Here is a 114272-nt window from a genome sequence, read left to right on the forward strand (position 1 = left end):
GGGTGGTTTCCGTGCGGACCGGGACGGCTCGCGTGGCAGGCCCGGTTCCGACCGTGGTCGCGGTGGCGCGCCCGCCGGTGGTTCCCGCGCCCGCTTCGGCAGGACCGGCCGCCGGGACGACGTCCAGACGATCGGCGGTGACCGCGCCGGGGCGTACGGCGAGCGTCGCGCCCCCGCCGGCCGCTCCACCGGCCGCGCTCCGGAGGCGAAGGCCCCGCTGCGGCCCGGCGCGATCGCGAACGACCGGTTCAAGACCGCCCGCCAGCCCAAGCGGGACTCCGACTTCTACGACCGTGACTACGTCGACGAGCGCGACACCACCGAGGTCCCCGACGGCGTCCGGCTGCAGAAGGTCCTCGCCCAGGCGGGCGTCGCCAGCCGCCGGGCCTGCGAGGACATGATCGGCGACGGCAGGGTGACCGTCGACGGCCAGGTGGTCCGCCGCTTCGGCGCCCGGGTCGATCCCGCCAAGCAGGTCATCCACGTCGACGGCAAGCGCCTGCCGACGATGCCCGACCTGGTCTACTTCGCGATCAACAAGCCGATCGGCGTCGTCAGCACCATGTCCGACCCGGACGGCCGCCCCTCGCTGGCCGACTTCGTGGCCGACCGCACCGAGCGCCTGTTCCACGTGGGCCGTCTCGACACCGAGACCGAGGGCCTGATCCTGCTCACCAACGACGGCGAGCTGGCCAACAGGCTCACCCACCCGAGCTACGGCGTGCAGAAGAAGTACTGGGCCAAGGTCCCCGGCCGGATCGAGCGCGATCTCGGCCGCCGGCTGAAGAAGGGCATCGAGCTGGAGGACGGCCTGGCCAAGGCCGACTCCTTCACCCTGGTCCAGGAGCACGGCCAGCAGGCCCTGGTCGAGATCGTGCTGCACGAGGGCCGCAAGCACATCGTCCGCCGCATGCTGGAGGAGGTCGGGCACCCGGTCATCGACCTGGCCCGTATCGAGTTCGGCCCGGTCAAGCTCGGCCGCCTCAAGCCGGGCACCCTCCGTGCGCTGACCCTCACGGAGGTCGGGGAACTCTACGCCGCGGTCGGGCTGTAGCCTTCCCTGACACGCACGTTCAGGACGCGCCGGATCACCCCTCGGGGTGGTCCGGCGTGGGTGGATATGGAGGAACGACGATGGTGCGGGCGATCCGCGGTGCGATTCAGGTCGAGGCGAACGACCGGGACGCGATCCTGTCCGGAGTCACCGAACTGGTCACGGAGGTGATGGGGCGCAACAGGCTCACCACCGAGGACGTGATCAGTGTGATCTTCACGGCCACGCCCGATCTCACCGCCGAGTTTCCCGCCTTGGCCGCCCGCAAGCTTGGTTTCCACGATGTCCCGTTGATCTGCGCTTCCGAGATCGACGTGCCGGGCGCCCTGCCCCGCGTGGTCCGGCTGATGGCCCATGTCGAGGTCGACCGGCCCCGCCAGGAGGTCCAGCACGTCTACCTGCGCGGCGCGGTCGCCCTTCGGGTGGACATCGCCCAGTGAGTCCTTTAGGCATCGTGATCTCGGGGGAGTGGGCGTGAGCGGTCTGGAGAGCGTCCTGGTCGTCGGTACCGGGCTGATCGGCACCTCGATCGCCCTGGCCCTGCGCGAGCAGGGCGTCGCCGTCCACCTGGCGGACCGGGACGAGGGCTCCCTGCGGCTGGCACGCGAACTGGGCGCCGGGGTGGAGTGGGCCGAGGGCGTGCGAGTGGACGTCGCGGTCATCGCGGTTCCGCCCCATGCGGTCGCGGGGCGGCTCGCCGCCCTCCAGAAGGAGGGCGCGGCCCGTTTCTACACGGACGTGGCCAGCGTCAAGGCCCTTCCGCTCAGAGAGGCCGCGAGCCTCGGCTGCGACCTGACGAGCTACGTCGCCGGACACCCGCTCGCCGGCCGTGAGCGCTCCGGGCCCGCCGCGGCGCGGGCCGACATCTTCCTCGGGCGCCCGTGGGCGCTCTGCCCGACCGAGGAGACCTCGCCCGACGCGGTGGAGGCCATGTACGGCCTCGTCAAGCTCTGCGGCGGCGAGGCGGTCAGGGTCGGCGCCGAGGAGCACGACAGGGCCGTCGCGATCGTCTCGCACGCCCCGCATGTGACCGCCTCCGCGGTGGCCGCCCGTCTCGCGGACGCGCCGGCCACCGCGCTCGGCCTGGCCGGGCCGGGGGTGCGCGACGTCACCCGCATCGCGGCGGGCGACCCGAGGCTGTGGACCGGGATCCTGTCGGGCAACGCGCTGCCGGTGGCCGAGGTGCTGGAGGCGGTGGCGGCCGACCTGGCCGCCGCGGCCGCCGCGCTCAGGGAGGCCGCCGATCCCGGGGCCATGGCCCGCGTCACCGAACTGCTGCACCGAGGCGTCACGGGCACCGGCAGGATCCCCGGCAAGCACGGAGGCCCCGCGCGCGCCTATGCGACGGTCCAGGTCATCATCGGTGACCGCCCCGGCGAGCTGGCCCGGCTGTTCCAGGTGGCCAAGGAGGCGGGCGTCAACATCGAGGACGTCCGGCTTGAGCACGCCCCCGGCCTGCCGCTGGGCGCCGCCGATCTCTCGGTGCAGCCGGAGGCGGTGCCGAGGCTGTCCGAGGCCCTGCGCGCGCACGGCTGGCACCTGCCGTAGGCGCCCGACGCTCCCCGTACGGGGAGCGTCGTGATCGTCTGGGGCGGTTCTCCGCGGGGTCGTTCGCTCGATGCGCTCCGTGCGCGGACCTTGTGATCGTCTGGTTCGCATGCCGTTTTCGGCGTCTGGGACGGCTTTCCGCGCGGGCCACCTCCCGCGGTGGCCCGCTCGCTCGATGCGCGGTTCCCGCCCGGCTCCCGGTAGCCTCGTACGGACAACTGAAGCGGGCTGCAAGGGAGAAGGCGTCGTGACCGGACTGGTCGTCGCCATGGACGGTCCTTCGGGATCGGGCAAGTCGAGCGCGTCACGAGGGGTGGCGCGGGCGCTGGGGCTGCGTTATCTCGATACCGGGGCGATGTACCGGGCGATCACCTGGTGGATGCTCCAGCGGGGCGTCGACCTCGCCGACCCCGAGGCGATCGCGGCCAGGGCACTCGACCCGATCCTCACCCTGGGCGCCGACCCCGACGCCCCCACGGTGGCGGTCGACGGTGTCGACGCCGCCGGGCCGATCCGTACCGCCGAGGTCACCGCGGCCGTCTCGGCGGTCAGCGCGGTACCCGAGGTACGGCGCCGCCTGGTGGCCGAGCAGCGTGAGATCATCGGTGCCGGCGGCATCGTCGTCGAGGGCCGTGACATCGGCACGGTGGTGGCGCCCGACGCGGTGGTCAAGATCTACCTGACCGCGAGCGCGGACGCCAGGGCGCTGCGCCGCACGGCGGAGCTCACCGGCACCACGGTGGAGGTACAGCGGGCCGCGATGGCCCGCCGGGACACCCTCGACTCGACCAGGAAAGCCGACCCGCTGGCGAAGGCGGCCGACGCCGTCGAACTCGACACCACGGCGCTGAACCTCGAAGAGGTCGTCGCCGAGATACTGCGTGTGATTAAGGAAAAAGTGTGACCGGGGAATACGACGACGACAACGGCTGGATCGACGCGGAGCTCGCCGATTCAGGGACCGATCACAGCTCTCAGGAGGCGGGGCCGGACACCGCCCCGCAGCCGGTCGTGGCCGTGGTGGGCCGCCCCAACGTGGGCAAGTCCACACTGGTCAACCGGATCATCGGCCGCCGCGAGGCGGTCGTGGAGGACGTGCCGGGGGTGACCCGCGACCGGGTCACCTACGACGCCACCTGGCGCGGGCGCCGGTTCACGGTGGTCGACACCGGTGGTTGGGACCCCGACGCGACCGGCATGGCGCTGAAGATCGCCGAGCAGGCCCAGGTGGCGGCCGAGCTGGCCGATGTGATCCTGTTCGTGGTCGACGCCGTGGTGGGCGTGACCGACGCGGACGAGATCGTCGGCCATGTGCTGCGCGGGTCGGGCAAGCCGGTCATCCTCGCCGCCAACAAGGTCGACAACCAGCAGATGGAGCTGGAGGCCGCCGGGCTCTGGTCTCTCGGCCTCGGCGAGCCGCAGCCGGTCTCCGCGCTGCACGGCCGCTCCAGCGGTGACCTGCTGGACGTGATCCTGGAAAAGCTGCCGGACACGCCCGAGCAGCGGTTCGGCGCCGAACGCGGGCCGCGCAGGGTCGCCCTGGTCGGCAAGCCCAACGTGGGCAAGTCCTCGCTGCTGAACCAGCTCGCCGGCCAGGAGCGGGTGCTCGTCGACCCGATGGCGGGCACCACCCGCGACCCGGTGGACGAACTGGTCGAGCTCGGCGGCAAGACCTGGCGCTTCGTCGACACCGCGGGCATCCGGCGGCGTGACCGCGAGCTCAAGGGCGCCGACTTCTACGCGAGCATGCGTACCAGGGCCGCGCTGGAGCGCTCGGAGATCGCGGTGGTGCTCATCGACGCCAGCGAGGTGCTGACCGAGCAGGACCTGCGGATCATCTCGCTGGTGATCGAGTCCGGCCGGTGCATGGTCGTGGCGTTCAACAAGTGGGACCTGCTGGACTCAGACCGCCGCTACTACCTGGAGAAGGAGATCGACCGCCAGCTCGTCCGGGTGCCGTGGGCGCTGCGGGCCAACATCTCCGCCAAGACCGGTTGGCACGTCGACCGGCTCGTCCCGGCGATCGAGAAGGCGCTCGACTCCTGGTCGACCCGGGTGCCCACCGCCCGCCTCAATGCCTTCCTGACCGACCTGGTCGCGGCCACCCCGCCGCCGGTCCGCAGCGGTAAGCAGCCCAAGATCCTCTTCGCCACCCAGGCGTCGACGGAGCCGCCGAAGTTCGTGCTGTTCACCTCGGGCTTCCTGGAGGAGACCTACCGCCGCTTCATCGAGCGCCGGATCCGCGAGGAGTTCGGCTTCGCCGGATCGCCCATCGAGGTCACCATGAAGATCCGGGAGAAGCGCCAGGTGCAGAAGAAGAAGTAGGGAACCCCCTCACGAACGGCCCGGCCTACGCCGGGCCGTTCGTCGTTGCGGAGCCCTGCCGGGGCACGATGTTCCGTTCCTCGACGAAGGTCGCGAACGCGCGGCTGTCGAGGTGGCCCTTCGGCGTCCTGAGACAATGTGGAGCTGTGTGTCCGATTCCGACGGGGAACGCCGCACTGACAGCGAGAGGCCGGTTCCGCCCTGTTTCCGGTCCTGAACCAGAAGCTGCTCCGCGCTCGCGGAGAGGCTCCCGGCGGTCGCGCGCTGTGCGGAGACGCCTGTCTTACCGTTGTTCGACGAGACGCCACCGGGGATGCGACACGACGTCATTACTCGACGTAGCTGTTCGCTACGTTGGGTGATCCGTGTTATCAAGGGTTTGTTGATCTTTAAGGAGCGTCTCGGGAGGTTCGATGGGACTCGTTGGCGCAGGTCAGGTCCTGGCTCTGGCCGCGACCCTGTTTGTCGTCCCGGCCGTCGGTACGCCGGCGGCGGAGGTCGTGGCCACCGGTGCGCCGGAACGGGGTGGGGGTAGATTCACGGCCGGCCTGGTGGCCCGGCACAGTGGCAAGTGCCTGGACGTGCAGGGCGGCGGGATGGACGACGGGGCCAACATCCAGCAGTGGACCTGTAATGACAAGGGAAATCAGGAGTGGAGCCTGACGGCGACAGGTGGCGGCTACTACACCCTCAAGGCCACGCACAGCGGTAAGTGCATGGACGTGCTGGGCGACAGCTTGAGCATCGGGGCCGGCATCCAGCAGTGGACCTGCCTGATCGGGGCCCGGAACCAGGAGTGGGGGCTGAGCCAGCGGGATGACGGTTACTTCGTCCTGGTGGCCCGGCACAGCGGCAAGTGCCTGCAGGTGATGGACGGCGACATACGTGACGGTGCCCGCATCCGGCAGTGGACCTGTGTCAGAGGGCGGAAGAACCAGGAGTGGCGGCTCGCGTAAGTCGACGGCGCGGACTCGCCTGGGCTTGATGGCTCCAAGAGTGCGTACCCGGGTTGCCTACCTGGCGTAGCCGTTCGTCGCGTTGGGCGCTTCGCGTTATCAAGGGTTTGTTGATCTTCAGGGAGTACCTCGGGGGGCTCGATGAGATTTTTTCACGCCGGTCAGGTGTTCGTCCTGGCGGCGGCTCTGCTCGCGGTCCCGTCAGCCGGGTGGGCGTCGGCCGGCGGGGTCGCCGGTGCGCGGGAGGGGTTTCGGGCCAGGTTCACCGCGATCCTGGTGGCCCGGCACAGCGGCAAGTGCCTGGAGGTACTGGGCTCCGCCGTGGAGGACGGGGCCGACGTCCAGCAGCGGACCTGTGACGGCGGCACCAATCAGATGTGGAACCTGACGGCGACCAACGCCGGTTATTACACCGTTCGGGCCATGCACAGCGGCAAGTGCCTGCATGTGATGGACGGCGACCTGCGCAGTGGAGCCGACATCCGGCAGTGGGCCTGCGTGAGCGGGCGCTACAGCGAGGAGTGGCGGCTCGGTCAGCGGGCCAACGGTTACTTCGTCCTGGTGTCCCGGCACAGTGGCAAGTGCCTGGACATGCAGGGTGGCGGAACGGGAGACGGGACCAACGCCCTGCAGTGGACCTGTGTCAGGGGGCGAGCGAGCCAGGAGTGGCGGCTTGTCTGAGTGGGGTTTCCGCCGGTGATGATGGCCGGCCATTCGGGGACGCGACACGATGTCGATTACTTGACGTAGCTGTTCGTCGCGTTGGGTGATCCGTGTTATCAAGGGTTTGTTGATCTTCAGGGAGTGCCTCGGGGGGCTCGATGAGACTTTTTCACGCCGGTCAGGTGTTCGTCCTGGCGGCGGCTCTGCTCGCGGTCCCGTCGGCCGGGTGGGCGTCGGCCGGCGGGGTCGCCGGTGCGCGGGAGGGGTTTCGGGCCAGGTTCACCGCGATCCTGGTGGCCCGGCACAGCGACAAGTGCCTGGACGTGTTCACTCTGAGTGATGAGCTGAAGTTGGGGACCAGTGTCCAGCAGTGGCCCTGTAGCGACGACCACGATGGTCAGGTGTGGAACCTGACGGCGACCGGCGGCGGTTACTACAACTTCAGGGACGTGGCCAGCGGCCTGTGCATGGAGGTGCTGCCGGCCGACAGGCACAGTGGTGCCGGCCTCCAGTTGTGGACCTGTGTTCCCGGACATCGCAACCAGGAGTGGAAGTTGGTCCAGCGGGACAACGGTTACTTCGCGGTCGTGGTCCGGCACACCGGTATGTGTCTGGACGTACGGAATGCGCTGCTCAGGGATGGGGCCAACGTCCGGCAGGTGACCTGTGTCAGGGGCCGGAAGAACCAGGAGTGGCGGCTCGCCTGAGGCTCCTCACCCGGTCGCGGGGTTCGGCGTCCCGGCCAACGCCGTGCTGTGATGTCAGTGCGGCAACCGGTGCAGGGTGACACCTCGCACCACTCGGTTGACCTCGCCCGAAGGGAACGGGTTGTCAGGCCGGGTTCCTCGGAGCACAGCGGCGTTGAGGCCGATGAGCTGGGCACATACGACGGCGGGCAGGGCCAGCGCCGCGTCCTCGATGTCCTCGACACCGTGGAGCAGCCAGTTCTCCTCGTCCGGCGTGCCGTCGGTCCCGGCTTCGATCGCGATGACACTGCCGGGCGGCATGGTCGAGCGTAGTTCTGCGATGATGTCCAGATCGTACTGGCGGGTGTACGGGTCGTTCGACACGTACACGATCACAACGGTGCGCTCACTCAGCACGGCCTTGGGGCCGTGGCGGAATCCCAGGGCGGAGTCCGAGGTCGTGACGATCGCCCCGCCGGTCAGTTCGAGCGCCTTCAGCGCCGACTCCGCGGCCAGCCCCCTGAGAGCCCCGCTGCCCAGGTAGACGATCCGTTCGGGATCGCGGGCCAGTAGCGCGCCGATGTTCTTGTCGAAGACGCCGTCCTGAGTGATCCGCTCGGCTGCCCGGGCCAGCCGCTCCGCGACACCGGCATAGGCGGTTCCACCGAGGGCGAGCAGGGCGGCGAGCGTCATTCCGGTGAAACTCGATGTCATCGCGAAGCCACGGTCATTGGAGGCGGGCGGCATCAGGAGCACACACGAGGTGGTCCTCCCGGAATGTTCCCGAGCCAGCCGCCCCTCCTCATTGCAGGTGATCACGAGGTGGTGCACATCCGACAGGCACTGCTCGGCGAGTTCGGTGGCCGCGAGGCTCTCCGGGCTGTCCCCGGACCGGGCGAAGGAGACGAGAAGGGTCGGCAGATCCTCGGCGAAGCAGCCTCGCGGGTCGGCGACGATGTCCGTGGTGGACACGGCGTCGGCTCGCCGCCCGAGCCGCCGCGCCAGTGTCGTGGCCAGCACCTGCCCCGCGAAGCCCGAGGTGCCGGCGCCGGTGAGCACCACGCGCAGGTGGTCGCGAGCCACCAGCGGCTGGAGGAATCCGTCGAGCGTGGCCCGGGAGGCGGCGACGATACCGTCGATTTCCCGCCAGATGCCGGGCTGCTGCGTAATCTCACGGACAGTGTCACTGGCCCCGGTGTTGCGAGCCAGGGCGCCGAGAAGGCCGGTCACGAATACTCCTTGTGGTGGGGATCGCACGCGCGATCGTAGTCGCGCAGCACATCGCGGATGTGGTCGATCACCAACGCCCGCGGCTTCGCGGCGAGTTCCCCGCGGCGAACGCGCGCGTACTGATTGGGCAGATAGGCGCTGAGGAGCGATAGCGGAATGTCCCGCGCCGCGAGGTTGCCGAGGAGTCGCTCCTGCGCTTCGGTCACCTCGGGATCCGGCCAGTAGTAGCGCATCCGGTCGCTGTAGCTGTAGCGCCGGGCGAGGCGCCGCTCGGTGTCGTCGCTCGGGTAGTGGCCCTCCCAGTGGTCGGGCTCGGCGAGCATCCGCTGTTCGACGGCCTCGGGCAGCCGGGACCGTTCGCCCACGGGCACCAGTTCGTCCTCGATGGCTGCGAGAGCGAACAGCGCCTCACGGAGCGCGAAGGTCAGCCCGGGACCGACCTTGAGGACGGCCCAGTGGTCCTTGACCAGTGCTGTGAGTGCTTCGGCCAGTTGGTAGTCGGTCGAGTGCGCCTCGAACGCCATGGTGGGCTCCTCGTTGAGGACCGCTCCGAGCTCCGCGGTCCTCTCCGGCCGGTAGTCGATCACCTGCTGATGGTCGAACTCCACGCCCGGCTGGACGACGAGCGCCATGACGCGGGGCCAGACGTCCTCAAGCCCGTGCCCGGCGAACGCCTCGCGGTGACGTTCCAGGGTCGCCCGTGCGGCCTGCGCCGAGGTGGGCATGAGTTCGTTCAGTGTTTCGTGAGCGCCACCGGGCGTCGGCACCTCTGTTCCGATCACGTAGCGGATCCGGGCGGCGCCGCGCTCTCCCGCCGTGTCCTCGGCCACCCGTATCAACCGGGCGGCGCGCTCGGCCACCACGTCGTCAGTGAGCGGCGTGGGGTCGCCCGCGCAGGGGAAGCTGCAGTCCAGGTGGATTTTGGTGAAACCGGCCGTGACGTAGGCGGCGACAAGGGCTTCGGCCCGCTCCATCGCCTGGTCCGGTGGCAGGGCGCGCCACCGGTTGGGGCCAAGGTGGTCACCGCCGAGGATGACGCGGTCCAGTGGTAGACCCTGCTCGGTGGCGATGGCGTACACCAGGTCACGGAAGTCGTCGGGTCGCATGCCCGTGTAACCGCCGTACTGGTCGACCTGGTTGGAGGTCGCCTCCACCAAAACCTGCCTCCCGGTTTCGCGCGCCTGGAGCACAGCCGCCTCGATCACCAGCGGATGCGCCGAACAGACGGAGGTGATGCCCCTGGGCTCACCTGCCTTCTGACGCCGGACCACCTCGTCCAACAAGCTCCACATGATCCGCTCCTGTTCTCGCCCACGTTCCGGGTCGCGGCGCGCTCTTACGGCCGGCGACAAGCCGGAACAGTACTGGTCTGGTTTTTGGTCGTCAATGGCCGGAATCTGGTATGGTTCTGGTATGGCTTACTCGGATACACCCTCCTTCCCCAAAGGCCTGCTGAGCGATGACGCCCTGCCCCGCTACGTCCAGGTCGCCGCACGGCTCTGGGATGACATCTCGGCCCGCGGCGCCAGGGCGGGGGACCGGTTGCCATCGGAACGGAGTCTGGCCACGCGATACGAGGTGTCGCGGGAGACGCTGCGCGCCGCTCTGGCCGAACTGGCGGGCCGGGGCCTGCTCGAGTCCGCCGCGGCCCGCGGCTGGTTCGTCGCCGAAAGCGGCGAGGCTGTCAGGCTGACGGGTGGGCACACGGTGGAGGGGTTCGCCGACTACGCCCTGAAGCACGGCCTGGCCGTCCGCAGCCAAGTGCTGGAATCGGGAACCAGGCCGGCGACCGTGGATGAGGCCGAGACGCTGCGCATCGGTCCGGGCGCCGCGCTGTTCGAGATGCGGCGACTGCGTTTCCTCGACGACCTCGTCGTCGTACTGGAGCACAACCGGGTGCCTTTGACGCTCTGTCCCGCGCTGGCCGACACCGACTTCACCGCCGCGTCGCTCTACGCGACCCTGCGAGGCGCCGATCCGGCGCAGCTCCCCCGGGTCGCGGACTACTCGGTGGAGGCCCGGCAGCCCGAGGCTCGGGAGCGGGATCTGCTGGAGATCAAGGATGGGACTCCGGTGCTGGTCGCCGAGCAGCTCTCCTTCAATCAGGACGGGCGGCCGCTCGAACTGACGGTGCAGGTCTACCGAGGGGACCGCTACCGCTTCCGGGCTTCCATCACCGACTGACAGTGAGCGGGTGGCTATGGGGAGGAGCACCCAGGGGCAGGGGGCGCCGCCAGGCCCGTGAGGTACGGTCGGTAGCTCTCTCACCGACCAGGAGAATGTCGTGCGCATCGCCATCGCCGGACTGGCCACCAGCCACCCCTACACCGACGCCCGCACCCTCGCCTCCCGCGCCGACCTCATCGTGTGGGAGGAGGACCAGGCCCGGCTGGCCCGTTTCACGGAGGAACACCCCGCGGCCGAGGTCGCCGACGGGCTGGACGATCTGCTCGCCGCTCGCCCCGACGGGGTGGTGCTGACCGTGCCCAACCCGGGGGTGGCTCCCGCGCTCGCCCGGGTGCTGGCGGCGGACCTGCCGTGCTTCGTCAACAAGCCGGCCGCCGCGACCGCCGCCCAGCTCGCTGCCGTCGACGTGGTGGCCTCCTCGCGGCCCGAGCTGGTGCTGTCCACCTCGGTGCTGCGTTTCGCGCCCGCCTTCACCGCCCTGGTGGCCGAGGACCTCGGGGAGGTGCTCTCGGTGCGGGCCACCGTACGGCACGACGTGGGCCTCTGGGCGGGCGGCCACAACCCGTGGCAGGACGACCCGGCCGTGGGCGGCGGCACGATGGTGACGATGGGCGTGCACGGCGTGGAGCTGCTGGTCGCCCTTCTCGGTCCCGCCGTAAGGCTGGCCGGGGCGGCGGCCGCCACCCGCTCCTACCCCGCGCTGAAGTCGGAGGACATCGGCATCATGGCGCTGGCCTGGGAGAACGGCGCGGTCGGCGCCGTGGAGGTCATCGGGGTCACCGACGAGGAGTCTTACACGGTAAGCGTCCACACGCGCGCCGGCACCCGCGAGGTCGTGGTGGAGCCTGGCGCCGACCCCCTCTCCGGCCTGGGCTACCGGGGCACCGTGGAGGCGTTTCTGGCCATGGTGGGCGGTGCCCCGAGCCCGGTGCCCTGGGAGCAGACCAGGGCCGTACTCGGCATGCTGGTGTCCGCCCGCGAGGCCTGCGCCTAGCTGGGATCCCGTCCGCCCGGCACGCCGGGCGGACGTTGACAGCCTAACTCTCTCCCAGTTACGGTCTGGACCGTAAATGAGAGTGAGGAGTTCCGCGTGCGGACCATCGCAGAGCTGGAAGAACGCCTGTCACGCCCCCGTGACGGGCTGGTCGAGGATCTGGGCAAGCTCGACGGCGACATCATGGTGCTCGGCGCCGGAGGCAAGCTCGGCCCCAGCCTCGTCCGCCTGGCGCTGAACGGGGTCAGGGCGGCCGGGGGCGGCAGGCGCGTCATCGCGGTGTCGCGTTTCTCCGAGCCCGGCCTGGCGCAGGCGCTCAGCGACGAGGGCGCCACGGTCGTGGCGGCCGACATCGCCGACGAGAACGCGCTGCGGGAGCTGCCCGACGTGCCCAACGTGGTCTTCCTCGTCGGTGCCAAGTTCGGCACCCAGGGGCGCGAGCACGCCACCTGGTTCACCAACGCCTACCTGCCCGGTCGCGTGGCCGACCGGTTCGCGGGCAGCAGGATCGCCGCGCTGTCGACGGGCAACGTCTACCCGCTCGTTCCGATCGCCTCCGGTGGTTCCACCGAGGACTCGCCCACCGGGCCGGTCGGCGACTACGCCATGAGCTGCCTGGGCCGTGAGCGTGTGCTCACTCATTTCGCCGAGGAGCGCGGCACGCCGACGGCGCTGATCCGGCTCAACTACGCCGTCGAGATGCGCTACGGCGTGCTGGTCGACCTCGCGCAGAAGATCGTCGCCGGACAGGCCATAGACGTGACCACCGGCCAGGCGAACGTGGTCTGGCAGGGCTACGCCAACGAGGTGACGCTTCGCTCGCTGCTGCTGGCCTCCGTTCCGCCGTACGTGCTCAACGTGACCGGACCCGAGCTGGTCTCGGTACGGCAGGTCGCAGGCGACCTCGGCCGCCTGCTGGGCAGGGAGCCGGTCTTCGTCGGCGAGGAGGCCTCCACGGCGCTGTTGTCCAACGCCGCGCGCTGCCACGGTCTGTTCGGCTACCCCGATCTCACGCTTGCCGAACTGGTCGAGCACACCGCCCGCTGGGTGGGTGACGGAGGGGCGCTGTTGGGCAAGCCCACCAAGTTCGAGCGCCGTGACGGCGCGTTCTGACCGCATCGGCGAGAGTGAAAGGGGAACGTACGTGCTCAGCACGGCACCTGAGAGACATGGTTCCGTCCACGACCTGTTCCGCAAGGGCATAGTCATCCCGGCGCACCCGCTGGCGCTGACCGAGGACCGGCGGCTCGACGAGCGGCGGCAGCGGGCGCTGACCCGCTACTACGTCGAGGCCGGGGCGGGCGGTCTGGCCGTCGGGGTGCACACCACCCAGTTCGCGATCCACGGCACGGGCCTGCTGCCTCCCGTGCTGGAGCTGGCCGCCGAGACCGCCCGTGGCTACGAGCGCGAGGTGGTGCTGGTGGCGGGCGCGACCGGGAGCACCGCGCAGGCGGTGGCGGAGGCGGAGCTGGCGGCCTCGCTCGGTTACCACATGGTGCTGCTGAGCCCGTATCGCGAGCTGGACGAGGATCAGCTCATCGAGCGGACCCGCGCGGTGGGGGAGGTGTTGCCGGTGATCGGCTTCTACCTGCAGCCCGCCGTCGGCGGCCGGGCGCTGACCCGCGACTATTGGACGCGTCTGGCCTCGATCGAAGCGGTCGTCGGCATCAAGGTCGCCCCGTTCAACCGTTACCGGACGCTGGACGTGCTCCATGGCGTGGTGAGGGCCGGACGCACCCGTCAGGTGGCGCTCTACACCGGCAACGACGACCACATCCTGTCGGACCTGATCACCTCGCATCGCGTCGTCGTGGACGGCGAGGAGGTCGACGTCGAGTTCGTCGGTGGTCTCCTCGGCCAGTGGGCGGTGTGGGTGAAGCGGGCGGTCGAGCTGCTCGACGAGGCACGGCGCGCCCGTGGCGGCGACGACGCCGCCGTACGCAGGCTGCTCACCCTCGATGGGCACCTGACCGACGCCAACGCCGCCATCTTCGACGCCGAGCACGGCTTCCGCGGCTGCATCCCCGGTATCCACGAGGTTCTGCGTCGCCAGGGTCTGCTGGCCGGGCGCTGGTGCCTGGATCCGGAGGAGGAGCTCTCCTCCGGGCAGCTCGCCGAGATCGACCGGATCTGGGCGGCCTATCCGTGGCTACGCGACGACGAGTTCGTCGCCGAGGGCTTGGACCGGTGGCTGCGCTAAAGGGTCAGGCGGTAGAGCGTCAGCGGGCGGCCGCTGGAGCCGCTGGAAAGGTTACCGGTGCGTTCGGCCAGCCCGGCCAGCTCCAGGCGGTGCAGCATCCGGCGGGCCGTGCGCTGCTGCACCGCGAGCCGCTCGGCGATCTCGCGGGTGGTCAGTGGCTGATCGCCCACCGTCGCCCGCGCCTCCAGCAGCTTCTCCAGCGTCGCCACCGACAGGCCCACCCGGCGGGCCAGGAGCGGCAGGTTCGTATCTCTGGCCGGGGGCGGGGCGACCGACTCCAGCACGACGTCGGTGTCGGCCCGCAGCGACAACACCGCGGCCACGTCGCCGATGCGCCGGGCCCTGGCCAGCGCCCTGCGGGCCAGGCTCTCGGCCTCGGCGGCGCTGCGGCCCAGGCCGAACCCGGCCCGCACGACCCGGCTGTAGGCGGCCAGCCGCGACAGCATCGGCAGGGAGGAGAAGCCGCCCGTCGCGTCGTGCAGCGGGCCGCGGGTGGTGACCAGCAGGTGGACGCCGCCCCGGAAGGCCGCGAGCGTGCCGCCGAGCGCGGTCGCCTCGCGCAGCAGGCCCTCCTCGCCGTCGAGCTCGATCAGGCCCAGCGCGATCTGCGCGTCCTCCTGCGCCTGGCCCTCCGCCGACAGCAGGAGCCGGCGCAGGGCGATGCGGACCGAGTGCGTCGACGGCACCAGGCGCAGCACCGGGAGTTTGCCGCGCAACGCGTCGTGCACCGAGCTGAGGCAGGTGATCACGGTGTGCTCGCCGCCGCGGCGGTGGAAGGCGATGGCCGACCGCGAGGTCAGGCCGCTGCGCCAGGGGAGCACCCGCAGTTCGTCGGTGGGCAGGCCGGCCTCGGCGAACGTGGCGGCCACGTCGGCGCTCGACAGGGTGTCGATGGACAGACGTGTGACGTCGTGGCCCTGGTGCTGGAGCCGTACGAGGGCGCTGAGCAGGGTCGCGCCCGAGTAGTCGACGAACGCGGTGGGACGCGTGAGGACATCGGCCTCTTGCGCGAGCATGTACGGCACGACGCCGGTGAACAGCCAGCCCTCCACCGCGCCGGCGTGCGCCTCGACGATCGTGGGCGCCTGCGACTCGTGGTCGTAGTCGAGCCGCAGCGTGCTCACACCCGGTTGTTCCTCACAGATGGCCGCCACATCGTCGACCAGGTCGTGGGGGCCGACCACCCCGATGAGGATCCCCACTGAGACCTCCTGGCTAAATTACGGTCAAGACCGCTATTACTTTATCTGGTGCGAGGTGTTGCGTGACTCCGAAATTCCCCAGCGCCGCGGAAGCGGCCGGCAGGACACTCGGCGACGAGGAGGTGGCCGCCGCCGAGCGGGTGATCCGCTCGGGGATGCTCAACTCCGTCTGGGGCACCGAGACCAGGGCGCTCGAACGCGAGATGGCCGAGCTGTGCGGCGCCCGGCACGCCGTGGCGTGCAGCTCGGGCACCGCTGCCCTGCATCTCGCGGTCGTGGCGGCCGCTCCGAACCCGGCCGACGAGATCATAACGACGCCCATGACCGACTTCGGAACCGTGGCCCCCATCCTGGCGCAGAACGCGATCCCTGTCTTCGCGGACGTCGATCCGCTGTCCGGGAATCTCGATCCGGCCGCGGTGCGGGCCGCGATCACCCCGCGCACCAGGGCGATCATGGCGGTGCACCTCTTCGGTGCGCCCGCCGCCGTGGACGAGTTGCGGACGATCGCCGACGAGCACGGGATCATGCTGATCGAGGACTGCGCGCAGGCGTGGCTGGGCGAGCTGCCCGGCGGCCGGCCGGTGGGCGCCGCCGGCGAGATCGGCTGCTTCAGCCTGCAGCAGTGGAAGCACGTCACCTGCGGCGACGGCGGTCTCGTGGTCACCGACGACGACGCGCTGGCCCGGACGATGCGGCTGTTCTCCGACAAGGGCTGGGACCGGGCCGACGGGCGGCACCATCTGAGCTTCGGGCTCAACTACCGGATGACCGAGCTGCAGGCCGCGGTGGCCCGCGCGCAGCTGGCCAAACTGCCGGGCGTGGTGGCCGCCCGGCGGCACTGGGCCATGCGGTTGCTGCGGGAGCTGGCGGGGCTGCCGGGCCTCGCTCTGCCCGATCCGCGCGGGCACGCGTGGTGGTACTTCCCGGTCGTGCTGCCGGGCGGAGGAGCGCCGGAGCTCGCCGCCAGGCTGGCCGCCGACGGGATTCCGGCCCGGTCCGGGTATCTTGCCGAGCCGCTCAACCGGGCACCGCTGTGGGACGGGCCGATGTACGGTACGTCCAGGTTTCCGCTGTCGGCGCCGCCGGCCGCCTGCCCCGAGGCGGACCGCCTGGTCGGCGAGACGTTGCTGATCGTGGACCTGAACGAGAACTACACCGCCGACCATGTCGCGGCGATCGGCGATGGATTCCGTCGTTACGTTCAGATGTCGGGCATTGACCCTTCATAAGGGTGGTCGCTACATTTCGGTCTGGACCGGTATTGCCAATAAACCGGTGTTTCCAATGAAAGGAAGGCCTGATGAGGAAGGTCGCACTCGCCGGCCTCGCGGCCGCCCTGGGAGTCGCGCTCACCGGATGCGGCGGCTCCGGCTCAGGGTCGGACAAGAACACGGTGACAGTCTGGATGTACCCCGTGATCGGGGATCAGGCCAAGAACCAGGCGTTCTGGGCCAAGATCGAGAAGGACTTCGAGGCCGAGAACGCCACGATCGATCTCAAGGTCGACCATCAGCCCTGGGAGGGCCGTCAGGAGAAGATCACGACGGCGCTCGCCTCGAAGAAGGGCTTCGACCTGGTCGTGCTCACTCCCGACCAGATCCCGCAGTACGCCGAGCAGGGCGCCCTGGCCCCGGTGGACGACGTGGTGGCCGCCGCCAAGTCCTCCTTCCTGCCCAACGCCCTCACCGCGCTGAGCGTGGCGGGCAAGCTCTACGGCGTGCCGATCTACCAGACCATCACCGCGCCGATCTACAACAAGAAGGCGTTCACCGACGCGGGCGTGACCGAGTTCCCCCAGACCTGGGAGGCGTTCAAGGCCGCCGCGCCCAAGCTCGCCGCCAAGAAGGTCGCGATCCTCGACTACCCCGGCGCCCCCGAGGTCAGCCTGAACCAGAGCTTCTACCCGCTGCTGTGGGGCAACGGCGGCAGCGTGTTCGCCGCCGACGGCAAGAGCGTCGTCTTCAACGGTCCCGAGGGCATCGGGGCCCTGCAGTTCCTGCTCGACCTGCAGAAGCTGGGCGGCCTGCCGGAGAACGCGGCGACCAAGAAGAACGAGATCGAGGGCGGCGCCCTGGCCGGGGGCAAGACGGCCGTCTACCACGCGGCCACCGCGCTGCAGGTCACCCAGCTCGGCGCGGCGATCGGCGAGGACAACGTCGGCGTCGGGCTGCCGCTGGAGAACACGAAGAAGGTCGCGTTCGGCATCCCCGGCGGGCTCGTGCTGGCCAAGCACTCGCCGAACGCCGAGGCCGCCAAGAAGTTCGCCGCCTTCCTGTCCGCGCCGGAGGCCTCGGCGGCGCTGGCCAAGGAGTCGGGCTTCTTCTCCGCGCGTACCGATGTGACCGTGCCCGGCACCTCTCCGGTCGTGCAGGAGTTCGCCAAGTCGCTGGAGTACGCCTTCCCGGGTGACACCCACCCGATGGCCCGTCAGGTGATGGCGCTGATCGCGCCGGAGATCCAGGCGGCCCTGCTCGGCCAGAAGGACGCCAAGACGGCCCTGGACGACGCGGCCAAGGAGGCCAATGCGCTGCTGGCCAACGGCGGCTGATGCGGTTCGCCCCCATCGTGGCGGGGGCCGTTACGTGCGAAAGGCGAGAACCTGATGCGACAGCGCTTGCGGGACCCCATGGCGGGCCTGCTGTTCGTCCTCCCCATGCTGGTGCTCTTCCTGGTCTTCAGGTTCGTGCCCATCCTGGGTGCGGGGGGCATGAGCCTGACCGACCTGAATCTCGGCGGGGAGTGGAACTTCGTCGGCGTCGACAACTACGCCCGGTTGCTCGACGACCCGAAGTTCTGGGACAGCCTGCGGATCACGCTGGTCTATGTCGCGATCTACGTGCCCCTGACCGTCCTCGTCGCGCTCGGCACCGCGCTGCTGCTCAACGCGGTCGTCTTCATGCGCGGCCTGTTCCGGGGCATGCTCTTCCTGCCGTACGTCACCAGCTTCGTGCTGGCGGGTGTGATCTGGCGGTGGATCTACGAGTTCGACGGGATGATCAACGGGCTGCTGGGCAAGTTCGACCTCGGCCCCGTCGGCTTCCTTGAGGAGGCCGCCCTCGTGCTGCCCGCGCTGGCGGTGGTGTCGGTGTGGAAGGGCTTCGGCTACTCCATGCTGATCCTGCTCGCCGGTCTCAAGTCGATCCCGGCCTCCTATCTGGAGGCGGCGACGGTCGACGGGGCCGGGCCGTGGCAGCGGTTCCGCCGGATCACGCTGCCACTGCTCAAGCCCACCCTGTTCTTCGTCGTCATCATCGAGACCATCGGCGCCTTCCAGACGTTCGACACCATCTACGTGATGACCGGCGGCGGGCCCGCCAGGGCGAGCTACACGCTCATCTACGGCCTGTACGACCAGGGCTTCAAATTCTCCAACCTCGGCTACGCGGCCACGATCGGCATCGTGCTCTTCGCGCTGGTGCTCGTCGTGTCGCTGGTCCAGCGCCGCCTGCTCGATCGGGGAAACGCATGACGCTCACCGCCACCCGGCCCGCCACCGCGGTCGTGAAGCCTCCGGTCAAGGCACGGCGCGGGTCCTTCCGATGGCCGCTGTGGGTGCTGCTCGCGCTCGTGTCGGTGATCACGGTCAGCCCGTTCTTCATGATGTTCGTGGTGGCGCTGTCGCCGCCGGGCGAGCCGACCCTGCCCGTCCAGTGGCCGGAGTCGCTGTCCCTGGACACCATCGCGGACCTGCTGTCGTCCTCCGGGTTCGCCGGCTGGACGGTCAACACGGTGATCTACGCGCTGGTGTCCGTGGTGATCACCCTGCTGACCGCGTCGATGGCCGGGTACGCCTTCGCCAAGAAGCGCTTCCCCGGGCGCGACACGATGATGTGGGCGTTCCTCGCGACGCTCATGGTGCCGTCCCAGGCGACGCTGATCCCGATGTTCGTGCTCATCTCCAACCTCGGCGGGGTGGACACCTTCTGGGGACTGATCGTGCCGACGCTGGCCAACTCGCAGGCGGTCTTCCTCATGCGGCAGTTCATCCGTGACCTGCCCGACGAGCTGTTCGAGGCGGCCAAGGTCGACGGGGCCTCCGAGTGGCGCGTCTACTGGCAGATCGTGCTCCCGCTGACCAGGCCGATCCTGGCCACGCTCGGGGTGTTCGTGTTCCTGTGGCACTGGAACGACTTCCTGTGGCCGCTCGTCATGGCGCAGTCGGACGAGATGCGCACGCTCACCGTGGGGCTGGCGTCGATGCGCACGGAGGGGTCGTCGCTGGCCGTGCTGATGGCCTCCGCCACGCTGTCGGTGCTGCCATGCCTGTTGGTGTTCGCGCTCCTGCAGCGGTACCTGGTCAACAGCATCACGATGACCGGACTCAAATAAAGTCTTTTAGATGGATATATCGTCACAGGCCGCGCGGCTGCGGGAGCAGCTGCGCGGCACGCTGCTCGCGGCGGCGGCCACCCCCATGACGGCCTTGGGCGAGGTGGACCTCGACCTGGTGACGGCCTATTTCCGCGGCCTGCTCGCCGACGGTGCCGACGGGCTCGCGGTGCTCGCCCACACCGGCCGCGGCCCCTTCCTGCCCCCGCCGGTGCGGTCCGCCGTGATCGAGTGCGCGGTCTCCCTGGGAGTACCGGTGCTGGTCGGCGTCGGCGGCGCCCCTGATGAGACACGGACGGGCGGAGTCACGGTCACGTTGAGCACGGCGCGACCGGACAGCTCGGCGGCTCCCCGGGACGCGCCCTCGGGTTCGGTGGAGCGGGCCGTCGAGGAGGCGCGAGTCGCCGCCGGGCTCGGGGCCGCCGGCGTGCTGGTGTTCCCCTCCGCCACCGACCGGCTCGCCCTGCACGATGCCGTCTGGCGGGGTGCGGGGCTGCCCATGATCGCCTTCGATCTCTACACGCTGCCCTGCCCGCCCGCCGTACTGAAGGAGATCGTCGGCCACCCCGGGGTGGCGGGACTGAAGGCGGCGCTGCTGTCGGACGCGATGGGATGCCAGGAGGCGATACGGATCACCCGTGAGGCGGGACGGCTGGCGATCACCGGGGAGGACCGGATGTTCGGCCCGTCGCTGCTGTGGGGTGCCGAGGCGGCGCTGGTCGGCCTCGCGGCCGCGCGGGTGGGCGTCACCCGCGACGTGATGCGCGCCTTCGCCGGGAACGACCTGCGGGAGTTCGAGCGGGCGTCTGCGCGGCTCGACCGGCTGGCCGCCGCGACGTTCACCGCGCCGATGGAGGGCTACGTCCAGCGCATGCTGTGGCTGGCCGCCGCTGAGGGGCGCGTTCCGCGCTCGCACGCCTTCGACCTGTACGGCCCGGCGACGGAGGAGACCGTCCTCGCCGAGGTCTGACCCACCCCGCGCCCGGGCCGGTCAGCCGAGCGGAAGGCGGAAGAGGGCGGCGGCGTTGCGCCAGGCCAGGCGGTCGGCCGCGTCGCCGGTCAGTCCCGCCGCCGCCACGGAGCCGAAGGCGGAGGCCGGGTCGATGAGCGTGGAGTCGGTGCCGAACAGCAGCTGTTTCGGGTCCACCGCGGCGGCGACCTCCGCGATGCGCCCGGCGGGGAAGTGCGACCAGCACGGCTCCAGGTAGAGGCGGTCGCAGGCGCGGGCGGCCTCGATGGCGTGCCGGTAGCCGTCCGCGCCCATGTGCCCGGCGATCACGCGCAGGCCCGGGGTGTCGAGACAGACCTGGGCCAGGTCGAGCACGGAGGCGCCCCAGGTGTGCACCAGCGCCGGGACGTCCGCCGCCGCCGCCAGAGCCAGCGCGTCGCGCAGCTGCGGGGAGGTGACGGGGGAACCGGTGTAGTCGGTGTGGATCTTCACGCCGACGAACCGGCCGGTGGGCAGGTAGGTGTTCAGGTCGCGCTCGGCCTCGGCCAGGCGGCGCGGGTTGACGGTCACGTAGCCGTACAGGCGGGCGGGGCCGGACACGGAGTCCAGGTAGGAGGCCAGGACGCGGTTACCCGCCGGGGCGTCGTAGATGACGGCCTCGGTGCCCGACACGATGGCCAGGTCGATCCCGTAGCGGTCCATGGCTCGGATCGTCAGCGCCGAGACGTCCATGGTGAAGAACCACGGACCCCAGTGCGCGTGGACATCTATGATCATGAGGGTTCCCCGAGGAGCAGGCGGCGGGCGTTGCCTCCGGCGACGAGCGCGACCTCGTCGGGCTTCAGGTCGCCGGTGGCCAGGCGGAGCAGGGGAACGAGCGGCTCGTAGTAGGGCGTGCGGGAGCCGAACAGCAGGCGGTCCGCCCCGATCTCGCCGGCGACGGTCTCCAACGCGTCAGGGGAGTTGAGCAGCCGGGTCGAGGTGTGGAAGCCCGGCTCGCCGGCGGCCGCCACGAGGAAGTCACCCAGGTGGTAGAAGTGCGTGTCGAGGAAGACGACCCGCAGGCCGAGACCGGTGAACGGCTGCCAGAATCGGCGCACGTCGCCTCCGGTCAGCACGGTCAGGCCGAGCGCGGCGGCCCGTACGGCGACGTGTCGCACCGAGGGGAAGCCCGCCTCGACGCCCTGCTCGTCGGGGAAGAGCCGGACCGCCCGTACTCCCAGGGCGGCCAGCCGCTCCATCTCGCGCACCGCGCCCAGGGGGTCGCGCAGGTCGAGGGCTCCGACGGGCACGACCGCCGCGCCGCCTGCGGCCGGAAGTGCGGTGCCGCCGGTCGCCGAGGCGAGGGTCTCGTCGTTGCCCGACGCCATGTCGAAGAGCGCGGCACGCAGGCTGGCCACCGCGCCCGCGGTGATGTCGTGGCGGGCCAGGATATGCGGGGCGGGCTCTTGGGGGAGGCCACGGTCGGGGTAGGCGCCGCCGAGCACGTCGGCGTCGAGCGTCACCACCAGGTCGCCGATCAGGCGCCGGGTGTCGAAGGGTGTCATCCGGGCATCCTTCCGTTCGTATACCGGTCATGACCATAATCTTCGAGACCGGTGACCGCAAGGGTGGGAGCGTTGACGGTTTCCGGTTGAACAGGCTGTTCGGGCGAGAGTGTTGACGGCTTCTGCTCACTTGATTACGGTCTGGACCAATATGGTGCAGAAGTGAATTCTCGCAAGGAGTGGTCCCATGCCTCCCAGCCGATCGCTGCGAGCCGTCCTCGTCACCGCCGCCGCGCTACCCGTCCTGCTCGTCCCCTCGATCGCCGCCGCCGCGCAGGGGCCGCCCGCCGAGCAGAGCCCCGCCGTACAGAGCTCGCGGACTCAGGAGGCGCAGTGTGAGGGGACCGGGGTGCAGAGGTTCGGCCCCGCGTCCGTGACCGGCGCCATCGTCGGCGCCGTCACCCATGAGGGGCGCGGATACGTCGTCACCCGCGGCCTGAAGCCGCCCGTGCTCGCCGAGATCGACCTCGCCACCCGCAAGACGCTCCGCTCGGTGCGGCTGCCCGACGCGCCCGCCGCCGGTGAGGCCGAGGGAGCCTGGGCCATGACGGTCGCGGGCGGCAAGATCTATGCCGGCACCTACCCGGTGCCGGACCTGTACAGGTTCGATCCGGCGACGGGCGAGGTCGAGCACCTGGCCTCCTTCGGCGGCAGCGGCGGGTACATCTGGAGCCTGGCAGCCTCCCCCGACGGGAAGATCTATGCCGGGACCTATCCCGACGGCAGGGTCCGCGAGTACGACCCGGCCACCGGCGCGGTACGTGTCTTCGGGGTGCTGGCCGCAGGCGAGCGCTACGTGCGCAGCCTCACCGTCGACGACCATAATGTCTATGCCGGGCTGCTCGACAAGGCCAAGCTGGTCGCGATCGACCGCGCGAGCGGCGCGGTGCGCGAGCTGGCGGCGGGCGGCACCGGGTTCGGCGCGGTCGCCGAGCACGGTGACCGGGTGCTCGGGGCCAGCGGGAACACCCTCTTCGACGTGCGGAAGGACGGCACGGACGCCAGACAGGTCGGCCTCGGCGACCTCACCCTCGACATGATCGGCTTCGCCGGCGACGGCACCGCGTACGTGTCGTCCAGGCCGCGGGGCACGATCTACCGCTATCGCACGGGCGACACCGCGCTCACCGAGGTCGGCACCCCCAGGACCGGCGAGGAGACCCGCCGGTTGGTGCCCGAGGGCGACACGCTGCTCGGCTTCTCCGGCAGCGGCGGCATGTGGACGATGGACGTGCGCACCGGCCAGACCGCGTTCACCGACTTGATCGAGGCGGGCCTGCCGACCGGCTCGGAGCGCCCGCAGTCGATGCTGCTCGACCGTGGCCGGACGCTGTACGTCGGCGGCCATTTCTCCCTCACCATCCGCGACCTGCGCAGCGGCGACCAGCGCCGGATCTGGCTGCCGGGAGAGCCGAAGGACCTGGTCCGCCGCGGCGACAAGATCTACGCCGCGATCTACCCCAGCGGGCAGATCGTCGAGATCGACCGGCGCGACCGCGTCCGCAGCCTCGGCTACCTCGGTCACGGTCAGCAGCGGCCGTGGGACCTGGAGTACGACCCCCGCACCGACAAGCTGCTCGTCGCCTCGGCGCCACTGGGCGCCAACCTGAAGGGGGCACTGTCGGTCGTCGACCCCGACACCGGCAAGATGGACGTCTACCTGGACGTCATCCCCGACCAGAGCCTCATGAGCCTCTCGCTCGACTCCCGCAAGGGCATCGTCTACCTCGGCGGCGACGTGCTCGGCGGCGGCGGCACCCCGCCGGTGAAGACGTCGGCGTCCGTCGCGGCGTTCGACCTGCGCAGCCGCAAGGTGCTCTGGCAGGTGGACCCGGTCGCCGGCTACCGGACCTTCCAGGACATCAAGGTGCACGACGGCGTGCTCTACGGGGTCTACAAGCGCAACGCGAGCTGGTTCGCGATGGACCTGGCCACCCGCACGATCACTCACCAGGGCCCGCTGCCCGGGTACGGCGAGTTGACCGTCCATCGGGGCCGCGTCTTCACCTCCACCTTCTTCGGCGGCGGCAACGTTTACGAACTGGGCACCGAGGCCAAGCTCGTGGCGACCGGTCTGGGAGACGAGTGGTACACCAACCCGCAGCTCCACTTCGAGCACGGCTCCTGGAACGCCTGGGCCCTGGCCGGGCGTGACCTGGCGCTGATCCGGCTCGATCCCCGCTGCCCGACCTTGACGATCCCTCCGGCCTGAGATTCGCCTTCGAAGCAGACCCAGCCAGGTTCACGAGGCCCTCGTGAACCTGGCACAGCCGGATCAGATGAGCGTCATGTCGCGATGGCCCAGATGTTGTCGTCCACAGCCTGTGCTCCCCTGGCCGCGAAGAAGAGCTCCTCCTGCGTGAGCGACTCCTCCCGCCCGGCGCCCGGATCCCAGACCTTGAAGTTCATGGGCATCCATGGGATGTGGCTCGCGTTGGTTGTCTCGAAGCCGCCGTAGCCGTGGATGACGATGTAGTGCCGGACGCTCCCGGACACGTTCGGAGACCAGGGCAACTGGCCAGGCTTGACGAGAACGGCGACCGGCCTGCCCCTCGACAGCGACGTCACAATCGTGTTGAGTCCGATCTCCCTGGCGGTCCCGCTGGGAGGGATGTCGTAGTCCTTGTAGGGGAAGTCCTGAGGCACGCTTGCGTTGAGGCCGAGTTTCATCATCCACGGCATCGTTCCGAGGGCGGTCGTCTCCGAGATATCGGCCAGGCTGGACTGCGAGGGAGCCGAGATGCCCATCGTGGCGATGATCGTCTGCGCCGATCCGGGACCGCACCAGTTCGACTTCTCCTGATACTTGGCGGAGAGAGTCATGTCCAGGGCGCGTACGGGCGTCCTCCACGCGCCGGCGATACCGAAGGTGGCGTCGGCCACCACATAGGGCCGCCTGAGCGCGGTCCATCCGGTCCAGCATGCGCGACTGCCGTTAGTCGTCATCGTCGGGCACGACTGGGGGATGCTGACGCCGTTGCCACCGAACCAGAGCCTCATGTTGACCTGGAAATTGGTGTACGCGCCGGGGTTGATGAAGGAGATGGCCCGCACTTGCGTGCGTGCCGAGTTGAACTCCAGGCACACCTGATAAGCGGTCCCGTTGTAAGTTCTGGAATTGGAACAGGTCCTGTTCCCGGAACTTGTGGGGTACTCCCCCCAGGTGCCGGCCTGCGCGGGGATCGCGGGGACGGTGACGAACGCGAGCACCGTTCCGCTCAGGACCGCGAGTAATGCTCTGATCATTCTTCGCACGAGCCTGCTTCCTTTGTGTCGAGGGCATGGCTGGTCGAGAGGCCCATATCGGTTCAGGCCGAAGTAAGAGAGCGGCTGTCCTCACTCCTGGGGAACGGCAAGCCTGTACAGCCGCTCGTTGATCTTGTAATAGAGATTGCCGAGGCCGTCGGCCGTCAGGCCTTCCATCCCTGGGATCGTCAGCAGCACGGTCAGCACCTTCGTCGACTTGTTGATCTTGAAGATCTGGTCGCCCATCGTGCCGTACACGTGGAGGGGATCCTGGGTCACGGTCAGCAGCACCCCGTCGCGCCAGGCCAGACTGGGCTTACCGGCATAGTCGGGGTCGGGGAACAGCCGTCTGGCCGTGATCGCCGCGGGCCGCGCCGGATCGAGGGTGAACAGTGAGCCGCCCGCCAGGCCCCAAAGCTCACCGTCCACCTCCGCGAGGGCTGTGACGGCCTTGGGTGCCGTCAGCGGGAGCGGATGTGGGTGCACGGCACCGGTGGTGGGGTCGAAGGAGAACAGTGTGGCCGACGCCCCGGGCGCGTAGACGGGGTCGACACCCAGAGCGCCGCGTGTGGAGGTGCCGCCGAACAGCTTGCCTCCCGCGTAGGCCAGCGAGACGACGGACTGGTTCGGCACCACGCAGAGGGTCCGCCCGGCCGTGCCTTCCTTCCAGACGGTGAGGGCGCCGCTGCGTTTGCCGTACTTCGGCACCGTGCCCATGTAGACGGTGCCGTCCGGCCCGCCGGCGAGCGCGTATGGCCGGTCCTGCGGCGGCGGGCCCTTGCCCGGCTCGCAGTCGTTGGCCTTGTCTCCCGCCTCGCCGCCGGTGTACCTGAGCGTGGGCGGCCAGGAACCCGCGGGGTTGTGGCTGTAGAGCTTGGCCGACGGGTAGACGCCCAGGTAGAGCAGGCCGTTGTGGGCCAGCAGGCTGTCGGTCTGGCTGAGCCCATTGAGGGTCGGGGTGTCCGGCCGGCCGTCGTCGCCGTCGCCCCGCAGCGGGTCGTGGACACCGATGCCGCCGGTCAGGTAGCCGCCGGTGTAGATGTCGCCGTCGGGCCCCGCGCCGAGCGCGTTGATCGCGGCGGGCAGGACGGGGGCGCCGGAGACGACCCTGCTACTCCAGTTGCCGCTCACGGGGTCGTACTTGAAGATCCTGGTGCCGTCCGAGGCCGCACCGAGGCCGACCAACGTGCCGTCGGCCCAGGTGTACCCGGTGACGTCGAGTCCGGGCCGGACGGAGGTCGCCCGCACGGACCCGGTGCCCACGTCGTAGGAGTGCAGTAGACCCTCCTTGACGAACCAGACCTTGCCGTCGCGAGCCGGCGAGTGGTGCAGGTCCACGTCGGTGATCGCGGCGTCTGTGACGGCGGCGTGCGAGCCGTCGGCGTTGCGGACGACGCGCAGGACGAGCAGCGTGCGGTCGATCCAGGCGAACAGCCTGTTCCCCGTCCAGGTGAGCCCGCCCACCATGGAGTTGTGCGCATAGGCCGCCGGAAGGAGGCTGTCCACGCGCCCCGTGACGTTGTCGAACCTGGTCAGCGCGGCGTTCGTGCCGGTGCCCAGGTACGTGGCGTTGGCGTCCGGGTCGTGGGCGAGGCTGCGCACGTACTGAGCGCCGGCCGCGATGGGCACGTTGCCGATCGTGGTGAAGGCGCCGTTGTCGTACTTGAAGTAGCGGCCGTCGTTGTAGGTGCCGCCGTACACCTTCCCGCCCGCTCCCGGCTCCAGGTCCCAGATGAACGAGTAACCGCCCTCCGCCCGCCCGAGGTCGGTGACCGTGGACTGGCCGGGGACGTACCGGTAGAGCTTGGAGTTGGGATAGGTGCCGAGGTAGACGCTGCCGTCGGTGGCCGTGGCCGCCGCCCAGCCGCCGACGGTGGGCGTGACCGCGGTGTCGGGAATGGTGATCTTCCGGGTCACCTCCTCGCCGGCCACGTCGATCACGGCGAGCTGTGGGTTGGCGTCGGCGGTGCCGGTGTAGAGGGCGTAGGCGCTGCCGCCCGAGAAGGTGGTGGCGTTGGGCACGCTGCTCTCGATCTGCACGCCCAGATCGGTCAGGTCCCTGGTGATCAGCACCTCGTCCCAGTAGGCGGTGCCCACGTCGGCCACACCCGAGTAGATGAGGGCCGAGACGGTGGCCGTGCCGGTGGGCGCGACGCCCGAGGCCGTGACGCGGTTCCACCGTCTGCCCGTCACCGAGGCGTTCGCGCCGCCGCCGAGAAGACGGCCGGAGGCATCCCTGAAGCGCAGGTACAGATGCGCGGTGCCGCTATCGGCCCAGACCTCGGCGTGCAGTGTGTAGCGAGTCCCCGCCGTGGCGGGCAGGCCCGGCATGCTCTCCCTGCCGTACGCGGCCCCCGGGTCTGTGTCGGCGACGCGCGCAGTGGTGCGCCCGTCCCAGACCACGACGCCGACGCCGCCCGGGCTGTGCGAACCGCTCCATCCGGCCAACCCCTCGTCGAAACCTCCGTTGACGATCCGCAGGTCGGCCGCGGACGCCGACGTGAACGGCACCGCGAGCAGCGCCGCCAGGAACGCCATCGCCACCGCCCCGCGCAGGGCGCGGCTCACGCGCCTGTACCTGTCCTGCGGACAGGCATCGGCCCCGCCAATAGGTCCTCCAGGCGAATCTGCACAGTGCGCCACCTCCACGATGCGTTCATTTGTGTTCAATTTCAGCCACGACCGTAATCTCATATGGCGCCCCCGCTCCCACCGTATGAACCGGCGGGCGCGGGGATCCCCTCACGGCGTGGACGTGTCGGAGCAGGTGATGTAGCCGTAGGACGTGTCCCTCTTGTCGCGATCCGGCAGCAGACTGTCGTTGTCGGCGATGACCGCCAGACCGGCGGTCGTCAGGCGGGTCATCGAACGGGTCAAGTTCTGCTCCCCGGGTTAAGGTCGGCCCGCGGGCGGCGGGCTGAGCATGATCGTTAGTTTGCATACCGTGTCGATTACGGTCAAGGCCCAAATAAATGAAACGGGACCGAGGCGGACCAACATCCAACGCCGGCCGAGCCCCCCTGATTCGGTTCGGGAAGTTCACCTTGACCTACCGGAAACCGGCGTGTGCTCCGCGACACAGGCCCGGCTCGGCCCAGCCGATGCCGCGCGAGTTGGCGACGCGGCCGGTGATCGGCGCGCCAGTGCCGGTGACGGCACGGGTGCGCGGGGTCGCAGTAGACCCGGCCCTGCTCGCCGGGCGGGGAGGCGTCGAGCCTGTCGGCCCACGCGCCCGCGGCGGTGACCTACCCATGCGTGGGACCCGGACTCGCGCTGCCGAACGAGCGGGGCGTCCTGCGGCGGCACGCCCAGCTCGGTGATCCTGCCCAGGGTGTGGGCCTCGGCGGACCCCTGGGGTGCCGGCGCGGCGGATGCCGCGGCGACGATCGCCAATAATTTTCCTATTAGGGTCATGACCGGAAACCTAAAGGACGCTAATCTTTCCGTCGTGGGTCGATTTCGGCAACGACCGAATTGGAAAGACTCATGCGTCTACCCCCTGCCCTGCTTCTCCTCCCTGCTCCCGCCACCCCCGCCCACGCCGCCGTGCTGCCCGGCGGAAAGGTCTGCTCCGTCGTCACGTACGACCGTCCGCGCGCGACCTCGCCCTCGAACCGGGTCGATCTGGGCGGCCACATCTTCGGTACGGCCGGGTCCGCGCCGAGACCTCTTCCCACATCGGAGCGGTGTCCTACGACCCACTCCCATCCATGGTGACCGGAAAGGTTCCCCCACATGATCCACCGTCGTAGATTCCTGCAGCTCACCGCCGTCGCGGGCGGCTCCGCACTGCTGCCCGCCGTCCCCGCCCACGCCCACACCGCCGCCGAAGGCGAGGTGACCGTCCTGGGCCCCGCCAGCGTCACCAGCGCCCTCGGCAACGGCGAGTTCGTCGGCGGCGTGCTCTACGCCGGCACCCGTGGGCTGTCACCCAACGTCGTGGGCGCATACGACCTGGCCCGCGACACGGTGACCGGGCACACCGACATCCCCACGGGCATCGGCGTGTGGGCGATGTGCGCCGTCGGCACCGATGTCTACGTCGGTACCCACGGCCGCTCCGACCTCTACCGGCTCGACACGCTCACCGGCGCGCTGTCCAAAGTGGGCGCCTACAGCCACCCCTACATCTGGAACATGGCCTCCTCACCCGACGGCAAGGTCTACCTGGCGATCTCCGAACCTGGCCGGGTCGTGGAGTACGACCCGGTCACGGGAACGAGCCGCGACCTGGGCGTCATCGTCGAGGGTGAGGCGTACGTGCGGAGCATCGCCGTCGACGCCACCACCGTCTACGCGGGTATCGGCGCGCACGCCCATCTGATCGCGATCGACCGGGCCACGGGTGCCAAGCGCGACATCCTGCCCGCCGAACTGGCCGCCCGCGACTTCGTCGCGAGCCTGACGATCTCCGATACCCACCTCGCGGGCGGTATCTCCTCCAACGGCGAGGTGCTGGTGATGTCGAAGTCGGACCCGTCCGACCACCGCGTGCTCGCCACCGGAGAGAAGTACATTCCCTCGGTCCTGCTGCACGACGGCTATGTCTACTTCACCGGGCGGCCCACCGGCACGCTCTACCGCTGCCGGCTGGACGGCGGCGCGGTGGAGACGCTCGGCGTGGCGCTTCCCGAGGCGGCCACCCACCGGCTCCTCTCGCACGAAGGCCGGGTCTACGGCGTCCAGGACGGCGCGGTCTTCGTCTATGACCCGGCCGACGGCTCGCTCGACTACGTCAACCTCGTCCAGCGGGGGTTCAGGGCCGCGCCGGAACAGCCCATGTCCGTGCACTCCGACGGGCGGCGGGTCTACGTCGGCGGCAAGGGCGGCGCCGACATCCACGACCTGAAGGCGGGCACCAGCACCCGCCTCGGCATCCCCGGCGAGCCCAAGACCGCGCTCACCGTGCGGGACGTCACCTATCTCGGCGTCTACACCCAGGGTCTGCTGTACGCGCACCGGGCCGGCGAGCCGTCGGCCACGTTGCTCGCCAAGACGGGCAACCAGCAGGATCGCCCCCGCGACCTCGCCCACGACGCGCTGACCGGGCTGATCGCGATGACCACCCAGCCCGAGCCCGGCCAGCTCAACGGCGCGCTGTCGCTCTACTCCCTCCGCACGGGGAAGCTGGACACCTACCGGCCGGTCGTCGAGCGGCAGAGCCTGTACGCCGTCACCTGCCGGGCCGGGGTCGCCTACCTCGGCACCAATATCCAGGAGGGCCTCGGACTTCCGCCGGTCACCACGACCGCCCGGCTGGCCGCCTTTGACCTGCGCGCGCGCAGGCTGCTGTGGCAGCTCGAACCCGTGCCGGGTGCGAAGGTCGTCCGGGGCCTGGCGCACACGCCCCTGGCCGTGTACGGCGTGACGGACACCGGGATCATGTTCGAGTACGACCTGTTGCGCCGCAAGGTCACCCGCACCGTGAAGGTCGGTGCGAAGGGGAGCGACCTGCATGTGTCCGGTCTGGTCGCCTACACCACCGACGGTGACGCGATCTACAAGGTCGACCTCGTGACGTTCGCCGTGAAGACCATCGCCTCCGGCCTGGCGGGCGAGTGGTTCGGTGGCGAGCCGAAGCTGGCCCTCGACCCCTCGCGCAAGGCACTCTACGGCGTACGCGGCCGCGACCTGGTCCGGATCGCCGTCACCGGGCGGCGCTGACCACGGCCGGGCCGGTCATCCCCGGGCCGCGAGCACCGTGGCCCGGGGCCTCGCTCACATCGCCGCGCGGGCGGGGGCGTCCAGACAGTCGCTGCGAGCGCTTTTATGCCAGAAAGTTCTGCGATCGGGGTCAGGCATTGGCCGGGGTGGAGAGTAGCCAGGGGAGGGTGAACTCGTCGTCGTGGGTCGCTCCGTCGAGGAAGGCGTGCCATTCGTCGAGGGTGTAGTGGATGGTGGACGTGGGCGGGGTGTCGCTGTCCTGGATCGTGACGCGGTCGCCGTCGAAGCCGATGAGCAGGCGGCCCGCGAAGAGGGCGGGGGTGCCCAGCTTCTGCGGGGCGAGATCGTCGGCGTGTACACGGTCGAGGAAAGCGAGCCAGTCCTCCGGGGTGATGGTGATGGCCGGGCCTTGGGGGGAGGGGTTGTTGGAGTTGTGCAGCCAGACGACGGTGCCGTCGAAGCGGGCTTCGACGCAGTTGCTCTGAGCGCCACTGCGAGCGCTTTTACGCCAAACTCCGCAGGAATGCTGATCGCCAACCATCGTTGAACGTCCTCCCTGGATAAATCATGCCAATTAGAGCGTAACGGCTATCTCCTGCAGGAAAGAGTCTGATTTATCAGGACTCAGGGCAAGGTCGCAGAGGTGGTCGAAAGCTCGGAGATACTGTTCGACGCTGTGTTCGTCTTCGATGTAGGCATCGGTGTTCATCGTCTCGACGTGGGCAACGTCCAGGCTGGGAAGACGCAGGATGGTGAAGGCTCCTGACATTCCAGGATGAGGTTGGCCGGTGAACGGCAGAATCTGCAGGGTGACGTTGGGCCATGCCGCGCACTCGCGTAGATACTCGATCTGATCACGGAAGATCTCCGGGCCGCCGATGGGGTGGCGGAGGGCGGCCTCGCTGATCAGGGCGTGTAGGGTGACCGGCTCCTGCCGCCTGAGGATGGTCTTGCGCGCCGCCCGGACGGCGACGAATTCCCCAAGCTCGGTGGCGCTGCTCAGACCTTGCATGGCGGATACGAACGTTCGGGCATACGCCTCCGTCTGTAGCAGCCCCGGCATCAGGTATGCCTCGTAAGTTCGGATCTCGGTCGCCGTCGATTCGAGCCGTATCAGGTCTACGTACGAAGGCGCCAACGCGTCGCCGTGCTCGACCCACCAACCGCGTCGTTCCTGCTGTATCTCGGCTGCGACGATCATGAGCTTGTCGTGGACGTTCGGGTCGGTGACTCCGTAGGCGGCCAGGATCGGAGGCACGTCGCGCGGAGGGATGCCGACCATGCCGTTTTCGATACGGCTGAGTGAGGCCGTGGAACGTTTGCATTTGTCGGCCGCTATGGCAAGTGAGGGGATTCCCGCCGCCGCTCGAAGTTCTGCCAGTTTCGCGCCGAGCCAGCGCTGTCGAAGTGACGGTATGTCGGTGTTCATTTTCCCTCCCGTAGTGATGAGCCCGATCAAGGCGGGCCGAAAATGGAACTCAGCGTAACTATTTCGCTCAACCAGCTTGCGTGACGGAACCGCGAAGCTCACTGTAGACCTCAGCGATCGGTCACCGAAGGCGATCGATCAAAAGCGATCTGTAATCAAGATTGGGCGGGCTCGGTGCTTGAAGCATCGGGGGCGTCGCTCACGTCGCGGAAGGTGGTGACCGTGTGAGCTGCCGGGTGGTGGCGTACTGCCATGGGGTCGGGCCGTGTCAGGCGGCGATGGAACGTTCCCGGGCCGATCGGCGCCGTGGACGAGGGAAGGGACAGGTATGATCATGAAGCGTTCGCGTGCTCTGATCGTCGGCGGGATCTCCGGGTTGTTCCGGGGCGGGCGTTTCGGCGGTGCGGATCGGAGGTTCTCCGGCCTGGACTGGCAGTTGTTCGCGCTGGACGTGCTGTCCGCCTCCCCGAGTTTCTCCCGCCGGTTCGCGGCCACGGCCTCGCAGGTCAGGCCCGCCCGCACCTTCGTCGCGGACCTGCTGGGGGACGAGCATCCGCGTAGGGACGACGCCGTCCTGCTCACCAGCGAGCTTGCCGGGAACGTGATCCAGCACGCGATCCAGCGGGAGTTCCTCGTCTCGCTGGCGTTCGCCACCGGCGGCGTGCTGGTCGCGGTCCGGGACTGCGGTTCGTCCAGGATCCCGTACCCGAGACAGGCGGAGGAGGAGGCCCCGAGCGGCCGGGGTCTCGCCCTGGTCGACACCCTGGCGGCCCGCTGGGGTTTCCACCGATCCCCCGGGAGCACGAGCGTCTGGTTCCAACTCGCCACGCCCCTGCCCGGCCTGGGCGGAGACGGCTGATCATTCGGGGTTGTTCCCCCGGTTTCGGCTTGTCGCCTCCTGCCTGGCCTGGGCTGGGAGTGGCTGATCATTCGGGGTTGTTGCCGGAGGCATGACCGGCGTCGTAGGGGGTGGTGACGCCCTCGTAGGCGAAGTGGAAGGTCATGCCGAGGGCCGCGTGGCCCAGGTCGTGGCAGTGCGACAGCCAGATGCCCGGATTGTCGGCGCGCAGCGCGACCTCCCAGACCTCTCCGGGGCCGACGTCGAAGGTGTCCATCCACAGCTCTCCGGTGGCGGGTACGCCGTTGCGGGACAGCACGCGGATGTGGTGGCCGTGCGGATGGATGGGGTGGACGTCCCCGCTCCGGTTCGCCACCGTGATCTTCACCAGTTCACCCTCGCGCAGCACCGGGGTGGTGATGCGCGGCCAGACCTCGCCGTTGACCGTGTGGGCCAGGGTGGGGACCCCGTCCAGCATGGCCAGGCCCCGGTCCAGGATCCAGCTGATCTCCCGGTCGAACCGTTCGGGGCGCTTGGACCCGTCGGACCTGCCGGGCTCGGAAAGGCCGTCCGAGTCGTACGTCGCGATGTCCAGCAGGGGGCCGGCGGCCGGTGCCGGGGCGGTGCCCGAGCCGGGGGTGACCAGCAGGCCGAGGTCGGAGCGGCCGTCCACCGAGAGCAGGACGGGCGCGGCGGGCATCGTGAAGGTCAGGTCGTAGCGCCCGCCCGCGGCCAGCTGGACCCGCCGGTCCCCGATCTCGCCGGGCCGTGACAGGTCCCGTCCGTCCACGGCGGCGATCCGGTACGGCGTGCCGCTCAGGCCCAGTGTCCGCCGGACGTTGTCGGTCGCCGTGACGCGGAGCCGGACCGGCGTCCCCGGGGTGACCCTGAGCCGGGCCAGGCCGTCCACCGGGCCTTCGTCGTCGACGGCCACCGTCTGGATGCCGCCGAGCACATGGGTGGAGACGGTGTGGTCCGACACCTTCGTCCCGGTGCCGGTTGAGGAGCCGGAACCGGCCGGTCCGCCCGAGGTGTCCGAGGCACCCGATGGGGACCCGGGGGAGGCCGCCGTTGGAGAGGTGCTCGCGCCTTTGGCCGCCGGGTCGACGACGAGCATGCCGTACAGGCCCATCCGGACCGCCGGGTCCGACAGGTCGTGGCTGTGGTACCAGTAGCTGCCCGGGTCCTCGGCCAGGAAGCGGTAGACGAACTCGCCTCCCGGCTTCACCGCGTCCTGGGTGACGCCCGCGACACCGTCCTCGCCAACGGGGACGTCGTAACCGTGCCAGTGCAGGGTCACCCCGATGTCGGGCATCGCGTTGCGCAGCCGCACCTCGACCAGTTCCCCCTGGCGGACGCGGATGGTGGGACCCGGCACCGTGCCGTCGAACGTCCACGCCTCGACGCGGCGGCCGGAGGCCAGGGTCACGGTCGCGGGCCTGGCGGTGAGGGTGAAGCGCCGTACCTTCGCACCGGTGGCCGGACCGCGCAGGTCCGTCACCGCCCTGGTCGCGGCGGCGGGCCGGACGGTGCTCTGGGCGCCGTCCCGGTGGTGGGCGCCGAGATCCAGCGTCGCGGGTATCCGGCTCGACCACGCCGACAGGCCCGCCCAGACCAGGGCCGCGCACAGCACCGCGATCCCCGCCGTGGTGCTCCACCTCCCGCGCGCCACGGTTCCGGTCGTGGTCTCCGCGTCTCCCGTACGGGAGACGGTACCGAGCAGCTGCCAGGTGATGGTGGCACCGACGGCGACCAGGGCGACGAGGACGCCGGACAGGACCGGAGGGACGGGGTGGGAGACCGTGAGTGCCGCGACGACACCGCCCAGGGCGCCGTACCCGGCGGTCAGCGTGGGCACGGCGGTGGCGGGTGACGGCGAGGGGCGGAACAGCCGGGGGAGGGCGACGACGGCGGTGACCAGCGCGGGGACGCCGACCAGCGGCAGGGCGAGGACGAGCTTGTCGGCGGCGAACCACCACCCCGAACGGCTCAGCGTGACCGCCAGTCCGACGCGCAGGCCGGTGGCGGCCAGTGCCGCCAGGGTCAGGCCGAGGGCGATCAGGCGGGTGCGGTGGTCGCGGCGGGCCATGACCGTGCCGACCCCGGCGCCGAGCCAGAGCGCGGCGACGAGAACGAGCAGAATGCGGTCCAGGGCGAGGAGCTGCGCGGTATTCATGATCTTTCAGGGTGGGTCGAAGAGCCGGAACCGTGAGAGACGGCGCGGCAGTGGGAGGAGCGGACCGGGTGAGGTCAGAACGAGGAGGAGACCAGGTGGGGGGTCCGCCCCCTGGCGTGGGCGGCAGTCGAGGCCAGCGCCCTCGCCTCGCGGAAGATCACCACGGAGGCCCAGAGCAGCACCAGGCCGAGGACCGCGTGGAAGCCGAACACGATGTGGGCGAAGGTGTTGGTCTGCTCCTTGGTGGCGCCGGACAGCTCGACCAGCGGGAAGATCACGAAAAGCTGGCCCAGCACGACCGCCAGCGGGACGAGGCTCAGCCAGATCATCTTGCTGCCGGCGCGGGCCGCCGCGGCGACGATCGCGGTGATCAGGGAGAGCGCCGGGATCACCGCGACCCCGTTGATCGCGTGCGGGGTGATGGCACTGGAGGCACCCGGGCTCGGGGTGGGGCGCTCGAAGGCGCCGAAGGTGGAGAGGTAGAACTGGGCGATCACGGCGAGCAGCAGGAGTGCGGCGGAGCCGAGGAAGACCTTGCGCATGGAACGTTCCTTGAAGTGCAGGTCGGGGGAGGTTGACGATCCAAGGGTCGCCTTCACCACTTGGCAGGCTCTTGCTGTTGTCTGCGCCACCACTTGGGGCCCCTGTGCCGGATCCCGGAACGGTACGGGCAGACTTTGCCGGGTGAAGCGAATCCTCATCATCGGCATCGGTGCCGGTGATCCCGACCATCTCACCCTCCAGGCGGTCAAGGCCATCGCCCGTACCGACGTGTTCTTCGTCCTGGACAAGGGCGAGGCCAAGCACGACCTCGTCCAGTTGCGGCACGACCTCGTCGACGCGCACGCCCGCCCGCCGTACCGGATCGTCGAGGCCGGCGATCCCGAACGGGACCGGACCACTCCGGACTACGCGCCCGCGGTCGAGGACTGGCGCTCGCGCCGCGCCGACGTCTGCGAGCGGTTCATCCGCGACGAGCTCGCCGAGGGGCAGACGGGTGCCTTCCTGGTGTGGGGCGATCCGGGCCTGTACGACAGCACCCTGGCCATCGTCGAGGAGATTCGGCAGCGGGGCTCGGTCCACTTCGAGCACGAGGTGATTCCGGGTGTCAGCAGCGTGTCCGCGCTCACCGCCCGGCACCGGGTCGGCCTGACCCGGGTCGCCCGGCCGGTGCACGTCACCACCGGCCGACGTCTCGCCGAGGAGGGGCCCTCGGCCGACGACGTCGTCGTCATGCTGGACGCGCACTGCGCCTTCGCCGATCTGGGCGCCGACTTCGACATCTACTGGGGTGCCTACGTCGGCACCCCCGACGAGATCCTGGTCGCCGGACCGGTGCCCGAGGTCGCCGACCGCATCCGCGAGCTGCGTGCCGAGGCGCGGGCACGCAAGGGCTGGATCATGGACACCTATCTGCTCCGCCGGGTGTCTCGCTGAGCGTTCGTCGCGGCGGCCCGCACCGGCCGCCGCACGTCCGGCGGGATGAGCTCAGCTCATGGGATGCGCAGGGTGGGACGGCGGGCCCAGGTGGCCCAGCGCCAGAGCCACTCCATGGGGCCCTGGCGATAGCGGCGCAGCCAGAGAGTGGAGAACAGCCACTGGGCCGCCAGGATGACTCCCGCGGCTTGGAACGCGGCCGACGACGACTGGCCGATCGGCAGGCCGAGGACGTGAGCGGCCGCCAGAACGAGGAGTGTGGCGGTCAGGTAATTGGTCAGCGCCATCCGGCCCAGTGGCGCGAAGACGAACCGCAGCGCCGGTCGCAGCGGTGTTCTGAGCAGGACCAGCAGGACGCACACGTATATACCGGCGAGCAGCAGATCGGCCAGGGTGGTCGTGGCAGGCAGGTACGTCGTGGCCCCCACGGCCCGCATGTCGGCCTGTACCCATAGGGCGGCGGCCAGTCCCGCCGCGAAGACCAGGCCCAGCAGGAGCGGCCCTCGGGTGGACCGTTCGATCTTCTCGATCACCCCGTACCGGACCAGTGCCGAGCCCAGCAGGAACAGCCCGGCGATCAGCAGGGGCCCGCCCCCGCTGATCACCGCCCCTGTCACGAACGCGGCGGAGAGGCCGGCCACGGCCCACCGCGGCAGCCAGCTCGAGGGCAGCAGCACCAGCAGGCCGGCGATGGCGTACTTGGTCAGGACTTCGCCCGGCCACAGCAGCATGTGTACGAGGCCGATCGCGAGCAGCGTCAGAAGCCGGCGCAGCAGGGCCAGCCGTGGGCGGGGGGCGCGGTTCGCGGCGGAGTCCAGCAGCAGCGAGAACCCGATGCCGAACAGCAGGGAGAAAATCGGGAGCCCGAGCCAAGGGTCCCAGTCCCCCAGGGGCTGCGCCACGACGGCGGTGCCGCCGTCGGCTATCAACTGGATGTTGGCGAGCAGGATCTCACACAGCGTGAACCCGCGCAGAACGTCGAGCGCGGCGATACGCGCCCGGCCGGGAGAGGTCGTCTGCGGGGTCTCCCATGCCGTCGCCTCGGCGCGGGCGGAGGGGGCACCGGGAGCGCCGGTCGGATCTCCGGGGTTCGGTCCCGGAGCGTGATCTTCATAGGGCATGGGGCCTCATCATGCGGACGCGGCCCGGTACGGACATCGACCACAAGTCGGGTCTCGCGGTCTGCGACCATACTTTCGGCCGATTTCAGCGCAGATGTCAGTCGCTAGATGTCGGCGTGCTTTCAGCGCACGATCTTCTCCTCCGGCCACGCGCTGAGGTACCGACTCACTTGTATTTCGGCAACCCCTCCGTCGCCCGGCTCACCACGCCGGATTCCCATTCGTGCTCGACCAGTTGACCGGTCCGCGGCCCAAGTGGAAGGGCAGCGCCCTGATCGATCCGGCCCGGATCGCGATGGCGGGCCAGTCCATCGGAGGGGCCGCCGCCCCGGAGACCATGTTGAAGGACTCCCGGGTGCGCGCTGGGATCAACATGGACGGCAGCATGTTCCTCCCGATCCCCGGGAGCGGACTGGCGCGACCGTTCATGTTGATGGGCGCCCCCTCGGACGACAGCACCTGGAAACGTGACTGGGAGCACCTGACCGGGTGGAAACGCTGGCTGGTGGTGAAGGGGGCGCTGCACCCGTCCTTCACCGACTACGACATGCTGCTCCAGCAGCTCGGTGTGGATCTCGGCGGCGGCCTGAAGGAAACCCGCTCGATGGACATCACCCGTAAGTACGTCGCCGCCTTCTTCGACCTGCAGCTGCGCGGCAAGCCGCAGCCCCTGCTGGACAAGCCCTCTCCGCGCTACCCCGAGGTCCGATTCTGCGCACCTTCGGCCAGGAACTGCTGATGTTGAACGCCTGCGCTCCAGGCCGATGATCATCCATGGCAGCGGTGTCCGAGTGGTCGTTCAGCCGAGCTGCCGGGTGATCGTCGGGTCGGTGATCGCCGTGTCGTCGGCCAGGAGGTACGCCTTCGAAAGGATCACCGACAGCGTCCCCCCGTCGTCCTCGAACGGCAGGAACACCGATCCGGCCGCGCGCCCGCTCGCCGGGACGACGCACAGGTACGCGTCGTTGGGCTCCATCAGGATGTTCGTCGACCCCAGATGGATCTTGTACGTCCTCAGATCACCCCGTACGAGAAGGAATCTGTCGGTCAGCTCCACCCGGGAGGAGATCTTCAGTTTCGGCAGCAGCCGCGCCAGCACCTCGCGCCGGGTCTTGGCCGTCTCCGTCAGCTCGCCGAAGCCGTGGGAGCGCCAATAGCGTTCGTGGCCGATCAGCGCCTGGTCGTCGCGGGCGACCGAGGCCACGCCCACGGCGAGGTCGGCCTCGCGGAGGATCTCCGACAGCACCAGCGGCGGCAGATCGGCCATCGACGCCGGTCGCCCGTCGCGGTGGAAGGTGATGCTCTCGGTGGCGCACAGCATGGTGGTCTCGGCCCCGGGGGCGGAGACGATGTGCATGGCCCAGCGGGCCTGCCAGCCCGCCAGGTCGCGCACCACCTCGCCCTGGTCGCCGCCGTTCTCGTAGTCCCAGTTGCCGATCGACCGGCCGGTCCAGCCGCGCTGGCCCAGCAGGGTCCGGGCCTGGCCGTAGCGCAGAATGTGGCCGGCGAAACGGTTGGAGAAGGTGCCGGTCCGCTCCTCGGCGGGGGTCAGCAGGTAGAGCTCGCGGAAGACCTGCTTGAACGGCTGGCGTACACCACCTTCGAGAAGACGGTCGCGCCACGCCGCCACCTCGTCGGCGGTCGCGTGGATCGGGTGCCACAGGCCCGCCACGGCGTCGGGGGCGGGGCGGTGGCCGGCCAGTTCCCAGCCGTCGGCGGTCTTGACCGGCAGGGCCGCCGGGCCGCCGGCGATCTGCCAGACCAGGGCGCGGGCGTAGGGGCCGGTGACGGGATGGTCGAGGAAGTACTCGGTCACCTCGCGCCAGTGCCACGTCCGTTCATGGACGATCGCCTGTTCCAGGCGGGACCGCTCGGCCGCCTGCGTCAGCTTGAGCTCCTTCAGGATGGCCCGCAGATCGGACAGCTCCGCGCGCAGATCCTTCGGCAGCGACTTGACGGTCTTGCCGGCGGCGTTCACGTAGCGCAGGGCGGGCACGTCGGCGCACAGCCTGACCCGGTAGTCGCCGATCTTCTCCTCGCGGACGCCGTCGGTGTCCAGGCCGAAGGTGGGGACCGTCCGGTCGAGCAGCTGCTCGCGGGTCAGCCCGTTCTCGTCGGCCACCGCGTCGAGGGCGAGGCTCAGATTCCTCTGTACGGACCTCGCGCGCACCTTCGCCTGGATTCTGGACAGCGGGACGATCACGTCGAGGCCGCCCCTGCGGGCCAGGACGCCGACGGCGGCGTTGGTGACGGGTTCGCAGCGGCACGTGGAGCCCATCCCGTTGCTGCCGGTGCCGCAGGTCATCGCGACGTCGGTGACGAGCGAGGTCACCCAGCGCTCGTCGATGACCTGGCAGGTCCACAGGATGCCGCGCACCACGACGATGGTGTCCTCCTTGAGGAAGACCTTGTCCCGCCACTCCTCGTCGTCATAGCGGACGACCCAGTCTCCGCCCCGGTAGGCCACCAGCCGCGTGAGCAGCTCACGGACCAGCGCGACCGCGCCGGGGGTGAGCATCCGTGCGGCGTTCCTGAGCCACCGGGCGCTGGGTTTGGTCGAGCGTGCGGTGTTCCAGTGGCGGAACAGCGGCAGCACCTCGACCAGGCGCGGGCCGTACTCCTCGGCCAGCATGCGGGCGAAGTGGTCGGTGTCCCCGATCTCGGTCCGGACCACCCCGGCCGGGCCGTGCTCGGCGGGTTCGGTGAGCAGCTCGGTCACCTGCTCGGCCAGGAGCGCCCGCGCGTCCTTCAGCCACGCTCCCGACGTCAGCCAGCGCAGCAGGTCCCGGCGCAGCTGGTAGTCGAACCGGCGGGCCGCCGCGAGCGGGATCCGGAACAGCTCCTCGTAGCGGGTGTGCCCCTGCCGCACCCAGTACTCCGCCCGGCCCATGAGGTGGTGCGCCTCCCGGTAGGTGAAGTCGATGTCGCGCTCGGCCACCGACCGGACCACGCGCAGCACCCGCTCGTCGTAGTCGTGGCCGCCTTCCGGCCCCAGCCAGAGCCTCATCTGCGCGTAGGTGCCGTAGACCCGCCAGTCGACGCCGGGGCCGGGGTCGAGTCCCTGCTCGGTGAGCTCGTCGAACCGCTGGTAGGCGGCCCTCGTGGCCAGGTCCATGTGGTCCCATTTGCCCGCTGACGTCATGACATGGCTCCACTAATGATCGGAAACGCTGGGTGATCATGGGTATCAGCCGGAACCGACAGATTCCCCCTGCCGTGATTCGGACTTGTCTCCACGAAAGCCGCTTCCGCCTCCTCGTCCGATTCGGACCGGGGACGTCATGGCCGCGCACTGACGCGGGTGAGGTATCGGCCCCGAACCTTTTCACGTCGCATCCGCCGGTGCGGTCACAAACCCGGCAGGCCGCACATCCGGGCCATGATGATCGAGATGACGGCGACCGCAACCGTGACCGTGCCTGATCAACGGGCTGAAGCGCCGTCCCGCAGGTTGGACAGCCGCCATCAACCATTCGGTGGATTACGGAGATCCGGCGGAGCGGGGATTCTCGAAACATGGCAGTCATCGAGATCAACGGCTTGCAGAAGAGCTACAGAACACACAAGGCGCTGGACAGCGTCACCCTGACGGTCGAGCGAGGCGAGATCTTCGGCATCCTCGGCCCCAACGGAGCCGGCAAGACCACCGTGGTGGAGTGCGCGTCCGGACTGCGCAAGCCCGACGGCGGCACCCTGCGCGTGCTCGGCATGGACCCGCGGACCCGGCGACATGAGCTGCTCCAGCGCATCGGCGCCCAACTGCAGGAAGCCGCCCTGCCCGACGCCATCAAGGTCGGCGAGGCACTGCGGATGTACGCCTCCTTCTACGACAAGCCTGCCGACTGGCGCGCACTGATGCAGGAATGGGGACTGGCCGAGAAGAAGCGCGCCCGCTTCGCGGGTCTGTCCGGCGGCTGGAAGCAGCGCCTGTTCATCGCGCTGGCCCTGGTCGGCAACCCCGAGGTCGTCTTCCTCGACGAGCTGACCACCGGCCTGGACCCCGCTGCCCGCCGGCTGACCTGGGGACTGATCCGCGACATGCGCGACCGCGGCGTCACCGTCGTGCTGGTCACCCACTTCATGGACGAGGCGGAGGCCCTCTGCGACCGCATCGCCGTAATCGACCAGGGGCGTGTCGTTCACGAGGGCAGCCCCGGCGAGCTCATCGACAGAAGTCACGCCGGCTCCCTTGAGGACGCCTACTTCACACTCATCGAGAGGACCGTGTGATGAAGGGACTCGGCAACGTCATCGCGATCGAACTCAAACTGGCCGTGCGCGATCCGATGGCCGCCTTCTTCGCACTGGCCTTCCCCGCGGTCATCCTGTGGGTGAAGATGCGCAACGGCGGCACACTGCCCGGCGGGCTGCCTGTCATCGACGCCGTCGTCCCGATGCTCAGCGTCTTCGTCGTCGGCCTGGCCTCCCTGGTCGTCCTGCCGGCCACCCTGGCCCAGTACCGCGAACGCCACGTGCTCAAGCGGCTGCGCGCCACCCCGGCCTCTTCCACCATGATCTTCGGCGCCCAGTGGGCCGCGCACATGCTGCTGGCCGTACTCGGCACCGCTCTGCTCACCGTCATCGGCCTGGCCGCCTACGGCCTGAGCGGGCCGGCCAACCTTGCCGACGTCGTCCTCGCCTGGGTCCTCGGCGCCCTCAGCCTCGGTTCCATCGGGCTGCTCATCGGCGCCCTGGTGCCCAGCGGCCGCGCCGCCACGGTGATCGGCCTGGCCGTCTTCTTCCCCATGGTCTTCGTCTCCGGCGCCATGAGCGCCCGCGAGACACTGCCGGAGTCGATGCGCTCCATCGGCGACCTGACCCCCATGGCACCCGCCGTCCAAGCCATCCGCGCCGGCTGGGAAGGCCACCCCGTCTCTCCGCTCACCCTCGCCGTCATGGCCGCGATCTTCATCGTCGCCGGCGGGGCCGCGCTGAAGGCGTTCCGCTGGTGACAGGCACCGAACCCGACGTCTCGCGATGGGACCGCGCCTGGCCGGTCCTGCCGTACCTCTTCATCCTGCTACCGACGGTCTTCGCCCTGCTGCGGGACTGGAGGCTGGACGTGCTGGTCCTGGCGGTGTTCGTCGGAGCCTGGCACTGGTTCATGGTCTCCTCGCGATTCAGCCGGATCGAGCGGCCGGCGGTGGCGATCGTCTACTTCATCGTGATGCTCGCCTTCATCGCGGTGCTGGTCAGGATCGACTCGCTGTTCACGGTGGCCGGTCTGGGCGCGTTCGTCCAGTCCTTCGCCCTGCTGCGCGGGTGGATGGCCTACCTGGGGGTGGCCGCCACAGCCGCCGTGCTGGTCGGCGTCCGCCCCGATCCCCGGCCGCCGAGCGAGATGGTCTTCTCCTTCCTGCTCGCCGTCCTGATCACCTCGACCGTCGGCCTGTTCATCCAGACCATCTCGGAGCAGAGCCGGCAGCGCCAGGAAATGATCGCGCAGCTGAAGGCCGCCGGCACCGAACTGGTCGAGCTGGCGGAGGAGAAGGCGAGACTGCAGGCGCAACTGCTGACCAGCGCCCGCGAGGCGGGCGTGCTCGGCGAGCGCCAGCGGATGGCCAGGGAGATCCACGACACGATCGCCCAAGGGCTGACCGCCATCCTCACCCAGCTCGAAGTCGCCGAGAACGTCATTGAGAACGTGCCTGCCGCCCGCTCCAGACTGAACACCGTACGCACGCTGGCCAGGGACAGTCTCAACGAGGCCCGCCGGTCGGTTCTGGCGATGCGCCCTGCTCCGCTGGAGGAGGCCCAGCTCTCGGCCGCCCTCGAGGACGTCGCGGCCACCTGGTCACAGACGACCGGCATGCCGGTTCCGGTGTCGGTCACCGGCGAGGCCAGACCGCTGCACGCCGAAGTGGAGACGACCCTGCTGCGAGTGGCTCAGGAGGCGCTGGCCAACGTCGGCAAGCACGCCTCTGCCAGCAGGGTCGCCGTTACCCTGTCCTACATGGAGGATGTGGTGGTGCTCGACGTGCGCGACGACGGATCCGGGTTCGACCCCCAGACGGTGAACCTGTCGGTCGCGGGCGGATTCGGGCTCATCGCGATGCGTCAGCGGGTCACCCGGCTGGCCGGTGACTTCGAGATCGAGACCGCTCCCGGCCAGGGAACGGGCGTCTCCGCCACGGTGCCCGCCATCCCCGCCGACCCCGGAAACGTGTGAGGCATGCCGATTCGTATCATCGTCGTGGACGATCACCCGGTCGTCCGCGACGGGCTACGCGAGATCTTCTCCACCGATGAGGCCTTCGAGGTCGTCGGCGAGGCGGCCGACGGGCCGGAGGCTCTCGCCCTGGCGCGGCTGACCGACCCCGATCTCGTGCTCATGGACCTGCGGATGCCGAAGATGAGCGGCACCGAGCTGATCCGCCGGCTGCGCGAGCAGAAACCGGGCATCAACGTGCTGGTCCTGACCACGTTCGACAACGACGCGGACGTGCTGCCCGCCATCGAGCAGGGCGCCACCGGCTACCTGCTCAAGGACACCCCGCGTGTCGAGCTGCTCCGCGCCGCGCAGGCGGCCGCCCGCGGCGAGACGGTGCTGTCCCCCGCCGTGGCCGGGCTGCTCACGCGGAAGGTACGCGCCCCCGAGCGGCAGACGCTGAGCCGGCGGGAGCTCGAAGTGCTCGGGCTGATCGCCCGCGGCGCCACCAATCGCGAGGTCGCCGCGAAGCTGTTCATCACCGAGGCGACGGTCAAGACACACCTGCTGCACATCTTCGCCAAACTCGGGGTGAAGGACCGGGCCGCCGCGGTGGCGGCGGCCTACGAGACCGGGCTGCTCAAGCGGGCTTCAGAGACCTGATCAAGGGCGCCCGGTGCGCCGGTCCTGAGTACCGGTGTCACCATGTGAGCCGTGTCCTGCTGCAGGCGGCCCGCGCGGTGCGTTCCGCCGGAGAGATGGGGGACACCAGACTGGAGCGGCGTCCGCGGTGCCGTGACAGATCACCCCACATTGACGGCCCGCTCTAAAAAAGGTTACATTGCGGACGATTTCGCGGTGGTCCGAGGGAAGTCCGGTGAGAAGCCGGTGCGGTCGCGCCACTGTATCCGGAACGTGAGTTCCGGGAGCCAGGTTACTTGGCCGCCGCGTCCTCACATGTCGGGACGCGTCATCCCCAAGGAGGCTACTCATGCGTGAGCTGTCCGTTTCTCAGCCCGTTCCCCTTTCCCACCTGGCCCGCTGGCTCGTGGCGGTTCCGCTGCTCCTGCTGGTGGCCTACCTGGTCACCTTCGACCAGGGGGTGGTGTCGCAGGCGGGCGACTATCTGCACGAACTCATGCACGACGGGCGCCACCTGCTCGGCGTTCCCTGCCACTAGACGCGCGCCGTGATACGTACCCTGCTGCTCCGCGGCCTGCTCGTCGGGCTGGTCGCCGGGCTGATCGCCGCCGCGTTCGCCTACCTGCTGGGCGAGCCGAACATCGACCAGGCCATCGCGCTCGAAGAGGCCGCCTCCCACGCCCAGAGCGAGGCCGGGCACTCCCACGGGGAGGAGGCACTGGTCAGCCGGTCCGGCCAGCGGGCCGGGCTCTTCCTCGCCCTGGCCCTGTACGGCATGTCCGTGGGGGGTGTCTTCTCCCTCGTCTTCGCCGGGCTGCGCGGCCGGATCGGCCCCCGCTCCGACGCGGTGCTGGCCGCGACGATGGCCGCCACGGCGTTCGTCGCGCTCGTGCTGGTGCCGTTCGTCAAGTACCCGGCCAACCCGCCCGCCGTCGGTGACCCGGACACCATCGGCAGCCGGACCGTGCTCTACCTGGTCCTGGTCGCCATCGGCCTGCTGTCCGTGGCGGTGGGCGTGGCCTGCGCCCGCAAGGTGCCGGCCAGGCCCTGGCTCGCCGGCGTGGCCGGTTTCCTGGTCCCCGTGATCGTCACCCTGCTCGTGCTGCCGACGGTCAACGAGGTGCCCGACGGCTTCCCCGCCCAGCTGCTGTGGGACTTCCGCGTCTCCTCCCTCGGCACCCAACTCGTGCTCTGGTCGGCCATCGGCGTCCTGTACGGCATCGCCGTGCAGCGCGTCGTTCGCCGTGACGCGCTCGCGGCGGCCCCGAACTGAATATTCGGCGGGCCGGACACGTCAACAGGATCTCGCAGAAAGAAACCTCGTGATCGGTGCCTATCCGTTCAGCGCCGTCGTCGGCCTCGACGACCTCAAGCTCGCGCTGATCCTCAACGCGGTCTCGCCACGGGTGGGCGGTGTGCTGGTCCGGGGGGAGAAGGGGACCGCCAAGTCCACGATCGTCCGCGCGCTCGCCGCACAGCTCCCCGGGGTCAAGGTGATCGCCGGCTGCCGCTTCTCCTGCGACCCGGCCGAACCGGATCCGGCCTGCCCCGACGGCCCGCACGGTACGGGCGAGAGCGGTCAGGAGCGTCCGGCCGCGCTGGTGGAGTTGCCCGTCGGCGCGTCGGAGGACCGGCTGGTCGGCGCGCTCGACATCGAGCGCGCGCTCACCGAGGGGGTCCGGGCGTTCGAGCCTGGCCTGCTCGCCGCCGCGCATCGAGGTGTCCTCTACGTCGACGAGGTCAACCTGCTGCACGACCACCTGGTGGACCTGCTGCTCGACGCCGCCGCGCTCGGCACCTGCTTCGTCGAGCGCGAATCGGTCTCGGTACGGCACGCGGCGCGGTTCCTGCTGGTCGGCACGATGAACCCGGAGGAGGGCGAGCTGCGGCCACAGCTCCTGGACCGTTTCGGGCTGACCGTCGAGGTGCGGGCGTCCAGGAATCCGGACGAGCGGGCCGAGGTGGTACGGCGCCGGCTGGCCTTCGACGCCGATCCCGCCTCCTTCGCCGCCGGGTGGGCGGAACAGGAGGCGGCCCTGGCGCGGCGGATCGCCGAGGCCAGGGAGCGGGTCACCAAGGTCGTGCTGCCGGACGCCCGGCTGCGCCAGATCGCGGCGGTGTGCGCCGCCTTCGAGGTGGACGGGCTCCGGGCCGATCTGGTCACGGCCAATGCGGCCGTCGCGCACGCGGCCTGGCGCGGCGGCGCCGAGGTCACGGCCGAGGACGTGCGCGCGGCGGCCCGTCTCTCGCTGCCGCACCGCCGCCGCCGGGACCCGTTCGACGCGCCGGGCCTCGACGAGTCACGGCTCGACGACCTGCTGGCGGAACACGGCGGCGACGAGCCGGACGGTCCGGACGGCGGCCCGGACGGCGGCCCGGGCCGCGGTCCGGGCGGCTCCGGCGGTCCGGGTGATTCGGACGGTCCCGAGGGATCCGCGGACTCCGGGGACGCTCCGGAGAGCGGCTCCGCGGAAGGTTCCGTGCGCGCCGGTTCCGATGAGGGGGACTCGCACGACGACGGGGCCGGCGCCTCCGCTGCTCCAGGTGCCTCCGACGGGAACGGCACCCCGCCGGATCTTCCCGCCGCGGAACCGTACCGGGTGCGCCCCTTCCAGGTCCCCGGGCTGGGCGACGGCGCCTCGGGCCGGCGGTCACGGGCCCGGACCCCCAACGGGCGGACCACCGGATCGCGGGTTCCCGCCGGGCGGCTCCAGCGGCCGCACCTGCCGGCGACGCTCCGCGCCGCCGCGCCGTACCAGCGCGAGCGCGGCCGCAGTGGCCCCGGCCTGCTGGTACGTGACACCGACCTGCGCGAGGCCGTCCGCGAGGGCAAGGAGGGCAACCTGGTGCTCTTCGTGGTGGACGCGAGCGGTTCCATGGCGGCCCGGCAGCGGATGCGCGAGGTCAAGGCGGCCGTGCTCAGCCTGCTGCTCGACGCCTACCAGCGGCGGGACAAGGTCGGGCTGATCACCTTCAGGGGATCCACGGCGGAGTTGGTGCTGCCCCCGACCTCCTCGGTCGAGGTAGGCGCGGCGCGGCTGCGGGAGCTGCCGACCGGCGGTCGCACCCCGCTGGCCGCCGGGCTGCGCCGGGCCGCCGAGGTGCTCAGGGTGGAACGGCTGCGCGACCCGGCCAGAAGGCCGCTGCTCGTGGTGGTCACCGACGGCCGGGCCACCTCGGGGTCCGACGTGGCGGCCTCCGCCGCGCTGCTCGCCGGTACGGCGGCGGTCGTGGTCGACTGCGAGAGCGGTCCGGTACGGCTCGGTCTGGCCCTCGACCTGGCGGCCAGACTGGGCGCGCCCGTCGTACGGCTCGACGCGCCGGCGGCGGGCGGTGGGCTCGGCGGGCTCGGCGGGCTCGTCCGCGACCACAGGACCGACTACCGGAAGGCGGTCTGAGATGCCGCGGGGCAAGCCGGACACGGTGCCCGAGGACGGGCTCACCACGCGCCAGCGCCGCAACCGGCCGCTGCTGATCGTGCACACCGGGCCGGGTAAGGGGAAGTCCACCGCCGCCTTCGGGATGGCGCTGCGCGCGTGGAACCAGGGCTGGCCGGTCGGGGTGTTCCAGTTCGTCAAGTCGGCGAAGTGGCGCATCGGCGAGGAACGGGCGCTCGTGCTGCTCGGCGAGTCCGTCGAGGGCGGCAGCGTGACCTGGCACAAGATGGGCGAGGGCTGGTCGTGGATCCAGCGGCCGGGCAGCGAGGAGGACCACGCCGCCGACGCCCGCGAGGGCTGGGAGCAGATCAGGCGCGACCTGGCCGCGGAGACCTACCGCTTCTACGTGCTCGACGAGTTCACCTACCCGCTGAAATGGGGCTGGCTGGACGTGGACGACGTGGTCGCCACCCTGGCCGCGCGACCGGGCAACCAGCACGTCGTGATCACCGGCAGGGACGCCGACCCGAGGCTGGTCGAGGTCGCCGACCTGGTGACCGAGATGGGCAAGGTCAGGCACCCGATGGACGCCGGGCAGAAGGGCCAGAAGGGCATCGAATGGTAGTGCCGCGACTGGTGATCGCCGCGCCGTCCTCGGGCAGCGGGAAGACCACCGTCGCGACCGGCCTGATGGCGGCGCTGCGCGCGCGGGGCCTGCGCGTATCCCCGCACAAGGTGGGACCCGACTACATCGACCCCGGCTACCACGCACTCGCCACCGGACGCCCCGGCCGCAACCTCGACCCCTGGCTGACCGGTGAGGACCGGGTCGCGCCGCTCCTCCTGCACGGCGCGCGGGACGCCGACATCGCGGTGGTCGAGGGGGTCATGGGCCTGTACGACGGCGCCGGGAGCGGGGACTTCGCCTCCACCGCGCACGTCGCCAGGCTGATCGGTGCGCCGGTGGTCCTCGTGGTGGACGCCGCGCGGCAGGGCAGGTCGGTGGCCGCGCTGGTGCAGGGCTTCGTCTCCTTCGACACCCGGGTCCGGCTGGCCGGGGTGATCCTCAACCGGGTCGGCTCGCCGCGGCACGAGGAGATCTGCCGCGCCGCGCTGGACGAGAGCGGCATCTCGGTACTGGGCGTGATCCCGCGGGTGGACGGGGTGGCGACCCCCTCCCGCCATCTCGGGCTGATCCCGGCGGCCGAGCGCAGCGGGGACGCGGTGGCGGCGGTGGAGCGGATGGGCGCCCTGGTCGCCGGCTCCTGCGACCTCGAAGGACTGGTGGCCCTGGCACGCTCGGCGCCACCGCTGCCCGCGCGCCCCTGGACCCCGTTCCTCTTCCCGGCGGTGACCGGGGCCGGCAGGCGGCCGGTGGTGGCCGTGGCGGGCGGGGCGGCGTTCACCTTCGGGTACGCCGAGCAGGTCGAACTGCTCGCGGCGGCGGGGGCCGAAGTGGTGACCTTCGACCCGCTCAGGGACGAATGCCTCCCCGACAACACCGGGGCGGTCGTCATCGGCGGCGGCTTCCCCGAGATGTACGCGGCGGAGCTGTCCGCCAACGAGCCGCTTCGCCGCCGGGTGGCCGCCTTCGACGGCCCGATCGTCGCCGAGTGCGCCGGGCTGCTCTACCTGGCGCGCGAGCTGGACGGCCATCCCATGTGCGGAAGGCTCGACATCACCGCGACGATGACCGGCGGGCTCACGCTGGGCTACCGCGACGCGGTGGCGACCGCCAAGTCCGTGCTCACCCGCGAGGGCGAGCGCTACCGGGGCCACGAGTTCCACCGCACGGCCACCGATCCCGGGCACGCGACGCCGCCGCTGTTCCGCTGGAGGGGCGCGGCCGACGGTTTCGCCGAGCCCCTGCTGGCCGCCTCCTACCTGCACCTGCACTGGGCCGGCAGCCCCGAGCTGGCCGAACGCCTGGTCGCGGCCATCGGCTGACCCGCCCCCACCCCGGGGCGGGTCAGCGGTCCTCCAGGTCGCCCTCGACGGTGAGGTACGCCTCCCGCAGGGCCGCCATGATCTCGGGGTCGGGGTGCTCCCACATCTTCCGGTCGGCCGCCTCGAGCAGCCGCTCGGCGATGCCGTGCAGCGCCCACGGGTTCGAGGCGGCCATGAACGCCCGGTTCTCCGGGTCCAGGACGTAGACGGCGGCCAGCCTGTCGTACATCCAGTCGGCCAGCACGCCCGTCGTGGCGTCGTAGCCGAACAGGTAGTCCACGGTGGCGGCCAGCTCGAACGCGCCCTTGTACCCGTGCCTGCGCATCGCCGCCAGCCAGTTGGGGTTGACCACCCGGGCACGGAAGACCCGCGCGGTCTCCTCGTGCAGGGTCCTGGTCCGCACCGCGTCCGGGCGGGTGCTGTCGCCCACGTACGCGGCGGGCGCCCGGCCGGTGAGCGCCCGCACGGTGGCGATCATCCCGCCGTGGTACTGGAAGTAGTCGTCGGAGTCGGCGATGTCGTGCTCGCGGGTGTCGACGTTCTTCGCGGCCACCGCGATCCGCCGGTAGGCGCTCTCCATGTCCTGCCGGGCCGGTGCCCCGTCGAGGTCGCGGCCGTAGGCGAAGCCGCCCCAGACCGCGTACACCTCGGCCAGGTCGGCGTCGTCGCGCCAGTTCCCGCTCTCCATCAGCGGCAGCAGGCCCGCACCGTAGGCACCCGGCCGGGAGCCGAAGATCCGCAGGGTGGCCCGCCGCTCGTCGCCGTGCGCGGCCAGGTCGGCGTCGGCGTGCGCCCGCACGTAGTTCTCCTCGGCGGTCTCCGCGAGGCCCGCGACCAGCCGTACCGCGTCGTCCAGCATGGTGACGACGTGCGGGAAGGCGTCCCTGAAGAACCCGCTGATCCGGACGGTCACGTCGATCCTGGGCCGGCCGAGTTCGGCGAGCGGGACCGGTTCGAGGCCGCTGACCCGGCGGGACGCCTCATCCCAGACCGGCCGCACGCCGAGCAGCGCGAGCACCTCCGCCACGTCGTCGCCCGCCGTGCGCATGGCACTGGTGCCCCAGACCGACAGCCCGACGGAGCGCGGCCACTCACCGGTGTCGGAGCGGTACCGCTCCAGCAGGGAGTCGGCCATGGCCTGCCCGGTCTCCCACGCCAGCCTGCTGGGCACCGCCCGGGGATCGACGGAGTAGAAGTTCCGCCCGGTCGGCAGCACGTTGACCAGCCCGCGCAGCGGTGACCCGCTCGGCCCGGCGGGGACGTAACCGCCGTCGAGCGCGTGCAGCACCGCGCCGATCTCGTCCGTGGTCCTGGCGAGCCGGGGCACGATCTCCCCGGCCGCGAACCCGAGCACCTTCTCCACGGCGGCCAGGACCCCGGAGCCGCGGTCACCCCCGCCGGCCAGGACGGACGCGGTGACGGGGGAGACGGCGAACGGATCCCAGCCGCGCTCCTCCATGCCCTCGACGAGGGCGCGGGCCAGCGACTCGGCCTCGTCCACGCTCACCCTCGCGGCGCCGCCGTCCTCGGCCAGGCCGAGGGCCTCACGCAGGCCGGGGAGTGCCTCCTGACCGGCCCAGATCTGGCGGGCGCGGAGCATGGCCAGCACGAGGTCGACGCGGGCCTTCCCCTCGGGGGCGTCGCCGAGCACGTGCAGGCCGTCACGGATCTGGACGTCCTTGACCTCGCAGAGCCATCCGTCGACGTGCAGCAGGAAGTCGTCGAACCCGCTGTCCTGCGGCCGGTCGTCGACGCCCAGGTCGTGGTCGAGCCTGGCGGCCTGGATCAGCGTCCAGATCTGCGCCCGGACGGCGGGCAGCTTGGCCGGGTCCATGGCCGCGATCGAGGCGTGCTCGTCCAGCAGCTGCTCCAGCCGGGCGATGTCGCCGTAGGTCTCCGCACGGGCCATCGGCGGCACCAGATGGTCGACCAGTACGGCGTGCGCCCGCCGCTTGGCCTGCGTGCCCTCACCGGGGTCGTTGACCAGGAACGGGTAGACCAGCGGCAGGTCACCGAGCGCCGCGTCGGGGCCGCAGGAGGCCGACATCCCCGCCGACTTGCCGGGCAGCCACTCCAGGTTGCCGTGCTTGCCGACGTGCACGATCGCGTGCGCGCCGAAGTCGTCGGCCAGCCACCGGTAGGCGGCCAGGTAGTGGTGGCTCGGCGGCAGGTCGGGGTCGTGGTAGATGGCGACCGGGTTCTCCCCGAAGCCGCGCGGCGGCTGGACCATCACCACGAGGTTGCCCGCGCGCAGCGCGGCCAGCACGATCTCGCCGTCCGGATCGCGGCTCCGGTCGACGAACGACTCGCCCGGCGGCGGCCCCCAGTGCGCCTCGACGCCGTGCCGCAGGTCCTCGGGCAGCGTCTCGAACCACGCCCGGTAGCGCGCGGCCGGGATCCGCACCGGGTTCGCGGCCAGTTGCTCCTCGGTGAGCCAGTTCCGGTCCTGGCCGCCCGCCGCGATCAGCGCGTGGATAAGCGCGTCGCCGTCCAGTTCCGCCACGCCGGGGAAACCGTCTCCGAGGTCGTACCCGGCCTCCGTCATGGCCGTGAGCAGCCTGACCACGCTGGCCGGTGTGTCCAGGCCGACCGCGTTGCCGATCCTGGAGTGCTTGGTCGGGTACGCCGACAGCATCACCGCGATCCGCCGTTCCGGTGCCCTGACGTGCCGGAGCAGACCGTGCCGTACCGCGATGCCGGCCACCCGCGAGGCCCGCTCGGGATCGGCCACGTACACGGTCAGACCCTCGTCGTCGACCTCCTTGAAGGAGAACGGCACGGTGATGATCCGCCCGTCGAACTCGGGGATCGCCACCTGGGAGGCCGCGTCGAGCGGGGACAGGCCGTCGTCGTTCTCCCGCCAGGCGTCCCTTCCCGTGGTCAGGCAGAGGCCCTGCAGGATCGGCACGTCCAGCTCGGCGAGCGCGCCGACGTCCCACGCGGAGTCGTCCCCGCCCGCCGAGGCGGTCGCCGGACGGGTGCCCCCGGCGGCGAGCACGGTGACCACCAGGGCGTCCGCGGCCCGGAGCGTGTCGAACAGGCCGGGCTCGGCGCTGCGCAGGGAACCGCAGTAGACGGGCAGGGCCTGGCCGCCCGCCTCCTCGATGGCCAGGCAGAGCGTCTCGACGAAGGCGGTGTTGCCCGCGACGTGGTGCGCGCGGTAGTAGAGCACTCCGATGACGGGGCCCTCGGTGCGTCGCGCGACACGTTCGAGGGGGCCCCAGCCCGGGGTGGGCGCGGGCGGTGCGAAGCCGTACCCGGTGAGCAGCGCCGTGTCGGAGAGGAAGGCGTGCAACTGGGCCAGGTTCGCCGGACCGCCGTGCGCGAGGTAGGCGTGCGCCTCGGCGCAGACCCCGCCGGGCACCGTGGACAGCTCCATCAGCTCGGCGTCGGGGGCCTGTTCGCCACCGAGGATCACGACGGGCCGCCGGTCGGCGAGCAGCGCGTCCAGCCCGTCCTGCCATGCCCGCCGGCCGCCGAGCAGCCGCACGACCACGAGGTCCGTGCCCTCGGTCAGCGCGGGCAGGTCCTCGGCGGACAGCCGCGCCGGGTTGCCGAGCCGGTAGTTCGCGCCGCTCGTCCGCGCGCTGAGCAGGTCGGTGTCGGAGGTCGACAGCAGCAGGACGGCGGGTGGCGCGGGCGGTGCGGCCGATCGTGGGGTGGGCGGCACGGAACGCATGCGGAAGTCCTCCCTCGGGGTCCTCGCCCCGGGTCGTCGTCATCGCGACGGCAGGAGTCTCCTGGCTCCCGGATCAACGCTCACCCCGGCCTTCCCGTCCGTTACCGGACCGTGGCCTTCGGTGGGGTTCGCTCCCCGGTTACAGTGGCGGGACCGCGCCGGTTTCACACCGGCTTCCTCCCTGCGCCGTCGCCTAGGTCACACTATGCCAGGCGGACATCCGTAAAGAAATGGGAGCTACCATCCACTGCGTGTCAATAACCGACCCTCCCGGAAGAAACCGGGCCGACGCGTGTCCCGGAGCGCTCCAGGTGCACGCCGCGGCCGACGGCGGCCTGGCACGGATCAGGATTCCCGGCGGGGCGCTCACGGCGGGTCAGCTCCGCGTGGTCGCCGCCGCCGCCCGGGAGCTCGGATCCGGCGTGATCGAGCTGACCTCCCGGGCGAACCTCCAGGTGCGCGGCCTCCCGCCGCAGGACGGCGAGCCCCTTCCCGCCGTGCGTCCGGCACCCGGCGACGCGCGCGTTCCGGACGACGCTCGGCGGCCTTCCCCGGCATCCGACCTCGCCGTGCGGCTGGCCGCCGCCGGGCTGCTGCCGTCGGCCACGCATGAGCTGGTACGCAACATCGTGGCCTCACCCCTGGCCGGGCGGGCACCCGCGAGCCTGCTCGACGTCCGTCCGCTCGTGTCCCGGCTGGACGGGGAACTCCGCGCCCGGCCCGTGCTCGCCGACCTGCCCGGCCGGTTCCTCTTCGCGCTCGACGACGGCTCGGGCGACATGGCGGCCCTCGGCGCGGACGTCACACTGCTGCCGGTCGAACCGGTGGACGCCTCGGTGGACGACGTCTCCGAGGTGGCGCTGCTGCTCGCCGGTGCCGACCGGGGGCTGCGCGCACCCGTCTCCTCCGCCGTCACCGGCATGCTCGCGGTCGCCGAGGCGTTCCTGGCCGAGCGCGCCGAGCAGGGGTCGGGCGCGTGGCGGCTCGCCGAGCTGACCGACGGTCCAGGACGGGTCTCGGCCCGCGTTCTCGGGACGGAGCCGGCTCTCCGGCTGTCCGCCCCCGCCGTACGACGGGCGCGGACGGCGGGGGGAGGCACGGTCGGGGTCATCGCACAGCGTGACGGAAGATCGGCCCTCACCGTTCTCGCCGCGCTCGGGCGGCTCACGGCGGCCCAGCTGGAGGCGCTCGCCCGGGCGGCCGAGCACGGCGGGGGAGAGGTCCGGGTGACGCCGTGGCGGACGATCGTCGTCCCCGACCTGCCGCCGCGGGAGGTCGACGGCCGGCGGGCGGCGCTCGCGGACGCGGGCCTGGTCGGCGACCCGGCGTCACCGTGGCTGGGCCTGACCGCCTGCGTCGGCCGGCCCGGATGCGCGAAGGCCCTCGCCGACGTCCACGCCGACGTCCACGCGGGTGTGCACGCGAACGGCGGCACCGGCTCCGAGTCCGGTGCGGGCGGTCCTGACGGCGTCCGCCCCCCGCGGAGCCGCACCCGTGCGCTTCCCGTGCACTGGTCGGGCTGCGAGCGGCGATGCGGACGCCCGCGCGGCCAGGTCGTGGACGTGGTCGCGACCGGAGACGGATACCGCGTCGAGGCGGACGGCGTGAGCCGTACGTTCGCCGACGCCGAGCAGACGAGCGCCGCGGTGGCGGCGACCAGAGAGGGAAAGTGATCGACTACATCAGGGACGGAGCGGAGATCTACCGCCGCTCCTTCGCCACCATCCGCGCGGAGACGGACCTCGGCGGCATGCCGCCGGGCGTCGCACAGGTCGCGGTCCGCATGGTGCACGCCTGCGGCATGGTCGACCTCGTCAACGACCTCGCGTGGTCGCCGGGAGTCGTCACGGCGGCGCGCGGGGCGCTGCGCGACGGCGCGCCCGTGCTGTGCGACGCCATGATGGTCGCCTCCGGCGTCACCAGGCGGCGGCTGCCGAAGGCGAACGAGGTGATCTGCACGCTCGGCGACCCGCGGGTGCCGGAGCTGGCGCTGCGGCTGGGCACCACCCGCAGCGCCGCGGCGCTGGAGTTGTGGCGCGACCGGCTCGACGGCGCGGTGGTCGCGATCGGCAACGCGCCGACCGCACTGTTCCGCCTGCTCGAACTGGTCGAGGAGGGTGCCGGACGCCCGGCGGCGGTGCTGGGCGTGCCGGTCGGCTTCATCGGGGCCGCGGAGTCGAAGCTGGCCCTGGCCGAGCACCCGGCCGGACTCGACCACCTGGTGGTGCACGGGCGCAGGGGCGGCAGTGCGATGGCGGCGGCCGCGGTCAACGCGGTCGCGAGTGAGGAGGAGTGAGCGGGTTGAGCGGGGATCTCGGGTGCCGGTGCGGGGTCGGGCTCGCGATGGCGGCGGCTGTCGTCAACGCGGTCGCGGGTGAGGGGGAGTGAGCGGGTTGAGCGAGGGTCTCGGGTGCCTGTACGGGGTCGGGCTGGGGCCGGGAGACCCGGAGCTGGTGACGGTGAAGGCGGCCAGGCTGCTCGGTGCGGCCGACGTGATCGCCTACCACAGCGCCCGGCACGGGCGGAGCATCGCCAGGTCGGTGGCGCTGCCCTACCTGCGGGGAGACCAGGTCGAGGAGGCGCTGATCTACCCGGTGACCACCGAGACCACCGACCACCCCGGCGGATACCAGGGCGCGCTCGACGACTTCTACGCCGACTGCGCCGTGCGGCTGGCCGCGCACCTGGACGCCGGACGCGACGTGGTGGTGCTCTGCGAGGGCGACCCGCTCTTCTACGGCTCCTACATGCACATGCACAAGCGGCTCGCGCACCGGTACCCGACCGAGGTGGTGCCGGGAGTGACCTCGGTCAGCGGGGCCGCCGCGGTGCTCGGCCGCCCGCTGGTCGAACGGGACGAGACGCTGACCGTGCTGCCCGGCACGCTCCCGGCGGACGTGCTGGCCGAGCGGCTGGCCGCCGCAGACTCGGCCGCGGTGCTGAAACTCGGCAGGACCTTCGAGAAGGTCCGCGCCGCCTTCGCCGAGGCCGGTCGTCTCGACGATGCCTGGTACGTCGAGCGGGCCACCACCGGCAAGCAGCGCATCGAGCCGCTGGCGGACGTCGACCCCGAGTCGGTCCCCTACTTCTCCCTCGCGCTGCTGCCCAGCCCGCTCACGCCGTTCTCCGCGAAGGCCGCGGCCGACCGCGAGGAGCAGGCCGGAGACGAGCGGCGCGGCGAGGTCGTCGTGGTGGGACTCGGCCCCGCCGGGCGGCCGTGGCTGACCCCCGAGGCGCAGGACGCCCTCGCCCGGGCCGACGAGCTGATCGGCTACGGCCCCTACCTCGATCGGGTGCCGCCCAACCCGCGCCAGCGCCGCCACCCCACGGACAACCGGGTCGAGGCCGAGCGCGCCGCGCACGCGCTGGGGCTGGCCGCCGCCGGATCGCGGGTGGCCGTGGTCTCCTCGGGTGATCCGGGGGTGTTCGCCATGGCCAGCGCGGTGCTCGAGGTCGCGTCCGAGCCGAGGTTCGCCGATGTCGAGGTACGCGTGCTGCCCGGCCTGACCGCCGCCCAGGCGGTGGCCAGTCGCGCCGGGGCCCCGCTGGGCCACGACTTCTGCGTGCTGTCGCTGTCCGACCTGCTCAAGCCGTGGGAGGTCGTCGCGGACCGGATCACCGCCGCGGCACGGGCCGACCTGGTGCTGGCGATCTACAATCCGGCCTCGCGGAGCCGGACCTGGCAGGTGGCCGCCATGCGCGACCTGCTGCTCGAACACCGTTCCCCGCGCACGCCCGTCGTCATCGGGCGGGATGTCGGCGGCCCGCAGGAGAGCGTGCGCGTCGTGGAACTGGCCGATCTCGACCCCGCCGCGATCGACATGCGCTGCCTGCTGATCGTGGGCTCGTCCACCACCCGGCTCACCGAACGCGGCGGACGGCCCGTCGTCTACACCCCGCGCCGTTACCCGGCCTGAGCCTCCACCCAGGCCGCGGCCGCCTCGGCGGTGTCCGCCAGCGGGACACCGCCGGGAACCGGCGGCCGCCGTACGATGACCACCGGAAGCCCCAGCTCCCGAGCGGCGGCCAGCTTGGCGGTGGTCATCTCGCCGCCGCTGTCCTTGGTCACCAGCACCTCGACGCGGTGCTCGCGCATCAGCTCCAGCTCTCCGCGCAGGGTGTACGGCCCCCGGGAGAGCACGACCACCGTCCGGCCGGGCAGCGGTGGGGTGGGCGGATCGACGGACCTGGCCAGGAACCACAGGTCAAGGCCGGTGAACGCGGCCAGGCTGCGGCGGCCGGTGGTGAGGAAGACCCGCCTCCCCAGCTCGGGCAGCAGGCGGGCGGCGGCCTCAAGCGTGGGCACCCAGCGCCAGTCGTCGTCCGGACCCTGCTGCCAGCCGGGGCGGCGCAGCACCAGCAGCGGCACCCCGGTGCCGGCGGAGGCCGCGACGGCCGAGGCGGTCATCCGCCGGGCGAACGGGTGGGTGGCGTCGACGACCAGGTCGATCGCGTGCTCCCGTAGCCACCCGGCGAGCCCCTCGGGGCCGCCGAATCCACCCTCGCGCACCTCGCCGACCGGGAGCCTGGGGTTGGCGACCCGTCCCGCCAGCGAGGACACCACGTGCAGATCCGCCTGCCCGTCCAGCCGGGCGGCCAGCGCCCTGGCCTCCGCGGTGCCGCCCAGGATCAGCAGGCGTCGCATCGGCCGCTCACCCCCGGCACCTGTCCGCCGAGTAGAGGTGGCTGTCGGGGAACGCCGAGGCCGTCAGCACCCGCCCGACCACGATCACCGCCGTCCGCAGCACCCCGGCGGCCCTGACCCGCTCGGCGATGTCGGCCAGGGTGCCCCGCAGGATCACCTCGTCGTCCCTGCTCGCCCGGGCCACCACCGCCACCGGGCAGTCGGCGCCGTAGGCGGGGAGCAGCTCCGCGACGACCGCCTCGATCCGCTGCACGGCCAGGTGCAGCACCATGGTCGCCCGGCTCGCGCCGAGCGTGGCCAGCTCCTCGCCCTGCGGCATCGGCGTGGCACGCGCGGACGTACGGGTGAGGATGACGGACTGCCCGACTCCCGGCACGGTGAGCTCCCGCTTCAGCGAGGCCGCCGCGGCCGCGAAGGCCGGGACGCCCGGCACCACGTCGTACGGGATGCCGAGCGCGTCCAGCCGCCGCATCTGCTCGGCCATCGCGCTGAAGACGGAGGGGTCGCCCGAGTGCAGCCGGGCGACGTCCAGCCCGGCCGCGTGCGCGCCGGCCATCTCGGCGACGATCTCGTCGAGGGTGAGCCCGGCCGTGTCCACCAGCCGTGCCCCGGGCGGGCAGTCGTCCAGCAGCTCGCGCGGCACCAGCGATCCGGCGTACAGACACACCGGGGACGAGGCGATCACCCGCAGGCCGCGCACCGTGACGAGGTCGGCGGCTCCGGGACCCGCTCCGACGAAACGCACCCTGGCCGTCAAGACTCCTCCTCCTTGACCGGTGACTCTTTGACCGGTGACTCTTTGACCGATGACCAGACGGTCACCGGCATCATCGTCCGCCAGCCGGTGAAGCCGCCGACCGGGGCGGCGCGGCCGACCGCGAGGCGCACCAGGTCCCCGCCGTACCTGCCGTACCAGTCGGCCACCACCGCCTCGGACTCCAGGGTCACCGCGTTGACCACCAGCCTGCCGCCCGGCCTGAGCGCCGCCCAGCAGGTGCTCAGCACCCCGGGGGCCGTCGCGCCGCCGCCGACGAAGACGGCGTCGGGCGTGGCCAGCCCGGCGAGCGCGCCGGGGGCCGCGCCGACGACGATCTCCAGCTCGGGCACTCCCAGTGCGGCGGCGTTGCGCGCGGCCCGCTCCGCCCGGTCCCGGCGGCTCTCCACCGCCACGGCCCGGCACGCGGGATGGCAGCGCATCCACTCGATCGCGATGCTCCCCGCACCCGCGCCGACGTCCCACAGCAGCTCGCCGGGGACGGGCGCGAGGCGGGACAGGGTGACCGCCCGCACCTCGCGCTTGGTCAGCTGCCCGTCGTGCTCGAACGCCTCGTCCGGCAGCCCGGGGACGCGGGGGAGCGGGACGTGTCCCGGGTCAGACATTGCCGAGCACCCGGGTCACCTGGATCTCGATCACGACACGGTCGGGGTTCACCCGGGGGGCGCGGTAGCGCAGCGTGTACCGGCGCTCGGCGTCGGCGACCTCCTCGGGGGTGTCCCGGAGCACCGCACGCCCCTCCAGGGTGGACCAGCGCCGCCCGTCGACCTGGCAGACGGCGGCCGGCGCGCCCGCCGGACCCGCGGCGGCCACCAGCCGGGCCTTGTACGACCCGCGCGAGGTGATGACCCGGGCGATCGCCGTGCCGGCGTCGAGTGTCACCCCGACGGGCACCACGTGCGGCGTCCCGTCGGAGCGGACGGTGGTCAGCGTGCACAGGTGCCGCTCATGCCAGAACGCGTCGAATCCCTCGCCGAGTCCGGCCAGGTCCGGTCGCGTGGCCCCCACAAGCATCACATCATCCCAATGGTCGTCGGTACGTTCGCCCGGTGACGAACCCCCGTCACACCGTCGCGGGGTGCCGCCCCCTCCCGGTGCCGGGCGGGGCACGCCGCACGTCACCCGTGGCGGGGCCAGAGTGTACTTGGAGACGGAGGCGACGGCCGAGGCCAGGGTCCCGAGCGGCACCGGGCCGGGTACCGCGTGGGCGAGGCCGCCGCCCGGATCAGACCGGATCAGACCGGATCAGACCGGGTCGGACGACCCGGACCCGCTCGGCAGCAGCAGCGCGACCAGCACGCCCACCCCGCACAGGGCGGCGGTGATCAGGAAGATCTCGCTGTACTCGGTGTGCAGCGCCGCCCTGACCTTCCCCTCGTACTCGGCGAGCCGGGTGGCGTACACGGCCGGGTCCACGCCGAAGGGCAGCGGTGTGTCCAGGTCCGCGGTGAGGGACTGGAAGCGGTGGAAGCCCCAGGCGGACAGCGCGGCGACACCGAGCAGCATGCCCATCATCCGGGCCACGACCACCGCCGCCGAGGCCACCCCGTGCTGGACGGCGGGGACGGCGCGCAGCACCGCGGAGGAGACCGGTGCGATCACCAGACCCAGACCCAGACCGGCGACGATCAGGTCGGCGTCCATCCGGTACCCGGCCGAGGCGAGGTCCAGTGGCCACTGGCCGATGCGCACGTAGCCGACCGCGGCCAGCGCCAGCCCGATCACCGTCACCGCGCGCTCACCGTACCGGCGGGACGCCAGGCCGCCCACCAGAGCGGCCACCGAGAGCGCGACCAGGAAGCGCGACAGCACCAGGGCGCCGTCCAGGGTGTCCAGGCGCAGCAGGGTCTGGGCCGACAGCTGCACGTCGACCAGGGTGACCAGCAGCGCGGCACCGGTCAGGAAGCTCACTCCGAGCGTGGCGAAGAACGGGCCGCGCAGCACCCCCGCCATGTCGATCAACCGGGTTCTGGCACGCGTCTCCCACGCGACGAACACGGCGCCGGACACGACCCCGCCGACGATCGCCGGCAGGCCCCAGGGCGGGAGGACCGCCTTGCTCGGGTCGGGGTTGTAGAGACCGGCCACGAGCAGGCCGAGCGCGAGCGCCAGCAGCAGCCCGCCGACCACGTCGACGCGGCTGCCGCCGGCGCCGCTCCGGTCACGGCCGGGGGGCGGCACCGACCGATGTACGGCGACCGCGGCCAGGGCCACCAGCGGGATGTTCAGCCAGAAGATCGACCGCCAGCCGCCGAGTTGCACGCCGCCGAACTGGAGGGTGGGCGGGACCAGGGCGGCGAGGGCCGCGCCGTACAGGGGGCCCAGCACGCTGCCGAGCTCCTGGGCCGATCCCACCGCGCCGAGCGCCACCGGACGCTCGTCCTCATCCCACAGATCTCCGATCAGAGCCATGGTGATGGGCAGCAGCGCACCGCCGGCGACCCCCTGCAGGGCCCGTCCGGCGACCAGCCAGGGCACCGTCTCACCCAGCGCGGTGACCACCGAGCCCACCGCGAAGCCCGCCAGGCAGAGCTGGATGAGCGGGCGCCTGCCGTACCGGTCGGAGAGCTGGCCGAGCAGCGGCATGGCCGCGATGTAGCCGAGCAGGAAGCCGGTGACGATCGGGGTGGCCCGCTCCATGTGGTTGAGCGGGACGTCGACGTCCTTGGCGATGTCGACGAGGACCGTGACCACGACGTACGCGTCCAGCGCCGCCAGCAGCACCGCGGTGCCGCCGACGCCGAGAGCGGCCCGTCGCCGGGCCGTCCGGCCACCGTCCTCCGAGACGGCGCGGGTCGCCATCACTGGGCCGGAGCGGTGACCTGGACCGGCACGTCGTAGTCGCCGAAGACCACGATCACCTTGCCGCCGGTCAGTGGCAGATCCGCCTTGAGCAGGCGGCTGGTGGTCTTGTCGATCCAGAGCGTGCCGTCCACGCTCTGCGCGAGGCCGGGCACCATCGTGGCGAGCACCTGCTGGGAGAGCGTCGCCGAGACCCGGTAGGAGTCGACGCCGTTCACCTTCTCGGCCGCCTGGGTCTTCGGGTCCAGCGCGTTGCTCAGCAACTGTACGAGGCCCCTCTCCGGGTTGAGGATGGCGGACGGGTCGTAGATCGCCGCCAGCTGGCTCCGTGACATCTTCTGGAAGCCTCCGGTCACCCCCTTGAAGTGGACGGTCTCCCCGATCAGCACGAAGCTGATCTCCTGGAGGCTGCCCGCCACGTCGATCTGGATGGTGCCGTCCGCGTCGCCGGTCCCGCTGAGGCGGCCGGAGGCCTTCTTGACCGGCACCGCGGGAGTGCCCTCGGTCTCCATGGAGAAGGTCGCCGACTTCACGGCACGTGTCGCCTCCGCGGACTTCTTGACCAGCTCGGCTCCGCTGGGGAGGGCCGTCGTAGCGTCGGAGGCGTTGCCGCCGCTGCAGGCGGTGACCAGGGAGCACGCGGTGAGCACCGCGGCGATGAAGATCCGGCGAGCAGACATGGGCGGATCGTAACGACAGCGTGGTCTAGTAAGGGAGTACGGGCGGTATCGGTTTCGCGTCAGCGAAAGTTTTTGAGGTGCTCCACCACCGGAGCGTAGGCGATTTCCAGCTCGATCAGCTGATCGTCGGTGAGCAGGTCGATGAAATGCCGGCGTACGCCGGCCACATGGTGCGGCGCGACCCTGTTGATGGTGTCCCAGCCGTGCTCGGTGAGGACGGCGAAGGTGCCGCGCCGGTCATCGGCGCAGGTCTCCCTGGCGACCAGCTCGGCCTTCTCCATCCGGGAGATCTGGTGCGACAGCCGGCTGCGGGACTGGATCGTGGCGTCCGCCAGGTCGCTCATCCGCATGCGGTGCCCGGGGGTCTCCGACAGGTTCACCAGGATCTCGTAGTCGTTCACCGAGAGCCCGAAGGGCTGTAGTTCGCGGTCGAGGCGGTGTTCGAGGAGTTTGTGCGCGGCGAGGTGGGCACGCCACGCGCGCTGCTCGACTGACGACAGCCAGCGAGGCGTCTCGTCGTTCACCGGTCGCTCACCACTCTCGTTCCCCGCGCCGGTGACTTCGGCGGGTCCGCCCCCCGGCCGACCACTCCGTTCGCCGGGCGAGGCCTGCTGCAGGGTCATGGATCAGAACCTACCTCAGAAGGCGCCGATCACTCGTGGTAGGCGGCGTCAGCGCGGCCGGAGGGGGTTCTCTCCGTCGTCAATCGCTCTTCTTACTCGGCGACGGTGCCGGGGATGACGTCGGGGACGGCTCGGCGGTCTCGCCGTTCGGGTCGGTGACCAGTTCCTCGGCGGCGCCCATCACCGTGGCCGCGTTCACCTTCCACTGGCCCCCCGTCTTGATCAGGCTCAGCTCCATGTACGTGCCGAGCATGCGCCGGGTCCCGGCCGTGCTCGTGACCTGGGAGTCGACCACCGTGATCGCCTTCGCCCTGCCCTCGCCGACCCCTGAGACGTAGACGCCGCGGATCGAGGCCGAAGAGCTCGCCCGCATCGTGATGATCACGCTTTCGAGCGGGCTGAACGCCTCGTTGTAGGTCTTCTCGAAGTCCTCGCCGGAGATGGCGAAGACCCGGTCGCGGTAGGCCTGCAGGTCGGTGTGGTCGTAGGTCTGCAGGGCCACGGCGAACTCGCCCGCCCGGGTGGACACCGCCCCGCGGTCGGCCTTCTCCCGCGCCAGCCGGTCGGCGGCCGTCCACTGGAGCACCGCGGTGGTCGCGGTCGCCGCGAACAGCATGACCGCGACGGCACCGGCCAGCCTGCCGCGCCACGTGCTGAATCCGCTCTTTTCCCGGTCCGCGGCTCCGTGCTCCCGCTCGGGGTCCGCGTTCGCTCCGGCGGAGGGTCCGGCCTTCGTCTCGTCAGCGGCCTCCTGGCCCTGCTTCTGCTCGGGAACCGGAGCGTCCTCCTCCGCGCTCGTCCCGGTGGAGGGTCCGGCCTCCGTCTCCTCAGCGGATTCCCGGTCCTGGTCCGGAGTGTCCTCGGCGGGGTCGTGCCGGCGCTGTTCCGACGTGCGGGGGGTGGGGGTCAAGGGCTTACTCCTGTTCACGGCGGCGGGAGGCCCGGCCGACGGCGATCCAGCCGAGCACACCGCCGGAGACGACGACCGCGGCGAAGATCGCAACGATGAGGGGGGTCATGTCCTGGGAGGACTCCGGGGTCCGGTCGGCGTCCGCGGCCGGTACCGGCTCCTGGCTCTCCTCGGGCGCCGGCGTCGCGTCGCCTGGTTCGGCGGTCGCTCCGTCCGCCGAGTCGTCGGCGGTTCCTTCGGTGTTCTCGTCGCGGGGAGCCTCCTCGTCCCTTCCGACCGCCACCTTGCTCGCGGGCCCCTTCGGGCAGGTACGGAGCTTGGGAATCGTCGGGGGAGCCAGCGGGTTGCGATACTCCCGCGCGGCCTTGGGGCCGCCGGGGACGCTGAAGATGAACGCGGTCCTGCCGTACAGGCCGCCGGCCTGCCTGTCGCCCACGTCGGCGAGCAGCGCCTGTGCGGTGGGTATGTTGCGGAGCAGGCGGTTGACGTTGTCGGGGGCGGCGCCGCCGAACACCTTGCCGGGTTTGATGCCTCCGGCGGTCAGCACGCAGGAAAGGCCGGGGCGCGCGGTGGTGAGCAGGGTGTTGACCTGCCGGAAGAAGCTCGGTCCGTGGTCGAGGGCGGCGTTCAGCTGTTTGCGGGAGTCGCGGATGGCCTGGGTCACCCCGGCCAGGTCCTGCACCCCCTCGGACAGTTTCTCGCGTCGGCCCGCCAGGGTCCCGGTGAGCCTGGTGAGCTGCACCGACAGCTCGTCCAGCACGTCGGTGTTGTCGGCGAGGGTCGCGGTGAGGTCGTGCGCGTTGTCGACGATCTCCCGGATCGAGGTCGTCCGCCCGTTCAGCCCGGCCGCCAGCTCTCCCACGATGGTCCGGGCGTCCTCGGCCGGCACCGCGTCGAGCAGCTTGCCGATTCCGTCGAACAGTTTCCGGTAGTCGAGCGGCACCGAGGTGCTGGCCAGCGGGATGGTGGCGCCCGCGGCCAGGACGGCGCCCCCACCGGCTCCGCCTTCGGGCGGGGAGATCTCCACGTACGGCTCGCCGACGGCGGACTTACGGCGCACCTCGGCGGTGACGTCCCGGGGCAGTCGCACCCCGCGATCGATGCTCAGCGCGACAACGATCTTGCCGGGGGCCAGCTGCACGCCGCTGATCCGGCCGATCCGCACACCGAGGTAGGCCACGTCGAAGCCCTCCACCAGGCCGGGGGAGGAGAGGAACTCGGCGTTGATCCGGTACGGCCGCTCGACGAGGTCGAGCTTGATGATGGTGGTGAACGCCCACACGGTCATCACGACGCCGAGTACCACGAAGAAGCCGAGGTTGATCCAGATGCGGTTCCTCATCGCGGCGGCCCCAGCAGCAGGCGGAAGTCGTCCACCGAGTTGGGCAGGCGGGGCCGCTCGCTCTTCTTCGGCTCGGACACCAGCAGTCCTTTCAGCCACACGGAGATCAGCAACTGGCCGTTCACCACGAGCGGTGGCTGGTCGAGGAAGCTCTGCACCCGGCTCACCAGCAGCTTCAGGTCCTCCTTGCCGCGTACCGCGGAGGCGGAGACCGCGTCGAGTTCGCGCAGCAGGGTGCGCAGCCGGGCCTCGTGCCTGGGATAGATGGTGTCGTTGGCCTCGCGGGCCAGCGCGGTGAGTTCTTTGAGGGTCTTCTTGATGTGCCTGCGGCCGTGGTTCAGGCGGGTGGTGGCGTCGGCGAGCGTGCCGGGCAGCCGGTCCAGCTCCGCGGTGCCCTTGGCGAGTTCGTCGCCGAGCCTGGCCAGGCCGTCGATGGTACGGGCCAGGTCCTCGCGGGACTGCGCGTAGGCGGTGGTGACCTCGGTGGTCTGCCGCAGGAGCCGGTTGAGGTCCTTGCCCTTGCCGCCGATCCCGGTCGCCGCCGCGTCCAGGACGGCGTTCACGTCCTGGGCGCCGAGCGCGTCGATGAGCGGCCCGGCCCGTTCGGTGACCTGCTCGATGTCGGGCTTGACGGAGGTCACGGCGATGGCCGAGCCGTTCCGCAGGAACGGCCCCGTCGTCATGTCCCGTCCTTCGGGAAGATCCAGTTCGACGTAGTTCTCGCCGAGGATCGAGGTCTTGGCGACGACGGCGCTCGTCCCCTCGGGCACCTGGTTGCCGTCCTCGATGGACATGGTGACCTTCGCCCGGTAGCCCTCCAGCCGGATGTCGGTCACGCTGCCCACCCGCACGTCGGAGACCTGCACGCTGTGCCCGGCGACCAGACTCTGCACGTCGTCGAAGGTCGCGGTCAGGGTGAGCCCGCCGGTCGGCGCGCCCAGGGTCTGCAGGCTGCACGCCGTGCCCAGCCAGAGCACGGCCAGCCCGGCGGCCGGGCGGGTCCACCACCGCCACCGGTCCGCGATCCTTCGTCCCATGCCCGGCGGTGGCGCCGATGGACTCTCGGTCCGATCCCGTACCACCGCGCCCATCAGCGGCCCTTCCCGTTCTTCTGCCAGGGGCAGTTGCTCAGCTCTCCCGGCAGGCAGGGCACCCTGCCCAGGCCCAGGGCCTCGAAGAGCGGGGTCAGCCAGGCCCGGGTCAGGGCGTTGAGCACCACACGGATCTTGAGCACGTGGTTCTTCCTGTCCCACGACAGGATCATGTTGTCGAGGAACTTCCTGGTGCTCCTGATACCTTCGGCCACCGACTCGCTGTTGACCTTGAGGGTCAGCACCAGCTCGGCCAAGTTGGCCACCCCCCTGGGCAGCCGTTCCTGGTACGCCTCGATCAGCACGTCACCGCGCTGCACGAGCTCCGCCAGGCCGGTGATGAAGCGTTTCATCCGCTGCCGCTCGTCGGCGAGGGTGGCACCGGCCTCGGCGAAGGCGTCGATGGTGGTCTTCACCTGCTTCTCACGCCTGTTGAGGTTGGTGGCGATCCGGTTGAGTCCTTTGGCCAGCTCGATCAGCTGCTCGTCCTGCCCGGCGAGGGTGCGGGTCAGTGCGGCGGCGTCGGCGAGCGCGCCGTTGATCTGGGTGCCCCGGCCCCTGACGGTGTCGGCCAGGTTGCCGGCCACATCGCCCATCTTGTCGGTGTCGAGGGCGTCGGTGAGCTTGGTGAACGCCTCCAGGGCGTCGTCGATCTCCACCGGCAGGTCGGTCCGCTCCAGCGGGATCACCGTATTGGGGGCGATCTTCGGTTTGCCGGGCGTCCAGGGCGGGTGGAGCACCACGTTCCGTTCGCCCAGCGTGTTCTGTGCGGCCACGACGGCGTTGACATCGGCGGGCAGCGGTACCTCACCGTCGATCAGCAGGTCCGCCCGGACCCGGTCGCCCTCGACCGTGAGCTTCTGCACGGTTCCCGCGTCCAGGCCCAGCACCTTGACCTTCGCCTGCTCGTACAGCGAGGGCGCCGCGCTGAAGTAGGCGGTCAGCCGGTAGGGGCCGGCCCCGCCCGGCAGCAGCGAACACCCTCCGGTGGAGGCCAGCAGCACTCCTGCGAGCAGCGCCGCGATCCCCCTGCGCGCCGGGGGCCGCGCCGCGGCGCGGGCGCGGTGCGGGCGGCTCGCTCCCTGCTGTCCCTGTGCTGTCAACGGCTGTTCCTGTCCTTGCGGATGGCGGCGAGCACTTCGGGGTCGATCGGTCCCAGCCCGGTGGCGATGGCCTCCACCCACGGCCCGTGACCGCCGGCCGCGGCGAGCCCGGAGAAGGTGGGGCCGACCCAGGCGAGAACCGAGTTGAGGTTCTTGCCGCTGGTGGAGTCGAGGCGGTTACTGATGGCGGTCACGTCGTCGAGCACCGTGATCAGGTCCTTCTCGTGCCGGTTGACCAGGGTGGTGATGCTGCCGACCAGGTCGCTGCCGTCGCCGAGCAGCGACTTCAGCTCGTCACGGCGGAGTCGCAGCTCGTTGAGCATGACCTCGATCGAGTCGATCAGGCGGCCGATCTGCGCGTCCTTCTTCTCCAGCACATCCATGATCTTGTTGCCGTTGTCCAGCAGCCGCCGCAGCTGGGGCTCGCTCTCGCTGATGATCTCCGACAGCTCGCCGATGTTGTCCAGCAGCCTGCTGACCCTGCCCTGGCGGGCGGGCTTGAGCTCCGCCAGCTCGGCCAGCAGCTTGTCGACGGAGTCGGTGTCGAGCCGCTGCGCCAGCCGGGTCGCGTCCTTGAGCGCGTCGGTGATCAGCACGGGGGTGCTCGTCCGGGACATGGGGATCCGGCGTTGCTCCTCGGGCAGCTCGTCCATGTACGGGCGGGTGACCGGCCCGGTGAGCCTGACGTAGCGCCCGCCCAGCAGGTTGGACAGGGCGATCTCGGCCCGGGTCTGCGGGCCGAGCCTGATCCCGTCGTCCACCCTCCAGGTCACCACGACGTGCCCCTGGGAGTAGTCGGCACGGACCCCGGTGACCTTGCCGACCGTCACCCCCGCCACCCGGACGTCGTTGCCGGAACGCAGCCCGGCCGAGTCGGGCAGCACCGCCGACATCGTGTATCCCCCCTCCAGCAGCCCCAGGTTGCCGATGAGGAAGGTGACGGCCAGCACGACGGCGAGGACCGCCATCGAGACCAGGCCGACGAGGGTCCTGTCGCGGTCGCGGAACGACTTGAGCGCCATCAGGGCCCCACCAGAACCCGCCGAAGGTCACCGGTGTCGGACAGCTTGAAGGAGCCGCGCAGCGGCGGAGGGCTCTTCATCGGGTACGGGCAGGGCAGCGGGCCGAGCGCGAAGCAGGGCACGTACGCGGTGACGAAGTCGCCCTGCGCGGTCACCTGGAACGAGCGCCGCATCGGCGGGGGGAGCGTGCCGAGCAGCTTCTCCACACCGCCGATGTTGCGCCGGAAGCCGCCGGTGAACCGGGTCAGACGGCCCACCACCCGGCCGAGCTCCTGGGAGTTCGCGCCGAGCACCCGGTCGCTGACCCTGACCGTGGTGGACAGTTCCACCAGGGCGTCGTCGACCAGTTCGCGGTTACGGGCGAACGCGCCGGTCAGCGCGACCAGGTTGTCGACCAGCTGGGCTATCTGCCGGTCCCTGCGGGCGACGACGTCGGTCACCGTGGCGTAGTCCTCCAGCAGCCCCTGGATGACCTTCTTGCGTTCGGCGATCGTGCCGGTCAGGTCGTCGAGGTTGTCGACCAGCTTGGGGATGTTCTCCTGGTTGCCGTCCAGCGCCTCGCCCGCCGCGGTCAGCAACCGGTTGATCTGCTCGGGGTCGAGGCTGCGGGTGAGCGGGCCCAGGTCGCTGACGAGCTCGCCGATGTCGACCACCGAACTCGTCCGCTCCACGCGGGCGCCGTCGCCGAGCGTCCTGTCCGCGGTGCCCGGCTCCAGGTAGACCACCCGCTGCCCGATCGTGTTGCGCCAGCGGATCGAGGCCGAGCTGTCGGTTGGAACCCGGACGTCCGTCCGTACGTTGAGCGTGACCTCGGCCCGGCCGGCGACCACCTCGATCGTGCCGACCTGCCCGACGGGCGCACCCGCGATCTTCACCTGGTCTCCCTCGTGCAGACCGGAGACGTCGTCGAAGGTGGCGACGAGGCTGTAGGAGTCGCCCACGTTCACCCTGGCGATCTGGCCGCCGATCAGGATGATCAGCGTGCCCGTCACCAGGAGGAAGAGCGCGAACTTGCCCAGTGTCCAGCGGCGCTGAACCTGCTCCGCGGATCCGGCCACGCGTTCACCCGCCCTTCGTGGAGCCGCACGCGCCGACGAAGAGCTCGCACACGTCCGTCGAGATGAAGGTCTCCATCTTGATCTGGGCGGTACCGTTCGGGCCCTGCCCCGAGGCCAGGTCGTTGAGCGCGGAGAGCAGCTGGTTCAGCCCTCGCACACCGTCCCCGACGATGCCGAGCTGCGCGTACAGCAGGGAGGCGAGGCGTTCACCGGAGTTGACGGCGGCTTTGAGGTCGCCGCGGTGCTTGCGCAGACCGTGCGCGCTCAGGTGGGAGAGATCGTCGAACTCCTTGAGCAGGGCGCGTACCTTGTCGGCCCGCTTCAGCAGGTCGGGGGTGATCACGTTGGTGTTCGCGGAGATGGCCACCAGCTCGTCGCCCTTGTCGGCGAGGGACGTGCTGAGGTCCCCGGCGTCGCCGATGAACCGCCGGAAGTCGGCGCGGTGCCGATGGGCCACCCCGATGATCTTCCCGGCGTCGTCGACGATCGCCCGCAGCTGCGGACCCTTGCCGTCCAGGCCCCGGCCAAGGGTGTGCACGATGGTCGTGACGTCCTGCGGGTCGATCGCCTTCAGCCCCTCGTACGCGTCGGTGAGGGAGTCCGACAGGTCGGAGGGGGCCTCGGTCCTGGTGATGACCGCGCCGCTGAGCAGGTAGGGGCCGGAGGTCTCGCCGGAGCCGGGGACGAGGTTGACGAACTTGGGGCCGAAGACCGAGCTCGGCTCGATCGTGGCGGTGACGCTCTGGGGCACCCTGACCCCGGGATCCACATAGATGGCGACCACGGCCTGGCCCTGCCGGTTCAGGGTGACCGAGCTGACCCCGCCCACCGTGATGCCGCGGATCTTGACGGGGGAGTTGGGGTCCAGGCCCTGGCCCGAACGGGTGAACACCGCGCTCAGCCGGGTGCCGCTCACCTCGGCCGCACCCCGCACCACCAGGAGGACGGATCCGGCCAGGACCAGCAGCACGGCGACCGAGATCGCCAGTCTGATCGGCAGCGCCACCTCGCCCCTGGTCGCCATCGGGCTCACCCCGTCAGCTTCAGGCTGCTGCCGCCACCCCAGAACAGGTAGGACAGCAGCAGGTTGAGGAGAATGACCGTGATGATCGACTGCCGGATCGCCCGCCCGGCCGCGACGCCCACGCCGACCGGGCCGCCGGTGGCGTTGAACCCGTAGTAGCAGTGGATGCTGACCACGGCGAACGCGAACACCACCACTTTGACCACGCTGTAGACGATGTCGATCACCGGCAGGCCGAGGTAGAAGTAGTAGTCGTAGACGCCGGGCGACATGCCGAACAGGACGGTGCACATCAGCCGGGTGGCGAAGAAGCTGGCGAACAGCGCGATCATGTAGACCGGGATCAGCGCGATCATCGCGGCCACCACGCGGGTGCAGATGAGGTAGGTGAACGCGTTGATGGCCATCACCTCCAGCGCGTCGATCTCCTCGGAGATCCGCATGGCGCCGAGTTCGGCGGTGAAGGACGAGCCGACCTGGGCCGCGAGCGCGACCGCCGCGATGATCGGGGTGATCTCCCGCACGTTGGCGAAGCTGCCCACCAGCCCGATGAAGGACTCGGCTCCGATCGACTGCAGGCCCTGGTAGCCCTGGAGTCCGACGGTGGCACCGACCGCGAAGGCCATGGTGAACACCACGAAGACCATGCCGCCGCCGATGACCGTCGCGCCGACGCCCACCACCACGTCGCTGACCTGGCGCAGCACGACCTTGGAGAACTTCAGCCGCAGGACGATGTCCCTGACCGAGTAGAAGACGACCTTCCACAGGAAGAGCGGCCAGTCCGACAGCGAGGCCAGCCGGTCCAGGCCGTCGCGGGCCAGCCCGTACGCGCGGACCCCCGCGGTGCGCACCTCCGGTACGGCGGCCATCACATGCTCCTCGGCGGGTAGGCGAGGAAGTAGATCATGGTGATCACGTAGTTGACCGCGAAGACCAGCATGAACGTGACGACCGTCGACTGGTTCACCGCCCGGCCCACGCCGACCGGGCTGGTCTGGCAGGTCATGCCGAAGTAGCACGACATGATGGCCGCGATGAAGCCGAAGATCCAGGCCTTGAGCAGCGTGACCAGCAGGTCGCTGGTGACCAGCAGCGAGACCGCGCCGTCGAAGTAGGCGCCGGGCGTGACGCCCTGGACGATGACGTTGAAGAAGTAGCCGCCGCCCGCCCCGGCCACGATGACCAGCGGTACCAGCAGCACCGCCACCGTGCTCGCCGCCCAGAGCCGGGGGGTGACCAGGCGGTGGATCGGGTTGACCGCCATCACCTCCATGGCGGCCAGTTCGTCACGGATGTTGCGGGCGCCGATGTCGGAGGTCATGGCCGAGCCCCCGGCCCCGGCGATCAGCAGGGCCGAGGCCATCGGGGCGACCTCGCGGACCAGGCCGACGACCACCGCGCCGCCGGTGGCGGAGGAGGCGCCCAGCTGCCAGGCCAGCTGGCCCACCTGCAGGGCGACGGTCGCGCCCAGCGGGAGCGAGACCAGCAGCACGGGCAGGCTCGTGACACGGGCCAGGAACCAGCACTGCTGGACGAACTCCCAGAACCAGGTCCTGACGTCCCAGGTGCGGCGGAAACCCTCAAGGGCGATCACCGACATGTCGCCGACCCGGTCCAGCACGCCGGTCGTCCGGCGGACCAGGTAACCGGTTACCCTCGTCCGTCCGCCGACCGCCATCAACCCGCCGTCCGTTGAGCCATGACCACCTCGGAACTAGCGACTCAGACCATGGATCAGCCACGCTACTGACGGGTATTCCAGTAAGTCGATGCTTCTCAAGTAATTTGATGAAAAGGTATGACCCCCACCTTTCAACTTGTCAGCCCCCCACATTTTCCTCCCGCCTCCCATGGGGACGCGCCCCTACCCGCCCCACGGAAGCCGCCTCACCTACGAGCCCCATGAGGCTGCTTACCTACGGGCCCGTGAGGCCGCGCCGGCGACTGGACTGAGGAGAGCGGGGCCGCGAGGAACGAGCGACCCCGGTCGACGAGGGAAGGAGCCGGGTAAGAGCGGCCGAACCGCGACGCGTTAGCGTCGCCAGTGACTCGCGAGGAACGAACGACCACCCTCGACGAGGGAAGGAGCCGGACAAGAGCGGCCGAACCGCGACGCGTTAGCGTCGCAATTAGCACTGCATCCACTTCTCGATCTCGTCCGGGTGGCGGGGCAGACCGCCTGACATGAGACGGGCGCCGTCGGCCGTGATGACGAGGTCGTCCTCGACGCGCACCCCGATGCCGCGCAGCTCCGGCGGCAGCGTCAGGTCGTCAGGCTGCAGGTAGAGGCCGGGTTCGACGGTCAGCACCTGACCCTCCTCCAGCACGCCGTCCAGATAGACCTCCGCGCGGGCCCTGGCGCAGTCGTGCACGTCCATGCCGAGCATGTGGCCGCTGCTGCACAGCGTGTAGCGGCGGTACAGGCCGCTGTCCGGCTCCATCGCCTCGTCCGCACTGATCTTCAGCACGCCCCAGTCGCGCAGTCCCTCCGCGATGACCCGCATGGCCGCACCGTGGAAGTCGCGGAAGCTCGCACCGGGTCGCAGGACGGCGATCGCCGCCTCCTGGGCCTCGTACACCAGCTCGTAGACCTGGCGCTGGACGGGGGCGAAGCGCCCGGAAAGCGGCAGGGTCCTGGTGATGTCGGCGGTGTAGAGGTGGTCGGTCTCCACGCCCGCGTCGAGGAGGAGCAGCTCGTTCTCGTTCAGCCGCCCGTCGTTGCGGATCCAGTGCAGCACGCACGCGTTCGCGCCGGAGGCCACGATGCTGTCGTAGCCGACCGCGTTGCCCTCCAGGCGGGAGCGTAGGCCGAAGATCCCCTCCAGGTAGCGCTCGCCGCGCCGGTGCCCCAGGGCGGCGGGCAGGGCCCGCACCACGTCCTCGAACCCGCGGGTGGTCGCGTCCACCGCGAACTGCAGCTCCGCGATCTCCCAGTCGTCCTTGATCAGCCGCATCTCGGACAGGAACGTCTCCAGTTCCTCGTCCCCGTCGCCGGGCGCGACTCGCCCGTCCACCGACGCGTCCACCCCGCGCAGCACCCGCGCGGGCCCGCCGAGCACGTCGTCGAGCCTGTCGATCGGCGCGCAGGCGATCTGGTACAGCGCCTCCGCCTCGGCCAGGTCGGGGCGGCGGCCGACCCAGAACTCGCCGTAGCGGCGGTCGCGGTAGAACTCCTGCCCGGCCTGTCCCGGCGCCGACCGCACCGAGCGGGGGCGCAGGAACAGGACGGCCTCCCCGGAGGGCTCGACGACCAGCACGTCGTCGGGTTCCTGGTCGCCGGTGAGGTAGGCGAACGCGCTGTGCGTCCGGAACCGGTAGTCGCTGTCGTTGCTACGCGCCTTGAGCGTGCCGGACGGGACGACCAGCCGCTCGCCGGGGAAGCGGGCGGCGAGCGCGGCACGCCGCTTGGCGGTGTAGGCGGCCTGTGGCAGCGCGGCCAGGTCGTCGCGGTGGGTGTCGGCCCAGCCGGTGTTCATGAACTCGGCGAGGGCGTCGGAGACCGGCAGGTCGTGGCTGCCGGTATTGAGCTTCTGGGTCATCGTGTCCCCGGGCGCGAAGGTCTGTGGTCCCCGCCACGCTAGCCCGGAGCGGGAGCGCCCCGCACCTCCGTCGCGGGAGGTGCGGGGCGCCGCCGTGAACCGCGGATCAGCCCACCGGGACCTGGTAGGTCTTGGCCAGGTCGGAGGTGGCGGCCTCCTTGAAGATCACCGCGCCGCCCAGGGCGTCCTTGTCCGGCTTGGCGACGTACGACAGCAGCGAGGCGGGCTTGTCGAACGTGGTGAAGTCCATGACGGTGCCGAACTCCGCGCCCCAGGCCGACTGGCCGCGGTGCGCGGCGACCACGGCGGCCCGGGTCAGGTCCTTGCCCTCGCAGGCCTTCTTGAGCGCGTCGACGACGATCGCCGCCGCCGAGTAACCGGCGGAGACACCGCTGTCGATGGCCGCGTCCGGATACTTCGCCGCGTAGTCGGCGGCCAGCTTCTTCATGGCCGGCTGGTCGGCGCTGATCGGGGTGCCGGCGGTGATGTAGTAGAAGTCCTTCAGCAGCGCGGGGCCCGCCGGGGTGGGCAGCAGTTGCGGGGAGTAGGCCGAGTTGCTGCCGACGAACGGCACGTCCATGCCCTTGGCGAGCGAGACGCCGACGAGCGAGGCGGTCTGCCTGGGGCCGACGGAGACCAGGACGGCCTTGACGCCCTCGGCCTTGAAGGCGGCGACCTGGGCGCTCATGTCCTGGTCGGTGGCCTTGATCTTCTGCTCCACGAGCTTGAGGCCGAGCTTCTCCGCCGCGTACTTGGAGCCGTTCAGCGCGCTCTCGCCGTAGTCGCCCTCGAAGTACAGGTGGCCGATCTTGTCGCCGGACTTGATGCCCTTCTCCTTGGTGAGGAAGTCCACCCCGTTGATCATGTCGATGTCGTAGGTCGTCCCGGTGACCTGGATGGGCTTGCTGCCGAGCAGCCCGGTCGCCCACGCCTGCGGGATGGTGAGCATGTCGTCGGCCTCGATGCGCTGCTTGACCGCGTTGACCATGGGGGAGCCGACGACGTGGGCGAGGGCCACCACCTTCGGGGAGATCTCGGTGTAGGCCGCGACCGCCTTCTGCACGTCGTAGCCGTGGTCACGGACCAGAGCCTCCAGTTGCCGCCCGCACACGCCCCCCGCCGCGTTCGTCTGCTCGAAGTAGAGCTGTTGTGCCTGGGTCAGGCTCTTGCCGAAGGAGGCGTACGGGCCGGTGAGGTCGGTCATCAGACCGATTGTGATCTTGTCGGTGGTGACGCCGGGGCCGGTCTTCACGCCGTCCCCCCCGACGGCGGAGGGGGCGCCCCCGCTGCCCCCGGTGGCCTTCTCACTGGCGCACGCGGTGACGGCCAGGGCCAGGAGGGCGAGTACCGCGATTCGTCGGACCGGGGTTCTTGGGATTCCCATTGTCAGTTCCTTGTGTCGGGGGAGGGGGTGGGAGAGGGGGAGAGCGGGGTCTTCCTCGCCGTGGGGGCCGGGGTGAGCCGCCGGGTCACGGCGAGGCGCAGGCGCCTGGCGAGGCCGAGCAGCCCGCCGGGCAGGAAGAGGACGATGACGACGACGGCGGCGCCGTACAGGATGCGGGACGCCTCGGCGGGTGAGACCCCGCCCGATCCGGGCTCGGCCACCAGCGGCAGGGCGTCGCTGTAGCGGCTGAGCAGCTGGGGGAGCAGGGAGATGAAGAACGCGCCGATCACCGCGCCCGCGACGGAGCCGAGGCCGCCGATGATGATCATCGCCAGGTAGTCGAGGGAGAGCAGCAGGCCGAAGTAGTCGGGTACGGTGCGCTGGAAGACCAGCGCGATCAGGACCCCGGCCAGCCCTCCGTACATCGACGACAGCACGAACACCCCGGCGCGGTAGCGGGCCACCGGCACGCCCATCACCCCGGCCGCGATCTCGTGGTCGCGGATGGTGTTCATGGCCCGTCCCGGCCGGCCGCGCAGCACCCCGCGGGCGAACAGCGCCGCGCAGGTCAGCACGGCCAGGCCGAGGAACCACAGGCGCTCCAGCGACCCGAACGGCACCTGGGCGATCACCAGTTCGGGGGAGTCGGCGAACACGAATCCGAACAGCTCCATCGGCGGCACCGCCCGCCCGTTGTAGCCGCCCGTCACAGGTTCGGCGTTGAACAGCACGTGCTGGCCGACGAAGATCAGCGCGAGGGTGGCGATGCCGAGGTACGCGCCCTTCAGGCGTCCCGCGATGGGGCTGAACACCCCGCCCGCGACGCCCGCGGTGAGCACCGCGAGCAGTGCCGCGACCGGCGTGGGCAGGCCGAGGCCGCCGAGGGCGTGCGCGCCGCCCTCCGGTTCGGCGGCGAAGTAGACGTAGGCGTACGCGCCGACCGCGAGGAAGAACGCGTGGCCCATGGAGAGCTGGCCGGTGGCACCGGTCAGCAGGTTGAGGCCGATCGCCCCGATCGCCGCCGACATCGCGAAGAGTCCGGCCTGCAGCCAGAAGCCCTCCAGGTAGAACGGTACGGCGACCGCCGCCGCGACCAGCACGACACAGGAGAGGATGACCTTCTTAGACACGTGCCAGCTCCCTCGTCCCGAACAGCCCCGCGGGGCGGATGAGCAGGACCACGATCATCACCAGGAACGGCGCGACGTCGCCGATACCCCGGCCGAGGAAGACCAGGTCGTTCTGGTAGCCGCTCATCATCGCCTCGGTGACACCGATGATCAGCCCGCCGGCCAGTGCCCCGGTGGTGGAGTCGAGGCCGCCGAGGATCGCCGCGGGGAACGCCTTCATCGCCGCGAAGGTGGTGCTGCGATCCAGCCCCGGTGTGGGGAAGACGCACAGGAAGAGCGCGGCGACGGCGGCGAGCGCCCCGGCGACCGCCCAGGCCCCCATCGAGATCCGCCCGCGCCGCACGCCCATCAGCGCGGCGGTCTCGGTGTCCTCCGCGGTGGCGCGCATGGCGATGCCCCAGTTCGTGTACTTGAACGCCAGCAGGAACGCGGAGATCAGGACCGCGGCGACGGCCAGCGCGACGAGCCGGGTCTCGGCGATGCTGACGCCTCCCAGGTGCAGCACCCGGTCGCGCCACGGGTCGCCCAGGGCGAGCACGTCGGTGCCGATCTGCCTGGTGAGCTCGGTGGTCAGCACGATGTCGACACCGATCGTCACGATCGCGAGGACACTGTGCGAGATGACGTTCGCCCTGCGGATGATCAGGAATTCGATCAGGGCGCCCACGACCGCCGCACCGGCGATGCCCAGCAGCAGCGCGGTCCAGAAGCCGATCAGCGGGTGCAGCCTCGCGACCACGAATCCGCCGACCAGCAGCAGCGAGGCGTGGGCGAAGTTCACCACCTCGGTCGCCTTGAAGATGATCACGAAGCCCAGGGCGATCAGCGCGTACACCGCTCCGACGGAGATGCCGTTCACCAGGAGTTCGAGAAAGGTGATCATGAGGTGACCTCCTCGGTCCCGCTCGCGGTCGTGCTCTCGGCCGCCGCGCCCAGGTAGGCGCGGATGACCTCGGGGTCGTTCTGCACCTCGCCGGGCGGGCCGTCCGCGATGCGCCTGCCGAAGTCCAGGACCGTCACCGCGTCGGCGAGCCGCATGACCATCCCCATGTCGTGCTCGACCAGCAGGATCGAGATGCCGAGGCTCTCCCGTACCGCGACGATCAGTTCGGCCATGTCGCGGCGCTCGCCGCCGTTCATGCCGGCGACCGGCTCGTCCAGCAGCAGCAGCAGCGGCTCCATGCACAGTGCCCGGGCCAGTTCCACGCGCTTCTGCACGCCGTACGACAGGAGTCCGACGGGCGTGGCCAGGTGCTCGGAGAGCCCGACGAACGCGGCGATCTCGGTCACCCGCTCGCCGTGCGCGGCTGCCTCGCGCCGGGCCGACGGCAGTCGCAGCCCGGCGGAGAGGAACCCGGCGCGGGTCAGCCGGTGGCGGCCGAGCATCAGGTTATCCCGGACCGACAGCATCGGCGACAGCGCGATGTTCTGGAAGGTGCGCGCCACGCCCAGGGCGGCGATGCGGTGCGGGGCCAGGGCGGTCAGCTCCGCGTCGCCGAACCGCACGCTGCCCGAGGTGGCCCGGTAGACGCCCGACAGGACGTTGAAGCAGGTCGACTTGCCCGCCCCGTTGGGCCCGATCACAGCGTGCACACTGCCGGGCTCGACGGTGAAGCCGACCGCGTCCAGCGCGGTGAGCCCGGCGAAGCGCACCGTCACCTCGCGCACGTCGAGCCGGGGAACGGCGGTGTTCGTGTCGCTCACGCGGACCACCTGGCCAGCACGGGACGGGCGCCGGCCGCGGCCGCGGGCGCGTCCTCGGGTGCGTCCTCGATGCCCAGGTAGCGGCGGCGCACCTCGTCGCTCGCGGCGAGTTCGGCGGCCGGTCCCGACAGGACCACCTCGCCGACCTCCAGCACGTAGGCGTGCGAGGCCAGGGACAGGGCCATGGCGGCGTTCTGCTCCACCAGGAGCACCGTGGTCCCCCCGGCGTTGATCTCGCGAACGGTGTCGGCGATCCGGGAGGCCATCATCGGCGCCAGGCCGAGGGTGGGTTCGTCGAGCAGGAGCATCCTCGGCCTGGCCATCAGCGCGCGGCCGATGGCGAGCATCTGCTGCTCGCCCCCGGACAGCAGCCCCGCGCGCTGCCCGGCGCGCTCGGCGAGCACGGGGAAGAGCGTGAGCACCCGCTCCTTCGCCTCGGCCGCCGACCGCCGGTCGGGCGCGCCGAGGGCGCCGGCCCGCAGGTTCTCCTCCACGGTCATTCGCGCGAAGACCCGGCGGCCCTCGGGTACCTGAACGACGCCGCCGGCCACGACGGCAGAGGTGGTGGCGCCGGATAGCCGCGTCCCGCCGAAGGTGACCTCGCCCGCGGTGATCCCGCCCCGGTGGAACCTGAGGGTGCCCGATATGGCGCGCAGCAGGGTGGACTTCCCCGCGCCGTTGCCGCCGAGCACCGCGACGACCGAACCGCGAGGGACGTCCAGCGAGACACCCCGCAGGGCCAGGACAGGGCCGTAACCCACCGCCAGATCCCTGACGACCAGCCCGGAGTCTCCGGGCGGGCGAGGGTCGTGCACGTCCATGTGTTCCTCCTGTACAGCCGATGAACGCACCCAACCGAGGTGGTTCACCGGCGTCCAGAGGGCCGGGTGAAGTCGGGGCGGGCGCCCATGGCGGACGGGGCACGGTTGTGCGCGAGTACAACGCCGGATCACGAAACAGAACAGAACCTTGTTCCACTGCGGGTCTTGCTGACACGATTCCCAGATGGGGACCCGGCCGGTTACGGACGACGAAGTACGCAGGATCATGCGCCTGGCGGCCCGCCGGCTGCTGCTGAGACTTCCCGAGCTCACCGACGAGCTCGTCGCGAAGATCCGGGACACCGACGAGGCGTACCGCAGGATGGTGCCCACCGACGACCACTGGCAGAGCGTCTACGAGGCGATGCGGGACGGCATCGGCGCCATCCTGCTGCCCCGCCCCGAGCGGCGTGACCTGCCGCAGGCGGAGAAGACCGCCCGGCGCAGGGCGGAGCAGGGCCTGCCCATGGACTCCCTGCTGCGCAGCTACCGGCTCTCCGCGCAGGTGATGTGGGACGGCCTCATCGACGTGGTCACCGAGGAGGAGTCCGACAGCCTGCCGGTCCTGATCCGCAGTGCCACGAAGGTGTGGCACGCCATCGACAGGCAGGCGATCGCCGCCGCCGAGGCCTACCGAAGACGGGAGGCCGAGATGTTCGGCCGCACAGCCGAGCGGGTCCAGGCTCTGCTCGACGCGCTCCTGGAGGACCGGGCGGACGCCGCCCTGGTCCGCAGTGCCGCCGCCGCGCTGGACCTGCCCGAGCTGGGCCGGTACGCCGTCGTCATCACCAGGTTGCCGGGCCGCCACGACCACGGGGACGACGCGCCGCGGCCGACCGCCCTGGGTGCGATGCGGTTGCTGTGGCGGATGCGCCCCGACTACGAGGTGTCGGTGGTGCTGCTGCACGACGCGGACATGGAACACCTGGCCGAGGAGCTGCGCCCGCACGTCACCGGCTGCGCCGGGATCAGTCCGATCGTCGAGGGACTGGCCGAGCTGGGCCGCGCCAGGCGGCTCGCCGAGCTCGCGCTGCGGACGTGCGTGGGCGACGGCCCGGAGATCGCCAGGTTGGAGGACAGGCTGCCCGCCGCCCTGGTGGTCAGCCAGCCCGAGCTCGCGGGCCACCTCAGCGGAGCTGTGCTGCGGCCCATCCTCGCTCTCGACCAGGCGGACAGGGACGTGCTCCTCGGCACCCTGCAGGCGTGGCTGCGCTGCGAGGGTTCGGCCATGCGCGCCGCGGGGCAGCTGTACTGCCACCGCAACACGGTCTTCAACCGCATCCGCCGCATCGAGCAGCTCACCGGCCGTTCCCTGGCGCGCCCGCTCGACATCGTCGAGCTCACCCTGGCCCTCGACGCGGTCCGGCTGCTGCCCGTTACCTGACGGTCACACGTTTTGCCGACTTGGTGGCTTAGCGTGAGAGCCGATTGGGCAGAGGAAAGGGATACCCGCGCCAGGCTGAACCGAGGTGGTGTCAATGCTGATCGGTACGATTCTGCAAGGCAAGGGAACAGAGGTGGCGACCGTACGCCCCGATGCGACGGTCACGGAACTCCTGGCCATCCTGGCCGAGAGGAACATCGGCGCCGTGGTGGTGTCCGAGGACGGCTCCTCCATCGAGGGCATCGTCTCCGAGCGCGACGTGGTACGACGGCTGTACGACCGGGGCGCGCGGGTGCTGGAGGACACGGTGTCGTCCATCATGACGACCGAGGTCCGCACCTGCCCCCCGGACACCGACGTCGACGACCTTCGCCAGACCATGACCACGCACCGCATCCGGCACGTGCCGGTCGTCGACGCCGGTCGGCTGGCCGGGATCGTGAGCATCGGCGACGTGGTCAAGAGCTCCATCGAGGTGCTGGAGACGGAGAAGGCGTACCTGGTCGACTACCTCCACCGCTGAGTGCCTGTTCCCCGAAGTTCCCCTGAAGACCCGATGGGCCCGGCGCGTCGCGCCGGGCCCATCGGTCCGACATCCCCTCCCGCTACTGGACGACTATCTTGTCCACCTCGATGGTCACGCCCTTGACCTGCGGTGTCGACGTTCCCGTCGTCACCTTCCCGGTCCCGGCGCTGACACCCTTGATCTTCATCGTGTAGGTCAGGCTGCCACCCGGGGCGCCGGGCGTGCTGGTCACCCGGAGGTCCTCGGTCGGCGGGCCGGTGATCTGGCCGCCCGCGGTGCCGTCACCGTTCTCGGCCCCCACGGTCAGGCCGTAGCCCGCCGGGGGAGCGCCGGGCAGATTGCCCGGGTCGTAGGTGTAGGTGATGTCCTCGGTCCCGTTCAGCCCGATCCACTGCTGGAACACCTTGGTGTCGGTCGTTCCGTAGAGGTTGACCCGCCACTCGATGACGAGCCAGTCGCTGACGCCGTCGGTCAGCGTCCCGGCGTAGACGCCCGGCGCGCCGGTGCCGTCCAGGTCGGTCCAGTAGGGGGCGAGCACGTTGTTCGGGGTCGAGGGGTCGGGCAGGGTCTGCGGTTCGAACGAGATGTCCGTCGACCCCGAGCTCCCTCCGGCGACGGTGTAGCCGTTGGAGACGATGCCGATCCTGGTGTAGGTCCTGCCCGCGTACTGGAACGCGGGGACGGTGAAGTTGATCGCCTGCTCGTCGCCGATCGGTACCGGTGCGATGCCGAAGGCGTCGAGCGGCAGGTACGGGGCCGGCCCGGTGCCCGGGGCGATGCCCGGCCGGTCCGGCTGCCTGGCCGCGAGGGTGGTCTTCGCCGTCGCGACCTGGGAACCGACCTTGGTGGCGCCGGTCACCGAGTTCAGGCGCAGCTTGGCGTCCAGCGTGCTGACCGCGGTGACCTCGGCGTCCTGGAGCGTGTCGTTCCGCACGCTGACGGTGCAGGTGGACTCGCCGGTGTTACGCGGGATGGTGGCCGGGGCGCAGGTCTGCTCCACCGGGACGGCGCCCTGCTTGCGGACGAACGCGACCGGCAGGTGCAGGTTGCGCGAGCCGCCCACCTGCTTGAGGTTCACCTGGCCGAAGTACTGCCCCTCGGGCAGGTCGGGCGCGGTGATCACCACGCTGAACTTGGCGGTCTTGCCCGCCTTCACGGTGAACAGCGGCGGTAGCACCGAGATGTTGGCGCCGGCCACGGTCGTGCCGGTGGCGGCGAAGGTGAGTGTCTTGTCCGTGACGTTGGTGACCGTCCGCTTGGCGGTGATGAGACCCGGCATGATCGGGGCGTTCACCGACGGCAGGTTCAGGTCGATGCGGTTCAGCGGGTCGTCGGCCGCGGCCAGGAAGTTCGCGCCCGTCTCGTCCAGGGTCAGGCCGGGGTCGCCGGCCTTGGTCAGGTCGATGCGCCCGCCGCCGGTGTCGAACGGGTCGGCCGGGGTGACGCCGTCCTGCTTGGTGACCGAGGTCTTGGCCGTCGTCTCCAGCGCGGACTTCACCTGGCCGGGAGTCCAGTCCGGGTGCAGCGCGAACACCAGGGCCGCGGAGCCCGCGACGTGCGGCGACGACATCGAGGTGCCCGCGATGACCTGGTACAGGTTGTTCTGCGGGCCACCGGCCGGCCCCTCCAGCACCGGCGTCTGCCCGGCCACGATGTGCAGGCCGGGGGCGGTGACGTCAGGCTTGAGGAAGTCGCCGCCGGGGCCGCGCGAGGAGAACGTGGTGATCCTGTCGCTCTGCCAGGTGGCCTTGGTGCCCTGGGTGAACGAGGCGGTCGCGCCGGGGTTGGCCGACAGGAACGTCAGCAGCGCGTCCGTATCGGGCTTGTCGATGTGGACCGTGGGGAGCCAGTGGTTGTCGGTCATCACGTCGAGCGGGCTGGAGTTGTACAGGATCACGCCGGCCGCGCCGCCCTGTTTGACGGTGAAGCTCTTCAGGACCCGGTTGGGACCGCGCTCACAGAGGACGATCTTCCCGGAGAACAGGCCCGGGGGCGCGGGCGTGGTGCACAGCGCGTTGGAGTACGGCGGTGCCGAGGCCCGCACCAGCGGCAGCGCGGAGGGCACGCCCCCCGTGATGGAGGCGCCCTGCAGCGTGGCCGTCGCGCCGCCGGAACCGGACAGCGTGATCGTCGACTGGAAGGTCCTGGGCTGGGTGGAGGCCGCCACCGTGGTCACCCACGGGGCGACGTGGTTGACCGTCGCCGCGCCGGGACCCGCGTTGCCCGCCGAGGCCGAGACGAGCACGCCGGCCGCGTAGGCGTCGAGGAAGGCCAGCTCCACCGGGTCGCTGTAGGGGGAGGTGCCACCCGAGATCGAGAAGTTGATCACGCGGACGCCGTCGAGGATGGCCCGGCCGACCGCCTGGGCGGAGTCGGAGGGGAAGCAGCCCTCGACGCCGCAGACCTTGTAGATCGACACGTGCGCCGCCGGGGCGATGCCGTGGATCGGGCCGCGGCTGATGCCGAGCGGGTTGGCGTCGGCGACCGGACCGCCCGCCGAGGTGGTCGCGGTGTGGGTGCCGTGACCGTTGGAGTCGCGGGCGCTGGTCGGGAAGTACTCGCCGGGGTAGACCGCGTTGTAGGTGTCGAGGAACGGGGCGCCGCCGATGAGCTTCCGGTTGCAGACGAACGGGTCGGCCGCCGGGGTCAGCGGGTTGTCGCCGAAGTTGCAGACGCGCGGGGTGCCGTCCTTGGTCGCCGGTACGGCGGGCAGCGTACCCGGGTCGGCGAACTGGGGGTGCTCGGGCCAGGCGCCGGAGTCGAGGATGCCGACGACGACGCCCTTACCGGAGGAGGAGCTGCCGCCCAGCTTGTTGTAGATCGCGGGTGCCCCGATGAACTCGGGGCTGGAGTCGGTCAGCAGCTGCTCGGGCTTGTCCTCCTGGACGGCGGCCACGCCGGGCAGCTTCAGCACCGCGGCCGCCTTGTTGGCGGGGATGCGCAGCGCGATGCCGCCGTAGACGGTCCGCAGCTTCTGGCCCGCGACGGCGCCCGGCACGTTTCTGGCCAGTTCGGCGAGGAAGGCGTTCTCGACGTCCTCGATGTGTTTCTGGTATTTCTTCGCGTCGCCGCTCTTTATGTCGAGAGCTTTTCCGGTCTTGGCCGGGCTCGTCGCGGGAAGCCCTTCGAGGCCGCCCTGATAGGCGGCGAAGGAGTCGTAGTCGAGCTTGACCATCACGTTGACCGTGGCGCCCGAGGTCGACTTCAGCAGCCCCTCGTCACTGCGGGCGAGCTTGCCGGTGGGGGACTTCGCGCCCTGGACCGGCTCACCCCCGGTCAGGGGGGTCGCCGTCCACTTGGCGGGCGGCGCGGGGGTGGGGGTGGGATCCGCACTCGCGGGCGGCGCCATCGCCGCGACGAGCCCGAGGCCGGCGGCGAGCACAGCCGCGCGTCTGATCCTCGGTAAGTAGGGCTTTCTGGTCAACGAGACCTCCCTGTCGGCACGCATGAACGGCTCACGCGGCAGGGAGGGAGGCTGTCCGTGCGCCCGGGGCGGGGCATGCCGGGGAAGGCCGTGACCCTCCCCGTCGGGTGACACGCGATCGGCCACCGGTAAAGGCGGCCGATCATGACTGGCAGCCTAACTAGAAGCCATTTATTTGCCTAGATCGTGAAATTGACACAATCATCATTGGAATTGGGCAATTTTCATTGCAGACTGCGCCGGGTGTTCTGGTTACCGCCGAGCCGTGGCCCGGCCGCTCCCCGGGCCCGGGGCACTCGTGGCCGGCGGAAGAGCACGACGGTCCACCGTGCGTAGACTGACCCCAGGTGACACGCGGGAGGCCCGGTTGAAGCTCAAGCTTGATCTACACCCCATCTACAACCGGGGCGGGGAGATCGACAAGGCACTACGGGGCATCATCGACGAGGCCATCAGGAAGAAGGCCACCGAGGTCGAGATCATCCCAGGCAAGGGCTCGGGCCAGCTCAAGAAGAAGGTGCTGCGCTTCCTGGAGCAGAAGGAGATCAAGGCCCTCTACCACCGCATCGACAAGGACGCCAAGAACCACGGCCGTCTATTCGTCTACTTCCGCTACAAGTAGCAGGGGTAGCTCTCCGACCTGCGGACACCCACCCCAAAGTCCCGCTGGGCCTGGCTTTCTCATCCGCTGGGTCTCATTGGGCCGCGGGCGGTCCTGGCTGATGTGTCCCTCGTAAGGTGACGTGAATCGCCCGCGAAACACCATTGAGCGGCTGACACTCTGCGGGGCAGCCGGCCTTCCCGCTGCGGATCCGCGTCATGCGTTCGCGGGAGCACCGCTTTTCCTCGCTGATGGACATCCGCCTTTGCGGGGGCGGTGCTCGGAGAGTACGGGCGAAGGCCTCAGCCGCCGACGGTGACCGTTCGGGGTTGACTTGTGGGTTGATTGGCGTGATCGGCTTCTCCGTCACCTGCCGGGACCCTGGGCGCCGGAGGACGCGCACCGCTTCGCCACGCGGCACGGTCTCGGGTTCGAGGCCCGGACGCTGAGCCGCGAGGAGTATCTCGGCCTCACCGCCGACGCCTACCACGCCGTCCCCCGACGTGTTTTCGGAGATTGGCTCGGTCTTGGGGTTTTTGGACTGCTAAAAGCCCATATTTGATGGATCGACGGCGGGCGGGTGGGTGCGGCACCATTATGTGACGCATGACAGCAATGCCCTCTCCGGCGATCGGTGGAGCCTTCGGCAGGGCGCGGATCGCGGCGGGGGTGCCCGAGCGGCGGCCCGATTCCGGCTTGAACGATGTTCCGACGAGTCCAGCGCTGTCATCCGGGTACCCTCACCTTCTTCGAAAGGCTCCTCATGAGCGATATCAAGGCACTTCTCGCCCAGCGTGCCGAACTGGACCGTCTGATCGAGGAACTCCAGTCCGGCGATCTGAAGGAACGCGAGAACACCCTCGGTGACATCCTCGCGGCCGTCGCCAAGTGGGCGACCGGTCAAGGCCACGAGGCACTCAGGAGGGACCTCAAGAACTGGGAGTACGTCACCTTCGCCGGCATCGAGGTCGGCGTCGGTCACGACGGCGGCGAGCGCTGGGGCCTGCCGCCCAACTCGGTCACCGTGATGGACTCCGTCAGCGGGACCGACGTGGAGTTCGGGACCACACCTCCGCCGATCCAGGCGGTCATCGGCCTCCTGGAGGGCCTGCTGGCCACGCGCTAGTCCTGTCTTCACGCATGCCGGTGCGGGAACCTCGGTCCCTCACGCGGAGCCCGGTCGCGCGGCTTGCCGGGACCCTCACGGAGTCCCGGCAAGCCGCGCGACCGGCCCTGGTCTCCCCGGAGGGTGTCCCGCGGCGGGCCGCGGCGAGGTCACGCGTCGGGGGAGGTGGCGGCGGGCGGCGGCGCTGTAGGAAGATCTGCCCAGATCTCATTCCGTGTTGGAGGCGTCATGTCGGTGTTGCGGAACCTGGTGGAGAGCATCCGGAACGGCGGGATCGAGGTGGTCGACCTGACGGCACCGTTGTCGTCGGAGACGCCGATCCTGCGACTGCCCGAGCCGTTCGGCAACACCGTCCCGTTCGCGCTCAAGGAGATCAGCCGCTACGACGACCGCGGCCCCGCCTGGTACTGGAACGACATCGTGACGGGAGAGCACACCGGCACCCATTTCGACGCCCCCGTGCACTGGGTCACCGGAAAGGACGGCGAAGACGTCTCGCAGGTTCCGGTCGACCGGCTGATCGCCCCGGCCGTGGTCCTCGACTTCGCCGCGGAGGCGGCCGGGGACGCGGACTTCCTGCTGGAGATCGCGCACGTCAAGGCGTGGGAGGAGGCCAACGGGCCGTTGCCCGAAGGCGGATGGCTGCTCTACCGCACGGGCTGGGACGCCCGCTCCCAGGACCAGGAGCGCTTCCTGAACGCGAACGAGACGGGCCCGCACACGCCCGGGGTCTCGGTCGAGTGCGCCCGCTGGCTGGCCGAGGAGACCTCGATCGCCGGACTGGGCGTGGAGACCGTGGGCACGGACGCCGGCGCCGCGCACGGCTTCGACCAGGCCTTCCCGTGTCACTCCTTCCTGCTGGGCGCGGGAAAGTACGGGCTGACCCAGCTGCGCAACCTCGACCGGCTCCCGGTGACCGGCGCGGTGGTCGTCACGTCGCCGCTGCCCATCGTGGGAGGCTCCGGCAGCCCGCTGCGGGTGCTGGCACTGGTCGAGAGATGAACGTCGCGGAGGTGGTGGGCCGGACCCTGGCCCGGCTCGGCGTGGACACCGCCTTCGGGGTGGTGGGCAGCGGCAACTTCCACGTGACCAACGCCCTGGTCGCGCACGGCGCGCGTTACGTCGCCGCGCGCCACGAGGGCGGTGCGGCGACCATGGCCGACGCCTACGCGCGTCTCAGCGGCAGGGTCGGCGTGCTCAGCGTCCACCAGGGGCCGGGGCTCACCAACGCGATGACCGGCATCGCCGAGGCCGCCAAGAGCCGTACCCCGCTCATCGTGCTGGCGGGAGAGGCGACGGAGCCCCGCTCCAACTTCTTCGTCGACCAGGCCGCGCTGGCGGAGGCGGTGGGCGCCGTCCCGCTGCGGATCTCCTCGGCGGAGACCGCCGCCGACGACACCGCCGAGGCGTTCCGCGTCGCCGGCGAAGGCCGCCGTACGGTCCTGCTCAACCTCCCGCTGGAGGTCCAGGGCCGGCACGTCCCGGACGTGCCGGGGACCTCGGTCGCGGGAGTGGCGGGTACGGGGACCTCGGGCGGGAGCGGTCCGATGGCCGTACCGGAGACCGGGGAGACCGCCCGGCTGGCGGAGATCCTCGCGGAGGCGCGCCGTCCCGTCTTCGTGGCCGGGCGTGGTGCCCGCGAGGCGCGGCGCGAACTCGAGGAGCTCGCCGAGCGGGCCGGAGCGCTGCTGGCCACCTCCGCCGTGGCCAGGGGACTCTTCCGGGGCAGCCGGTGGGATCTGGACGTCAGCGGTGGTTTCGCCTCGCCGCTCACCGCCGAGCTCATCCGTGACGCCGACGTGCTGGTGGGCTGGGGGTGCGCGCTCAACATGTGGACGATGCGCCACGGCACGCTGATCGGCCGCGACACCACGGTCGTCCAGGTCGACCTGGAGGCCGCCGCGCTCGGCGCCCACCGCCCGGTCCACCTCGGCGTGACGGGTGACGTCGCCCGCGTCGCGCGGGAGGTCACCCGGCTGCTCGGCGACGACACGAGAACCGGTTACCGTTCGGCGGCGCTGGCCACCCGGATCGCCGGGGAGAACCGCTGGCGGGACGTGCCCTACACCGACGAGAGCGGTGGCGGCCGCATCGACCCCAGGACGCTGACGATCGAACTGGACGACCTGCTCCCCGCGGAACGCGTCCTCTCCATCGACTCCGGAAATTTCATGGGATATCCGTCGATGTTCCTCGACGTTCCCGACGAGCGGGGCTTCTGCTTCACGCAGGCGTTCCAGTCGGTCGGTCTCGGCCTGGCCACCGCGATCGGTGCCGCCCTGGCCCAGCCGGGCCGGCTCCCGGTGGCCGCGCTGGGCGACGGCGGCGCGCTGATGGGCGTCGCCGAACTGGAGACCGTCGTGCGGCTCGGTCTTCCGATGGTGATCGTCGTGTACGACGACGACGGCTACGGTGCCGAGGTGCACCACTTCGGGCCGGACGGCCACCCCCTGGACACGGTGACCTTCCCGCCCGTGGACATCGCCGCCATCGCCCGCGGCTTCGGCTGCGAGGCCGTCACGGTGGGGGACAGGTCCGATCTCGCCGGGGTGGCCCGCTGGCTGGACGGAGCCAGGGAGCGGCCCCTGCTGATCCACGCCCACGTCAGCCGCGCGCGGGGTTCGTGGTGGCTGGAGGAGGCGTTCCGGGGACACTGAGCCGCCTCCCTCTCCTCGCGGGTGTGGGAGGGGGGAGCGGCTGAGGTACGGTTCAGCCATGGCTGAGATCGTGTACCCCCCGGTCATCGGGGCGGCGTTGACCCTGTTCCGTGCGCTGGACCTCAAGATTCGCATCGAGGGGGCCGAGCGCATCCCGCGGACCGGCGGAGCCGTGCTGGTCAGCAACCACATCAGCTATCTCGACTTCATCTTCGCCGGTCTGGCCGCGCGCCCCTCGAAGCGCCTGGTGCGTTTCATGGCGAAGAAGGAGGTCTTCGACCACAGGATCTCCGGCCCGCTGATGCGCGGCATGCACCACATCCCGGTCGACCGCGCGGCGGGTGCCGCCGCGTTCGGCGCGGCGCTGAAGGCGCTCAGGGACGGGGAGGTCGTCGGCGTGTTCGCCGAGGCCACGATCAGCCGGTCTTTCACGATCAAGGAGATCAAGAACGGCGCGGTCCGGATGGCCGTCGGCGCCAAGGTGCCGATGATTCCGGTCTCGCTGTGGGGCACCCAGCGGCTGTGGACCAAGGGCCACCCCAAGAAGCTGTTGCAGCGGCACGTGCCGATCACGATCCAGGTCGGTGAGCCCATGCACCCCCAGCGCGGCGACGACTACGACGCCGTCACCGCCGACCTGCGCGGGCGGATGAGCGAGATGCTCGACCAGGTGCAGCGGAACTATCCGGAGATCCCGAAGGGCGTCTGGTGGCAGCCCCGCCACCTCGGCGGCACCGCTCCCACTCCCGAGGAGGCGGAGAAGCTCGACGCCGAGGAGGCGGAGGAGAGGGCGTCCCGACGCGAGTCGTGAGAACCGGTACGCGCGCGTACCGGATGCCGCGCGCCACGCCAATGCCATCGCCTATCACGACAAAGTGTGCGAACCATAAGCATCCTCTACAAGTCATGAGCAGGTAGTTCGCAAGTGGCATACCCCAGCCTGTTCCCATGAGCAACGCATTCGACGACGTGGTGAACGCCTTCCAGCCGGTGCCGACCCCCGGTCCCGGCCGCACACCGGGGCGGGTCGGCATGGCGATCCTGCTCCTCCTCTGGGTGGGGCTGGGAGTGTCGCCCTTCGTGTTCGCGGTCTCCGGCCTCAAGCTCGCGACCGGCTCCATCGGCACCCCCGGCACCCTCACGGTCGTCTCGTGCGAGGAGTTGGGCAGGGGCCGCTACGACTGCAAGGGCAGCTTCGCGCCCGACGGCGGCGGTGCCGCGATCCCGGTCGACGCCTCGCCCGACTCCACGGCCGGTGACGTCAGGCGGGCACAGCTCACCCCCGAGGGCGACCGTGCCGTCGCGACCGGCACCTCGGGCATCCTGGCCGCGCTGACCATGCCGTTCCTCGGTGTCGGGGTGTTCGCCTTCCTGCCGTACGTGCTCCTCTACGTCTTCAAGGTGCGGCGGGGCAGGCGTGCCGCGGTCGTCTTCGGCTCCGTGCTCACCGCGGTCTCGCTCGCCGGTGTCGTCGTCGGCATGGTCGCCGCCTACGCCTGACCGGCCCCTGCCGTCCCTACCTTCCGGTGTCCGCCGATCCGCCCTGCTCGGCACGCCAGACCCACCACGAGTAGGTCAGCGGGACCAGGCTCGCGACGGCCGCCCCGACGAGCACGACCGGGAACAGTGCGGGGAGCGGGAGCAGGAACGCGATGACGAGCAGGACCACGCCGAGACCGGCGAAAAGCCGGCCTGCCAGCCGGTGGGTGAGTCGCCAGGAGCGCTCGCTCTGCATCGTCCAGGGAGTGCGCACCCCCACGGCCCAGTTGCTGCGGGTCTTGGGCAGGTAGTTGCCCAGCACCAGGAAGAGCGCCCCCACCCCGGCGATGACGAACCGGACGACGGGGAGTTCGCCCCCCGTGGCGTTGACGATGCTGACCGTGTGGATGCCGGTGAGCAGGGCGAGCGAGCCGATCCAGGCCGCGGTGTAGGTGTGGGCCGAACTCGCCATGTGCCGCCGACGGGGGAGCAGGCGCGGCAGCACGACGAACATCACGCAGAGCCCCAGCATGATCAGCGGGAGCAGGCCCAGAGCCTCGATCTTGCCCGCGAACCGGTCGGCCTCACCGGAAGGACCCCAGTGCACCGGCAGCAGGGCGTCGTCGGGAATCTGGATCCAGCCCCAGATCGAGACGCCCGCCGAGACGAGCAGTGCGACGGCGCTGCCGATCAGCCCGGGACGCGGGTTCACGGTCCTGTCGTCGGTGATGTTCTCGGTCATCGATGTCCCTCTCATTCGTGGTCGTGGCGGGGGGGCGATGAGGGCTGGACGGGATCGGGTGGCCTGGCGTCTCCGATCTTGAACAGATCGAGCAGCGCGCCCAGGGACTCCTCCAGCAGGGACACGTGCAGGTGGTAGATGATCGAGGTTCCCCTGCGCTCGCCGTATACCAGGCCGGCCTCGCGGAGCAGGCGGAGGTGGCCGGACAGGGTGGGCTTGGAAATGTCGAAATGGTCGGCGATCTCGCCCGCCGACCGGTCGCGCTGCCGTAGCAGCGCGAGAATCCGGCGGCGAGTCGGATGCGCGAGCGCCTCGTAGACCCGGTTCACAGCTTGTTCCCTTTTTAGCTAATGACCGAAATATACCCTATATGGGGTAATTTGCTCACCTTTGCGCCTGGGGGCCCGAGGGGGAGTCATGGTTTGGGGTGGTATGTGAGGATTCCCCTGTTGGGGTCTCGGCGACGCCTTCCCGCGAAGCGCGGTCACGGCCGATTTGTTTGATCCGCGAAATGCCGTGACGACCTGGCGGGATATCCGGATTCAGGTGCTTAGTGGCTGTTCTGTCGGCATGGGTGGGACAGAAGCGGGCAGTCTTCCCCGCGTCCATCGACGGAGGATCACGACCGGGCAGTGGTCCTCGGTCTCGGCGGCAGGCGGAAGCACCCCTTGGACGCCGCCGCTGCTTCCAGATCAAGCCAGATGGAGGACAAGGTGACGCTAACAAACCCTGAAAGGCCCAACGAAGCCCTGTCGAGCGGAGCGGGCGGACCACAGCGGCGCATTTCGCGTCCGCTGGTCTTCGCCACCGCCGTCGTGCTGGCGGCCTCGGGCGGCGTCGGCGTGTCCGCGGCGTCGGCGGCAGCACCAGTGCCCGTCCCGACGGAATCCCCGACGGTGCTCCCGACGGCGTCCCCGACAGCGCCTCCGACGGTGTCCCCGACAGGGTCGCCTACCGCGTCCCCGACAGTGTCCCCGACAGGGGCGGAGACGCCGACTCCCACGCCCACCGCCACCACGGCGCCGCAGGTGCCCCTGATCGCATTCCCCGGCGCGCTGCACGGCGAGTTCGTCCTGCCCGCGGAGGACGGCTGCGGCTTCACGGTGTTCGCCCAGACCGGGGAGGCGATCGCCCTGGCGGAGAACTCGATCACGGTGAGGAGCCAGGACGGCTTCGAGAGGGCGTACGCGATCAACGACTCCACCCGGACCCTCGCGGGCCGGCGGGGCAACGTGGTCAGGCAGGGCGACTGGGTGTCGGTGACCGCCACGACCCAGGGCGAGACGGCGACCGCCGCCTACGTCTTCGACCTGTCGCGGCCCAGTAAGAGGTTCTGGCGCGGTGACAGCTGGTGGCTCCCCCGGCAGTGGCGGCCGGGCGGCGGGTGGCGCACCCCCGACCCCACCCCCTGCCCCACCCCGCCCGTCGAGACCCCCACCGCTCCGCCACTCCCGACGCCCACGGACGCCCCGACGGTACCGACGGACGCTCCGACGACGCCTACGGAGACCCCGGCCGTACCCACCGCGGAGCCGACTCCCACGGTGACGGACACCCCGACCCCCACCCCCTGAGTGTCCGCCGTCGAACTCGCCGGATGAGATCCGGCCCACCGGGCCCGCGGTGTCAGGCGCGCTCAGCCGATGCGGCTGAGCGCGCTCGACCGGACCGGACGCCCACACCTTCGGCCGGAGGTCTCCGGCGATTCGCCGGTGACGGCCAGGTCGCGGCGGCTTTACGCCCCGGTCCGTACACCGGATCATTCTTCCAGCGACGTTAACGGTGGGTAACGATCCCTTGTCGTTGACATGATCTAGATCACGCGGCTACGGTTACATCCCGACCGGTTGGAACTGAAGTCGCGTAGTGGAGAACGCTCCGCGACCCAACGTCTCCGCGGATCACGCGGCAGACGCACACGTCCTTCTCTCTCCCCCAGCGAGTCGTTCTTCAGGAGCGCCATGCGATCTCTTCGGCGTTGTACACGGCAGGTACGTCTACTGTCAGTCCTGTCCATGGCGGTCATCACGTTGACCGCGTGTTCGAGTTCGGCGGGGACCAGTTCCGGTCAGGCGGCCGGCGGTTCCGCCTCCGGCGCGCACCCGCTGAGAGTGGTGCTCCCGGCGGAGCCGGCCACCTTCAACCCGGCGCTCGCGCTCTACAGCACCCTGCGCATCGTGGGTCCGGTATTCGACCCGTTGGTCGGTTTCGACAAGGAGACGCTGGAGCCGAACGACTCCGGCCTGCTCACCTCCTGGGAACGGGTCTCGCCGACCGAGTGGCGATTCAAGGTCCGGGAGGGGGTGAAGTTCCACAATGGCGAGGAGTGGAACGCTACAGCGGCCGCTTTCACCATCGAAAAGTATCGGGACGAGCCGAAAAGCGGTTTCGCCCCGTACTACGTGCGAGTCACGGACGTGAAGGCCGATTCGGACGGCTCCCTGCTGGTGACGACGAACGTTCCCTACATCGCGATGCCGAAGGTGCTGACCACCGCGATGGGCCTGCCGCCGAAGTACTACGCGGAGGTGACCGGAGACAATTTCGGGAACAAGCCGGTCGGCACCGGCCCCTTCGAGTTCGATTCGCTCCAGGCCGGCCAGAAGTTCTCGGTCAAGGCGTTCAAGGGTTACTGGCAGGGGGCGCCCAAGCTGGAGGGGATCACCTACTCGTGGGCCGCGGACGCGTCCACCCGTGCCGCACTGCTGCAGAGCGGTGGCGCCGACCTGGTCTCCGATCTCCCGAACGAGCTCATCGAGGAGGTCGACAGCGCGCCCGGCACCAATGTCCTCTCCGCGCCGTCCCTCTACAAGATGGCGCTCAGCATGAACTCGAATGACGGCACGCTGAAGGATCCGAACCTTCGGAAGGCGGTGCAGGCGGCGATCGACTACGACGCCATCGTCAAGACGCTCTTCGGAGACGTCGGGGCACGGAAGTCGCCCTACTTCATCGGCGACCTGCTTCCGGAGAAGCCGGAGATCGGCTACCAGAAGTACGACCAGGCCAAGGCGAAGGAACTGGTCAGCGCCAGTGGCGGGACGCCCAAGCTCCGGTATCTGTACACGACGGGTTTCTACCCGAAGGACAAGCAGGTCGGCGAGGCGGTCTCGGCGATGCTGGAGGCGGTGGGCTTCCAGGTCGAGCAGGTCCCGATGGAGAACGCCGCGCTCCGCAAGGAGCGCAACACCGGGAACTACTCGATGTACATGGTGCAGAACTTCCCGGTCTTCGCTCACCCGGACTCGTTCATCGCCTTCTTCACCGGGAAGAACGCGGCGGTGAAGTACTGCACCGACCCGGGGGGCTACGACGCTCTCACCGCGGAGGCGCTCTCGGCGAAGGAGCAGGAGGCGAGTGACCAGGTCTACGACCGGGTCGAGAAGAAGGTGCTGGACGAGGACGCCTGCAACGCGGTGCTCTACGACCAGGTGATCTCCTACGGCATGACCGACAAGGTCAAGGGGTTCAAGTCCGCGCTCGACGCGGTCCCCTCGATGTACGACGTCACGCTTGACAGCTGATTAGGGGCACCGGGGGTTCTCCGCCGAAACGGCGGAGGACCCCCGGCGCTTAGCGGCGACCGGCCGGAACCTCTCGCCATGGAGGACCCTCTGCCCATGAATCCCCACACCTCCAGAAAGCTGTCGAGAGCGGATTCGGCCACCGTGCCCAACGGGGAGGTGGCCGCCGAAGGAGATTGGCAAACTCCCGTTCGGGGCCCGGCTGCGGGCGATCCACTGTACGACTTCGTCCCACGATCGACTGATAGATAAGTGATTGATGGGACATATGCCTTCTTGTATAAGAAATGTCTTGACCGTCCAGATCGACTTCACTACGGTGAACATACCGACCGGCCGTTATTCATACCGTGAGTTTGAGATCACCGACCTGAGCCGGAGTGGCGATTCCATGTCCGTCGGGAGGCCGTCGGAAGTCGGTGCCCGCGCTCACCATCGGGTTCTCACCTCCTCGGAGAACCGTTTTCTGTCACAGGCGCTGTCCGTCAAGGGAGGTCCGGATGACTGAGGAACGACGCGTACTCGACGTCGACCGCCTGTCCGTCGTGCACCGCGCTCGGGGCCGCAGAGGCCATCCCGTCGTCGCGGTCGACGACGTCTCGCTCGGCGTCGGCGCCGGCGAGATCGTCGGAGTCGTCGGCGAGTCGGGATCGGGAAAGACCTCGCTGGCGATGGCCGTCGCCGGTCTGGGGAAGATCTCCACCGGTAAGGTCACGGTCTCCGGCGCCGAGGTCGGCAAGCGGCTCTCGCGGAGCGCCAGGGCTGAGATCCAGGTGATCCTGCAGGATCCCCACGGCTCTCTCGACCCCCGCCAGAGCGTGCGTCGTGGGCTGCGGGAGCTACGCGGCATCCATGCCGAGCGGACCGCCTGGGTGACGGACGAGGAACTGCTCGCCAAGGTCGGGTTGACCGCCGACCTGCTCGACAGGCTGCCCCATCAGATGAGCGGTGGCCAGGCGCAGCGAGTCTCGATCGCCCGCGCCCTGCTGCTCCGCCCGAGCCTGCTGCTCGCCGACGAACCGACGTCGGCTCTCGACGTGTCGGTCCAGGCGCAGATCCTCCGGCTGCTCCTGGAACTGCGCCGCACCGAGGGACTGGCGATCCTGTTCATCAGTCACGATCTCGCCGTGGTGCGCGCCGTCTGCGATCAGGTGCACGTGATGCTGCGCGGCCAGGTCGTCGAGCACGGAGTCACCGCGGAGGTCTTCGACCGTCCCGCGCACGAGTACACCCGCAGGCTACTGGCGGCGATCCCCGGCAGGCAGACGGCGAACCCGGTGGAGCAGGCCCATGTGTCAGACGGCTCGATCCCCGGTGACGGTCATCGATCTCCCACCCCCGTCCTTTGAGAGGCCGACGTGATTAGGTTCCTCGCGGGCAAGGCGGTGCAGGGTATCGCCACCCTGATCATCGCGGTGTCCGTCGCCTTCTTCCTCGCCCGTGGTACCGGCAACCCGGTGAGGGAGATGCTCGGTGATCTCGCCAGCGCCGAGCAGGTCGCCCAGCTCAACGCCCAGCTTGGTCTCGACCGGCCGCTCTCCGTCCAGTACCTCCACTTTCTGGGGGACCTCGTGACCGGGAACCTGGGCGACTCGCTCCGATACGGATCCAGCAACCTGGAGCTCATCCAGAGTCGGCTGCCGGCGTCGATCCAACTGGCGGCGGCCGCGATGTTCATCGCCGTGCTCTTCGGCGTGCCCCTGGGCATCTGGGCCGCGCTGCGGGAGGGCCGGTTGGCGGACCGGCTGGCCTCGGCCGTGGCGCTGGCAGGCCAGTCGATCCCGCTGTTCTGGCTCGGCCTGATGCTGATCCTGCTGTTCGCGGTGGGACTCGGCTGGCTGCCCGCCGGGCAGTCCACCGGGTTCAGCTCGCTGATCCTGCCCGCCGTGACACTGTCCACGTTACCGATGGCACAGATCGCGCGTCTCACCAGATCGAGCATGTCCGAGGTACTGGGCGAGGCGTTTCTCTCCGCGGCCCAGGCCCGTGGCATCCCCCGCTGGCGGATCGTGCTGATCCACGCCCTCCAGAACGCCTCGCTCCCGGTGATCACGATCATCGCCCTTCAGGCGGGAACCCTGCTCTCCGGGGCGATCACAGTCGAGTTCGTCTTCGCCTGGCCCGGACTCGGCACCCTTGCCACCCAGGCGGTTCAGACGAGGGACTTCTCCCTGATCCAGGCGATCGTGGTCTTTGGAGCCGCGGTGTTCGTGGTCGTGAACCTGATCGTCGACCTCCTCTACGGCGTCCTGGACCCGCGAATTCGGGACGGTGTCGCATGACCACGATCAACACGATCCAGAAGTCCCCGCGGCCGGTGCGGAAGCCCCCGGCGGTGCGGGCCCGCGGTACCGGCTCGGTGCTGGCCTTCGGGCTGCCGTTGGCGGTGATCGGTCTCATCTGCCTCGCCGCACCGCTGCTGCCGCTGCCGGACCCGGCACTGCAGACGCTCGGAGACGCGCTCCAGCCACCGGTCTGGATGGACGGCGGCAACTGGTCGCATCCGCTGGGCACCGATCACCTCGGGCGTGACGTCCTGTCCCGGATCGTCCATGGCGGCCAGCTCACCTTCGTCATCGCGATCGTCGGCATGCTGGCCGGGGCCATCCCCGGCACGCTGGCCGGACTGGTGAGCGGGTTCTACCGGGGAGCGGCCGACGCGGTGATCTCCCGGTTCGTCGAGGCGCAGCTCGCCCTGCCGTTCATCCTGCTGGCCATCGCGATCATCGCCAGCCGCGGACGTTCTCTCGCCGTGCTGATCCTCGTACTGGCTCTGATCGGCTGGGCGCAGTACGCCCGGGTGGTCCGCGCCGAGACGCTGTCGCTACGGGAGCGTCCGTTCGTACTCGGCCTGCGCTGCGCCGGTGTGCCGACCCTGCGGATCCTGCTCAGGCACATGCTGCCCAATCTCGCCGGCACCGTTCTCGTCCTCACCACCCTGCAGATAGGAACGGTGATCCTGGCGGAGAGCGCGCTCAGCTTCCTGGGACTCGGCGTGGTGTCACCGCAGATCAGCTGGGGCGCGATGCTCGCGGACGGGCGCGACCAGCTCTCGCACGCCTGGTGGGTCGCGGCCTTCCCCGGCCTGGCGATCACGATCGTCGTACTGCTGGTGAACCTGCTCGGTGACGCCATGCGCTCCTGGCTCGACCCGAAGAAGCGGAGGTACTGACATGGGTACGGTGCTCGAACTCCGTAATCTCACCATTGAGGCGGCGACCGCCCGGGGCACGCAGGTGCTGGTGGACGCCGTGGACCTGACCCTCGAAGGAGGAGAGATCCTCGGTCTCATCGGGGAGTCGGGCAGCGGCAAGACCACCACGGTGCGGAGCGTCCTGGGCTTGCTGGACCGCAATGTCTCGGTGGCCTCAGGCGAGGTCGTCGTGCTGGGCGAGCAGGTCCAGGCGCCGGGAAGGCAGAACGTCGACAGGGTCCGCGGACGTCATGTCGGAATGGTCTTCCAGGGGGCGTCGTCCTCGCTCAACCCCCTGATGAGGGTACGGCGCCAGCTCCGTGAGGTGGTCCGCACCCACCTGCCGAAGCTCTCCGCCGAGGAGCGGGACACGCGGATCGCTCATGTGATCAGCCGGATGGGCTTCACCGAGGTGGATCGGGTGCTCGACTCCTTCCCCCATCAGCTCTCCGGGGGAATGCGCCAGCGGATCGCCATCGCACTCGCGGTGGTCACGGAGCCGGAGGTGCTGATCACCGACGAGTGCACCTCGGCGCTGGATGTGACCACCCAGGCGGAGGTCGTCGACCTGCTCGGCTCGCTGACGGCCGGGTCCGGGATGGGCACGGTGTTCGTGACCCACGACCTCATGCTGGCGAGCGAGATCTGCGACCGGATAGCGGTGATGTACGCCGGTCAGATCGTGGAGATGGGCACGGCGAAGGACGTCGTCCACCGTCCCCGGCACCCCTACACCCGGGCCCTGCTGGCGGCCATCCCGAGCTGGGACGGCGGCGAGATCAAGGCGATCGACGGGGCCGCTCCCAGGATCACCGAGGACTGGACGGGATGCCGATTCGCCCCGCGCTGCCCCCGCGCCGAGCAGATCTGCACGACCGGCCAGGTCCCGTGGGTCGAGGTCCCGGGGGGTGACCACGCGCGATGTCACTTCGCGCTGGAGAACGACCGGGGCGAGGCGTTCCTGCCCGCCTCGTCCCAGGCATGAACGCCTCGACCGCGCCCGAGGACCGGCCCGAGGACCGGCCCGAGAGTCGGCCCGAGAGCCGGTTCGTCGCGTCGGTGGTCGACGGCCCGGTGGCGACGGTGACCTGGTCCCGGCCCGAGCGGCGCAACGCCATCGGGCAGGAGGTCTGCGACGAACTGGTCGCCGCCCTCGAATGGCTGGCGCCCCGGCCGGAGATCGGTGTCGTGGTACTCCGGGCCGCCGGCCGGCCGTTCTGCGCCGGATGGGACGTCACCGACTTCGAGCGGCTGGCCGGTGCCGACCCCGAGGCGCTGGCGTCGTTCTTCCGGCATGGCCGACGGCTGCTCGCGGCGATCAGCGCGCTGCCGCAGGTGACCGTGGCCGCTCCGGCGGGCCTGGTGCTCGGATTCGGCTGCGCCCTGCTGGCCCGCTGCGACCTGGTGATAGCGGCGGACGACAGCCGTTTCGGGCTCCCGGAGATCAGACTCGGCATGCCGCCCGCCACCGTGCTCCCGGAACTGCTCTCCGTCATGACGCGCCGCGCGGCGCTGGAGTGGGCGGTGACCGGGGAGCGGTTCGACGCGCGCCGGGCGATGGCGGACGGGCTGGTGACCTCGGTCGTCCCGGCCGCGGACCACGACGAGGAGACTGCGCGGGTCGTCGGCCTGCTCTCCGGTCATCCGGACGGGGCGGTACGCGCCACCAAGGAACTCGTGGGGCGTCTCGCCGCGGCCGACGAGGGGGAGCGGGTGGCGCTCGGGGTCGAATCGGCCCTGCGCCGCTTCGCCGGCCAGGCGCCCGCATGACACAGGCAGACGAGGAGGAACGACGATGACCGAGACGAGACCCACCCGTCGCATCCGGGTCGGGATGTCACTCTCCGCGCACTACACGCCCGAGGCATCGGTCCGCGAGGGGCTGCGCGACACGATGGAGCAGGTGGCGCTGGCCGAGGAGATGGGCCTCGACACCATCCTGCTCGGGCACCACTACCTGACCCGCTCGCAGTTCCTGCAACCACTGTCGACGGTGGCCTACCTGGCCGCGCGCACCGAGCGGATCCGGCTGGGATTCGGCGTCTACCTGCTGCCGCTGCACAACCCGCTGGCGCTCGCCGAGGAGTTCGCGACCATCGACCAGCTCTCCGGAGGGCGCCTGATCCTCGGACTCGGCGCGGGCTACCGCAGCGTGGAGTTCCGCGCGTTCGGGATCCCCATGGAGGAGCGGTTCAAACGAATGGAGGAGTACGTCGAGATCCTCCGAGCCCTGTGGTCGGGGGAGCCGGTCACCAAGTCGGGCTCCTTCGGCGAACTGGACGGCGCGCGGGTGCTGCTGAAGCCGGTCGACCCCTCGGGGCCGCCGCTCTGGCTGGGGGCCTTCGGCCCGGTGGGCATGCGCCGGGTGGCCAGACTCGACGCGGCCTGGGCCGTCGCCCCCAACGGAACGGTCGAGGAGGTGGCCGAGCGGATGGCGATGTTCCGGGAGGCCCTGGTCCGGCACGGGCGCTCCCTGGACCGTGACTACCCGCTGCTGCGAGAGGGCTGTGTCGCCCCGACCCGACAGGCCGCCGTCGAGGCGGCCGGTGTCTTCCTCGCGGAGCAGTACGAGAACTACCGCGGCTGGAAGCACGGTGCCTCGCTGGACGACCTGATCAGCGGTCATGCCGTGATCGGTTCACCCGAGGACGTCATCGAGAGGCTGAGCCGCTACGCGGAGATCGGCTACACCGACGTGGTGCTCCGGCTGCAGTGGACCGGGATGCCCCAGGCCGACGTGCTGCGCTCGATCCGGCTGCTCGGCGAGGAGGTCATCCCCGCGCTGGCGGAGGTGCCGGTCGGAGAAACCTCCGAAGTCCCCCGGAAATCGATAGGAGAGGTCCGAATTTAATGACCGCGATGAACTTTGGGCGACTGGTCGATCTTCAGAGGGTACGCAGGGAGACGGAGCCCGCGCTCATCACCGACGAGGACGTCTGGACGTACGGGCGTCTCGCCGATTCGGTCCACGCCACCGCCGCGTTCCTCGCCGAACGCGGTGTCGGGAAGGGCGACCGGGTCGCCGTGCTCGGCATGAACTCGCCGGAGTACGTCTGCGCGGTGCTGGCCGTCTACCGGCTCGGGGCCATCGCGGTACCGCTGAACTACCGGCTCCAGCGGGTGGAACTCGAGTTCCTGGTCCGCGACTCGGGAGCGGTCGCGGTGATCTGCGAGAGCGAGTTCGCGGAGGTCATGCACGAGATCTGCGAGGACCTGCGCCTGCGGGCACTGGTGCGGCTCGACGGTGACGGCTGCGGCTCTCCCGGATGGTCGCTCCTCTCCCAGGTGCTGACGGACTACTCGGGCCGGGAGGTCCCGCCGGCGGAGGTCGTCTTCGACGATCCGCAACGGATCATGTACACCTCGGGGACCACCAGCAGGCCGAAGGGTGTGATCATCACGCACGGCATGGCCGCGTTGAACGTCCTCGCCCAGACGAGCGAGCTCGGCCTCTCCTCGGCGGACCGGCTTCTCGTCTCGTCCCCGCTGTACCACGTCGCGGCCTGGGACTCACCAGGCGTCGGGGCGCTCTTCAACGGCGGGGCGCTGGTGATAATGCGAAAGTTCGACGCGCCGCTGGCACTCAGGCTGATCGAGGAGCACCAGGTCACCGGTGGTATCTTCGTGCAGGCGATTCTGCACAGCCTGCGGTCGGCCTCGGACGGCTCCCGGGACCTCTCCTCGCTCAAGTGGATCATCTTCGGCGCGGCCGCCGGAGAGCTGTACCGCGAGGTCCGGGAGATGTTGCCGACGACCCGCCTGGTCCAGGCCTACGGCATGACGGAGGCGTGCAGCGCCATCGCCTACATGGACGCCGCACACGTCGTGTCGAAGCGTGGTTCCGTCGGCACGGCCGTGCCCTTCGTGGAGTATCGGGTGGTCGATGAGGACGAGAACGACGCCGGGCCGGGTGTCCAGGGTGAGGTGGTGCTCCGCGGGCCGAAGGTGACGCCCGGCTACTGGGGTGACGAGGAATTGACCGCGCAGGCGTGGCGGGGTGGCTGGTTCCACACGGGTGATGTCGGGATGGTGGACGAGGACGGTTTCCTGCACATCACGGATCGGCTCAAGGACATGATCCGTTCCGGAGGGGAGAACGTCGCGAGCCAGGAGATCGAGCGGGTGATCTACACTCATCCTCTTGTGTCCGAGACGGCGGTGATCGGTGTGCCGGATCCGCGCTGGCAGGAGGTGCCGAAGGCGTACGTCGTGCTGAAGGCCGGCGCGATGCTGGCGGAGGACGATCTGATCGGCTACTGCCGTGAACGTCTGGCATCCTTCAAAACGCCGAAATCCGTGGCTTTCGTGGACAGGCTTCCTCGCAATCCCTCGGGAAAGGTGCTCAAGCGGGTGTTACGGGAATCCTCGGAGAAAACCGATTCGATGCTCCTCTCCTGACCTCGCGCACCGTGACGGCGAACGCCCTACCCTGTGTGGCAGATAACCACCGGAAAACCGTTCTAGGTAAGGGGGACGAGAACCATGGCACGTACCGCATCACGAGGTGGCCCCCGGGGCACCTATTCTCCCGCGGAGACGCGGCGGGCGCTGCTGGCGAGTGCACTGAAGCTGTTCGAGGTCGGCGGTTACCACGCGACGTCCGTCGAGGACATCGTGAAGGAGGCCAACCTGACCAAGGGAGCCTTGTATCATCACTTCTCCGGTAAGGAGGAGATCCTTCAGCAGATACAGGAGGAATACATCGATGACCGGCTCCGGAACTGCCGTCGCATTCTAGAGTCGTTCGAGGCCCCGGCTGAACGGTTGCGGCAGCTCATCCTTGAGTCATTGGTCGCCATCGACCAGTTCCGGGCCCATGTCACCGTGTTTACTCAGGAGCGTCGCTTCCTTACCGAGGAGCGCTTCGCCGCGATTAAGAAAAAGCGCGACGAGCTCGATGCGATGTACGAGTCGGTGATCCGCCAAGGTATCGAGGAAGGGGTCTTCAATCCGGCCCTGCAACCGCGTATCGCCAGCTTCGGAGTCCTTGGCATGCTGACCTCGGCGTACAACTGGTACCGTCCGGACGGTCTGCTGGCCGTCTCCGAAGTGGCCGACCAGCTCTCCGAGCTGGTTCTGGAGGGGCTGACCTCGTCGGCGAGCGGGACTTCTTCCAGGCAATAACGTCCCGACCGGTCGGTGTGAGAAAACGGGCACCTCGTGTGCCCGGTTGCTCACCGGGCCGGGGATATCCGTCGGGGGCGGAGGGCCCGGAGGCGCGCTCGGGTGACCGCGCCTCTGAGGACGCCCCGTGGTGCTGCTGACCTCGGCGTTGACGCCGTTCGGTGAGGCCGTGGACGGCCCGCGAACGCCGGTGCCGTCCGCCGGGGAAGCGCCGGGAGCCTGAATATCCGGACCTTGACGATCTCAGTTCGATACCCGTACCATACCTACTGGTCGGAATGTAACGAGGGGGTTGAAGCATGAAATTCGGTGTGATGAATCTGTTTCCGGCCGAGGGTGACGGAGACGACGCGCAGGTGCTGCGAGACACCATCGAAGAGATCCAGATCGCCGACGAGCTGGGATTCGACTCGTGCTGGCTGGCGGAGCACCATTTCTCGCGCTACGGGATCCTCGGTAATCCGCTGATGCTGGGCACGGCGATCGCCGAACGGACGCGCAACATCACCATCGGCACCGCAGTGGTCGTCGTCCCACTGCACGACCCGCTTCGCATCGCCGAGGACGCCGCGCTGCTCGACATCCTGTCCGGCGGCCGCCTCGTGCTCGGCATCGGACGCGGCTACCAGCCGGGCGAGTTCCGGGGCTTCGGCAAGGACCGCAATGCCAACAAGGAGCTGTACGCGGAGATCGTCGACATCCTGAAGCTGGCGTGGACCCAGGAGAACTGGTCGTACGAGGGCAAGCACTTCCAGTACAGCGACATGAACATCTTTCCGAAGCCCGTGACTCCGGGAGGGCCGCCGATCCTGCACGGCACGTCGTCACCGGAGACCTTCCGGCAGCGCGGGCTCGCCGGCGACCACATCATCGTGTCGTCCAGCTTCACGCCCATGCAGCGGATCAAGGACAACTACGACTCCTACCGCGAGGCGCTCGTCGAAGGCGGGCACGAGAGCAGCGGTTTCGACCTCCCCTTCATGCAGCAGGTGTGGGTCGGCGGGAGTGCGGACGGCCTGCAGGCGGCGGCAGGGGCCGCGCTGAACTACTACCGCAGCGTCGGCAAGGTGATTCCCGGCTCCGACGAGGCGATCGAGTCGGAGCGGGCGTACTACGACAAGGTCCAGCGGAACATCGGTCTGCTCACCGTGGAGAAGACCCTGACCCACGGCGGCACCTTCGGTTCGGTGGACCGGGTGGTCGACACTCTCGGCCGGATCCGGGACGAACTGGGTGTCACCCACTACATCGGCTGGTTCCACATTCCCTCACTTGACCGCAAGCGTGCCATCGAGTCGATGGAGACCTTCGCCGCGAAGGTGATTCCCCAGCTCACCTCGGTCTGACGCGAGCGCGACGGGCCGGCCCATTCCCAGCTCCTGGAGAGTTTGATGAAGAAGAGCGAGTACGAACTCCTGGCCTCCCAGTGGGACGCCGAAGGCATGGCGATCGACGAGAAGGCCATCGAGAACTCGGTGCTGTACGAGAAGGACCCGGAGAAGTCGGTCGCCTACATCATCTTCAATGTCCCGGAGAAGCTGAACGGCATCCCGGTGGCGGCTTTCGAGAGGGTCGGCGACCTGATCCGGGAGGCCGAGATGGACGATGACGTGAAGACGATCGTCTTCAAGGGCAACGGTGACTGCTTCGGCTCCGGTGCGGACGCCGCCGAGCTGGGCTACTACATCGGCTACGGCAAGAACAAGAAGGGCGAGCGGGCGGGGCGTCCGGCGCAGCGCCAGCGCATTCTTCCGGATCGGAACCTTCTCTCCGAGAGTCTCGGAAACAGGGTCACGAACTGTCTGAAGGCGACGATCTGCCAGGTGCACGGTTACTGCTACGGCGGCCACATGAAGATCGCGCTGGGTGCCGACATGATCGTCGCCTCGCCGGACGCCCAGTTCACCCATCCGGCCTTCCGCTACCTCGGCTCCGCCCCGCAGGACATGTACCTGTGGATCGAGAACCTGGGGCTGAAGAAGATGAAGGAGATCATGCTGACGATGCGGCCCCTCAGCGCGGAGGAGGGGGAGCGCATCGGCTTCGTCAACCAGGTGGTGCCCAGAGAGGAACTGGACGCCGCCGTCGACGAGTACGTCACGGCCATCTCGTTCATGCCGCTGGACGGCCTGATGATCGGCAAGTCGATGATGCGCATCGCCATGGAGGCGCGCGGCAAGGGCGTCGGCGAGGTGGGCAACTGGATCGGGCACGCTTGGGCCACGAACCTTTCGCTGGCGGAGGGCGAGTACAACTTCGTCAAGGAGCGGCGGGACAAGGGCCTCGCCCAGGCGCTCAGGGACCGGGACGCCGCGGTCGCACCGAGGTTCCGGCTCGGAGGAAAGCTCGGCTGACGTTCACTATCGAGGGAGAGTTGCCGATGGTCGGCGAGATCCACCACGTCGCGATCAGCGTCCGTGATCTTGAGAAGTCCATCCCGTTCTATCGCGACGGGCTCGGGCTGCGGATGACCCTGGACATGCGGGTGGGCAACGAGACGATGCACGAGCGGCTGCGCACACCCCCCGGTGCCGGCGGCAGGGCGGTGTACTTCCAGGGGCCGACACGGATCGGGCAGCTGGAGCTGATCCAGTGGGACCTGCCGGTGCCGGCGGACTCCCGCCCCAAGCGGCCGGGCGACCCGGGCGTCTTCTCGTTGTCCTTCCAGGTTCCGGCCGACGAGATCCAGGACGTGTACGACCGGCTGGTCGGCATGGGGGTGGACTGCTACCACCCTCCGGCGACCAGCGTCCTGGACAACTACGGCCCGATCACGATGTTCATGTGCGAGGACCCGGATCAGATCCAGGTCGAGTTCGTCAGCCTGCCCACCCCGGAGCAGGTCCGTGCCTTCAGGGCCGCACGGCGAGCGGAAGCGGCGTCAGCAGACACGCCGGAACAGGAGCGATAATGAAGTTCGGCATCTTGGCGTCGCACCAGTACCTGCCGGAGGACGACCTTCGCCGGCGGCTCTACGAGCTGTGGGACCTGACCGAGCTGGCCGCCGAGCAGGGGTTCGACTCGATCTTCGCCATCAACCACTTTCTCGCGAACCTGCAGACACCGCAGACCATCTCGGTCGTCGCGAAACTGATCCAGCACTCCGGCAACATGACCGTCGGAACCAGTCTGGTGATCCTTCCCGCCTACCACGCCGTTCACATCGCGGAGGAGTTCGCGACCCTCGACCACATGGCCGACGGCAGGCTGGTCCTGGGGGTGGGGGCGGGCTATCGGAACAACGAGTTCGCCGCCATGAACATCGACAAGCCCAACCGGTTCCGGAAGATGCACGAGCAGATCCGGCTGATCCGCGCGCTGTGGACCGGCGAGAAGGTGGACTTCGACGGTGAGTTCTACAGCGTGCACGACACCATCTGTGTGAAGCCGTTGCAGCGGGGAGGTCCACCGATCTGGATCGGGGCCGGAGGCCCGATCTCCGTGCGGAAGGCCGCCGAGCTGGGCGACGCCTGGATCATTCCGGGTAACTCGCCGAAGCCCGACTGGCACGTGCAGGCCATGGCCAACCACGACGACGCACTGGCCAAGGCCGGCAAGTCACGTGAAGGTCGCGAGTATCCGATGATCGTGAACGTGTTCTGTGCTCCCACCACACAGCTGGCCAGGGACACCGTGCGGCCGAACGTCGAGCGGGAGTACTTCAACTACGCCGAGTACCCGCAGCTCGCCTTCCAGAAGGACAGGTTCGAGTACATGTGGGAGAACCTGTTCATCGTGGGTGACCCCGACTTCGTGGCCCAGCGCATCTCGCGCCTGGAGGAGGCCGGGGTGAACCACATCATCGCCCGGCCGTACTGGCTCGGGACGTCGCACGAGCGGACCGTCGAGTCCATCAAGCTGTTCGCGAAAGAGGTCATGCCGCGGTTCGCCGGGCCGGCCGGCGTCTGACGGTGCCTCGCAGCACGGAGACCACGTTCGCCATGGCCGCCCACCCGGTCGGCGCGGCTCTCGTCGCCCTGGGTTTCCCGCCTGCGGAACGACGGAGCCGCGCGACCCGGTCAGCCCCGGCGAGCGGGGAACCTCTCCCGGACGTTCTCTCCGACCGGAATGGCATACCGACCGGACGGTACTAAAATGGGAAATCCACTGACTCGAAGGAGGAGCGGAATGAGTGCTGGCAAGGATGCGCCCGGCGGCCCCGAGCGGCCGAACGCGGCGCTGACGCGTGACCTCGGCGGTTTCTTCGCGCCGCGGCGGGTGGCGTTGATCGGTGCGAGCGAGTCCTCCGGCTGGACCCGGCTCGTTCTCGCGGGCACGGACCTCTCGGCGGGACTCGACGACGTCGTCCTGGTGAATCCGCGACGTGGCACGGTGCACGGGCGACGGGCCGTGCCGAGCCTGGACGCGCTGGACGCGCCGGTCGACCTCGCCTTCGTCATGGTCGGGCCGGACCACGTGGCGGACGTCGTCGAGCAGGCACTGGCGGCCGGTACCAGGGACTTCGTCGTGCTCTCGGCCGGTCTCGGCGAGGCGGGTCCCAGAGGCGAGGAACGACAGCGACGTCTGGTGGAGCTCTGCGCGGCCGGGGGCGCCCGGTTGCTCGGCCCGAACGTCAGCGGGTTCGTGAACGCCACGGACGGGGTGCGGCTGTTCGGCCTGCCGGTTCCGGACGGGCTGCCGGCCGGCCGGGTGGGCGTCGTCATGCAGTCCGGAGGGTTGGCCACCCACGTGCTCGGCCTGGCGCGGAGCTGGGGAACGGGCCTGAGCCTGCTCGTCACCACCGGGAACGAGGCGGTGATCACCGCCACCGACGCGATCGGCCACCTCGTCGACGACGAGGCCACGGATGTCATCGCAGTGTTCCTGGAGTCGGTGCGCGACCCCGTGGCGTTCAGGGCGACCGCGCTGCGGGCGGCGGAGCGGGGCAAGCCGATCGTCGCCCTGCACGTCGGCAGCTCGTCACTGGGACGCGAGGCGGCCCTGTCGCACACCGGTGCCCTGGTGGGCGACCACGCCTCCACGGTGGCGGCCCTGGAGGACCTGGGTGTCGTCCCGGTGCGTTCGATAGAGGATCTGGTGGCGACGGCGGCGCTGCTCGGCCGCCATCCCCGGGGGCTGCGCGGACGCAGGCTCGCCGTCGTCGCCGCGTCGGGGGGAGCGTGCGAACTGATCGCCGACGCGGCCGAGCCGCTGGACTTCACGCTGCCTCCCTTCGCCGGTCCCCTGGCCAAGGCGCTGGTCGAGGAGATGCCCGCCTTCGCCGACGTCCAGAACCCCCTGGATGTGACGGGGTTCGTGGTCAAGGCGGCGGACCTTCCCTTCACCGCGACACGACTGGTGGCGGAGCACGGCTCCGACGACTACGACGTGACGATCCTGCAGTCCGTGGTGCTGCCGGCGGCGCCCGGACCGGACGAGGACGTGGTTCGGGCCCGGTTCGGGCGGCTCGCCCAGGCGATCAGGGACAGTCCGGTGCCGGTGGTGCTCCAGACCGGCGCGGTCTTCGCGTTGAGCCCGTTCGCGCTGGAGATCGTCCGGGAGAACGACCTGGTCATCCTGCCCGGGATCGCAGCGGGGATGAACGCGCTCGACGGGTCCGCCAGATATGCCGAGCTGCTGCCGCGCGCGCTGCGAGACCGGAGCCCCGTCGCGCCGGTGACCGGCGGCACTGTGAGCGGCACTGTGAGCGGCACTGTGAGCGGCACTGTGAGCGGCACCGTGAGCGGTGCCGCCGCTTCCGAGCTGGAGAGACTCCTGGTCGAGTGCGGGGTGCCGGTACCTCCCAGCCGCCTGGCCCGTACGGCCGACGAGGCCGCGGAGGCGGCCGCCGAGCTGGGCTTCCCCGTGGTGCTCAAGGTGATCAGTGAGGACGTGCCCCACAAATCCGATGTGGGGGGTGTGGTGCTCGATCTCCGCGATCCCGACGCGGTGCGGAGCGCCTTCGAGAAGATGCTGGCCGAGGTGGCGAGCCGGCTGCCCGACGCGGTGCTGGACGGGGCGCTGGTCGCCCCGATGCGTCCGGCGGGTGTGGAACTGCTGGTCAGCGTGATCAACGATCCGAACTGGGGCCCGCTGCTGACCGTGGGGTCCGGAGGGGTGCTGACCGAGTTGCTGGAGGATGTCGTGGTCAGGCCGCTTCCGGTGCCTGAGCGGGACATCCCGGGTCTGCTGTCGGAGCTGCGCGTCTCGCGGCTGCTCGGCGGTTTTCGCGGTTCGGCGCCCGCCGACCTGGCAAGGGTGGCGGCCGCCGTCCACGGGGTGCAGCGGCTCGCGACCACCCTCGGCCCCGAGCTGCGCGCCGTCGAGGTGAACCCGCTGTGGGTTCACGGAGACCGGGTGGAGGCGCTGGACCTGCTGGTCGACTGGGCCCCCCGGCCGGAGGCGGAGAAGGTGGACAGCGAGTCCGGCACACAGTAATATTCCGACTAGTCGGTATTAAAAAGGAGTGGCGTCGGAAGCGGACCGTGGCTCACCCGAGGTGTCGGAGGGCCCATGGGCGGCGGATCCGCCGGCGGAACGGAATCACGATGTTCGGCCACCGTGCCAACAGCCGAGGAGGACAGTTGAGGCGTAACCTCGTACACGACCTGGAGGCGCGGGCGAGCGGATCGCCACACCGCATCGGGCTCATCCATGAGGATGGCCGGACCTGGACGTACCGGCAGATCGACCAGGCCGCCTCGGCGGTCGCCCGTGCCCTCGTCGAGCATGGGCTGACGCCGGGCAGCCGGGTGGGCCTCTACCTCGCCAACAGCCCCGAGCTGGTCTTCGGCCTCGCCGGCTGCTGGAAGGCCGGTCTCGTGCCGGTCCCGATGAGCGGGCTCTACAACTTCGACGAGGTCCGATCGTGCGTCGCCAAGACCGGGCCGGACATGGTGGTCGCCGACCCGGCGAAGCTCCCCGAGGACGGCGTCGGCGTCCCGCTGCTCCCCCTTGACGTGGTCCGGGCGGCGGGGGAGACGGCTCGTGGCTCCGCCGGGAGCGACTCGCCGCCGGTCAGGGCCCCCGAGCCGGCCGAAGAGGACGAGGGACTGCTGCTGTTCACCGGCGGCTCCACCGGCATGCCGAAGGCCGTGGCCGTCACCCACTCCGGCACGCACGCCTCGATGTCGACCCTCGCCCGGGCGCAGAAGGGGGGACGGCAGCCGGAGGAGGGGCTGTACGCGCTGGTGGACGAGTCCGTGCCGCCGAACCTGGTGCTGCTGCCGCTCTTCCACGGCGGCGGCATCCAGTCCCTGTTGTTCAGCTGGCACGTCGGCAGGACGGTGCTGCTGGTCGAGCGGTTCTCCGTCGACCGGATCGCGCGGCTGGTGCCGCGGTACCGCGTCGACAACCTGTTCCTGCTGCCGACCATGGTGTACGACCTGACGCACACCACCGAGCGGCCGGATCTCTCCTCGGTGCGCAAGGTGCTCGTCGCCGGACAGCGGCTGGACCCCGAACTGAAAACCCTGTTCGAGCAGAGGTTCGGCGTCATCGTGATGTCCAACTACGGTTCCGCCGAGCTCGGCCACGTCGCCGGGTGGAATGCCCGGGACGTTCGTGAGGGGCGTTGGAAGCCGGGCTCGGTCGGCCGGATCTACGACGGTGTCGAGCTTGAGATCCGCGACGAGGACGGCGCCTCCCAGCAGACCGGGAGGCAGGGCGAGATCTGGGTGAAGTCCACGCGCACCAAGGGCTACGTCGACACGGGCGGTGACGGGGCATCGCTCGTGGAGAACGGCTGGGTCCGGTCCGGTGACATCGGCTATGTCGACGCCGACCGGGTGCTGTATCTGGTGGGGCGTAGCAGGGAGGTCATCAAGACCGGAGGTTTCCAGGTGTGGCCGGGGGAACTGGAGGGGGTCCTACGCCGGCACCCGGCGGTGGCCGACATCGCGGTGGTCGGCGTGGCGGACGACCGCCTCGGCGAGGTGCCCAAGGCGTTCGTCGTCCCGACGGCGGGAACGGCGGCGGGAACGGCGCTGGCCGACGAGTTGGTCGCCTGGTGCCGTGAGCGGCTCGCCCACTTCAAGAGCGTGCGGCAGGTGGCCTTCGTGGACGCGCTGCCCCGGAGCGAGGCAGGAAAGGTCCAGCGCGCGGCGCTTGTCGCCTCGGACGCGTCCCGGTCCTCCGGGGCGAACGACAGCAAGGAGTCGGCATGACGACTGTTCCGATGACCGAATCGTTGTGCCAGGCCGGGTCCTCCGGCGTGGCGAAGGCGCCTCGTCCCACCGGGGCGTCCCAGTCCGTGACGATCCCGGGAGCGCACTTCCGGCGGGTGCTGGGAAACGTGCCGACCAGTGTCGCGGTGGTCGCCGGTATCGGGCCGGACGGGCAGCCGGTCGGACTGGCGATCGGCACGTTCACCTCCGTGTCCATGGACCCCCCGCTGGTGGCCTTCTGCCCCGGTGAGAGCTCCACGAGCTGGCCCAAGATCCGAATGGCGAAGCGTTTCTGCGTGAACGTCCTGGCGGCCGGCCAGGAGGACGTCTGCGCGGCCTTCGCGAGCAAGCAGCCCGACAAGTTCCGTGGACTCTCCTGGACGGCGGCGGGCAACGGCGCGCCGCGGTTGGAGAGCGTGGTCGCCTGGGTGGAATGCGACCTGGAGGCCGAGTACCAGGCGGGCGACCACAGCATCGCCGTCGGCAGGGTGACGCATCTTGAGACGGGGACCGGAGAGATGCCTCTGGTCTTCCTCGGTGGGCGGTACCTCAGTGTCGACTGAGGCCGACCTGGCCTCGGCGGCTCGGCGGCCGATCGACTGGCGACCGGCCGAGATCCGTCCCGGCCTGTGGTCGATACCGGTCGCGATACCGATCGCCTCGCTCCAGGCGGTCAACGTCTATGTCCTCGAACTGGCGGGCGGCGGCGTCGCGCTCGTGGACGCGGGCTGGGACAGCGAGGAGTCCTGGCGGAGCCTGCGAGACGGACTGAGTCTCCTGGGGTGGCGCCTTGACGAGGTGCGCAAGGTGGTCGTCACCCATGCCCACCCCGACCATCTCGGCCTCGCCTACCGCGTGGCGGGCGCGTCGGGGGCCGGCGTGCTGGTGCACGAACTGGAGGCGGGGCGGCTGCGGGGCGGCAGGAGCGGCCCGCTGAACTTCCGGCGAGCGCTTGAGGCCACCTACCCCCGCTGGGGCGTGCCTCCGGCGCGGGTCGAGGAGATGCTGGCCGCCAGTGCCCCCTCGTCCGAGGAGTCCTGGACCGCTCCGGTCCAGGGAGTGTCCGACGGGGCGACGCTGGATCTGCCCGGGTGGTCGGTACGGGCGGTATGGACCCCCGGCCACACGCAGGGGCATCTCTGCCTGTACGACATCGGGCACCGGTTGCTGTTCTCCGGCGACCACGTGCTGCCGCGGATCACGCCGGGTGTCGGTGTGCACCCGGCCGAGGAGGCGGATGTCCTGGGCGAGTTCCTGGCCTCCCTGCGAAAGGTGGCCGCGCTCGACGTCGAGGAGGTGCTGCCGGGGCACGAGAACCGGTTCTCCGGACTGCGTGAGAGGACCGACTTCCTGGCCGGCCACCACGACCTGCGCCTCGACGAGGTGGAGTCGGTGGTCCGCGCGGACCCCGGGGTGTCCGGCTGGCAGGTGACGCGGCGCATCGGCTGGTCGCGGCCCCTGGAGCGGTTCGGTTCCGCGATGGTCAGGGCCGCCGTCGCGGAGACCATGGCGCACCTCGTCCATCTCGAGACGCTCGGCCGCCTGACGCGACTCGACCGGAACGGGGCGTCCACCGAGGGCTGGGTGCCTCGGGACTCCTGAGGCCGAGGGCGGTGTGCCCGGCCCGGTCTCGGGCCCGCCGGTCAGGCCTGCCGGGGGAGCGACCGGTAGACCGAGAGCACCACGGAGTCGCCGAGCCTGACCGCGGCCCGCTCCTCGTGCGCGGTCAGGGCCGGTGCCATGACGGACAGCGCGCCGGCGGCGATCAGCTCCTCGTGCGCGGCCGCGACATCGGCGACCTTGACGTTGAGGCTCACCGCCGCGCCGCCGGGCAACTCCTCGGTCACGGTCAGGGCCACGGTGAGCCCGCCCGCCTCCAGCGCGGTCCAGCGGTCGCCGTCCCGGACGGTGACCGGGAGATCCGTCACCCGGCCCAGCAGCCGTTCGGCGGCGGCGGTGTCCTGGACCGCGACGGCGATGCCGCGGAGCACGCCACTCTGCTGGGGGGCCACGGTCATGATGGGCTCCTTCTCGGCCTGACGGCCGCCCGGCCGATCACGGTCCGGGCGTTGACGGGGATGTGCACACGATCATACCATCTGGTCGGTATCTAAGGACAGGTGATGATGTTCCAAGACTTCGACTCCTTCCGTGACCGTCTTCATGAGATCGCCGTGGACGCGGTCCGGCCACGGGCCGCCGGGATCGACGCGGACGGCCTCTACCCCGAGGACGTCCACCGGAGATTCGCCGCGGAAGGGCTGCTGGCTCTCAGCCTGCCGCCCGAGCTCGGCGGTCCGGAAGGCCATGCCCCCCGGGGGATCGTCGCGCTCACTCACGCCACCGAGGTGATGGCGCAGTACTCCGGCGCGGCGGGCCTGATGCTGCTGCTGTCCCGGCTGCCCGCGGCGTTCCTGCTCCTCGCCGGGACGCCGGAACAGCGACGGGAGCGGTTGATCCCCCTGGGGCAGGGCCGGAGCAGAGGCTCGTTCTGCATGTCCGAACCGCAGGCCGGTAGCGATGTGCTGGGCGTGTCCACCCGCGCCGAACCGGACGGCGACGGCTGGCTGCTCTCGGGCCACAAGAGCTGGATCTCCGGCGCGGCCGAGGCCGACTGGTACGTGGTGGTCGCGACCACGGCCGACCCCGCCGAACGGCGGCCGGACGCGCTGCGCGCCTTCATCGTGGACCGGGACGCCCCGGGACTGAGCCTCCGGCTCCACCCCCGCTCGTCGGTCCGGGGAATGAGCCTGGGGGACATCGAACTCGACCGCGTGCGCGTTCCCGGCGATGCCGTGCTGCCGGGTATCACCGGGCTCGGCCCGCTGCTGCGCTCGCTGGCGACCATGCGCCCCGTCGTCGCCGCGCGGGGCCTCGGTCTCGCCGAGGCGGCGCTGATGCACGCGGTGCGCCACGCGGAGACACGCGAGGTCAACGGGGTGGCGCTGATCCGGCAACAGGGCATCCAGTGGGAACTGGCCCGGGCGGCCGCCGACGTCGAGGCGGCCAGGCTGCTGACCTACCGGGCCGCGGACCTGGTGGAGAGCGGCGCCGGCGGGCCGGACTCGGCGGGACAGCTGGCCGTGGCGAAACTGCACGCCACCGAGTGCGCCGTACGGGTGTCCGGGCTGGCCACGCAGATCTTCGGTGCCGC

General features: G+C 70.4%; 101 protein-coding genes, 1 pseudogene and 2 riboswitches (2 of these 104 only partly in view). Of the genes and pseudogenes, 61 read left to right on the plus strand and 41 right to left on the minus strand.

Annotated features, from left to right (window positions below; all coding sequences use genetic code 11):
• The 8 genes from AB0K21_RS12945 to AB0K21_RS12980 all read left to right on the plus strand — a co-directional run.
• Positions 1-1054: the 3' portion of a pseudouridine synthase gene (locus AB0K21_RS12945; protein ID WP_343968833.1), read on the plus strand. 839 nt of this gene lie to the left of the window's left edge; the window shows 1054 of its 1893 coding nt (coding positions 840-1893); its start codon lies off the left edge, out of view; its stop codon occupies positions 1052-1054.
• 80 nt (positions 1055-1134) lie between these two features.
• Positions 1135-1494: a chorismate mutase gene (gene aroH / locus AB0K21_RS12950; RefSeq protein ID WP_030919183.1), complete on the plus strand. Its 360-nt coding sequence runs from the start codon at positions 1135-1137 to the stop codon at positions 1492-1494.
• 34 nt (positions 1495-1528) lie between these two features.
• The gene (locus tag AB0K21_RS12955; protein WP_364149633.1) at positions 1529-2602 is read left to right on the plus strand and encodes a prephenate dehydrogenase; all 1074 of its coding nucleotides are present in this window, start codon (positions 1529-1531) and stop codon (positions 2600-2602) included.
• A 247-nt stretch (positions 2603-2849) separates the two neighbouring features.
• Positions 2850-3506: a (d)CMP kinase gene (cmk, locus tag AB0K21_RS12960; protein ID WP_343968838.1), complete on the plus strand. Its 657-nt coding sequence runs from the start codon at positions 2850-2852 to the stop codon at positions 3504-3506.
• Positions 3503-4927: a ribosome biogenesis GTPase Der gene (gene der, locus AB0K21_RS12965; protein WP_364149636.1), complete on the plus strand. Its 1425-nt coding sequence runs from the start codon at positions 3503-3505 to the stop codon at positions 4925-4927. The genes cmk and der overlap by 4 nt, the downstream gene beginning before the upstream one ends.
• A 413-nt stretch (positions 4928-5340) precedes the next feature.
• On the plus strand, positions 5341-5883 hold the full coding sequence (locus tag AB0K21_RS12970; protein ID WP_364149638.1) for an RICIN domain-containing protein: 543 nt from the start codon (positions 5341-5343) through the stop codon (positions 5881-5883).
• A gap of 141 nt (positions 5884-6024) precedes the next feature.
• Entirely contained in the window at positions 6025-6564 is a 540-nt protein-coding gene (locus AB0K21_RS12975; protein WP_364149640.1) for an RICIN domain-containing protein, read from the plus strand.
• Between the two features lie 140 nt (positions 6565-6704).
• Positions 6705-7253 carry an RICIN domain-containing protein gene (locus AB0K21_RS12980; RefSeq protein ID WP_343968844.1) on the plus strand — a complete coding sequence of 183 codons (549 nt, stop codon included), beginning with the start codon at positions 6705-6707 and terminating at the stop codon, positions 7251-7253.
• A 54-nt stretch (positions 7254-7307) separates the two neighbouring features.
• Here the strand turns inward: AB0K21_RS12980 and AB0K21_RS12985 are convergent, their stop codons facing one another.
• Both AB0K21_RS12985 and AB0K21_RS12990 read right to left on the minus strand, forming a co-directional pair.
• On the minus strand, positions 7308-8462 hold the full coding sequence (locus AB0K21_RS12985) for an SIS domain-containing protein (RefSeq protein ID WP_364149642.1): 1155 nt from the start codon (positions 8460-8462) through the stop codon (positions 7308-7310).
• Positions 8459-9754: a D-tagatose-bisphosphate aldolase, class II, non-catalytic subunit gene (locus tag AB0K21_RS12990; RefSeq protein WP_364149644.1), complete on the minus strand. Its 1296-nt coding sequence runs from the start codon at positions 9752-9754 to the stop codon at positions 8459-8461. Before AB0K21_RS12990 ends, AB0K21_RS12985 begins: the two co-directional genes overlap by 4 nt.
• 121 nt (positions 9755-9875) lie before the next feature.
• On the opposite strand from AB0K21_RS12990, the gene AB0K21_RS12995 reads away from it, so the two are divergent.
• From AB0K21_RS12995 to AB0K21_RS13010, 4 genes are all read left to right on the plus strand, one after another.
• On the plus strand, positions 9876-10646 hold the full coding sequence (locus AB0K21_RS12995; RefSeq protein WP_343968851.1) for a GntR family transcriptional regulator: 771 nt from the start codon (positions 9876-9878) through the stop codon (positions 10644-10646).
• A 100-nt stretch (positions 10647-10746) separates the two neighbouring features.
• Positions 10747-11643, plus strand: a complete 897-nt coding sequence (locus AB0K21_RS13000) for a Gfo/Idh/MocA family oxidoreductase (RefSeq protein WP_343968853.1) — start codon at positions 10747-10749, stop codon at positions 11641-11643.
• Between the two features lie 96 nt (positions 11644-11739).
• The gene (locus AB0K21_RS13005; protein WP_364149647.1) at positions 11740-12756 is read left to right on the plus strand and encodes an NAD-dependent epimerase/dehydratase family protein; all 1017 of its coding nucleotides are present in this window, start codon (positions 11740-11742) and stop codon (positions 12754-12756) included.
• A gap of 31 nt (positions 12757-12787) precedes the next feature.
• A complete protein-coding gene (locus tag AB0K21_RS13010) occupies positions 12788-13843 on the plus strand; it encodes a dihydrodipicolinate synthase family protein (RefSeq protein WP_343968857.1) in 1056 nt (351 codons plus the stop codon).
• Here AB0K21_RS13010 and AB0K21_RS13015 read toward each other — a convergent pair.
• A complete protein-coding gene (locus AB0K21_RS13015) occupies positions 13840-15045 on the minus strand; it encodes a hypothetical protein (protein ID WP_343968859.1) in 1206 nt (401 codons plus the stop codon). The two genes, AB0K21_RS13010 and AB0K21_RS13015, sit on opposite strands and share 4 nt — an antisense overlap.
• Positions 15046-15107: 62 nt before the next feature.
• Between AB0K21_RS13015 and AB0K21_RS13020 the strand changes: the two genes are divergently transcribed.
• The 5 genes from AB0K21_RS13020 (at position 15108) to AB0K21_RS13040 (ending at position 20347) form a co-directional block, all read left to right on the plus strand.
• The gene (locus AB0K21_RS13020; RefSeq protein ID WP_343968861.1) at positions 15108-16277 is read left to right on the plus strand and encodes a DegT/DnrJ/EryC1/StrS family aminotransferase; all 1170 of its coding nucleotides are present in this window, start codon (positions 15108-15110) and stop codon (positions 16275-16277) included.
• Positions 16278-16348: 71 nt separating this feature from the next.
• Positions 16349-17596 carry an extracellular solute-binding protein gene (locus AB0K21_RS13025; RefSeq protein ID WP_343968863.1) on the plus strand — a complete coding sequence of 416 codons (1248 nt, stop codon included), beginning with the start codon at positions 16349-16351 and terminating at the stop codon, positions 17594-17596.
• A 54-nt stretch (positions 17597-17650) separates the two neighbouring features.
• Positions 17651-18517, plus strand: coding sequence for a sugar ABC transporter permease (locus AB0K21_RS13030; protein ID WP_343968865.1), 867 nt, complete (start codon positions 17651-17653; stop codon positions 18515-18517).
• Positions 18514-19377: a carbohydrate ABC transporter permease gene (locus AB0K21_RS13035; protein WP_343968867.1), complete on the plus strand. Its 864-nt coding sequence runs from the start codon at positions 18514-18516 to the stop codon at positions 19375-19377. Before AB0K21_RS13030 ends, AB0K21_RS13035 begins: the two co-directional genes overlap by 4 nt.
• Positions 19378-19387: 10 nt before the next feature.
• Positions 19388-20347 (plus strand): dihydrodipicolinate synthase family protein, encoded by a 960-nt coding sequence (locus AB0K21_RS13040; RefSeq protein WP_364149651.1) that lies wholly within the window; start codon positions 19388-19390, stop codon positions 20345-20347.
• Positions 20348-20368: 21 nt separating this feature from the next.
• Here AB0K21_RS13040 and AB0K21_RS13045 read toward each other — a convergent pair whose 3' ends face one another.
• Both AB0K21_RS13045 and AB0K21_RS13050 read right to left on the minus strand, forming a co-directional pair.
• A complete protein-coding gene (locus AB0K21_RS13045) occupies positions 20369-21103 on the minus strand; it encodes an amidohydrolase family protein (RefSeq protein WP_343968871.1) in 735 nt (244 codons plus the stop codon).
• Positions 21100-21873: an amidohydrolase family protein gene (locus AB0K21_RS13050; RefSeq protein WP_364149653.1), complete on the minus strand. Its 774-nt coding sequence runs from the start codon at positions 21871-21873 to the stop codon at positions 21100-21102. The genes AB0K21_RS13045 and AB0K21_RS13050 overlap by 4 nt, the downstream gene beginning before the upstream one ends.
• 187 nt (positions 21874-22060) lie before the next feature.
• On the opposite strand from AB0K21_RS13050, the gene AB0K21_RS13055 reads away from it, so the two are divergent.
• The gene (locus AB0K21_RS13055) at positions 22061-24085 is read left to right on the plus strand and encodes a PQQ-binding-like beta-propeller repeat protein (protein WP_343968875.1); all 2025 of its coding nucleotides are present in this window, start codon (positions 22061-22063) and stop codon (positions 24083-24085) included.
• Between the two features lie 74 nt (positions 24086-24159).
• Here AB0K21_RS13055 and AB0K21_RS13060 read toward each other — a convergent pair whose 3' ends face one another.
• From AB0K21_RS13060 to AB0K21_RS13070, 3 genes are all read right to left on the minus strand, one after another.
• On the minus strand, positions 24160-25119 hold the full coding sequence (locus tag AB0K21_RS13060) for a C39 family peptidase (RefSeq protein ID WP_343968938.1): 960 nt from the start codon (positions 25117-25119) through the stop codon (positions 24160-24162).
• A gap of 90 nt (positions 25120-25209) precedes the next feature.
• Positions 25210-27687 carry a hypothetical protein gene (locus AB0K21_RS13065; protein WP_343968877.1) on the minus strand — a complete coding sequence of 826 codons (2478 nt, stop codon included), beginning with the start codon at positions 27685-27687 and terminating at the stop codon, positions 25210-25212.
• A 174-nt stretch (positions 27688-27861) separates the two neighbouring features.
• Positions 27862-27996 (minus strand): hypothetical protein, encoded by a 135-nt coding sequence (locus tag AB0K21_RS13070; protein WP_343968879.1) that lies wholly within the window; start codon positions 27994-27996, stop codon positions 27862-27864.
• Between the two features lie 858 nt (positions 27997-28854).
• Here AB0K21_RS13070 and AB0K21_RS13075 point away from each other — a divergent pair.
• The gene (locus AB0K21_RS13075) at positions 28855-30783 is read left to right on the plus strand and encodes a hypothetical protein (protein ID WP_364149656.1); all 1929 of its coding nucleotides are present in this window, start codon (positions 28855-28857) and stop codon (positions 30781-30783) included.
• Positions 30784-30913: 130 nt separating this feature from the next.
• Here the strand turns inward: AB0K21_RS13075 and AB0K21_RS13080 are convergent, their stop codons facing one another.
• Entirely contained in the window at positions 30914-31324 is a 411-nt protein-coding gene (locus AB0K21_RS13080; protein WP_364149658.1) for a DUF397 domain-containing protein, read from the minus strand.
• Between the two features lie 33 nt (positions 31325-31357).
• Positions 31358-32212 (minus strand): helix-turn-helix transcriptional regulator, encoded by an 855-nt coding sequence (locus AB0K21_RS13085; RefSeq protein WP_364149660.1) that lies wholly within the window; start codon positions 32210-32212, stop codon positions 31358-31360.
• Between the two features lie 334 nt (positions 32213-32546).
• Between AB0K21_RS13085 and AB0K21_RS13090 the strand changes: the two genes are divergently transcribed.
• A complete protein-coding gene (locus AB0K21_RS13090; RefSeq protein ID WP_364149662.1) occupies positions 32547-33071 on the plus strand; it encodes an ATP-binding protein in 525 nt (174 codons plus the stop codon).
• Between the two features lie 67 nt (positions 33072-33138).
• Here AB0K21_RS13090 and AB0K21_RS13095 read toward each other — a convergent pair whose 3' ends face one another.
• Together AB0K21_RS13095 and AB0K21_RS13100 are read right to left on the minus strand one after the other, a co-directional pair.
• The gene (locus tag AB0K21_RS13095; RefSeq protein ID WP_364149664.1) at positions 33139-35226 is read right to left on the minus strand and encodes a multicopper oxidase domain-containing protein; all 2088 of its coding nucleotides are present in this window, start codon (positions 35224-35226) and stop codon (positions 33139-33141) included.
• Between the two features lie 74 nt (positions 35227-35300).
• Positions 35301-35825 carry a hypothetical protein gene (locus AB0K21_RS13100; protein WP_364149666.1) on the minus strand — a complete coding sequence of 175 codons (525 nt, stop codon included), beginning with the start codon at positions 35823-35825 and terminating at the stop codon, positions 35301-35303.
• Between the two features lie 85 nt (positions 35826-35910).
• Here AB0K21_RS13100 and cobF point away from each other — a divergent pair, with 85 nt between their 5' ends.
• Complete coding sequence (cobF, locus tag AB0K21_RS13105; RefSeq protein ID WP_343968893.1) at positions 35911-36663, plus strand: precorrin-6A synthase (deacetylating); 753 nt, start codon at positions 35911-35913, stop codon at positions 36661-36663.
• A 56-nt stretch (positions 36664-36719) separates the two neighbouring features.
• Here the strand turns inward: cobF and AB0K21_RS13110 are convergent, their stop codons facing one another.
• Entirely contained in the window at positions 36720-37784 is a 1065-nt protein-coding gene (locus AB0K21_RS13110; protein ID WP_364149668.1) for a DUF418 domain-containing protein, read from the minus strand.
• Between the two features lie 223 nt (positions 37785-38007).
• Between AB0K21_RS13110 and AB0K21_RS13115 the strand changes: the two genes are divergently transcribed.
• Positions 38008-38523, plus strand: coding sequence for a hypothetical protein (locus AB0K21_RS13115; RefSeq protein ID WP_343968897.1), 516 nt, complete (start codon positions 38008-38010; stop codon positions 38521-38523).
• Positions 38524-38583: 60 nt separating this feature from the next.
• Here AB0K21_RS13115 and AB0K21_RS13120 read toward each other — a convergent pair whose 3' ends face one another.
• Positions 38584-40926, minus strand: a complete 2343-nt coding sequence (locus AB0K21_RS13120; protein ID WP_343968898.1) for a DUF4132 domain-containing protein — start codon at positions 40924-40926, stop codon at positions 38584-38586.
• 374 nt (positions 40927-41300) lie between these two features.
• On the opposite strand from AB0K21_RS13120, the gene AB0K21_RS13125 reads away from it, so the two are divergent.
• From AB0K21_RS13125 to AB0K21_RS13165, 9 genes are all read left to right on the plus strand, one after another.
• Positions 41301-42014 carry an ABC transporter ATP-binding protein gene (locus AB0K21_RS13125; protein ID WP_343968900.1) on the plus strand — a complete coding sequence of 238 codons (714 nt, stop codon included), beginning with the start codon at positions 41301-41303 and terminating at the stop codon, positions 42012-42014.
• A complete protein-coding gene (locus tag AB0K21_RS13130; RefSeq protein ID WP_343968902.1) occupies positions 42014-42736 on the plus strand; it encodes an ABC transporter permease in 723 nt (240 codons plus the stop codon). Before AB0K21_RS13125 ends, AB0K21_RS13130 begins: the two co-directional genes overlap by 1 nt.
• Positions 42733-43953, plus strand: a complete 1221-nt coding sequence (locus AB0K21_RS13135; protein WP_343968904.1) for a sensor histidine kinase — start codon at positions 42733-42735, stop codon at positions 43951-43953. Before AB0K21_RS13130 ends, AB0K21_RS13135 begins: the two co-directional genes overlap by 4 nt.
• Positions 43954-43956: 3 nt before the next feature.
• Entirely contained in the window at positions 43957-44595 is a 639-nt protein-coding gene (locus AB0K21_RS13140; RefSeq protein ID WP_343968906.1) for a response regulator transcription factor, read from the plus strand.
• 165 nt (positions 44596-44760) lie between these two features.
• A riboswitch (cobalamin riboswitch) is annotated at positions 44761-44893 on the plus strand.
• Between the two features lie 30 nt (positions 44894-44923).
• Positions 44924-45112, plus strand: coding sequence for a CbtB domain-containing protein (locus AB0K21_RS13145; RefSeq protein ID WP_326830249.1), 189 nt, complete (start codon positions 44924-44926; stop codon positions 45110-45112).
• Positions 45113-45121: 9 nt separating this feature from the next.
• Positions 45122-45847 (plus strand): CbtA family protein, encoded by a 726-nt coding sequence (locus AB0K21_RS13150; RefSeq protein WP_364149673.1) that lies wholly within the window; start codon positions 45122-45124, stop codon positions 45845-45847.
• Positions 45848-45896: 49 nt separating this feature from the next.
• Positions 45897-47972 (plus strand): putative cobaltochelatase, encoded by a 2076-nt coding sequence (locus AB0K21_RS13155; RefSeq protein WP_364149675.1) that lies wholly within the window; start codon positions 45897-45899, stop codon positions 47970-47972.
• A gap of 1 nt (position 47973) precedes the next feature.
• Positions 47974-48576, plus strand: a complete 603-nt coding sequence (gene cobO, locus AB0K21_RS13160; protein WP_364149677.1) for a cob(I)yrinic acid a,c-diamide adenosyltransferase — start codon at positions 47974-47976, stop codon at positions 48574-48576.
• Positions 48570-49898, plus strand: coding sequence for a cobyrinate a,c-diamide synthase (locus AB0K21_RS13165; protein ID WP_364149679.1), 1329 nt, complete (start codon positions 48570-48572; stop codon positions 49896-49898). The genes cobO and AB0K21_RS13165 overlap by 7 nt, the downstream gene beginning before the upstream one ends.
• A gap of 22 nt (positions 49899-49920) precedes the next feature.
• Here AB0K21_RS13165 and cobN read toward each other — a convergent pair whose 3' ends face one another.
• Positions 49921-53577 carry a cobaltochelatase subunit CobN gene (gene cobN, locus AB0K21_RS13170; RefSeq protein ID WP_343968921.1) on the minus strand — a complete coding sequence of 1219 codons (3657 nt, stop codon included), beginning with the start codon at positions 53575-53577 and terminating at the stop codon, positions 49921-49923.
• A 31-nt stretch (positions 53578-53608) separates the two neighbouring features.
• A riboswitch (cobalamin riboswitch) is annotated at positions 53609-53813 on the minus strand.
• A gap of 15 nt (positions 53814-53828) precedes the next feature.
• Between cobN and AB0K21_RS13175 the strand changes: the two genes are divergently transcribed.
• The 3 genes from AB0K21_RS13175 (at position 53829) to AB0K21_RS13185 (ending at position 57494) form a co-directional block, all read left to right on the plus strand.
• Positions 53829-55250: a precorrin-3B synthase gene (locus AB0K21_RS13175; protein WP_364149681.1), complete on the plus strand. Its 1422-nt coding sequence runs from the start codon at positions 53829-53831 to the stop codon at positions 55248-55250.
• Positions 55247-55873, plus strand: a complete 627-nt coding sequence (locus AB0K21_RS13180; RefSeq protein WP_343963722.1) for a precorrin-8X methylmutase — start codon at positions 55247-55249, stop codon at positions 55871-55873. The genes AB0K21_RS13175 and AB0K21_RS13180 overlap by 4 nt, the downstream gene beginning before the upstream one ends.
• 97 nt (positions 55874-55970) lie before the next feature.
• Positions 55971-57494: a precorrin-2 C(20)-methyltransferase gene (locus AB0K21_RS13185; protein ID WP_364149684.1), complete on the plus strand. Its 1524-nt coding sequence runs from the start codon at positions 55971-55973 to the stop codon at positions 57492-57494.
• Here the strand turns inward: AB0K21_RS13185 and AB0K21_RS13190 are convergent.
• From AB0K21_RS13190 to AB0K21_RS13295, 22 genes and pseudogenes are all read right to left on the minus strand, one after another.
• Positions 57482-58222, minus strand: a complete 741-nt coding sequence (locus tag AB0K21_RS13190) for a cobalt-precorrin-6A reductase (protein ID WP_364149686.1) — start codon at positions 58220-58222, stop codon at positions 57482-57484. The genes AB0K21_RS13185 and AB0K21_RS13190 overlap by 13 nt on opposite strands.
• 7 nt (positions 58223-58229) lie before the next feature.
• Positions 58230-58979 (minus strand): precorrin-4 C(11)-methyltransferase, encoded by a 750-nt coding sequence (gene cobM, locus AB0K21_RS13195; protein WP_364149688.1) that lies wholly within the window; start codon positions 58977-58979, stop codon positions 58230-58232.
• Positions 58976-59578, minus strand: a pseudogene (cbiT, locus tag AB0K21_RS13200) (precorrin-6Y C5,15-methyltransferase (decarboxylating) subunit CbiT); the annotation flags it as partial. The pseudogene cbiT and the gene cobM, both read right to left, overlap by 4 nt.
• A gap of 16 nt (positions 59579-59594) precedes the next feature.
• Positions 59595-60011, minus strand: a complete 417-nt coding sequence (locus AB0K21_RS13205; RefSeq protein ID WP_343963730.1) for a pyridoxamine 5'-phosphate oxidase family protein — start codon at positions 60009-60011, stop codon at positions 59595-59597.
• A 231-nt stretch (positions 60012-60242) separates the two neighbouring features.
• Complete coding sequence (locus AB0K21_RS13210; protein WP_364149690.1) at positions 60243-61799, minus strand: MFS transporter; 1557 nt, start codon at positions 61797-61799, stop codon at positions 60243-60245.
• A complete protein-coding gene (locus tag AB0K21_RS13215) occupies positions 61799-62479 on the minus strand; it encodes an LppX_LprAFG lipoprotein (RefSeq protein WP_343963734.1) in 681 nt (226 codons plus the stop codon). Before AB0K21_RS13215 ends, AB0K21_RS13210 begins: the two co-directional genes overlap by 1 nt.
• A gap of 59 nt (positions 62480-62538) precedes the next feature.
• Complete coding sequence (locus AB0K21_RS13220) at positions 62539-63102, minus strand: MarR family transcriptional regulator (protein WP_343963736.1); 564 nt, start codon at positions 63100-63102, stop codon at positions 62539-62541.
• Positions 63103-63181: 79 nt separating this feature from the next.
• Positions 63182-64012: a hypothetical protein gene (locus AB0K21_RS13225; protein WP_364149693.1), complete on the minus strand. Its 831-nt coding sequence runs from the start codon at positions 64010-64012 to the stop codon at positions 63182-63184.
• A 4-nt stretch (positions 64013-64016) separates the two neighbouring features.
• The gene (locus AB0K21_RS13230) at positions 64017-65354 is read right to left on the minus strand and encodes an MCE family protein (protein ID WP_343963740.1); all 1338 of its coding nucleotides are present in this window, start codon (positions 65352-65354) and stop codon (positions 64017-64019) included.
• Entirely contained in the window at positions 65351-66391 is a 1041-nt protein-coding gene (locus AB0K21_RS13235) for an MCE family protein (protein WP_343963742.1), read from the minus strand. The genes AB0K21_RS13230 and AB0K21_RS13235 overlap by 4 nt, the downstream gene beginning before the upstream one ends.
• 53 nt (positions 66392-66444) lie before the next feature.
• The gene (locus tag AB0K21_RS13240; RefSeq protein ID WP_364149695.1) at positions 66445-67548 is read right to left on the minus strand and encodes an MCE family protein; all 1104 of its coding nucleotides are present in this window, start codon (positions 67546-67548) and stop codon (positions 66445-66447) included.
• Complete coding sequence (locus tag AB0K21_RS13245; protein WP_364149697.1) at positions 67545-68570, minus strand: MlaD family protein; 1026 nt, start codon at positions 68568-68570, stop codon at positions 67545-67547. The genes AB0K21_RS13240 and AB0K21_RS13245 overlap by 4 nt, the downstream gene beginning before the upstream one ends.
• Positions 68570-69628: an MlaD family protein gene (locus tag AB0K21_RS13250; protein ID WP_343963748.1), complete on the minus strand. Its 1059-nt coding sequence runs from the start codon at positions 69626-69628 to the stop codon at positions 68570-68572. The genes AB0K21_RS13245 and AB0K21_RS13250 overlap by 1 nt, the downstream gene beginning before the upstream one ends.
• A gap of 4 nt (positions 69629-69632) precedes the next feature.
• On the minus strand, positions 69633-70652 hold the full coding sequence (locus AB0K21_RS13255) for an MlaD family protein (RefSeq protein ID WP_343963750.1): 1020 nt from the start codon (positions 70650-70652) through the stop codon (positions 69633-69635).
• 5 nt (positions 70653-70657) lie between these two features.
• Positions 70658-71524 (minus strand): ABC transporter permease, encoded by an 867-nt coding sequence (locus AB0K21_RS13260; protein WP_343963752.1) that lies wholly within the window; start codon positions 71522-71524, stop codon positions 70658-70660.
• Entirely contained in the window at positions 71524-72333 is an 810-nt protein-coding gene (locus tag AB0K21_RS13265; RefSeq protein WP_343963754.1) for an ABC transporter permease, read from the minus strand. Before AB0K21_RS13265 ends, AB0K21_RS13260 begins: the two co-directional genes overlap by 1 nt.
• Before the next feature lie 451 nt (positions 72334-72784).
• Positions 72785-74194: an aminopeptidase P family protein gene (locus AB0K21_RS13270; RefSeq protein ID WP_364149701.1), complete on the minus strand. Its 1410-nt coding sequence runs from the start codon at positions 74192-74194 to the stop codon at positions 72785-72787.
• Between the two features lie 106 nt (positions 74195-74300).
• Complete coding sequence (locus AB0K21_RS13275) at positions 74301-75578, minus strand: ABC transporter substrate-binding protein (protein WP_364149703.1); 1278 nt, start codon at positions 75576-75578, stop codon at positions 74301-74303.
• Positions 75579-75580: 2 nt separating this feature from the next.
• Complete coding sequence (locus AB0K21_RS13280; protein ID WP_364149705.1) at positions 75581-76708, minus strand: branched-chain amino acid ABC transporter permease; 1128 nt, start codon at positions 76706-76708, stop codon at positions 75581-75583.
• The gene (locus tag AB0K21_RS13285) at positions 76701-77591 is read right to left on the minus strand and encodes a branched-chain amino acid ABC transporter permease (protein ID WP_343963762.1); all 891 of its coding nucleotides are present in this window, start codon (positions 77589-77591) and stop codon (positions 76701-76703) included. The genes AB0K21_RS13280 and AB0K21_RS13285 overlap by 8 nt, the downstream gene beginning before the upstream one ends.
• Positions 77588-78412 (minus strand): ABC transporter ATP-binding protein, encoded by an 825-nt coding sequence (locus tag AB0K21_RS13290; RefSeq protein ID WP_343963764.1) that lies wholly within the window; start codon positions 78410-78412, stop codon positions 77588-77590. Before AB0K21_RS13290 ends, AB0K21_RS13285 begins: the two co-directional genes overlap by 4 nt.
• Positions 78409-79233: an ABC transporter ATP-binding protein gene (locus AB0K21_RS13295; protein ID WP_364149708.1), complete on the minus strand. Its 825-nt coding sequence runs from the start codon at positions 79231-79233 to the stop codon at positions 78409-78411. The genes AB0K21_RS13290 and AB0K21_RS13295 overlap by 4 nt, the downstream gene beginning before the upstream one ends.
• Before the next feature lie 184 nt (positions 79234-79417).
• On the opposite strand from AB0K21_RS13295, the gene AB0K21_RS13300 reads away from it, so the two are divergent.
• Together AB0K21_RS13300 and AB0K21_RS13305 are read left to right on the plus strand one after the other, a co-directional pair.
• Entirely contained in the window at positions 79418-80617 is a 1200-nt protein-coding gene (locus tag AB0K21_RS13300; protein WP_364149710.1) for a helix-turn-helix domain-containing protein, read from the plus strand.
• A gap of 94 nt (positions 80618-80711) precedes the next feature.
• Positions 80712-81140 carry a CBS domain-containing protein gene (locus AB0K21_RS13305; RefSeq protein ID WP_343963770.1) on the plus strand — a complete coding sequence of 143 codons (429 nt, stop codon included), beginning with the start codon at positions 80712-80714 and terminating at the stop codon, positions 81138-81140.
• An 82-nt stretch (positions 81141-81222) separates the two neighbouring features.
• Here the strand turns inward: AB0K21_RS13305 and AB0K21_RS13310 are convergent, their stop codons facing one another.
• A complete protein-coding gene (locus tag AB0K21_RS13310; protein ID WP_364149712.1) occupies positions 81223-84567 on the minus strand; it encodes a S8 family serine peptidase in 3345 nt (1114 codons plus the stop codon).
• Between the two features lie 367 nt (positions 84568-84934).
• Here AB0K21_RS13310 and AB0K21_RS13315 point away from each other — a divergent pair, with 367 nt between their 5' ends.
• The 6 genes from AB0K21_RS13315 to AB0K21_RS13340 all read left to right on the plus strand — a co-directional run bounded on the left by AB0K21_RS13315 (position 84935) and on the right by AB0K21_RS13340 (position 90451).
• Positions 84935-85189 (plus strand): Smr/MutS family protein, encoded by a 255-nt coding sequence (locus AB0K21_RS13315; protein WP_030919034.1) that lies wholly within the window; start codon positions 84935-84937, stop codon positions 85187-85189.
• Positions 85190-85931: 742 nt separating this feature from the next.
• Positions 85932-86294 carry a hypothetical protein gene (locus tag AB0K21_RS13320; RefSeq protein WP_343963775.1) on the plus strand — a complete coding sequence of 121 codons (363 nt, stop codon included), beginning with the start codon at positions 85932-85934 and terminating at the stop codon, positions 86292-86294.
• Between the two features lie 228 nt (positions 86295-86522).
• Positions 86523-87296: a cyclase family protein gene (locus AB0K21_RS13325; RefSeq protein WP_364149715.1), complete on the plus strand. Its 774-nt coding sequence runs from the start codon at positions 86523-86525 to the stop codon at positions 87294-87296.
• The gene (locus AB0K21_RS13330) at positions 87293-88951 is read left to right on the plus strand and encodes a thiamine pyrophosphate-binding protein (RefSeq protein WP_364149717.1); all 1659 of its coding nucleotides are present in this window, start codon (positions 87293-87295) and stop codon (positions 88949-88951) included. Before AB0K21_RS13325 ends, AB0K21_RS13330 begins: the two co-directional genes overlap by 4 nt.
• Positions 88952-89009: 58 nt before the next feature.
• Positions 89010-89762, plus strand: a complete 753-nt coding sequence (locus tag AB0K21_RS13335; protein ID WP_343963782.1) for a lysophospholipid acyltransferase family protein — start codon at positions 89010-89012, stop codon at positions 89760-89762.
• Positions 89763-89899: 137 nt separating this feature from the next.
• Entirely contained in the window at positions 89900-90451 is a 552-nt protein-coding gene (locus AB0K21_RS13340; RefSeq protein WP_343963784.1) for a hypothetical protein, read from the plus strand.
• 16 nt (positions 90452-90467) lie between these two features.
• On the opposite strand, the gene AB0K21_RS13345 is transcribed toward AB0K21_RS13340, so the two are convergent.
• Complete coding sequence (locus AB0K21_RS13345) at positions 90468-91172, minus strand: SdpI family protein (protein WP_343963786.1); 705 nt, start codon at positions 91170-91172, stop codon at positions 90468-90470.
• A gap of 11 nt (positions 91173-91183) precedes the next feature.
• Complete coding sequence (locus AB0K21_RS13350; protein ID WP_343963788.1) at positions 91184-91501, minus strand: autorepressor SdpR family transcription factor; 318 nt, start codon at positions 91499-91501, stop codon at positions 91184-91186.
• A gap of 699 nt (positions 91502-92200) precedes the next feature.
• Here AB0K21_RS13350 and AB0K21_RS13355 point away from each other — a divergent pair.
• The 18 genes from AB0K21_RS13355 (at position 92201) to AB0K21_RS13440 (ending at position 112720) form a co-directional block, all read left to right on the plus strand.
• Positions 92201-92746: a hypothetical protein gene (locus AB0K21_RS13355; protein ID WP_343963790.1), complete on the plus strand. Its 546-nt coding sequence runs from the start codon at positions 92201-92203 to the stop codon at positions 92744-92746.
• Between the two features lie 441 nt (positions 92747-93187).
• Positions 93188-94696 (plus strand): ABC transporter substrate-binding protein, encoded by a 1509-nt coding sequence (locus AB0K21_RS13360; RefSeq protein ID WP_364149721.1) that lies wholly within the window; start codon positions 93188-93190, stop codon positions 94694-94696.
• Between the two features lie 500 nt (positions 94697-95196).
• Positions 95197-96045 carry an ATP-binding cassette domain-containing protein gene (locus tag AB0K21_RS13365; RefSeq protein ID WP_364149723.1) on the plus strand — a complete coding sequence of 283 codons (849 nt, stop codon included), beginning with the start codon at positions 95197-95199 and terminating at the stop codon, positions 96043-96045.
• Between the two features lie 9 nt (positions 96046-96054).
• On the plus strand, positions 96055-96978 hold the full coding sequence (locus AB0K21_RS13370) for an ABC transporter permease (RefSeq protein WP_343963796.1): 924 nt from the start codon (positions 96055-96057) through the stop codon (positions 96976-96978).
• A complete protein-coding gene (locus AB0K21_RS13375) occupies positions 96975-97868 on the plus strand; it encodes an ABC transporter permease (RefSeq protein ID WP_343963798.1) in 894 nt (297 codons plus the stop codon). The genes AB0K21_RS13370 and AB0K21_RS13375 overlap by 4 nt, the downstream gene beginning before the upstream one ends.
• Position 97869: 1 nt before the next feature.
• Positions 97870-98874 (plus strand): ABC transporter ATP-binding protein, encoded by a 1005-nt coding sequence (locus tag AB0K21_RS13380; RefSeq protein ID WP_343963800.1) that lies wholly within the window; start codon positions 97870-97872, stop codon positions 98872-98874.
• Positions 98871-99659 carry an enoyl-CoA hydratase/isomerase family protein gene (locus tag AB0K21_RS13385; protein ID WP_343963802.1) on the plus strand — a complete coding sequence of 263 codons (789 nt, stop codon included), beginning with the start codon at positions 98871-98873 and terminating at the stop codon, positions 99657-99659. The genes AB0K21_RS13380 and AB0K21_RS13385 overlap by 4 nt, the downstream gene beginning before the upstream one ends.
• Before the next feature lie 25 nt (positions 99660-99684).
• The gene (locus AB0K21_RS13390; RefSeq protein WP_343963804.1) at positions 99685-100740 is read left to right on the plus strand and encodes an LLM class flavin-dependent oxidoreductase; all 1056 of its coding nucleotides are present in this window, start codon (positions 99685-99687) and stop codon (positions 100738-100740) included.
• Positions 100741-100748: 8 nt separating this feature from the next.
• Positions 100749-102287 (plus strand): long-chain fatty acid--CoA ligase, encoded by a 1539-nt coding sequence (locus AB0K21_RS13395; protein ID WP_343963806.1) that lies wholly within the window; start codon positions 100749-100751, stop codon positions 102285-102287.
• An 84-nt stretch (positions 102288-102371) separates the two neighbouring features.
• The gene (locus AB0K21_RS13400) at positions 102372-103013 is read left to right on the plus strand and encodes a TetR/AcrR family transcriptional regulator (RefSeq protein ID WP_343963808.1); all 642 of its coding nucleotides are present in this window, start codon (positions 102372-102374) and stop codon (positions 103011-103013) included.
• Positions 103014-103312: 299 nt separating this feature from the next.
• Complete coding sequence (locus tag AB0K21_RS13405; RefSeq protein WP_343963810.1) at positions 103313-104359, plus strand: LLM class flavin-dependent oxidoreductase; 1047 nt, start codon at positions 103313-103315, stop codon at positions 104357-104359.
• 45 nt (positions 104360-104404) lie between these two features.
• On the plus strand, positions 104405-105367 hold the full coding sequence (locus AB0K21_RS13410; RefSeq protein ID WP_343963812.1) for an enoyl-CoA hydratase-related protein: 963 nt from the start codon (positions 104405-104407) through the stop codon (positions 105365-105367).
• 26 nt (positions 105368-105393) lie between these two features.
• Complete coding sequence (locus AB0K21_RS13415; protein WP_343963814.1) at positions 105394-105924, plus strand: VOC family protein; 531 nt, start codon at positions 105394-105396, stop codon at positions 105922-105924.
• The gene (locus tag AB0K21_RS13420; RefSeq protein WP_343963817.1) at positions 105924-106922 is read left to right on the plus strand and encodes an LLM class flavin-dependent oxidoreductase; all 999 of its coding nucleotides are present in this window, start codon (positions 105924-105926) and stop codon (positions 106920-106922) included. Before AB0K21_RS13415 ends, AB0K21_RS13420 begins: the two co-directional genes overlap by 1 nt.
• 219 nt (positions 106923-107141) lie before the next feature.
• On the plus strand, positions 107142-109391 hold the full coding sequence (locus AB0K21_RS13425) for an acetate--CoA ligase family protein (RefSeq protein WP_343963819.1): 2250 nt from the start codon (positions 107142-107144) through the stop codon (positions 109389-109391).
• A gap of 146 nt (positions 109392-109537) precedes the next feature.
• Positions 109538-111118: a class I adenylate-forming enzyme family protein gene (locus AB0K21_RS13430; protein ID WP_343963821.1), complete on the plus strand. Its 1581-nt coding sequence runs from the start codon at positions 109538-109540 to the stop codon at positions 111116-111118.
• The gene (locus tag AB0K21_RS13435; protein ID WP_343963823.1) at positions 111115-111681 is read left to right on the plus strand and encodes a flavin reductase family protein; all 567 of its coding nucleotides are present in this window, start codon (positions 111115-111117) and stop codon (positions 111679-111681) included. The genes AB0K21_RS13430 and AB0K21_RS13435 overlap by 4 nt, the downstream gene beginning before the upstream one ends.
• Positions 111671-112720: an MBL fold metallo-hydrolase gene (locus AB0K21_RS13440; RefSeq protein ID WP_343963825.1), complete on the plus strand. Its 1050-nt coding sequence runs from the start codon at positions 111671-111673 to the stop codon at positions 112718-112720. The genes AB0K21_RS13435 and AB0K21_RS13440 overlap by 11 nt, the downstream gene beginning before the upstream one ends.
• Positions 112721-112761: 41 nt before the next feature.
• On the opposite strand, the gene AB0K21_RS13445 is transcribed toward AB0K21_RS13440, so the two are convergent.
• On the minus strand, positions 112762-113136 hold the full coding sequence (locus AB0K21_RS13445) for a VOC family protein (protein ID WP_343963827.1): 375 nt from the start codon (positions 113134-113136) through the stop codon (positions 112762-112764).
• Positions 113137-113241: 105 nt separating this feature from the next.
• Between AB0K21_RS13445 and AB0K21_RS13450 the strand changes: the two genes are divergently transcribed.
• Positions 113242-114272: the 5' portion of an acyl-CoA dehydrogenase family protein gene (locus AB0K21_RS13450; RefSeq protein ID WP_364149730.1), read on the plus strand. 166 nt of this gene lie beyond the right edge of the window; the window shows 1031 of its 1197 coding nt (coding positions 1-1031); it begins with the start codon at positions 113242-113244; the stop codon falls past the right edge of the window.

This window comes from Streptosporangium sp. NPDC049248 (assembly GCF_040678965.1).
GTDB lineage: Bacteria > Actinomycetota > Actinomycetes > Streptosporangiales > Streptosporangiaceae > Streptosporangium > Streptosporangium fukuiense.

What these genes read in the sequence shown, in the direction of transcription:
- AB0K21_RS13245 (WP_364149697.1), bottom strand. Translation starts at nt 68,570, where the DNA reads ATGGCGCTCAAGTCGTTCCGCGACCGCGACAGGACCCTCGTCGGCCTG.
- AB0K21_RS13345 (WP_343963786.1), bottom strand. Translation starts at nt 91,172, where the DNA reads ATGACCGAGAACATCACCGACGACAGGACCGTGAACCCGCGTCCCGGG.
- AB0K21_RS13395 (WP_343963806.1), top strand. Translation starts at nt 100,749, where the DNA reads ATGAACTTTGGGCGACTGGTCGATCTTCAGAGGGTACGCAGGGAGACG.
- AB0K21_RS13205 (WP_343963730.1), bottom strand. Translation starts at nt 60,011, where the DNA reads ATGCTTGTGGGGGCCACGCGACCGGACCTGGCCGGACTCGGCGAGGGA.
- AB0K21_RS13405 (WP_343963810.1), top strand. Translation starts at nt 103,313, where the DNA reads ATGAAATTCGGTGTGATGAATCTGTTTCCGGCCGAGGGTGACGGAGAC.
- AB0K21_RS13190 (WP_364149686.1), bottom strand. Translation starts at nt 58,222, where the DNA reads ATGCGACGCCTGCTGATCCTGGGCGGCACCGCGGAGGCCAGGGCGCTG.
- AB0K21_RS13120 (WP_343968898.1), bottom strand. Translation starts at nt 40,926, where the DNA reads ATGACGTCAGCGGGCAAATGGGACCACATGGACCTGGCCACGAGGGCC.
- AB0K21_RS13435 (WP_343963823.1), top strand. Translation starts at nt 111,115, where the DNA reads ATGACGACTGTTCCGATGACCGAATCGTTGTGCCAGGCCGGGTCCTCC.
- AB0K21_RS13275 (WP_364149703.1), bottom strand. Translation starts at nt 75,578, where the DNA reads ATGGGAATCCCAAGAACCCCGGTCCGACGAATCGCGGTACTCGCCCTC.
- AB0K21_RS13140 (WP_343968906.1), top strand. Translation starts at nt 43,957, where the DNA reads ATGCCGATTCGTATCATCGTCGTGGACGATCACCCGGTCGTCCGCGAC.
- AB0K21_RS13215 (WP_343963734.1), bottom strand. Translation starts at nt 62,479, where the DNA reads ATGTCTGCTCGCCGGATCTTCATCGCCGCGGTGCTCACCGCGTGCTCC.
- AB0K21_RS13260 (WP_343963752.1), bottom strand. Translation starts at nt 71,524, where the DNA reads ATGGCCGCCGTACCGGAGGTGCGCACCGCGGGGGTCCGCGCGTACGGG.
- AB0K21_RS13145 (WP_326830249.1), top strand. Translation starts at nt 44,924, where the DNA reads ATGCGTGAGCTGTCCGTTTCTCAGCCCGTTCCCCTTTCCCACCTGGCC.
- AB0K21_RS13305 (WP_343963770.1), top strand. Translation starts at nt 80,712, where the DNA reads ATGCTGATCGGTACGATTCTGCAAGGCAAGGGAACAGAGGTGGCGACC.
- AB0K21_RS13410 (WP_343963812.1), top strand. Translation starts at nt 104,405, where the DNA reads ATGAAGAAGAGCGAGTACGAACTCCTGGCCTCCCAGTGGGACGCCGAA.
- AB0K21_RS13085 (WP_364149660.1), bottom strand. Translation starts at nt 32,212, where the DNA reads ATGAACACCGACATACCGTCACTTCGACAGCGCTGGCTCGGCGCGAAA.
- AB0K21_RS13390 (WP_343963804.1), top strand. Translation starts at nt 99,685, where the DNA reads ATGACCGAGACGAGACCCACCCGTCGCATCCGGGTCGGGATGTCACTC.
- AB0K21_RS13025 (WP_343968863.1), top strand. Translation starts at nt 16,349, where the DNA reads ATGAGGAAGGTCGCACTCGCCGGCCTCGCGGCCGCCCTGGGAGTCGCG.
- aroH (WP_030919183.1), top strand. Translation starts at nt 1,135, where the DNA reads ATGGTGCGGGCGATCCGCGGTGCGATTCAGGTCGAGGCGAACGACCGG.
- AB0K21_RS13270 (WP_364149701.1), bottom strand. Translation starts at nt 74,194, where the DNA reads ATGACCCAGAAGCTCAATACCGGCAGCCACGACCTGCCGGTCTCCGAC.
- AB0K21_RS13095 (WP_364149664.1), bottom strand. Translation starts at nt 35,226, where the DNA reads ATGAATACCGCGCAGCTCCTCGCCCTGGACCGCATTCTGCTCGTTCTC.
- AB0K21_RS13420 (WP_343963817.1), top strand. Translation starts at nt 105,924, where the DNA reads ATGAAGTTCGGCATCTTGGCGTCGCACCAGTACCTGCCGGAGGACGAC.
- AB0K21_RS13030 (WP_343968865.1), top strand. Translation starts at nt 17,651, where the DNA reads ATGCGACAGCGCTTGCGGGACCCCATGGCGGGCCTGCTGTTCGTCCTC.
- AB0K21_RS13300 (WP_364149710.1), top strand. Translation starts at nt 79,418, where the DNA reads ATGGGGACCCGGCCGGTTACGGACGACGAAGTACGCAGGATCATGCGC.
- AB0K21_RS13425 (WP_343963819.1), top strand. Translation starts at nt 107,142, where the DNA reads ATGAGTGCTGGCAAGGATGCGCCCGGCGGCCCCGAGCGGCCGAACGCG.
- AB0K21_RS13080 (WP_364149658.1), bottom strand. Translation starts at nt 31,324, where the DNA reads ATGGTTGGCGATCAGCATTCCTGCGGAGTTTGGCGTAAAAGCGCTCGC.
- AB0K21_RS13045 (WP_343968871.1), bottom strand. Translation starts at nt 21,103, where the DNA reads ATGATCATAGATGTCCACGCGCACTGGGGTCCGTGGTTCTTCACCATG.
- AB0K21_RS13375 (WP_343963798.1), top strand. Translation starts at nt 96,975, where the DNA reads ATGACCACGATCAACACGATCCAGAAGTCCCCGCGGCCGGTGCGGAAG.
- AB0K21_RS13285 (WP_343963762.1), bottom strand. Translation starts at nt 77,591, where the DNA reads ATGATCACCTTTCTCGAACTCCTGGTGAACGGCATCTCCGTCGGAGCG.
- AB0K21_RS13385 (WP_343963802.1), top strand. Translation starts at nt 98,871, where the DNA reads ATGAACGCCTCGACCGCGCCCGAGGACCGGCCCGAGGACCGGCCCGAG.
- AB0K21_RS13050 (WP_364149653.1), bottom strand. Translation starts at nt 21,873, where the DNA reads ATGACACCCTTCGACACCCGGCGCCTGATCGGCGACCTGGTGGTGACG.
- AB0K21_RS13400 (WP_343963808.1), top strand. Translation starts at nt 102,372, where the DNA reads ATGGCACGTACCGCATCACGAGGTGGCCCCCGGGGCACCTATTCTCCC.
- AB0K21_RS13415 (WP_343963814.1), top strand. Translation starts at nt 105,394, where the DNA reads ATGGTCGGCGAGATCCACCACGTCGCGATCAGCGTCCGTGATCTTGAG.
- AB0K21_RS13295 (WP_364149708.1), bottom strand. Translation starts at nt 79,233, where the DNA reads ATGGACGTGCACGACCCTCGCCCGCCCGGAGACTCCGGGCTGGTCGTC.
- AB0K21_RS13040 (WP_364149651.1), top strand. Translation starts at nt 19,388, where the DNA reads ATGGATATATCGTCACAGGCCGCGCGGCTGCGGGAGCAGCTGCGCGGC.
- AB0K21_RS13060 (WP_343968938.1), bottom strand. Translation starts at nt 25,119, where the DNA reads ATGATCAGAGCATTACTCGCGGTCCTGAGCGGAACGGTGCTCGCGTTC.
- AB0K21_RS12990 (WP_364149644.1), bottom strand. Translation starts at nt 9,754, where the DNA reads ATGTGGAGCTTGTTGGACGAGGTGGTCCGGCGTCAGAAGGCAGGTGAG.
- AB0K21_RS13320 (WP_343963775.1), top strand. Translation starts at nt 85,932, where the DNA reads ATGAGCGATATCAAGGCACTTCTCGCCCAGCGTGCCGAACTGGACCGT.
- AB0K21_RS12980 (WP_343968844.1), top strand. Translation starts at nt 6,705, where the DNA reads ATGAGACTTTTTCACGCCGGTCAGGTGTTCGTCCTGGCGGCGGCTCTG.
- AB0K21_RS13360 (WP_364149721.1), top strand. Translation starts at nt 93,188, where the DNA reads ATGGCGGTCATCACGTTGACCGCGTGTTCGAGTTCGGCGGGGACCAGT.
- AB0K21_RS13130 (WP_343968902.1), top strand. Translation starts at nt 42,014, where the DNA reads ATGAAGGGACTCGGCAACGTCATCGCGATCGAACTCAAACTGGCCGTG.
- AB0K21_RS12975 (WP_364149640.1), top strand. Translation starts at nt 6,025, where the DNA reads ATGAGATTTTTTCACGCCGGTCAGGTGTTCGTCCTGGCGGCGGCTCTG.
- cobO (WP_364149677.1), top strand. Translation starts at nt 47,974, where the DNA reads ATGCCGCGGGGCAAGCCGGACACGGTGCCCGAGGACGGGCTCACCACG.
- AB0K21_RS13055 (WP_343968875.1), top strand. Translation starts at nt 22,061, where the DNA reads ATGCCTCCCAGCCGATCGCTGCGAGCCGTCCTCGTCACCGCCGCCGCG.
- AB0K21_RS13255 (WP_343963750.1), bottom strand. Translation starts at nt 70,652, where the DNA reads ATGGCGACCAGGGGCGAGGTGGCGCTGCCGATCAGACTGGCGATCTCG.
- AB0K21_RS13210 (WP_364149690.1), bottom strand. Translation starts at nt 61,799, where the DNA reads ATGGCGACCCGCGCCGTCTCGGAGGACGGTGGCCGGACGGCCCGGCGA.
- AB0K21_RS12995 (WP_343968851.1), top strand. Translation starts at nt 9,876, where the DNA reads ATGGCTTACTCGGATACACCCTCCTTCCCCAAAGGCCTGCTGAGCGAT.
- AB0K21_RS13380 (WP_343963800.1), top strand. Translation starts at nt 97,870, where the DNA reads ATGGGTACGGTGCTCGAACTCCGTAATCTCACCATTGAGGCGGCGACC.
- AB0K21_RS13325 (WP_364149715.1), top strand. Translation starts at nt 86,523, where the DNA reads ATGTCGGTGTTGCGGAACCTGGTGGAGAGCATCCGGAACGGCGGGATC.
- AB0K21_RS13335 (WP_343963782.1), top strand. Translation starts at nt 89,010, where the DNA reads ATGGCTGAGATCGTGTACCCCCCGGTCATCGGGGCGGCGTTGACCCTG.
- AB0K21_RS13125 (WP_343968900.1), top strand. Translation starts at nt 41,301, where the DNA reads ATGGCAGTCATCGAGATCAACGGCTTGCAGAAGAGCTACAGAACACAC.
- AB0K21_RS13035 (WP_343968867.1), top strand. Translation starts at nt 18,514, where the DNA reads ATGACGCTCACCGCCACCCGGCCCGCCACCGCGGTCGTGAAGCCTCCG.
- AB0K21_RS13220 (WP_343963736.1), bottom strand. Translation starts at nt 63,102, where the DNA reads ATGACCCTGCAGCAGGCCTCGCCCGGCGAACGGAGTGGTCGGCCGGGG.
- AB0K21_RS13235 (WP_343963742.1), bottom strand. Translation starts at nt 66,391, where the DNA reads ATGGGACGAAGGATCGCGGACCGGTGGCGGTGGTGGACCCGCCCGGCC.
- AB0K21_RS13165 (WP_364149679.1), top strand. Translation starts at nt 48,570, where the DNA reads ATGGTAGTGCCGCGACTGGTGATCGCCGCGCCGTCCTCGGGCAGCGGG.
- AB0K21_RS13340 (WP_343963784.1), top strand. Translation starts at nt 89,900, where the DNA reads ATGAGCAACGCATTCGACGACGTGGTGAACGCCTTCCAGCCGGTGCCG.
- AB0K21_RS12970 (WP_364149638.1), top strand. Translation starts at nt 5,341, where the DNA reads ATGGGACTCGTTGGCGCAGGTCAGGTCCTGGCTCTGGCCGCGACCCTG.
- AB0K21_RS13075 (WP_364149656.1), top strand. Translation starts at nt 28,855, where the DNA reads ATGATCCACCGTCGTAGATTCCTGCAGCTCACCGCCGTCGCGGGCGGC.
- AB0K21_RS13110 (WP_364149668.1), bottom strand. Translation starts at nt 37,784, where the DNA reads ATGCCCTATGAAGATCACGCTCCGGGACCGAACCCCGGAGATCCGACC.
- AB0K21_RS13330 (WP_364149717.1), top strand. Translation starts at nt 87,293, where the DNA reads ATGAACGTCGCGGAGGTGGTGGGCCGGACCCTGGCCCGGCTCGGCGTG.
- cobN (WP_343968921.1), bottom strand. Translation starts at nt 53,577, where the DNA reads ATGCGTTCCGTGCCGCCCACCCCACGATCGGCCGCACCGCCCGCGCCA.
- AB0K21_RS13365 (WP_364149723.1), top strand. Translation starts at nt 95,197, where the DNA reads ATGACTGAGGAACGACGCGTACTCGACGTCGACCGCCTGTCCGTCGTG.
- AB0K21_RS13265 (WP_343963754.1), bottom strand. Translation starts at nt 72,333, where the DNA reads ATGGCGGTCGGCGGACGGACGAGGGTAACCGGTTACCTGGTCCGCCGG.
- AB0K21_RS13445 (WP_343963827.1), bottom strand. Translation starts at nt 113,136, where the DNA reads ATGACCGTGGCCCCCCAGCAGAGTGGCGTGCTCCGCGGCATCGCCGTC.
- AB0K21_RS13090 (WP_364149662.1), top strand. Translation starts at nt 32,547, where the DNA reads ATGAAGCGTTCGCGTGCTCTGATCGTCGGCGGGATCTCCGGGTTGTTC.
- AB0K21_RS13230 (WP_343963740.1), bottom strand. Translation starts at nt 65,354, where the DNA reads ATGAGGAACCGCATCTGGATCAACCTCGGCTTCTTCGTGGTACTCGGC.